Here is a 112,234-nt window from a genome sequence, read left to right on the forward strand (position 1 = left end):
ACCCGCCCGCCGCCTGCTGACCGCACGCCGCACGCCCGTCCGCCGTCTTCCCCGGAGTGAACCCATGCTGACCCTGCTCGCCTTCGCCATGGTGGCGACCTTCATGTTCCTGATCATGACCAAGCGCCTGTCCGCGCTGATCGCGCTGATCCTGGTCCCGATCGCCTTCGCCCTGATCGGCGGTTTCGCCGCCGGCCTCGGCCCGATGATGCTCGACGGCATCCGCACCCTGGCGCCGACCGGCGTGATGCTGATGTTCGCGATCCTCTACTTCGCCATCATGATCGACTCCGGGCTGTTCGACCCGGCGGTGCGCAAGATCCTCCGGCTGGTCAAGGGCGACCCGCTGAAGGTCTCGCTGGGCACCGCGGCGCTGGCGATGATCGTCTCCCTCGACGGCGACGGCTCGACCACCTACATGATCTGCGTGGCCGCCGTACTGCCGTTGTACAGCCGCCTGGGCATGAGCCCGCTGGTGATGGCCTGCCTGATCATGCTCTCCAGCGGCGTGCTCAACATGACCCCCTGGGGTGGCCCCACCGCCCGCGCGGCGAGTGCCCTGCACGTCGACCCGGCGGATATCTTCGTGCCGATGATCCCGGCGATGATCGCCGGGCTGCTGGCGATCTTCGCCATCGCCTGGATCTACGGCAAGCGCGAGCGCGCCCGTCTCGGCGAGCTGCACCTGCCCACCGACCATGAGGACCTGGCGGAGATCAGCGTGTCGCAGTATCCGGAGGCGCGCCGGCCCAAGCTGCTGTGGTTCAACGCTATTCTCACCGTGGTCCTGATGGCGACCCTGATCGCCGGCCTGCTGCCGATGCCGGTGCTGTTCATGATCGCCTTCGGCATCGCCATGATCGTCAACTACCCGTGCATCCAGGAGCAGAAGAAGCGCATCGGCGCACACGCCGAGAACATTCTCGCAGTGGTCTCGCTGATCTTCGCCGCCGGGGTGTTCACCGGCATCCTCTCCGGCACCGGGATGGTCGACGCCATGTCCAAGAGCCTGCTGGCGGTGATCCCGCCGGCGCTGGGCCCATACCTGGCGACCATCACCGCGCTGGTGAGCATGCCGTTCACCTTCTTCATGTCCAACGACGCCTTCTACTACGGCGTCCTGCCGATCCTCACCCAGGCCGCCGCCGAATACGGCATCACCCCGGTGGAAATGGCCCGCGCCTCGATCGTCGGCCAGCCGGTGCACCTGCTCAGCCCGCTGGTGCCCTCCACCTACCTGCTGGTGGGGCTGGCCAAGATCGACTTCGGCGACCACCAGCGCTTCACCCTGAAATGGGCCGTGCTGGTGTGCCTGGCAATCCTCGCCATGGCCCTGCTGCTGGGCCTGTTCCCCCTGTTCAGTAACTGACCGAGACGAGTGACCGCTTCATGGAATGGCTGACCAGCCCGGAAATCTGGATTGCGTTCTTCACCCTGACCGCCCTGGAGATCGTCCTCGGCATCGACAACATCATCATGATCTCGATCCTGGTCGGGCGCATGCCGAAGCACCTGCAGCCACGCACCCGCTTCTTCGGCCTGGCCCTGGCGATGGTGACGCGGATCCTGCTGTTGCTGTCGATCACCTGGGTCATGCGCCTGACCGCCGACCTCTTCCACCTGTTCGGCCAGGGCATCTCCGGACGCGACCTGATCCTGTTCTTCGGCGGCCTGTTCCTGCTCTGGAAAAGCAGCTCGGAGATCTACCAGGGCCTGGAAGGCGAGGAAGAAAGCGGCGATGAACCGAAGGGGTCGGCGGGCGGCTTCATCGGCACCATCATCCAGATCGCGATCATCGACATCGTCTTTTCCCTGGACTCGGTGATCACCGCCGTCGGCATGGTCTCCCACGTGCCGGTGATGGTCGCGGCGATCATCGTCGCGGTACTGGTGATGATGCTCTGCGCCGGCGCCATCAGCGACTTCATCGACAAGCACCCGTCGCTGAAGATGCTCGCCCTGTCGTTCCTCATCGTGGTCGGCACGGTGCTGATCGCCGAAGCCTTCGAAGTCCATGTGCCGAAGGGCTACGTCTACTTCGCCATGGCCTTCTCCCTGGCCGTGGAGGCGCTGAACATCCGCATGCGCGGCGCTGCCGCGCGCAAGCGGGGCGAAGAGCCAGTGAAGCTGCGCAAGGAAGTGCTCGGCGACTGAGCCGCTCAGGCCGGCTCGAAACGCTCGCCGCGGAATACCCGGCGAGCCGCGCCGCGACTGATCCGACCGTGGGCCCGGCGGCGCTCCGCGCGCAGCGCGTCGGCCGCGCTGCTCGCCTGGTCCGCGAGGCGCCGGGCGATCAGCAGGATCGCCAGGCGTTTGTTGGCGTGCTGGCTACGCTGGCTCTGCACCCTGACGCTGATGCCGCTGGCCAGGTGGGTGGCGCGCACCGCCGAGTCGGTGGTGTTGACATGCTGGCCGCCGGGGCCGGAAGAGCGCAGGGTCTCGAAACGGATCTCGCCCTCCAGACTGGCCGGCGGCGCGGCGAAGCGCTCCGCGCCGATGAACCAGTTCTTGCGCGCATGCCTTGCCCGGTAGGGGCTGGGGCAGATCCACTGGATACCGCCGCACCAGCGCTCGGCGAGCGCTTCGGCGGCAGTGCCGCGCAGCCCCAGGAGCAGCGAACGCCAGGTGCGCGGACGCTCGCCGGCCACCTCCTCGATTACCTCGACCTCGACGCCGGCTTGCGCCGCCTCGAGGCACAGCCGCTCGAACGCCTTCGCCACCGCCAGGCAGCATTCCGCCGGCCCCTGGGCCGCGGAGAGTTGCAGCAGGATCATCGGCAGCACTCCCCACGGGTCTTGTAGGTCAGCACCGGCTTCAGGCGGGCGACCAGGCGCAGCAGGCCGGCTTCGAGCAGCGCGCCGACCACCGAGTCGATACCCTTGTAGGCTTCCGGCGCTTCCTCGTAGATCAGTTGGCGGTCGCCACAGATCACCCTGCTGCCAAGGCGCGTACGGCCCAACTGGTCGACGCTGAAGCGCGCCGCCAGACGCTCCCGACACTCGCCGCGCTGCCATTTGCGACCGGCGCCGTGGGCCAGGGAGAACAGGCTCTGCGCGCTCGGCACAGGCTCCACCAGGTAGCTGTAGTCGCCGCGCGAGCCGGGGATCACCAGCACGCCCTGGTCGGCCGGGGTGGCGCCCTTGCGGTGCAGCCAGCCGTCGACGCCATCGACCTGTGCCGGCGCCACCAGGTTGTGGTTGATGTCGAGCAGTTCCAGGCCGTCGCAGCGCAAGCGTTCGAGAATGCGCCGGGCGATGAGCTGGCGGTTACCCTCGGCGAAGCGCAGCGCATCGGCGTGGCGCGCCAGGTAGGCGGAAGCTTCCAGGCTGCCGTCGAGCAGGCCGGCGTGGCCATGCAGGCTGACCTGCTCTTGCAGGATCGCCTGGCCGAGACCGCGCGAGCCACTGTGCACCAGCAGTTGCAGGCGGCCGGCATCGAGGCCGAGGGCGTGCAGGGCGGCCTGGTCGAACACGGTCTCGACCTGCTGTAGCTCGGCGAAGTGGTTGCCGCCACCGATCGTGCCGAGCGCGCGCCAGTGCTCGCGGGCCGGTAGATCCAGGGCTTCGATGCAGTCGCTCCAGGTCTCGTCCAGCGGCAGGTCGAGATTGCCCAGGCGCTTTTCCAGTTTGTCCGCCGACAGCTTGCCGGGGGCCAGGCCGGTTTCCCACAGGGCCATGCCACAGCCGATGTCGTTGCCGACCAGCGCCGGATAGAAGCGACCGACGGAGAAGAACGCCGCGCCGACCGGATAGCCGCGGCCGGGATGCAGGTCCGGGAGACCGACGACGCGGCACATGCCGTCCAGCTCGGCGGTGGTTTGCAGTTGCTGGATCGCCTTGCCTTCGATCCAGGTGCTGTCCGAGGCGATCAGTGCGACGCCCGCGGACAAAGGCTTGATGTAGTTGCCCATAATCCAATCCATGTGATTGAAACGGTAGATCCGGGGGGCAGACCGAAGCCGAGCGGGCACTCGCGGAAGGGCGAAGGGCGTCTAACGGAGAAGTGAAAACCTGGGGAGCGGTGACCGCGGCAGCCGATGACCTCTCGCCGGAAGCTTGCGCGGACGCAAGGGCGGGAATCGTTCAGCGGTGCAGGGGGTCGAGCGGTAGGTTTCGGTGGCCGTTAGGCCAGGCGCAGCCTGCAAAGGGTAGAGAACTGAATCATCGATGTAACCTCCTTTGCGGTGCGTAAGTGGGGGAAATGAAGGGCGAATCCTAGGCGTTTCATTCCCACCGCGCAAGCCCCGGAAAGGCTTCGCGATGGAAATGAGCGGCGCATCACTGCGCCGAAAGAGCCTGCACGGCGCCGGGCACCTCGCTGTTCCAGCGCTGGTAGAGCGCCCGCAGCTCGCCGGACGCCGCCATCTGCCGTACCCGCGCGTCATAGACCTCGCGCAGGAGCCGGCCGCTGGCGCTGTCGGCGAAGGTCATGAAGGACTCCTTGCCGGGCGGCAGTTGCGCGATCGGGTAGGCGTCGGCCGGCAGATGCGCTTCGCTGCGCTGCTTTTCCAGTTCGTCCGGCTCGTCGAGGAAGAAATCCAGCTCGCCGTTCTGGACCTGCTCGGTGCAACGCTCGGGGCGGACGCACTCGACCAGGGTGAAGTCGCGCTGCTCCGCGGGGATCAGGTTGTAGCTGTGGCGCCAGCCGACGCGCTTGCCGGTGAGGCTGGCGCGGCCGGAAAAGGGCGTCTTCGCCGCATGCATCACGCCGTGGTACTCGATGTCGATCGGCAACTGGGCGTACAGCTTGCCCTCAACGCCGGGGATCTCGCCCGGCACGCCATCGACCATGGAGCCCGCGGTCATCAGCTTGTTGGCGCGGTTCCAGGGCATGTTGATGAATTTCACGTCAAGCCCGTAGGGCGCATAGACCTGCTTCAGCAGGTCCCAGTACAGACCGCTGCCGTCGGCGTTGGTATAGCCTTCCCAGGCCGGCGCGGCGAAGGTCGCCTTGCGGATGTGCGCCTGCTCCAGGCTATCGCCCAGCGCATCGGCCTGAACCACCGGCGCTCCCCCTACCCCGAGCGCCAACACCGCTGCCGAGAGGCAGCCACTGATCCCCGAAAATCGCATCCGCACCACTCCTCTGTATCCCTCTAGACCGGGGCTTTTTAAAAGGTGCAAAGGATACCCTTCCTGTCGGCTAATTCCATGGCCTGTGGCGCAAACGCATGCATCGAACGGAAGGCGAAAAAATCCTCGCCGTTTCGCGGCGCGCACGCTTGAATGAAGGGTAGGCGCCCTGCCGCTCGGGCTGCCGAGACGAACTCCCGCGGGGGGCGCCTGTCCAAATATGACGTTCGTGTTACAACTCGCCTGAACGCTGCCTTTCCATCGTGGCCGTTGGCGCCGTTGTCCGGGCTCCGCGGCGCAACGCACGCGGAACCTGGCGCGAGGTTGGCCATTCGTCGTAGTGCCAGGGGGGGCCACGCCATGCTGAAACTGCTCGACCTGCTCTCTGCCGTCGCCCTGCTGGTGTGGGGCACGCATATCGTCCGCACCGGAATCCTCCGGGTCTACGGCGCCGACCTGCGGCGCATCCTCAGTCGCAGCGTGGAAAAACGCCCGCTGGCGTTCGCCGCCGGCATCGGCGTCACCGCCCTGGTGCAAAGCAGCAACGCCACCGCCCTGCTGGCCACCTCCTTCGTCGCCCAGGGCCTGATGGCACTGGCGCCGGCCCTGGCGATCATGCTCGGCGCCGATGTCGGCACCGCGCTGATGGCGCGGGTGCTGACCCTCGACCTGTCGTGGCTTTCGCCATTGCTGATCTTCTTCGGCGTGATTTTCTTCCTCAGCCGCAAACAGACCCGCCTCGGCCAGCTCGGCCGGGTATTCATCGGCCTCGGCCTGATCATCCTGGCGCTCCAGCTGATCGTCGCCGCCGCCGAGCCGATGACCCAAGCCAAGGGCGTCAAGGTACTGTTCTCCAGCCTGACCGGCGACATCATGCTCGACGCGCTGACCGGCGCGTTGTTCGCCATGATTTCCTATTCCAGCCTGGCCGCCGTGCTGCTTACCGCGACCCTCGCCGCATCCAAGGTGATCTCGCTGAAAGTCGCGCTGTGCCTGGTGGTCGGCGCCAACCTCGGCAGCGGCATCCTGGCCATGCTCAGCGCCACCGCGCAAAACGCCGCCGGTCGCCGGGTGGCCCTCGGCAGCCTGTTGTTCAAGGTCGCCGGCTGCCTGCTGGTGCTGCCCCTGGTGGGGCCGCTGGCGGACTGGATGGATCACTGGCAGTTCAGCACAGCCGAACTGGTGATCGCCTTCCACGTGCTCTACAACGCCGCGCGCTGCCTCGCCTGCCTGCCGCTGACCAACGCCATGGCCAGCTTCTGCACCCGTGTGATGCCCGACCGTGCCCTTCCCGACGACGTCGCCCGGCCGCGCCATCTCGACCCCGCCGCCCTCGACACGCCGAGCCTGGCGCTGGCCAACGCGGTGCGCGAGACCCTGCGCATGGGCGACACCGTCGAGCAGATGCTGAACAATCTGATGCAGATCATCCGCGGCGGCGATCCGCTGCTCGGCAAGGACATCCGCAAGCTCGACGACGACGTCGACGCCCTCTACACCGCGATCAAGCTGTATCTGGCAAGGATGCCGCGCGAGGACCTGTCCGAACGCGACAGCCGGCGCTGGGCGGAGATCATCGAGCTGGCGATCAACCTGGAGCAGGCCGGCGACATCATCGAGCACATGCTCGCCGCCGTGCAGGACAAGAAGACCTCGCGCAGCCGCTCGTTCTCCGACACCGGCCTGGAAGAGATCGGCACCCTGTACCAGCAGTTGGTCTCCAACCTGCGCCTGGGTCTCTCAGTGTTCCTCAACGGCGACCTCGACAGCGCCAAGCGCCTGCGCCGGGCCAAGCAGCGCTTCCGCCTGCAGGAACGGCGCTACGCCCATGCCCATGTCGACCGCCTGCACCAGCAGGTGGTACAGAGCATCGAGACCAGCTCGCTGCACCTGGACCTGATCAGCGACATGAAGCGTCTCAACTCGCTGTTCTGCGCCATCGCCTACGCCGTGCTGGACAACCCTGACGCGCCGAGCAGCGCGGCCGACGAGGGCGTTCGCCAGGACGAGGACGACTGGGCCGACGAGGTCGACGACATGACCTCGGCGCCGCTGGCCGAGCCAGCGCTCGTCGAGGAGCGTGCGGAAACACGCCGTTCGCGACATTAGCCGTTCTGCGGGTAGGTTCGTCATGAAGCATCCGCTATTCTCGGTATTTTCAGTTCCAGGCTCGGCCCATGCGTTCGTTGTCCACCCTGCTGCTGTTCTGCCTGCTCTGCCCCTGGTCGTACGCCGACCAGCGCAGCGAGGTCGAAGCCTTCCAGCTGGAAAACGGCATGGGCGTGCTGCTCAAGCCCACCGAGCAGCGCCGGCACGTCTCGATCCGGCTGGTGGTGGGGGTCGGTTTCGCCGACTTCTCGTGCCGTGAAAAGCAGCTGCCGCACCTGCTCGAGCACCTGTTCTTCAGCGGCCTGGACGGCGGCGACGAGGCCGACCTGGAAGCCCGCATGCAGGCCCTCGGCGGACAATGGAACGCCTACACCAGCGAAGGCGACACCACCTTCGTCATCGAGGCACCTGCCGCCACCCAGCGGCAGGTCCTAGACCTGCTGCTGGACACCATCACCCGCACCGAACTGGACGAGCCGCGCATCGCCGCCGCCAAGCGAGTGATCGAGCGCGAAGGCGGCGGCCATTACTCGCACCTGCAGCGCTGGCTCGACCGCGAGAACCTGGGCCGTGGCGCCATGGACCAACTGGCGGTGGAACTGGGCCTGGCCTGCTCCCAGCGCGCGCCGCTGGCGCCGCTTGGCGCGGAGCAGCTGGAGCGGCTGCGCAGCGACTGGTACGTACCGGGCAACATGACCCTGATCCTGGTCGGTGACCTCGATCCGCGCCTGCCGGCCTATCTGACCCGGACCTTCGGCACCTTGGAAGACCACGAGCTCCCCGAGCGCCGCGAGCTGCCGGCGGCCAACGGGCATGCCGAGGCCAGGCGCACCCTGATCACCCGGCCATTCGGCGAGGGTGCGATGCTGCACTGGATCTATCCGGAGCCGGACGACGCCGACCCGGACGCCATGGTCCTGCTCCAGGCCTATATGAACGACGCGCTGTACGCCGACCTGCGTGTGCGTCGCGGACTCACCTACGGGCCATCGACCGATCGCCAGGTGTTCGCCAACCAGGGCTTCTTCAGCCTCGACGCGGATGTCGAGCGCAGCGACCTACCCGCCACCGAGGCCGCCCTGCGCGAGTTGCTCGACGGCATCCGCCAGCATGGCCTGGACCCGGGGCGTTTCAAGCGGGTGCAATTCGCCGAGCGCGCCAGGCTGGCCTGGAGCACCCAGGGCAACGCGGCGCTGGCGGACTATTACTGGGGCTCGCTGGCCGACTACGAGGACGGCCATTTCCCCAATGAGGAGCGCCGCCTGGCGAAGGTCAGCCTGCAACAGGCGAACGCGCTGGCGAAGCGGCTGTTCGACGGCGAAGGCTACCTGCGCATCGAAAAGCCGCTATTCGACGACGACATGCTCTACCCATTGCTGCTCGCCGCCGGTCTCCTGGCCAGCGGCCTGCTCTGGTTCGGCCTGCGCCGCCGGCGCGCCTGACCGGGCTACAGGGCCAGGCGGTGGATGACCTGGGTCGAGTCGTCCGGGTCGCGCTGGCCGACGAAGCCCAGTGCGCAACAAAGGTCGCGCATCGCCCGGTTGGCCGCCGAGTCCACCGAATACATCTGGCGGAAGCCGTTGCGCCGCGCCACGTCGATCAGATGGCGCATCAGCACGGCGTCGAGGCCCAGACCCTGGTAGTCGTCGGCGATGGTTACCGCGCATTCGCACTGCCCTTCCTCGCAGCAGGCGGCGTAGCGGCTGATACCGACCTCGCGCAGCTCACCGTCCTCGTGCACCAGGGCAACGAAGGCCATGCTCTGCTGGTAGTCGATGTCCATCAGTTGATCGAGCAGCGCCGGGCTGGCTTCCTTGATCTCGCCGAGGAAGCGGAAGTGGCGGGTCGCCGGGGACAGCCGGTTGATGAACTGGCGTTCGCGCTCCCGGTCCTCCTCGCGCAGGGGACGGATCAGCACGTGGCGGCCATCGTCGAGGGACTCGACCCAATGGTCGCCCTCTACCGCCGCGAACGCGGAAGACCGGCTGGCATTTTGTACATTGGACATGATGCGATCTCCAGGAAGGGAAGGAAGTCGGTACAACCACTTCCTTCCTGTCTACGCGGTTTGGCGCAGCTCCGGTTGATCGACATCAACGCCGCCGCCGCAGCCCCGGCGGGAGCCGACGCACGGCATGCGGCGAAACGCCTCAGGCGTTGGCCAGCTCGGCCTCGGCGATCTCCTTGCCGCGCCGGCGGAACAGCACCAGGGTGGCGAGCAGCCCCAGCAGCGCCGCGCCACTGAGCCAGATGCCCGGGGCCGCGCGGTTGTCCAGGGTGTGGATCAGCCAGGTGCAGACCGCCGGGGTGAAACCACCGAAGGTCGCCGTAGCCAGGCTGTAGGCGAGGGAGAAACCGGTAGTGCGCACGTCCGCCGGCATCACCTCGGTCAACGCCACCACCATCGCGCCGTTGTAGCTGCTGTAGAGGAACGACAGCCACAACTCGACGCCGAGCAGGCCGGCGAAACTCGGCTCGCGGACCAGCCAGGACAGCGCCGGGTAGGCGGTCAGCAGTGCCAGCGCGGAGGCACCCAGCAACAATGGCTTGCGCCCGATGCGGTCGGAGAACGCGCCCATCACCGGCAGCCAGATGAAGTTGGACAGGCCGATGCACATGGTCACCAGCAGGCTGTCGAGGTCCGACAGTTGCAGTTCGTTCTTGCCGAAGGTCGGCGTGTAGGCGGTGATCAGGTAGAACGATACGGTGGTCATCACCACCATCGCGGTACCGGCCAGCACTACGCCGAAGTTCTGCCCGATGGAGCGCAGCACCTGCGACAGCGACGGTCGGTGGGTGCGCGCCTCGAACTCCGGCGTTTCCTCCAGCGAGCGACGGATGACGAACAGCGCCGGAACGATCAGGCAGCCGATGAAGAACGGCACGCGCCAGCCCCATTCGCCCATGTCCTGCGGGCTCAGCCACTGGTTGAGGAGCACGCCGAGCAGGCCGGCGAAGACCACCGCGACCTGCTGGCTGGCCGACTGCCAACTGACGAAGAAGCCTTTGCGTCCTGGCGTGGCGATCTCCGACAGGTAGACCGAAACCCCTCCCAGCTCGACGCCGGCGGAAAAACCCTGCAGGAGCCGGCCGAACAGCACCAGCAACGGCGCCGCCACGCCCAGCGTGGCATAGCCGGGAACGAAGGCGATCAGCAGGGTGCCCATGGCCATCAGGCCGAGGGTGATGATCAGGCCCTGGCGGCGGCCGTGGCGATCGATGTAAGCGCCCAGGAACACCGCACCCAGCGGCCGCATCAGGAAGCCGGCGCCAAAGGTGGCGAGGGACAGCATCAGGGAGGCGAACGGGTTGTCGCCGGGGAAGAAGGTCTTGGCGATGGCGGTGGCGTAGAAGCCATACACCATGAAGTCGTACATCTCGAGGAAGTTGCCACTGACCACACGGAAAATGGCGACACCTTTGGATTTATTAGAGGCCATGGGACACACACTCAGGCAGACACGGGGAAGCGGTCCATGGCGGCGTCGATGGCCACGCAGGCGGGTACGTCATCCATCGACCGAGTTGTAACCATATGTGTAAAAACTCCTGTCGAACAATCTAAAATTGCCCGAAAGGTGCGAATTGAAGGGGTTTGAAAGGCTGTCGAAAGCTTCGCGACCATCGGTCGGGAAAGCGACGCCTTTTTCCCTGGTCGACCTCCAGAAAGGAGAGCGGAGCCTCTGTCGGGCGAAGGAAACATTCGCCACGCGGCAGCTGTCCTTCATTCATACCCAGGAAACCCGGCCGGGGTTATGCTGCGCGCCCCGGCCGGCTGGCCGAGCAGCTCCGATCGAGAACCCGCTGGTCCCCATGCCCAACCAACAACGCCCCGTCCTCAAGGCCCGCCTGGAGCAACTGATCGCCCTGGTCGGCGGCCTGATGGCCCGCTATCCGCGCACCATCGCCCTGTTCGGCTTCTGTTCGGGCGTGTTCAGTTTCATCATGGTCGACCGGCAGAAGGGCTTCGCCCAGGTGCTGGCGATCATCATGCTGGTCAGCTGGGTCTGGTTGATCCTCGAGAACCTCCTGCGGGAGACCTTCGCCCACCGCTTCGGCTGGGAGATCCCGGCGCCGCTGCTGCGCTACGCGACCCAACTGATCCACCAGGAAAGCCTGTTCTTCGTCCTCCCGTTCTTTCTCATCACCACCACCTGGAACAGCGGGCAGGCGCTGTTCACAGGGACGCTGGCCGCCGCGGCGCTGATCTCCATCACCGATCCGCTCTACTATCGCTGGCTGTCCAGGCGTCGTTGGGTGTTCCTCGCCTACCACACCCTGACCCTGTTCGCGGTGTTGCTGACCTCGCTGCCGATCCTGCTGCACCTGACCACCCCGGAAAGCTACCGGTTGTCGCTGGGCATCGCTGTCGTGCTGTCCTTCCCCAGCCTGCTCGTGACCTTCCCGCTACAGCACTGGTGGCGCGGCTTCCTGCTTCTCGGCCTGACCCTGGCGGTGGGCCTGGCCGGATGGTTCGGCCGCACCTGGGTACCGCCGGCCACCCTGTGGCTGACCGAAGTGGCGGTGAGCAGCCAGTTCGACGACCAGAGCCGCACGCCCGGCGACAGCCTGGAGCAGGTCGGCGCCGCCCAGTTGCGCAGCCAGGGCCTGTTCGCCTATACCGCGATCAACGCGCCGCGCGGCCTCGACGAGCGCATCTATCACGTGTGGATGTTCAACGGGAAGGAGTTCGACCGCATCGCCCTGGATATCCACGGCGGCCGCAAGGAGGGCTACCGGGCCTGGACCCACAAGCAGAACTTCCCCGGCGACCCGGTCGGCCACTGGCAGGTGAAGGTACTCACCGAGGCCGGACAGATGATCGGCACCCTGCGCTTCGACGTCACCCAGTGACGTCGAAGCCTGGCGACCTCAGGCGAAGAACCAGTAGCACACGCCGATGGAGGCGATGACCCCGGCCAGGTCCGCGGTCAGCGCGCAGCCCACCGCGTGGCGCGCGCGCTGCAGGCCGACCGAGCCGAAATAGACGGCGAGCACGTAGAAGGTGGTCTCGGTACTGCCCTGCACGGTGGCGGCGACCAGCGCCGGGAAACTGTCGACGCCGTGGGTCTGCATGGTCTCCAGCAGCATCGCCCGCGCCGCGCTGCCGGAGAACGGCTTGACCAGCGCGGTGGGCAGCGCCTCGACGAAGCGGCTGTCCCAACCCAGCCCCTCGACCGCCCAGCGTATCCCGCCGAGTACCACTTCCAGCGCCCCGGAAGCGCGCAACACGCCAACCGCGCAAAGCATTGCGACCAGGTACGGCAACAGGTTCCTGGCGACGTCGAAACCTTCCTTCGCCCCCTCCACGAAGCTCTCGTAGACCGGCACCTTCTTCAGCGCGCCGACGATCAGGAACAGCACGATCAGGCTGAACAGCGTCAGGTTGCCCAGCAGCGAGGACAGCTGCGCCAGCGCGGTGGCCGAGAGCGTGCCGAGCACCGCCATGAAGCCGGCCAGCAGCAACGCGCCGGGGATCAGGTAGGCCAGCACCACCGGGTCCCACAAGCGCAGGCGCTGCATCAGCGCCACCGACAGCAGGCCGGCCAGGGTCGAGGCGCTGGTGGCCAGGAGGATCGGCAGGAATACCAGGGTCGGATCGGCCGCGCCCTGCTGCGCGCGGTACATGAAGATAGTCACCGGCAGCAGGGTCAGGGACGAGGCGTTGAGCACCAGGAAGAGGATCTGCGCATTGCTCGCGGTGGTGCTGCTGGGATTGAGCTCCTGCAACGCCTTCATCGCCTTCAGGCCGATCGGCGTGGCGGCGTTGTCCAGACCCAGGCCATTGGCGGCGAAGTTCAGGGTGATCAGGCCGATCGCCGGATGCCCCGGCGGCACTTCCGGCATCAGCCGGCGGAACAGCGGACCGAGCAGCACCGCCAGGCGCTCCACCAGCCCGGCCTTCTCGGCGATGCGCAGGAAACCGAGCCAGAGCGTCAGGGTGCCGAACAGCAGGACCATCACCTCGACCGCCAGCTTGGCCATGGCGAACAGGCTCTCCACCATCGCCGCGAACACCGTCGCATCGCCGCCGATCAACCAGCGCGCCAGCGCACTCGCCGCCGCCACCAGGAAAAAACCCAACCACAAGCCGTTCAGCATTCAGAATCCCCCGCGTTGCGCGGATGATAGCGGCGCAGGCGGTGCCGGCGCCAGAAACGCCGAGGCCCCGGACGATGCCGGGGCCTCCTGGGCGGGAAGCCGCCTTATTCGAGGGTGGCCTGCTTGCCCTTGGCTTCGCCGACCGCCTGCCGCAGGTGCGGCAGCGAATCCCAGTAGCGCTGGCCCTTGGCCGCGTCGTACATGCCTTCCCACTTGGAGATGACCAGCACCGCGAGGGCATTGCCGATCACGTTGAGGGCGGTGCGCGCCATGTCCATGATGCGGTCCACGCCGGCGATGAAGGCCAGGCCCTCGAGCGGGATGCCGACGCTGCCCAGGGTGGCGAGCAGCACCACGAAGGATACGCCCGGCACGCCGGCGATACCCTTGGAGGTCACCATCAGGGTCAGCACCAGCATGATCTGCTGGCCGATGGACAGGTCGATGCCGTAAAGCTGCGCGATGAAGATCGCCGCGATGCTCTGGTACAGGGTCGAGCCATCGAGGTTGAAGGAGTAGCCGGTGGGCACCACGAAGCTGCTGATCGCCTTCGGCGCGCCGTAGGCTTCCATTTTCTCGATGATGCGCGGCAGCACGGTTTCCGAGCTGGCGGTGGAATAGGCGAGGACCAGGTCGTCCTTGAAGATGCGGATCAGGCGCATGATCGAGAAGCCGAACATCCGCGCGATCAGGCCCAGCACCACCAGGGCGAAGAAGACGATGGCCACGTAGACCAGGATCACCAGCTTGGCCAGCGGCAGCAGCGAGGCGAAGCCGAAGTTGGCGACGGTCACCGCGATCAGGGCGAAGACACCGATAGGGGCGTACTTCATGATCATGTGGGTGACCTTGAACATGGTCTCGGAAACGCCCTGGAACACCTTCACCAGCGGCTCGCGCAGGTCGTTGGGCAGGCTCGACAGGCCGAGGCCGAACATCACCGAGAAGAAGATGATCGGCAGCATCTCGCCACGGGCGATGGCGGCGAAGACGTTGGAGGGAATCAGGTTGAGGATGGTCGCGATGAACGCATGGTCATGCTGCACTTCCTGGGTGGTCTTCTGGTACTGGGAAATGTCCACGGTACCCAGGGTGCTCATGTCGATGCCGGTGCCGGGCTGGAACAGGTTGGCCAGCAGCAGGCCGACGACGATGGCGACGGTGGTGACGATCTCGAAGTAGATGATGGTCTTCAGGCCGATGCGGCCAAGCTTCTTCGCGTCGCCGACGCCGGCGATGCCGACCACCAGCGAGGAAATCACGATCGGCACCACGATCATCTTGATCAGACGGATGAAGATGTCGCCGGCCGGTTGCAGCACGTTGGCGATCCACCAGGCCTTTTCGGCGCTGAAATGGTTGAGCACTGCGCCGACGGCGATACCGAGTGCCAGACCGATCACGATCTGCCAGGCGAGGCTTAGCTTGGCTTTACCCATGTTTCGTCACCCTTAATTCTTGTGGAAGTCGGGAGTCGCTCCAACGGGAGAGTCGCTCCCGACAGGCGAAAGGGCGCAATGATTCATGCGCTCCCCTACCCCGTCTAATGCCGTAAGTGACTGCCCCATGCCGAATCGGCATGAGAAATCACTAATGAAACGTCCGTCCCACAGGAAATTGCCCTTGATTTTCGTACAAGAACAGGGAGCGGAAGGCACTCCGTGCAAGGCCCGGGAGCCACGTGCCCATCCTGGGAAGTTGAAAGTCGCTCATCATCGCTGCGATGGATGGTCGCAGGACACGCAACGCCGTCCGGCACGCCATCGCCGGCTGTGGATAAGCGGCATTCTGTGGATAACCGCGCGGTAAAGCCCTTCTGGGAGGGCGCCTCGGAACGCGCGGGCGGTCGATTGTAAAACGACTCCGCCATCCACAGGCATTGATCGATATCAGGGAAGTTCGCGGAGTATCGGTGCGGAAGCCGACGCTCCGCCGGACGGCGGAGCGTCGTACCCCTTCTATATATAGAAGCGCGCCGGAAGGCAGCGAGACAACGGTGGCTCCCCTCCGGCGCGTTTTCGCCTGGCCCGACCCCGAAGGAGGTACTCCCTGTACCCCTGGAACCCGCCGGATCGACCTCACCCAGCGCATCCCGGTCCCCTGGCCATGCCCCGCTGCGGGCGGGGCGGTGTCACGCAAGCCCGTTCCGCCTCAGTACCAGTTCGGATCGGCCTTGAGTTGTTCGTCGAGGATCTTCTGTACCGCCGGTTCCGGCTTGCCCAGCCAGCGGAAGCTGGCGTGCTTGCTCGGCGACTTGTCCTGCGGCAGCCCTTCGGGCACCTGCACGTAGAGCCCGTAGGCATGACTCTTGTCCCAATCGAAGGCGACCAGCAGGCGATGGCCCTTGCAATCGGACTTCTCGCAGAGACCGCCAACCAGATACTTGTCGCCCTGGTCGTCGACGGCATGCATCGGCGTAGCGGTTCCCGAGAGATTCATCACCCAGTCGGGCAAGCGGCTCTCGTCTTCCACCAGGTTCTGCCAGGCCTTGCGGTATCCGGCATCGGTGCTCTGCAGTTCGTTCAAGCGGTATTCGCCGTCCCTGTCGGCCGCCACCGCCAGCGAACTGGCGGCGGCACCGAGCAGCAGTGCGTTCATCAGGTTACGCATGAGTCGCATCGCTTTCTCCTTGGCATCCGGTTAGCCGCGACGGCGTCCGAAGAAGAACGAGACCACGAAGAGCACCAGGAACAGCACGAAGAGGATCTTCGCGATTCCGGTGGCGGCACCTGCGATGCCACCAAACCCGAGGACGGCAGCGATGATGGCGATGATCAGAAAGGTGATAGCCCAACTAAGCATGATGTTTTCTCCTGTGTGCCTTCGGAACTGTCGGTACCGCCTCGGGGCCAGGCCCATCGGGGTAGCGAACCGGCCTGTGTCCATTTTTTCTTCAGGGAGACCGTGACTACCTCATTGCACGCCGCATGCCAGCCTTTCTGAAAAATAAAAACACTTTTAATTCAATAAGTTATAAAACAACCCAGGTAGTCTGCGCAGTTCATCCTGCACGACGCGACAAATTATTCCGGGCGTTTTGCACGATCGGCGCGGTACGCTGTCACATGCAACAGGGAAGCGACCCGGCACCTGCTACCCGGAGCCATCCGTGGAGCCGCCACGGCTTCCCGAAAACCCAAGAACAGACATCGGCAGGTTGTACGCCGCCCTGGCCGCCCGGATGGGCGGCGGGGCGCTCTGCAACTTGCATGGGCTTTCCGGGGACTAACCCAGAAGCCGAATGGCAGTGAATTCCCTAGAGGATAAAAAGCAACGATGGAAACCACTTCCGAAAAACAGGGGCGCATCCTGCTGGTCGATGACGAGTCGGCGATCCTGCGCACTTTCCGTTATTGCCTCGAAGACGAAGGCTACAGCGTGGCCACCGCCAGCAGCGCGCCGCAGGCGGAGGCCCTGTTGCAGCGCCAGGTATTCGACCTGTGCTTCCTCGACCTGCGCCTGGGCGAAGACAACGGGCTCGACGTTCTCGCCCAGATGCGCGTCCAGGCGCCATGGATGCGCGTGGTGATCGTCACCGCGCATTCGGCGGTGGATACCGCGGTCGACGCCATGCAGGCCGGCGCGGTGGATTACCTGGTCAAGCCCTGCAGCCCGGACCAACTGCGCCTGGCCGCCGCCAAGCAACTGGAGGTGCGCCAACTGACCGCGCGCCTGGAGGCCCTGGAGGACGAAGTGCGCCGCCAGGGCGACGGCCTGGAATCGCACAGCCCGGCCATGGCCGCGGTACTGGAGACCGCGCGCCAGGTAGCGGCGACCGACGCCAACATCCTCATCCTCGGCGAATCCGGCTCCGGCAAGGGCGAACTGGCACGCGCCATCCACACCTGGAGCAAACGCGCGAAGAAGCCCCAGGTCACCATCAACTGCCCGTCGCTGACCGCCGAACTGATGGAAAGCGAACTGTTCGGGCACAGTCGCGGCGCCTTCACCGGTGCCACCGAAAGCACCCTGGGCAGGGTCAGCCAGGCTGACGGCGGCACCCTGTTCCTCGACGAGATCGGCGACTTCCCGCTGACCTTGCAACCCAAGCTGCTGCGCTTCATCCAGGACAAGGAATACGAACGCGTCGGCGATCCGGTGACCCGCCGCGCCGACGTACGCATCCTTGCCGCGACCAACCGCGACCTGGGCGCGATGGTCGCCCAGGGCCAGTTCCGCGAGGACCTGCTCTACCGCCTCAACGTGATCGTGCTCAACCTGCCTCCCCTGCGCGAACGCGCCGAGGATATCCTCGGCCTGGCCGAACGTTTCCTCGCCCGCTTCGTCAAGGACTACGGCCGCCCCGCCCGCGGCTTCAGCGAAGCCGCCCGCGAGGCCATGCGGCAATACCCCTGGCCGGGCAACGTACGCGAGCTACGCAACGTGATCGAACGCGCCAGCATCATCTGCAACCAGGAACTGGTGGATGTCGACCACCTCGGTTTCAGCGCTGCGCAATCTGCCAGCAGCGCGCCGCGGATCGGCGAATCGCTGAGCCTGGAAGACCTGGAGAAAGCCCATATCACGGCGGTGATGGCCTCCAGCGCGACCCTCGACCAGGCCGCCAAGACCCTCGGTATCGATGCCTCGACCCTGTACCGGAAGCGCAAGCAGTACGGCCTATGAGCATGCCGCTGCCGATGAAGCTCCGGACCCGGTTGTTCCTCAGCATTTCCGCGCTGATCACCGTCTCGCTGTTCGGCCTGCTGCTCGGGCTGTTCAGCGTGATGCAGCTCGGCCGCGCCCAGGAACAACGGATGTCGCACCACTACGCGACCATCGAGGTGAGCCAGCAACTGCGCCAGTTGCTCGGCGACCAGTTGGTCATACTGCTCCGCGAAACCCCCGACGGGCAGGCCCTGGAGCGCTCGCAAAACGACTTCCGACGAGTCCTGGAACAGGGCCGGGCGAATACCGTCGACAGCGCCGAGCAGGCCGCCCTGGATGGCGTCCGCGACGCCTACCTGCAACTGCAGGCGCACACCCCGGCCCTGCTCGAGGCGCCCATGGCCGACAACGACGGCTTCAGCGAAGCCTTCAATGGCCTGCGCCTGCGTTTGCAGGACCTGCAGCAACTGGCGCTGGCCGGCATCAGCGAAGCCGAGACCAGCGCCCGCCATCGTGCCTACCTGGTCGCCGGCCTGCTTGGCCTGGTGGGCGTCGCCATCCTGCTGATCGGTTTCGTCACCGCCCACAGCATCGCCCGGCGCTTCGGCGCGCCGATCGAAACCCTGGCGCGGGCGGCGGACAGGATCGGCGAAGGCGATTTCGACGTGACCCTGCCGATGACCAACGTCGCCGAGGTCGGCCAGTTGACCCGGCGTTTCGGCCTGATGGCCGAGGCCCTGCGGCAGTATCGCAAGACCAGCGTCGAAGAGGTGCTTTCCGGCGAGCGGCGCCTGCAGGCGGTACTCGACAGCATCGACGACGGCCTGGTGATCTTCGACAACCAGGGACGCATTGAACACGCCAACCCGGTCGCGATCCGCCAGTTGTTCGTCTCCAACGACCCCCATGGCAAGCGGATCGACGAAATACTCAGCGATGTCGATGTCCAGGAGGCGGTGGAAAAGGCCCTGCTCGGCGAAGTCCAGGACGAGGCGATGCCCGACCTGGTGGTGGACGTCGCCGGCGAGTCGCGCCTGCTGGCCTGGTCGCTGTATCCGGTCACCCATCCCGGCGGGCATAGCGTCGGCGCGGTGCTGGTGGTCCGCGACGTGACCGAGCAGCGCGCCTTCGAACGGGTCCGCAGCGAATTCGTCCTGCGCGCCTCCCACGAACTGCGCACGCCGGTGACCGGCATGCAGATGGCCTTCAGCCTGCTCCGCGAACGCCTGGACTTCCCCGCTGAGTCGCGGGAAGCGGACCTGATCCAGACGGTGGACGAAGAGATGTCGCGGCTGGTCCTGCTGATCAACGACCTGTTGAACTTCTCGCGCTACCAGACCGGCATGCAGAAGCTCGAACTGGCTTCCTGCGACCTCGTCGACCTGCTCACCCAGGCGCAGCAGCGTTTCATTCCCAAGGGCGAGGCCCGCCGGGTCTCGCTGCAACTGGAGCTGGGCGATGAGCTGCCGCGCCTGCAGCTCGATCGCCTGCAGATCGAGCGGGTGATCGACAACCTGCTGGAAAACGCCCTGCGCCATAGCAGCGAAGGCGGGCAGATCCACCTGCAGGCCCGGCGCCAGGGCGACCGGGTGCTGATCGCGGTGGAAGACAATGGCGAAGGCATTCCCTTCAGCCAGCAAGGACGGATCTTCGAGCCTTTCGTCCAGGTCGGACGCAAGAAGGGCGGCGCCGGCCTCGGCCTGGCGCTGTGCAAGGAAATCATCCAGCTGCATGGCGGGCGCATTGCGGTGCGCTCGCAACCGGGCCAGGGCGCGCGCTTCTACATGCTGCTGCCGGTGTGACCGGGGCCGCTCCCGGCAGGCTCCACAGGCCTCAGGAAGTCGGCACCGCCAGCAGCAGGGCGGCGGTTTCCAGGTCCGGCTCGCCATCGAAGCGGGCCGGACGGTATTTCATCTGGAAAGCGCCGATGACGTCGCGGGTGTCCTTCTCCAGCTCGCCGGTCTGCGGCACCAGGTAACCGTGCCGCGCCAACTGCTGCTGGAACCAGCGCACATCCGGCAGCTGGCCGTTCAGTTCGGCGAGCCGGCGCGCCAATTCGCCGGGCTTCGGCCAGGGCACCAGGCCGGCGTCGGCGAGGCGCTTCCAGGGGAACAGCGGACCCGGATCGACCTTGCGGCCCGGCGCGATATCGCTGTGTCCGATGATCCGGTCCGGGGTGATGCCGTGGCGCTTGGCGATGTCCTTCAACAGGGGGATCAGCGCCTGGATCTGCGCTTCGCTGAACGGATACCAGACCCGCCCCTGGGGTGTATCGCGATAGCCCTGGTTGACGATCTCGATGCCGATCGAGGTGGCGTTCAGCCAGGTCCGGCCCTGCCATTCACTGACCCCGGCGTGCCAGGCGCGGCGGTTCTCATCCACCAGGCGGTAGACGGTGGCCGGCTCGTCGTCGCCGATCAGGTAGTGCGCGCTGACGCCGCCGTGGGTGAGGATGCCCAGCGAATGCGGCAGATCGGTGGAGGTGTAGTGGAGGACGATGAACTGGACGCGGCTGTCCTGGTTCGCCGAGGTGTAGTCGGTGTTCAGGCGCGGGCCGCTGGAGCAGCCGGCCAGCAGCGACAGGGTGAAAGCCAGTAGAACGAACGAACGCATGATGACTCCGAAAAAAATGGGCAGCGCGGTCAGGCGGCGATGTGCAACACGCTGCGCAGGTTGTCCAACAGCATATCGACGCTGAGCATGATCAGCAGCATGCCGGCCAGCCGCTCGATGGCGGTCAGCCCGCGCGGGCCGAGGAAACGCTGGAGGAACGCCGCCTGCAGCAGGATCAGCGCAGTAGCGGCCCAGGCCAGCACCACCGCCAGGTAAAGCTCCCACAGCGGACCGTCGAAGGTGGTGCGCAGGGTGATCAGCATCGCCAGCGCCGAGGGCCCGGCCACCGCCGGGGTGGCCAGGGGTACCAGCAGCGGCTCGCCGTCGGGCACTTCGCCGAGCAGCCCTTGGGGCGACGGGAAGATCAGGCGCATGGCGATCACGAACAGGATGATGCCACCCGCGATCCCGGTCGCCTCGCGGGACAGGCCGAGGCCGCTGAGGATGTGCTCGCCGAGGGTGAGGAAGAGCAGCAGCAGGCCCAGGGCGAAGGCCAGCTCGCGAAACGCCACGCGCAGGCGGCGCCCGGGGGCGACGCCTTTCAGCGCGGCGAGGAACACAGCGATGTTGCCGAAGGGGTCGGTGACCAGAAAGATCAGGACGGCGACGCCGAACATATCCATGGGAGTTTCCAGAGCGGGACAGCCGGTCATTCTACCGGGCGGGACCATTCTAGCGAGCCGCGGCAACACCTGCAGGCGAGCCCGTCCCGAGTCGTCGGAATGTGCGCTGGTCGCCCTTCAGGCCACTTCCAGGCGGTCCCGGCCGGCGCGCTTGGCTCGATACAGCGCCTGGTCGGCACGCTCGAAAACCGCTTCGCCGGCCTCGTTGCCTTCGAACGCGGTGATGCCGGCGGAACAGGTGATGCTCAGGGGCTCGCCCTTGAAATGGAACGGACAGGCGGCGATCGCCGCGCGCAGCCGTTCGAGCAGTTGCCGGCCGGCTTCCAGGGACGTGGCCGGGAGCAGGACGACGAACTCCTCGCCGCCGAAACGGGCGATGAAATCGGCCTGGCGCAACCGTTTGCGCAATTCGCCGGCAATGATCTTCAGCACCTTGTCCCCGGCCAGGTGGCCGAAGTCGTCGTTGATCCGCTTGAAGTGGTCGATGTCCAGCACCGCCAGCAGCAGATCGCCGCCGTCCCGGTGCCGGCGCGCCACCTCCTGTTCCAGGCGCTCGCTGAGCGCCGCGCGGTTGGGCAGCCCGGTCAGCGGATCGGTCAGGGCTTTCTGTCGCTGGTCCTCCAGGTGGCTGTGGAACGCCTTGGCATCCTGTTCCATGCTGTTGACCCGTTCCATCAGCGCCTGCAGGCGGCCGGACACCTCCTGTTCGTGCTCGGCCTGTTCGCGCTGGTGTTCGTCCATGGAGGCAAGCAGGCCGTTCAGCCGGCTGTCCACCGCCAGCTTGAGGCTGTTCAGGTCGGTCGCCTGCTGCACGCTGGCCTGCAGGCCACTGACCTGCTCACGCAGCGATTGGTCGAAGCCGCGCGCGTTGTCCAGCACGTCGGTATAGCCGGCGTGGGCGTCGCCCAGGTGGCCGAGGAAGCTTTCCAGGCGCTCGTTGAGTTGCCGCAGGTATTCCTCGAAGTCGCGCTGGCCACTGTCCGCCAGGGACAGCACCAGCACCGCCAGGTCGTCGAGTACCGGCACCAGCTCATACCAGTTCAGGCTGCCATCGATCCGCTCCCGCAGCGCCTCGGCCTGGGGCTGGTGGCTGCTCGGCAGGGACAGGCCGTCGAGCAGCCGCAGCAGGCTGGCCTCGATGTGCGGCGCCACCGCGCTGTAGCCGGGCTCCGGTATCGGCGGCGGCAGTTCGTAGGCCTCGTCTACCGCCTGCCCGTCGAGGTTATCCACAGGAGTGGCCGGAGCTTCGGGCGCGCTTTCAACGTCCGCCGGCATTGCGGGCGACGGCTCCGCACCCGCTTCTTCCAGCGTCTCGCTAAAGCTCAGGCCGGCCGGTAGCGGCAGGCTGTCGAGCCAGATTTCCCGGGGCTCATCCAGCAGGATCTGGTTCGGCTCGCCACGCTCGGCGACCCCGACCCAACCCGCTGGCGCGCTTTCGATGGCGGCGACCGTGCGGGCGGGCAACGGCTGCGGCGGACCGCCTGGCGCCTCGTCGTGCTCGGCGACCGGCAGGGACGGCGCGGCCGCCGCCGGTTGGATCGGTGTATTGCTTGCCGCCACAACGGACGGCACCGATGCGCTCGGCTCCGCGGTGGTTTCCGACTCCTTGCCGCCGAACAGGCGTTGCAACAGGCTCGGGCGACCGTCTTCGGCATCGCCGCCCTTGCGCTCGGCCAGCGCCTGGCGTTGCAGCCTGCTCAGCTCGCTGAGCAGGATCGGAATCTCGCGCGACTGCCGGGCGCGCTCCTCGATATCGCGGGCGAACTGCTTCAGCGGCTTGCGCAGTTCCCGCGGCAGGTCCAGGGCCAGCAACTGCTGGGCCAGTTCGCCGAGAGCATCGATGTTCTGCTGGGTGCGTTGCTGGCGGCGCTGTTCGGAGTCGAGCACGGCCTTTTCCAGGCGCGGAATCAGGCCCGACAGGCCGGCGTCCATGTCGTCGCGACGGAGGATCTCGCGCAGCTCCTTCATGCACTGGTCGACCGCCTTGTCGCTGCCTTCGGCCGCCAGACTGCTACGCACCAGGCCGCGACGCAGCAGGTCGATCCGGGCATCCCAGCGCCGTTGCAGGCGCTCCTGCTGCTCGATGTTCTCCAGGTACTTGTCTTTCCAGCGCTGGACGTCGTCGCGACTCATGGCGGACTCCCGGCATCCCCGCGCACGACCAAGGCCTTGTCGCGCAGGTTGTCCGGCAGGCGAATCTCCACCGATACCGGCAGATGGTCGGAGATCGGCTGGTCGAGTACGTCGACCCGCTCGAGAGCGAGATCGGAACTGAGCAGGATATGATCGAGATTGCGCTGCGGCCGCCAGCTGGGAAACGTCGCCTCGACCTGCGGCGCCATCAGGCCGAGGTCGCGCAGGGGCGAGTTTTCCAGAAGATCGACGGCGTGGGTGTTCATGTCGCCCATCAGCACCTGGTGGCGGTAGTCGCCGATCAGCTCGCGGATATAGGCGAGCTGGCGGGTGCGGGTGCGAGCGCCGAGAGCGAGATGCATCATCACTACCACCAGCGCGTCGGCGCCTTCGCCAAAGCGCACGAAGATCGCGCCGCGTCCCGGCGGACCGGGCAACGGATGATCTTCCAGCAGGGTCGGCCGCCAGCGGCTGAGCAGGCCGTTGCTGTGCTGGGCGATACGCCCGAGGTTGCGGTTGAGCTGCTGGTACCAGTAGGGGAACGCCCCCAACTGGGCCAAGTGCTCGACCTGATTGACGTAGCCGGAACGCAGGCTGCCGCCGTCGGCTTCCTGGAGGGCGACGAGGTCGTAGTCGGCGAGCAGTTCGCCGATCCGCTTCAGGTTGGTCGCCCGCCCCGCGTGGGGCAGCAGGTGCTGCCAACCGCGGGTCAGGTAGTGGCGGTAGCGCTCGGTGCTGATACCGACCTGGATGTTGAAGCTGAGAAGGCGCAGGCGGCCGTCGTCGGGCAGCTCCCGCGAATCGTCACAGGAGGGGTTCACTCGCGGGTCGCAGCTACCTGCGACCCGAGGTTCACGCTGCCAGCGGCGCAACATGCCGAATCACCTTGCCTACTTCTTGGCCGCTGCGCGCTCTTTCTCGATCAGGTAGTCGGCCAGCTTGAGGGTTTCCTCCGGACCACCGGCGGAGCCGATGTCGAAGCGGTATTTGCCATTGACCACCATGGTCGGTACGCCGGTGACCTGGTAGGCCATCGCCAGCTTCTTGGCCTTTTCCATCTGGCCCTTGATGGCAAAGGAATTATAGGTGCTCAGGAATTTTTCCTTGTCCACGCCCTTGCCGGCGAGGAAATCGGCCATTTCTTCCGGAGTGGCGAGCTTCTTGTGCTCCTTGTGGATCGCCTCGAACACGGCGTTGTGTACGTCATGCTCGACACCCATGCTTTCCAGGGTCAGGAACATCTGCCCATGGACGTTCCAGATACCGCCGAACAGGGCAGGCAGGCGCACGAAATGGACATCTGCCGGCAGCTTCTCGCTCCACGGCACGATGGTCGGCTCGAACGCGTAGCAATGCGGGCAGCCATACCAGAACAGTTCCACCACTTCGATCTTGCCCGGCTGGGACACCGGCACCGGGCTGCTCAGCTCGACGTATTCCTTGCCGGCGGTATAGTCGTCGGCCTGGGCGGCCATGCCGAACAGGCTGGCCATGGCCAGCATGGCGGTGAGAATCAGGTTACGCATCGTTCACTCCTAGGCGAGGTCAGTGCCGCTCTCCGGCCGGGTTCGGCCCGGTCAGTTCGACCGGGGGGAGCGGTCACGGGTTCCAGCATTGTAGCGATGGCGGACGCAAAAAAGGGCAGCCGAGGCCACCCTTTTTCATACATCTTTTTTGCCGTGCTACGCAGCGATCAGTGCAGACCCTGGATGTAGCTGGAAATCGCGGCGATGTCCTTGTTCGACAGCTTGGCGGCGATGGACTGCATGATCTTGGTGTCGCCGTCGTTGGTGCGGGTACCTTCGCGGAAGTCGGTCAGCTGCTTGGCCACGTAGGTCGCGTGCTGGCCGCCCAGGTGCGGGAAACCGGCGGTTGCGATGCCGACGCCGCTCGGGGAATGGCAACCGGTGCAGGCCGGCATGCCTTCGGCGATCTTGCCGCCGCGGAACAGCGCTTCGCCCTGGGCCACCAGGTTCGGATCGGCCATGCCGACGCTCATCTTCTGGCTGGCGAAGTAGGCGGCGATGTCGGCCAGGTCCTGGTCGCTGAGGTTGGTCAGCAGCCCGGTCATTTCCAGCACGGTACGCTTGCCGTCCTTGATGTCATGCATCTGCTTGAGCAGGTAACGCTCGCCCTGGCCGGCCAGTTTCGGGAAGTTCGGCGCCGGGCTGTTGCCATCCGCACCGTGACAGGCGCCGCACACCGCGGCTTTCGCCTGGCCCGCGGCGGCATCGCCAGCGGCATGGGCAAGGCCGGTCAGACCCAGGGTCAACAGCAGACTCACGAGAAGTTTGTTCATCAGCTAATCCAATTACGGCTAAGGGTGAAAGATAGTGGGCTTCGGCTACTTCTTCACCATCCACTGGATGGTTGCCTGGTAGTCTTCGGCACTGCAGTCGGTGCACAGGCCGCGGGGCGGCATGGCGTTGAATCCGTTGGTCACATGCTGGACCAGGGTCGGCATGCCCTTGGCCAGCCGCGGCTCCCAGGCGGCATGGTCGCCCTTTTTCGGCGCCATCGGCAGCTGGCCGTCGTGACACGCGCCACAGGTCCGGTTGAACACTGCTTCCGGGTCCTGCGCCGCCTGCGCCGTAACGGCCACCGCAACGACTGTCGCTGCGAGCAGCAGTTTCTTCATGATCGTCCTCATCAGGGGGAACGCCCGCGTTCTACCGCGCGGAAAATGCTCTGTCCGTTCCCGCGCGCGCTCGACCCTGGGGGATAAAGCGCACACAAAATCCGCGGCATTATATACTTCCGATACCGAAACGGAAACGAAACAGCCCCCCGCGACACCGAGTCGCACCCCTGTGGATAACCCATGTCAGAGAAGAACCCCATCGTCGGCCTGTGCCAGAAGGCCAGCTTTCTCATCAGTGCCGCCCAGGTCGACCAGTGCCCCCCCGACGAGGGCCTGGAAGTCGCTTTCGCCGGGCGCTCCAATGCCGGCAAGTCGAGCGCGCTGAACACCCTCACCCACGCCAACCTGGCGCGCACCTCGAAAACCCCGGGACGTACCCAACTGCTCAATTTCTTCGCCCTGGACGACTCGCGGCGCCTGGTGGACCTGCCCGGCTACGGCTACGCGAAGGTGCCGATCCCCCTGAAGCAGCACTGGCAGCGCCACCTGGAAGCCTACCTGAGCAGCCGCGCAAGCCTGGCCGGGGTGTTCCTGATGATGGACATCCGCCACCCGCTCACCGACTTCGACCGACTGATGCTGGATTGGGCCCAGGCCAGCCAGCTACCGATCCATGTACTGATGACCAAGGCCGACAAGCTGGCCTTCGGCGCGGCCAAGAACGCCCTGCTCAAGGTACGCCGGGAAGTCCAGCAAGGCTGGGGCGACGTCGCCACCCTGCAACTGTTCTCCGCGCCCAAGCGCCAGGGCGTCGACGAGGCGCAAATGGTCCTGGCGCAATGGCTGGGCCTGCTGGACGAGGAACAAGAGGCGTTCGAGGAAGCCTGAATTCCAGGCAAAAAAAACCCCGAGCTTCGTATGGGGAGGGGGAAGTTCGGGGTTCAAGTCCGGACCGCTAGGGCGGGGTCCAGGAATCTGCCAACACTAAACACTGCAAAGGAGCATCGAAGGGCTCAAGAAGCCATTCGTGTGTTCTGACTGTCGGCAAAACGGGAAAGTTCAGCGCACCGCGAAAAACTTTTCCACGGCACCCTCACCGGGCACTCCGGACCTGCTCGCAAGGCCCGCCACACGGGCCTCGCAACCGTTCATCAGTGGGCTTCGTCCCAGTTCGAACCGACACCCGCCTCGACCACCAGCGGTACGTCCAGGGTCGCCGCTCCGCTCATCAGCGGGCGGATTCCCTCGCACACCTGCTCGACCAAGTCCTCGCGCACTTCCAGCACCAGTTCGTCGTGCACCTGGAGGATCACCCGGGCATCGATGCCGCTTTCCTGCAGCCAGTTATCCACAGCGACCATGGCGCGCTTCATGATGTCCGCCGCGGTGCCCTGCATCGGCGCGTTGATCGCGGTGCGCTCGGCGGCCTTGCGCATGGCGCCGTTCTTCGAATGGATCTCCGGCAGGTACAGACGACGGCCGAACAGGGTTTCGACGAAGCCCTGCTCCGCGGCCTGGGCGCGGGTCCGTTCCATGTACGCCAGGACGCCGGGGTAGCGGGCGAAGTAACGGTCGATGTAGGCCTGGGCCTCCTTGCGCTCGACGCCGATCTGCTTGGCCAGGCCGAAGGCGCTCATGCCGTAGATCAATCCGAAGTTGATCGCCTTGGCGCTGCGTCGCTGGTCGCCGCTGACGTCTTCCAGCGGCACGCCGAAGACTTCCGCCGCGGTGGCGCGGTGTACGTCCAGGTCGTGGCGGAAGGCATCCAGCAGGCCATCGTCCTTGGCCAGGTGGGCCATGATCCGCAGCTCGATCTGCGAGTAGTCCGCGGCCAATAGCTTGTAGCCCTGCGGCGCGACGAACGCCTGGCGGATGCGCCGGCCCTCCGCGGTGCGGATCGGGATGTTCTGCAGGTTCGGGTCGCTCGACGACAGCCGCCCGGTAGCCGCCACCGCCTGGTGGTATGAGGTATGGATGCGCCCGGTGCGCGGGTTGATCTGCTCGGGCAGGCGGTCGGTGTAGGTGCTCTTGAGCTTGCTCATGGAGCGGTACTGCATGATCACCTTGGGCAGCTCGAAGTCCTGCTCGGCCAGTTCGGCGAGCACCGCCTCGGCGGTGGACGGCTGGCCGGTCGCGGTCTTGCTCAGCACCGGCAGGCCGAGCTTGTCGTAGAGGACCGCGCCGAGCTGCTTGGGCGAGCCGAGGTTGAATTCCTGCCCCGCCAGGTCGTATGCCTGGCGCTCCAGGGCGACCATCTTCTCGCCCAGTTCGCGGCTCTGGATGCCCAGCAGGTTGGCGTCGACCAGCGCGCCGTTGCGCTCGATCCGCGCCAGCACCGGTACCAGCGGCATCTCGATATCGGTCAGGACCCTGGCCAGGGACGGGATCGCCTCCAGCTTCTGCCACAGGGCCTGGTGCAGGCGCAGGGTCACGTCGGCGTCCTCCGCCGCATAGGGCCCGGCCTGTTCGATGGCGATCTGGTCGAAGGTCAGTTGCTTGGCGCCCTTGCCGGCGATGTCCTCGAAACGGATGGTGCTGTGGCCGAGGTACTTCAGGGCCAGGCTGTCCATGTCGTGGCGAGTGGCGGTGGAGTCCAGCACATAGGACTCGAGCATGGTGTCGTAGGCTACGCCCCGCAGCGCGATGGGGGTGCTGGCATTGGCCAGGACATTGATGTCGTACTTGGCATGCTGGCCGACCTTGAGCCTCTTCGGATCCTCCAGCAGCGGTTTCAACGCACGCAGCACCGCGTCACGGTCCAGTTGCTCGGGAACGCCCATGTAGCTGTGGGCCAGCGGCACGTAGGCGGCCTCGCCCTCCTTCACGGCGAAGGACACCCCCACCAACTGCGCCTGCTGGGCGTCGATGCTGGTGGTCTCGGTATCGAAGGCGATCAGCTCGGCCTCCTCCAGCTTCTTCAGCCAGGCGTCGAACCCGGCCTGGTCGAGCACCACGTCGTAGTCGACCTCGGCCTGGATAGGCGTTTCCGCCTCGCCGTTCTCGCCGGCCTCCTTGGCCTCGCGCAGGAGGTCGTCCAGCCAGTTCTTGAACTCCAGCTCGCGGTACAGGGCGATCAGCGCTTCGCGCTGCGGCTCGCCGGGATACAGCTTGTCGATCTCCACGTCCAGTTCGACGTCGGTCTTGATGGTCGCCAACTGATAGGACAGGAACGCCTGCTCGCGATTTTCCTCGAGCTTCGCCGGCAAACCCTTGGCGCCGCGGATCGGTAGCTCGGGCACCTTGTCCAGGCTGGCGTAGAGCACCTTCAGGCCGCCACCGACGCCGGTCAGCAGGCCCAGCGCGGTTTTCTCGCCGACGCCGGGAACGCCGGGGATGTTGTCGACCTTGTCGCCCATCAGGGCGAGGAAATCGATGATCAGCTCAGGACCGACGCCGAATTTCTCTTTCACGCCATCCACGTCGAGGCGGCTACCGGTCATGGTGTTGACCAGCGTAATGTGCCCGTCGACCAGTTGCGCCATGTCCTTGTCGCCGGTGGAAATCACCACCGGGCGGCCGGCCGCGGCGCTGCTGCGCGCCAGGGTGCCGATCACGTCGTCGGCCTCGACCCCCTCCACGCACAGCAGCGGCAGGCCGAGGGCGCGGACGCTGGCATGCAGCGGCTCGACCTGGACCCGCAGGTCGTCGGGCATCGACGGCCGGTTGGCCTTGTACTCGGCGAACAGCTCGTCGCGGAAGGTCGGGCCCTTGGCGTCGAAGACCACCGCGAACGGGCTGTCCGGGTACTGCTTGCGCAGGCTCAGGAGCATGTTCAGCACGCCCTTCACCGCACCGGTGGGCTTGCCGGTCGAAGTGGTCAGCGGCGGCAGGGCATGGAAGGCGCGGTACAGGTACGAGGAACCGTCCACCAGGACGAGGGGCGCTTGGCTCATGAGGGGAATCAACCTTTTCCGGAGACCAGGGCGTGTAGAATGAACCCTGGACGATTCGATAAAGGAGCAAGGTTACCATGCGTACGCTGAACCGCTTGATGCTCGCCGGACTGCTGGCGTTCGCCCCGCTCGTCGCGATGGCGGCGGACGACGACGCGCCTTCCGGCGAGCCCGACGTAACCATCCGCCAGGAGGGCGACAAGACCATCCAGGAATACCGCGTGAATGGCTTCCTCTACGCCATCAAGGTGGTTCCCAAGCATGGCAAACCCTATTTCCTGGTCCGCGCCGACGGCAGCGATGGCAACTTCATTCGCTCCGACCAGCCGGACAAGCTGATTCCACAATGGGAGATCTTCAGCTGGTGATGTGCATTTCCAACCTGGCGAGGCCGCGCTGACATGTCGGTGTTCACCCCACTCGAACGCTCGACCCTGGAAGCCTTCCTCGCCCCCTACGACCTGGGCCGCCTGCGGGATTTCCGTGGCATCGCCGAAGGCTCCGAGAACAGCAACTTCTTCGTCAGCCTGGAACACGGCGAGTTCGTCCTGACCCTGGTCGAGCGCGGCCCGGTGCAGGACTTGCCGTTCTTCATCGAACTGCTCGACGTGCTCCACGAGGACGGCCTGCCGGTGCCCTACGCCCTGCGCACCCGCGACGGCGAGGCCCTGCGCCGTCTCGAAGGCAAGCCGGCGCTGCTGCAACCGCGCCTGGCCGGCCGCCACGAGCGGCAGCCGAACGCCCACCACTGCCAGGAAGTGGGCGATCTGCTCGGCCACCTTCACGCCGCCACCCGCGGGCGCATCCTCGAACGCCCGAGCGACCGTGGCCTGCCCTGGATGCTGGAACAAGGTGCCAACCTCGCCCCGCGACTACCGGAACAGGCCCGCGCCCTGCTCGCCCCGGCCCTGGCGGAGATCGCCGCGCTGGATGCCGAGCGTCCAGCGCTGCCGCGCGCCAACCTGCATGCCGACCTGTTCCGCGACAACGTGCTGTTCGACGGCCCGCACCTGGCCGGCCTGATCGACTTCTACAACGCCTGCTCCGGCTGGATGCTCTACGACCTGGCGATCACCCTGAACGACTGGTGCTCCAATACCGACGGCAGCCTGGACCCGGCCCGCGCCCGCGCCCTGCTCGCCGCCTACGCCAACCGCCGGCCGTTCACCGCGCTGGAAGCCGAGCACTGGCCGAGCATGCTGCGGGTCGCCTGCGTGCGCTTCTGGCTGTCGCGACTGATCGCCGCCGAGGCGTTCGCCGGACAGGACGTGCTGATCCATGATCCGGCGGAGTTCGAGATGCGCCTGGCGCAACGGCAGAACGTGGAGATTCATTTGCCGTTTGCGTTGTAGGCAGGAACCACAGGAGCACGGCCGTCCTGCGGCCGTTCGCCCTTCAAAAACCATGCGGTTCGGCGTCTCGGAGTGAGGCCGAGCCGACATCCTGTCGAGGCCTCGTCGTTCAGCCAACCCCCGGCCCGGCCATCCTGGCCGGTCGTTCGCCCTTCAAAACGCATGCGGTTCGGCGTCTTGGGTAAGGCCGAGCTGACATCCTGTCGAGGCTTCGTCGTTCAGCCCACCCCCGGCCCGGCCATCCTGGCCGGTCGTTCGCATTGAAAAACGCATGCGTTTTTCAAGTGCTCACCCACATTTCGAGTGTCCGCAGTTGAGGCAGGTGGCGCAGCCGTCCATCTGTACCACCGCCATGCTGTTGCACTTGCCGCACAGTTGCGCGCCGGCGGGGAAGCCTTCGCCCGGCTCGACCTTGCTGGTGCCCTGGGCGGCCTCGTAGGCGGCGCGTTTTTCCGCGAGGAAAAGACGCTGTTCCTCGTCCAGTTCAGGGCCACGCAACAGGCCGATGGCCGTCAGGTGGCGCTCCAGCACGCCACCGATCTCGGCGACGATGGAAGGCATGTAGATGCCGCCTTTCTTCAGGTAGCCCCCGCGCGGGTCGAATACCGCCTTGAGTTCCTCGACAAGGAAGGTACAGTCGCCGCCCTTGCGGAAAACCGCGGACATGATGCGGGTAAGTGCGACGATCCACTGGAAATGATCCATGTTCTTCGAGTTGATGAAGATCTCGAAGGGACGCCGCTGCTCGTGCGCCGTGCCCGCATTGAGGACCATGTCGTTGATGGTCACGTAGAGCGCGTGCTCGAACAGCGGCGACTTGATCTTGTAGGTGGCGCCGATCAGGGTATCCGGGCGCTCCAGGGTCTCGTCCATCTGCACCACCGACGCGGCTTCCGCGGCGGCGGCAAGGGCCTGCTCCTCGGCTTCGTTGACGACCTTGAAGCCCTTGATCTTCTGCGTGATCTTGACTGCTGACATATCGATTCCCCCGGCCTCAGTACTTGCCGTAATAGCCTTCTTTCAAGGCGTCGAAGAGGTTGGCGGCGGTATGGATCTCACCGTCGTACTCGACCTGCTCGTTGCCCTTGAACTCCACCACGCTGCCGTCCTCCAGTTCGAAGCGGTAGCGGGTCTTCTCCAGGTCGGACTCCTTGACCAGCACGCCCTGGAACGCCTCGGGATTGAAGCGGAAGGTGGTGCAGCCCTTGAGTCCCTGGTGCCAGGCGTAGCGGTAGATGTCCTTGAAGTCCTCGAACGGGTAGTCGGTGGGCACGTTGGCGGTCTTGGAGATCGACGAATCGACCCACTTCTGCGCCGCCGCCTGGATGTCCACGTGCTGCGCCGGGGTGACGCTGTCGGCGGTGATGAAGTAGTCCGGCAGGCGTCGCGCCGGGTCGTCGCTGTCCGGCAGGGCCTGGGCGTTGACCAGGGTCCGGTATGCCAGCAGCTCGTAGCTGTAGACCTCGACCTTTTCCTTGGTCTTGCGGCCTTCGCGGATCAGGTTGCGCGAATAATGGTGGGCGAAGCTCGGCTCGATACCGTTGGAGGCATTGTTGGCCAGGCTCAGGCTGATGGTCCCGGTCGGCGCGATGGAGCTGTGGTGGGTGAAGCGCGCGCCGGTTTCAGCCAACGCCTCGATCAGTTCCGGAGCATGTTCGGCGACCCGCTGCATGTAGCGGGAATACTTGGCGTGAAGCACGCTGCCGCGGATGCGGTCGCCGGCCTTATAGCCATCGGCGGCCATTTCCGGACGCTTGCGAAGCATTTCCGCAGTGACTTCGTAGTCCTGCGCCAGGATCGGCGCCGGGCCCTTCTCCCTGGCCAGCTCCAGGGCCACTTCCCAGCCCACCAGGGCCATTTCCCGCGCCACTTCCTCGGTGAATACGCAGGCCTCGGGACTGCCGTAGCGCAGCTTGAGCAGGGTCAGGGTCGAGCCCAGGCCGAGGAAGCCCATGCCATGCCGGCGCTTGCCAAGGATTTCCTGGCGTTGCTGTTCCAGCGGCAGGCCGTTGATTTCCACCACGTTGTCGAGCATCCGGGTAAACACCCGCACCACTTCGCGGAAACGGTCCCAGTCGAAGCGCGCCTCGTCGCCAAATGGCTGCTCGACGAAGCAGGTGAGGTTGACCGAGCCGAGCAGGCACGAGCCGTACGGCGGCAGAGGCTGCTCGCCGCAGGGGTTGGTGGCGCGGATCGCCTCGCACCACCAGTTGTTGTTCAGTTCGTTGACCCGGTCGATGAGGATGAAGCCCGGCTCCGCATAGTCGTAGGTGGAGACCATGATCATGTCCCACAGGTGGCGGGCGCGGACCTGGCCGTAGACCTTGCAGGCGACCAGCCCGTCGGCGCGCTGGACGTAGTCGTCCTGGATCGGCCATTCGCGCCAGACCACCGCGTTGGGGTCGTCGAGGTCGATCTCGTCGCGCTCCTTCACGTGCACCGGGAATACCAGCGGCCAGTCGGCGTCCTGTTCCACCGCCTGCATGAACTGGTCGGTGATCAGCAGGCTCAGGTTGAACTGGCGCAAGCGCCCGTCCTCGCGCTTGGCGCGGATGAATTCGCGGACGTCCGGGTGGCTGACATCGAAGGTGCCCATCTGCGCGCCGCGGCGGCCGCCGGCGGAGCTGACGGTGAAGCACATCTTGTCGTAGATGTCCATGAACGACAGCGGCCCGCTGGTGTAGGCACCGGCACCGGAAACGTAGGCGCCGCGCGGGCGCAGGGTGCTGAACTCATAGCCGATGCCGCAGCCGGCCTTGAGCGTCAGGCCGGCCTCGTGGACTTTCTCGAGGATGTTGTCCATGGAGTCCTGGATGGTTCCGGACACGGTGCAGTTGATAGTCGAGGTGGCCGGCTTGTGCCCCAGGGCGCCGGCGTTGGAGATGATCCGGCCGGCCGGGATGGCGCCGTTGCGCAGGGCCCAGAGGAAGCGCCCGTACCAGTGTTCGCGGGAGGCCTTGTCCTCGACATCGGCAAGGGCGCGGGCGACGCGTTGCCAGGTACCGTCGACGCTGGCATCCACCGGCGTACCGTCCTTGCTCTTGAGCCGGTACTTCTTGTCCCAGATATCCTGCGACGCGTCCTGCAGGGCGATGGTCCCGCGTTCGGTGCGGGGACTGCGTGCGTCTGTCTTGGCCATCCGCTGATTAACCTCCCGATGGTTGTTGGGGCGTCCGAAGCCGGCCACCGTACGCAACATCTAGTTATCCGTACCTGACGGGAATCAATATCTTGTGTCAGGCAGCAACAGACAACCTTAGTCATCGGGACGCCGCGCGCAAGAGGGCGCGGCCATCAGTCACGGGTTTTCAGAGCTTTTCCAGACAGCCGGCAAATTCGCCTGCCAGGTTGTTCAGAAGATTCTCATAGCCGTTGGCGTCCACGCTCACGTTCACGCCCAGGTCGTCCAGTTCGGCCAGGCGCACCGGCAGGCCTTCGCTGAGGGTGTCGGCCAGCCGCGGTCGAAGCGGCGGCTCGCTGAAGATGCAGGCCGGACCGGCGGCCTTCAGTTGGGCGCGCATGGCGGCGACATGGCGTGCTCCCGGCTGGACCTCCGCGGATACCGCGAACACGCCGGTATGGCGCAACCCGTAGGCTTCCTCGAAATAGTCGAAGGCTTCATGGAAGACGAAGAAAGGCTTGCCGGCAAGCTTGCCCAGGCGTTCGCGGAGTTTGCCGTCGAGCCCGCCGAGGCGCTCCTCGAAGGCCTTCAGGTTGGCCCGGTAGCGCCCGGCGTTGGCCGGGTCGACCTGGGCCAGGTCCTCGGCCATCCGCGCGGCGATGGTGCGGGCGTTGGCCGGCAACAGCCAGAGGTGGGCGTCGAGCATGCCGGGACGATGGTCATGGTCGTGCTCGTCGTGCCCGGCATGCTCCTCTTCCTCGAAATTGACGAACTTGCGCAGGTGCATGCCCGGCAGGTCCTGCACCGCGACGCTGGCGCCCTGGCGGCCGGCGAGCACCTTGGGCAGGAAGTTTTCCAGGTCCGGGCCGATCCAGTAGAACAATTGCACCTCGCGCAGCCGCCGTACGTCGGAAGGACGCAGGGCGTACTGGTGCGGCGAGGCGCCCGGCGGCAGCAGTACGTCCGGCTGGCCGACGCCGTCCTGGATGGCCGCGGCGACCAGTTGCAGCGGTTTGATGCTGGTCAGCACGCTGACCTCGGCGCGCGCCGGCGAAGCCAGCAGGAACAGGGCGAAGCAGGCGGACAGCAGGGCAAAGGGACGCAGGGTCACGGCGGCACTCACATGAAAGGTGGTTAGCGGGTAATATAATAACGTCTCTACCCTCGAGCGTCGCAGCCCATGTACAAGATTGCGCCCAAGACCCCGCTGGCCTGCCAGCCCCATGACCACAGCCAGTGCGTCAGCACCGCGCTGGCCGAGGCCGATGCGCTGTGCGCGCGCCAGGGCGTACGCCTGACCGAATTGCGGCGGCGCGTGCTGGAGCTGGTCTGGCAGAGCCACAAGCCGCTGGGGGCCTACGATATCCTCGCGGTGCTCAGCGAAACCGACGGCCGCCGCGCCGCGCCGCCGACCGTCTACCGCGCGCTGGACTTCCTCCAGGAGAACGGCCTGGTGCACCGCATCGCCTCGCTCAACGCGTTCGTCGGCTGCAACAACCCGGAGCACAGCCACCAGGGCCAGTTCCTCATCTGCCGCACCTGCCACACCGCGATCGAGCTGGAACAGCCGGATATCAGCCGGGCCATCGTCGCCGGAGCGAACAGCGTCGGCTTCGCCGTTGAAAGCCAGACCGTCGAGGTGGTCGGCCTCTGCGGCACCTGCCGGGACCAGAAGGACGCCTGATGGACAACGCGCTGGTGCGGCTGACCCAGGTCGGCGTGTCCTTCAACGGCCAGGCGGTGCTGAGCGATGTCGACCTGGCCATCGAGCCCGGCCAGATCGTCACCCTGATCGGCCCCAACGGCGCCGGCAAGACCACCCTGGTACGCAGCGTGCTCGGCCTGCTCAAGCCGCACGTCGGCGAGGTCTGGCGACGGCCGCGGCTGACCATCGGCTACATGCCGCAGAAACTCCACGTCGACGCCACCCTGCCGCTCAGCGTACTGCGCTTCCTCCGCCTGGTACCCGGGGTCAGGCGCGAGCAGGCGCTGGCGGCGTTGCGCGAGGTCGGCGCGGCGCACGTGCTGGAGCGCCCGCTGCAAAGCATTTCCGGTGGCGAACTGCAACGCGTGCTGCTGGCCCGCGCTCTGCTGCGCAAGCCCGAGCTACTGGTGCTCGACGAGCCGGTGCAGGGCGTCGACGTCGCCGGCCAGGCCGAACTCTACCGCCTCATCGGCAAACTGCGCGACCGCTACGGCTGCGGTGTGCTGATGGTCTCCCACGACCTGCACCTGGTGATGAGCGCCACCGACCAGGTGGTCTGCCTGAACCGCCATGTCTGCTGCTCAGGGCACCCCGAGCAGGTCAGCGGCGACCCGGCCTTCGTCGAGCTGTTCGGCCAGGACGCTCGCAGCCTGGCGATCTACCACCACCATCACGACCACGCCCACGACCTCCACGGCGAGGTGGTCAAGGCCGGTCCCGGCGCCTTGCCTCCAGGCACCCGCTTCACTCCTGTCCACAAGCACGGCCCCGACTGCAACCATGGCTGACTTCCTGCTCAACGCCCTCCTCGCCGGCCTCGCCCTGGCCCTGGTGGCTGGCCCCCTGGGCTCCTTCGTGGTCTGGCGGCGGATGGCCTATTTCGGCGATACCCTGTCCCACGCCGCACTGCTCGGGGTAGCCCTGGGTTTCCTCCTCGATGTCAGCCCGACCCTGGCTGTGACCGTCGGCTGCGTGCTGCTCGCAGTGCTGCTGGTGACCCTGCAGCAGCGCCAGCCGCTGGCCGCCGACACCCTGCTGGGCATCCTCGCCCACAGCACCCTGTCGCTGGGCCTGGTCACCCTGAGCTTCATGAAGGAAGTGCGGGTCGACCTGATGGCTTACCTGTTCGGCGATCTGCTGGCGGTAAGCGCCAGCGACCTGCTGTGGATAATCGCCGGCAGCGCGCTGGTCCTGGCACTGATCTGCTTCCTCTGGCGGCCGCTGCTGGCGATCACCGTGCACGAGGAACTGGCGAAGGTGGAAGGCCTGCCGGTCGGAGCGATCCGCCTGGCGCTGATGTTGCTGATCGCCATCGTCATCGCCGTGGCGATGAAGATCGTCGGCGTACTGCTGATCACCTCGCTGCTGATCATTCCCGCCGCCGCCGCCCAGCGCCATGCCCGCAGTCCCGAGCAGATGGCGGTCGGCGCCAGCCTGCTGGGACTGGTCGCGGTGTGCGCCGGCCTGGCCCTGTCCTGGTTCAAGGATACCCCCGCCGGCCCCTCGATCGTGGTCAGCGCCGCCGGCCTGTTCCTGCTGAGTTTTGTCCTGCCCCGCCGCACGGTGTAGAATCTGGCGATTTTTTGACCAAACGAGAACCCGCAGGAATGATGTCGTCCTTCTTTCGCCTGCTGTCCGTCCTGGCGGCGGCGCTGCTGGTCAGCGCCTGCCAGGGCAATGCGTCGTCGCAACCGACGCCGGTGGTCGCGCCCCAGGCGCAGCCCGCCGATCCCTACGCCGAACTGCAGCAAACCCTGGCCGCCGGCAAGCTCGAACAGGCCGAGCAACAATGGCTGGCCCTGCGCAGCGCAGCCGCCGGCGACGAGCGCGTCGAAGCGTTCCGCCGCCAGTTGGCCGAGGCCTACATGCAGCGCGGGGAAACCGCGCTGCGTCAAGGAGACCTCAACACCGCCACCAGCGCCCTCGGCCATGCCCGCGGACTGATGCCCAAAGCGCCGGCGCTGACCGCCGGGCTGGACGGTGCGATCAACCGCGCCAAGGTCGATCCCGCCCGCGCCGAGCAGGCCCGACGCATGCAGCAGGCGGCCCAGCAGCAGATGCAGCAGATCATCCAGACGCCGCCCGGCGGCGAGCTGAAGCCGCTGCCCGGCGCTCCCCACCTGATCGATCCGCAAGCGGCCAGCAGCGCCGTGCCCCTGCCGATGCTCGACGGCACCGGCCAGGGCGGCCTCGGTGCGGTGCTCGACGCGGTGGCCGCGGATGTCGTCGCCTACCGTTGCAGGGTGCATATCGAAGTGCGCCGGGACAGCGACTATCCGCTGGTTTCCGACCAGCTCCTGGCGCGGGTGAAGAAGCTCTCACCCGATTTCGACCTGCATCTCAGCCATGTCGTACAGGCCGACAAGCCAACCCGATTGATACTTACCCCCCGGAATTGAGACCGGTCCTGCCCCGGCCGCAGCAGAAAGCGCTTGTCGGGAGCGCACCAGACGCTTATTCCATTTCAATGATTTTTCATCACCAATAAATATTAATAATGCATAAGAAAGCAAGGTAAAATGCTCGGTTTAGCTGACCGCCCATGCTTCCCGCCAAGCCCGTGCTCCAGCCGTAACAGCATCGCCGCACCCACAAGGTTCGCCCAGTGATCGAATTCCACGACGTCCACAAGACCTATCGAGTTGCCGGTCGGGAAATCCCCGCCTTGCAACCGACCCGCCTGAACATCCAGGCCGGGCAGATTTTCGGCCTGATCGGCCATTCCGGTGCCGGCAAGAGCACCCTGCTGCGCCTGATCAACCGCCTCGAGGAGCCCAGCGGCGGCCGCATCCTGGTCGAGGGCGAAGACGTCACCGCCCTCGACGCCGAAGGCCTGCGCCGTTTCCGCCAGCGCGTCGGGATGATCTTCCAGCACTTCAACCTGCTGTCCTCGAAGACCGTCGCCGACAACATCGCCATGCCCCTGCGCCTGGCCGGCGGCTTCAGCCGTGCCGAAGTCGATGCGCGGGTCTCCGAGCTGCTCGCGCGGGTCGGCCTGTCCGACCACGCGCGCAAGTATCCGGCCCAGCTCTCCGGCGGACAGAAACAGCGCGTCGGCATCGCTCGCGCCCTGGCCTGCCGGCCGAGCATCCTGCTCTGCGACGAGGCCACCAGCGCCCTCGATCCGCAGACCACCGCCTCGGTCCTGCAACTGCTGGCGGAAATCAATCGCGAGCTGAAGCTGACCATCGTCCTCATCACCCACGAGATGGACGTGATCCGCCGTGTCTGCGACCAGGTCGCGGTCATGGACGGCGGCGCCATCGTCGAGCAGGGCGATGTCGCCGATGTCTTCCTCCATCCGCAGCACCCGACCACCCGCCGCTTCGTGTTCGAGGCCGAACGAGTCGACGAGGACGAGCGCCACGACGATTTCGCCCACGTGCCGGGTCTCATCCTGCGCCTGACCTTCCGCGGCGAAGCCACCTATGCGCCGCTGCTGGGCACCGTGGCGCGGCAGACCGGGGTCGACTACAGCATCCTTTCCGGACGCATCGACCGCATCAAGGACACGCCCTACGGCCAGTTGACCCTGGCCCTGGTCGGCGGTGACCTGGAAGCCGCCATGAGCCAGTTGAACGCCGCTGACGTACATGTGGAGGTACTGCGCTGATGGACTTCTTCGAAACCATGAGCTTCGCCAACATCGACTGGTACGAAATCTGGCTGGCCAGCGTCGACACCTTCTGGATGCTCGGCGGTTCGCTGCTGTTCACAGTGGTCCTCGGCCTGCCCCTCGGCGTCCTGCTGTTCCTTACCGGGCCACGGCAGATGTTCGAGCAGAAGGCGGTCTACACCCTGCTCTCGCTAGTGGTGAACATCCTCCGTTCGTTGCCGTTCATCATCCTGCTGATCGTGATGATCCCGCTGACCGTACTGATCACCGGTACCTCGCTGGGCGTCGCCGGGGCCATCCCGCCGCTGGTGGTGGGCGCCACGCCGTTCTTCGCGCGCCTGGTGGAAACCGCGCTGCGCGAGGTCGACAAGGGCATCATCGAGGCAACCCAGGCGATGGGCGCCAGCACCCGGCAGATCATCTGGAACGCCCTGCTGCCGGAAGCCCGGCCGGGCATCATCGCCGCCATCACCGTCACCGCCATCACCCTGGTCTCGTACACCGCGATGGCCGGAGTGGTCGGCGCCGGCGGGCTGGGCGACCTGGCGATCCGCTTCGGCTATCAGCGCTTCCAGACCGACGTGATGGTGGTCACGGTGGTGATGCTGCTGATCCTCGTCCAGATTCTGCAAACCGTGGGCGACAAGCTGGTGGTGCACTTCTCGCGCAAGTAAGCTTGCCGGCCAAGCCCAAAACCCTGAGCGCCGCGGTTATCCACAGCCGCCAGGAACACCTCGAAAGGAGTTGAAGATGAAAAAACTGCTTGCTGCTTTCTCCGCTGTCGCGGCGCTCGGCCTCACCGCCGCCCAGGCCGCCGAGTCCCTCACCGTCGCGGCCACCCCGGTGCCGCACGCGGAGATCCTCAACGTGGTCAAGCCGCTGCTGGCCAAGGAAGGCGTGGACCTGAAGATCAAGGAGTTCACCGACTACGTGCAGCCGAACGTGCAGGTCTCGGAAAAGCGCCTGGACGCCAACTTCTTCCAGCACCAGCCGTACCTCGATGAGTTCAACAAGGCCAAGGGCACCGACCTGGTCGCCGTGACCGGCGTACACATCGAGCCGCTGGGCGCCTACTCGAGCAAGTACAAGAAGCTCGACGAACTGCCTTCCGGCGCTACCGTGGTGATCCCCAACGACGCCACCAACGGCGGCCGCGCCCTGCTCCTGCTGGACAAGGCCGGGGTGATCAAGCTCAAGGACAACAAGAGCATCACCGCCACGCCGAAGGACATCGTCGACAATCCGAAGAACATCAAGATCCGCGAACTGGAAGCCGCGACCCTGCCGCGCGTGCTGACCCAGGTCGACATGGCGCTGATCAATACCAACTACGCCCTGGAAGCCAAGCTGAACCCGACCAAGGATGCGCTGGCCATCGAAGGCAGCGACTCGCCCTACGTGAACATCCTCGTCGCGCGGCCGGACAACAAGGACAGCGACGCCATGCAGAAGCTGGCCAAGGCCCTGCACAGCGCCGAGATCAAGCAGTTCATCCAGGAGAAGTACAAAGGCGCGGTGGTACCGGCGTTCTGAGCCAAGCCGCGTAACCGCCCCTGGAAAAAGCCCGGTCTTCGACCGGGCTTTTTCGTTTCCGTCCCGGCCGTACGTCTGCCTGCCGTGCCACGACAGAGGTCATTCGGCCGTTTGCGGGAAATGTAGTGAAAAAAACATTCCGTCACATATTGAACAATCTGAAAAATTCACTACACAATCGACCCACCTTCGAGGATGCCCCATGCAAGAACTAAAACAACGCCTGGCCTCCCCGCCCGCCGAACTGACGCCCGCGGAGCGCAAGGTGGTGCGTGCCCTGCTCGATGACTACCCGCGCCTCGGCCTCGGTCCGATGACGCGCCTGGCCCGGCACGCCGGAGTCAGCGACCCGACGATCATGCGCCTGGTGAAAAAGCTCGGCTTCGCCGGCTACGGCGACTTCCAGGAAGCGCTGCTGGCCGACGTCGACGACCGCCTGCGCTCGCCGCGCACCCTGCTCGCCGAACGCCGCGAGCGGATGGGCCGCGACGACACCTGGGCGCGCTACCTCGACCAGGCTGGCCAGAGCCTGCAACAGACCCTCGGCCTGACCCGCCCCGATGACATCCAGCGCCTCGCCGACTGGCTGCTCGACAGCCGCCTGCGCGTGCACTGCCACGGCGGACGCTTCAGCCGTTTCCTCGCCGGCTACCTGGTCACCCATCTGCGCCTGCTGCGCCCGCAGTGCCGATTGCTCGACGACGGCGCCCTGCTCCCCGACCAGCTCTACGACCTCGGCCGCCAGGACCTGCTGGTCCTGTTCGACTATCGCCGCTACCAGAGCCAGGCCCAGCACGTGGCCCAGGCCGCCAAGGCACGCGGCACACGGCTGGTGCTGTTCACCGACATCTACGCCTCGCCGCTGCGCGAACACGCCGACCTGATCGTCAGTTCGCCAGTGGAATCCGCCTCGCCCTTCGACTCGCTGGTGCCGGCCATGGCCCAGGTCGAGGCACTGGTAGCGACCCTGGTGGCGCGCATGGGCGCGCCGCTCGACGAACGCCTGGAGGGCATCGACCAGCTCCGCAACGCGTTCAGCAGTCATATTCTGGAGGAATGACCCGATGTTCAGCCTGCCCCACCACTCGCCGCGCGACCTGCCATTCGGCCGCCGGCAGACCGCCATCCTGTTCGTCGACATGCAGCGTGCCTGGGTCGAGCCGGGGCGCGACCCGCACGTCGATCCGCAGGCAGCCGGTTACTTCTACGAGCGCGTGCAGAACCAGGTGATCCCCAACCAGCAGCGCCTGCTCAGGGCCATGCGCGCAGTGGACGAGAACGTCCTGCACACCGTCATCGAGAGCCTCACCGCCGATGGTCGCGACCGCTCGCTGGATCACAAGCTGTCGGAGATGCACCTGCCCAAGGGCAGCCCGGACGCCAGGGTGATCGACGCCCTGGAGCCGACCGCCAACGAGATCGTGCTGCCGAAGACTTCTTCCGGCGTTTTCAACTCCACCGCCATCGACTACGTACTGCGCAACCTCGGCACCCGCCACCTGATCGTCTGCGGGGTGGTCACCGACCAGTGCGTGGACATGGCCGTGCGCGATGCCGCCGACCGCGGTTACCTGGTCACCCTGGTCGAGGATGCCTGCGCCACCCATACCCCGGAACGCCACCAGGCCTGCCTGGAAGCGATCAAGGGCTACTGCTGGATCAGCGACACCGAGACCGTCCTGCAACGCATCGCCGCCCTCGGCCGGAGCAACCTGTGAACCGCCTGCAGCCGGTACGCCTGGTCAGCTTCGTCACCACCGACCTGGCCGGCATCACCCGCGGGCGTTCGCTGCCCCTGGCGACCCTGGAGGAGCAATTGGCCAGCGGTTGCGGCTGGGTACCGGCGAACAGCTCGCTGACCCCGCAGGACCTGATCGACGAGAGCAGCCCCTGGGGCAGCCACGGCGACCTGCGCCTGCTGCCCGACCCGAACAGCCGGGTGCGCGTCGAGCAGGGTCCCGACGCCGCTGCGCCGGCGCTCGACTACCTGCACGGCAACCTGGTGGAAACCGACGGCACGCCGTGGCCGGCCTGCCCGCGCAGCCTGCTGCGGGCCGAGGTGGAACGCTATCGCGACAGCGGCCTGCAGGTCATCGCGGCGTTCGAACACGAATTCAGCCTGCTCGGCCTGCCCGGCGAGCGTCCGGCCGCGGCGTTTTCGCTGCAGGCCCAGCGTGCCGCCGGGCAGTTCCCCGGCTGGCTGGTCAGCGCCCTGGCCCAGGCTGGCACCGAGCCGGAGATGTTCCTCCCCGAATACGGCCAGCGCCAGTACGAGGTCACCTGCCGCCCGGCGCAGGGCGTGGCCGCCGCCGACCGCGCGGTGAACGTCCGCGAGGTCACTCGCGAAGTGGCGCGGCAGATGGGCCTGCGTACCTGCTTCGCACCGCTGCCGGCACCCGGCGCGGTGACCAACGGGGTGCACCTGCACCTGAGCCTGCAACATGCCGACGGCAGCCCGCTGCTGTACGAGCCCGGTCGACCCAACGATCTCTCCGAACTCGGCGAGCACTGGGCCGCCGGCGTGCTCGCGCACCTGCCAGCGCTGTGCGCGCTGACCGCGCCTACCGCCGCCTCCTACCTGCGCCTGAAACCCCACCACTGGAGCGCCGCCTACGCCTGCCTGGGACTGCGCAACCGCGAAGCGGCGCTGCGCATCTGCCCGGTGGTGAGCGTCGGCGGCAAGCCGCTGGGCAAGCAGTACAACCTGGAATTCCGGCCGATGGACGCCACCGCCTGTCCGCACCTGGCGATGGCCGCGGTGCTGATCGCCGGCCGCCTGGGCATCGAACGACGCCTGCCGCTGCGCGCCCTGGCCGATGTCGATCCGCACGGCCTCAGCGACGAAGAGCGCCAGGCCCGCGGCATCCAGGCCCTGCCGGCGACCCTCGGCGATGCGCTCGACTGCCTGCAACGCGACGAGGCGCTCTGTGCCGAGCTGCCAAAGCCGCTGCTGGACACCTACCTCGCCATGAAGCGCCACGAACTGGCGCTGACGGCGGGCCTTTCCGACGACGACCTGTGCCGCCACTATGCCGAGCTCTACTGACAACCCCGAACTCGGCATCTACCAGCTGCCGCCCTACCACCTGCTCAATCCCCAAGGGCGCAGCCCGGTGGTCCTGGTCTGCGAGCATGCCAGCCGGCACATTCCGCTGGAGTTGCAGCGCCTCGGCCTGGACCAGGCCGCGGCGGAAGAACACATCGCCTGGGATATCGGCGCCCTGGCGCTGGCCGAAGAGCTTTCCCGGCGACTCGACGCGCCATTGCTGGCGGCCGGCTACTCGCGTCTGCTGATCGACCTGAACCGACCGCTGGAGGCCCCCGACAGCATTCCGCCACACAGCGAGGTCTACCCCGTTCCCGGCAACCGCGAGCTGTCCGAGACGGTGCGCCGCTATCGCCAGGATTGCCTGTTCCATCCGTTCCACCAGCGCCTGACGCAACTGCTCGACGAGCGCCAGGCCGCCGGCGTGCCGACCCGTGTGGTCGGCGTGCACAGTTTTACCCCGGTGTACCACGGCAGACCCCGCCCGCTGGTTGCCGGGGTGCTTTATCGCAACGCCGGCGCCTACGCCAGGCGCATCCTCGACGGTTTGCGCCGGCACGGCCTGGAAGTCGCCGGCAACCAGCCCTATGCGATCGACCCGGCGGAAGACACTACCGTTCCGGTGCATGGCGACGCACGCGGTCTGGAAGCGGTGCTGCTGGAGATCCGCAACGATGGATTGCGCACGCCGGATGCGGTGTACGCCTGGGCCGAGCGTCTGTATCCCTGGCTCTGATGCGATGACCGGCACCGCCGGTCGCCAATAACGAGAAAGAGGCCCGCTTCGCGTGCGGCGCCGATAACGACAATACGCTGCCTTTTCCCGAGGAGCCCGTCATGGCCATCGAACAGTTCGGATACCGGCAACAGCTGCGCCGCAGCCTGTCCCTGAGCGACCTGATCATCTACGGGATGATCTTCATGATCCCCATCGCCCCGTTCGGGGTCTACGGCTGGGTCCATGCCGATGCCCACGGCATGGTGCCGATGGCCTACCTGGTGGGCATGCTGGCGATGCTCTTCACCGCCCTCAGCTACGGAGCCATGGCCAAGGCCTTTCCGATTGCCGGCTCGGTGTATTCCTACGCCCAGCGCGGCATCCACCCCCATGTCGGCTTCATCGCCGGCTGGGTGCTGCTGCTCGACTACCTGCTGATCCCGCCGCTGCTCTACGTGTTCAGCGCGCTGGCGCTGAACCACTTGTTCCCGGCGATCCCCAAGCTGGCCTGGATGCTGCTGTTCCTGGTCTCGGCGACCCTGGTCAACCTGCGCGGCATCACCTTCGCCGCCCGCGCCAACCTGTTGTTCCTGATCGGAGAGCTGGTGGTGCTGGCGATCTTCCTGGTGGTCGGCTACCAGGCGCTGGAAGGCGGCCTGGGCAACGGCCGGCTGACCCTCGAACCGCTGTATCGCCCGGAAGCCTTCGATCTCGGCCTGGTAATGAAGGCCGCCTCGATCGCCGTACTGTCGTTCCTCGGCTTCGACGCCATCTCCACCCTCGCCGAGGAGGTCAAGGGCGATCCCGCCCGGCAGATCGGCCGCGCCGCGCTGATCGCGCTGTTCATCATGGGCGGCATCTTCATCGCGCAGACCTGGCTGGCCACCGACCTCGCCGCCGGGATGAACTTCAAGTCGGCGGACACCGCCTTCTACGAGATCGCCGAAGCGGCCGGTGGCCAGTGGCTGTCGATGCTGACCGCGGTAGCCACCGCGCTGGCCTGGGGTGTCACGGTGTCGATCACCTCGCAGGCAGCGGTCTCGCGCCTGCTCTACTCGATGGCCCGCGACGGCAGGCTGCCGCGCGCGCTGGCCAGGGTCCATCCGCGCTACCAGACGCCGCACGTCAGCCTGTACCTGGTGGCGGTGCTGTCGCTGGGAATCGGCTGGGCCTTCCTCGACGCACCGGACGTGCTCACCTCACTGGTGAACTTCGGTGCCCTCACCGGCTTCTGCCTGCTGCACCTGAGCGTGATCAACCACTACTACCGCCGCCAGCGCTCCGGCCAATGGTTGCGGCATCTACTGTTCCCGCTGGTGGGCCTGGCGATCATCGCCTACGTGCTGTACAGCATGAGCCTCGACGCACAGTTGCTCGGACTGGCCTGGATCGCGGTGGGGCTGGTCTACCTGGCGTTGCTGCAACGCGGCGGGCGCCAGGCGCCAACGGAGTTGGCCAAGGATCTCTGACGCCTCGCGAGGGCTGCTTCAGGCCGGCTCTTCACCGACGAAATCGCTGCGGCTGAGGCCATGCCGCAGCATCTTTTCGTTGAGTGTCCGACGCGGCAGTTGCAGCAACTCCATCACCGCCTTGATGTCCCCGCGGCACTGGCCGAGCGCCTGGCGCAGGCACTCCGCCTCGAAGGCTTCCATGCGTTCCGCCAGCCCCGAGGTGAGGCCGCCGCCTTCCTCCGCGTCCCCGCGCTCCAGGCCGAGGACATGACGCTCGGCGGCGTTGGCCAGCTCGCGTACATTGCCCGGCCAGTCGTGGGCCATCAGCCGCGCCAGTTCCGCCGGCGCGGCGGGCTGCGGCTCGCGGCCGAGGCGCTGGCTGGCAACGCTGGCGAAATGTTCGAAGAGCAGCGGGATGTCCTCGCGACGCTCGCGGATCGGCGGCAGGCGCAGCTCGGCGACATTCAGGCGATACACCAGGTCCTCGCGGAAGCGTCCGGCACGTGCTTCGGCCAGCAGGTCGGGCTTGGTCGCGGCAATCACCCGCAGGTCGACGTGGATACTCTGGTTCGAGCCGAGCCGCTCCAGTTGCTGCTCCTGTAGGACGCGCAGCAGCTTGACCTGCTGCGCCAACGGCATGCTTTCGATCTCGTCGAGGAACAGGGTGCCGCCATGGGCATGCTCGAGCTTGCCGATGCGCTTGCCCTGCGCGCCGGTGAAGGCGCCGCTCTCATGACCGAACAGCTCGCTCTCGAACAGTTGCTCGGGAATCGCCGCGCAGTTCAGCGCCACGAACGGCTTGTCGGCGCGCGGCCCGAAGTCGTGCAGGCAGCGGGCAACCAGTTCCTTGCCGCTGCCGGTCTCGCCACGGATCAGGACGTTCACCGGGGTCGGCGCCAGGGCCAGAACCTGCCGGCGCAACGCTTCCATCGGCTTGGACACGCCGAGCAGACGCGCATCGACCTGGTCCTTGAGACTGGCCTGCTCCTTCAGGCGCCGATTCTCCAGCACCAGGCGGCGCTTTTCCAGCGCGCGCCGCAAACTGCCGAGCAGGCGCTCGGGCGTGAAGGGTTTCTCGATGAAGTCGTAGGCACCCTGGCGCATGGCCTCCACCGCCATCGGCACGTCGCCGTGCCCGGTGACCATGATCACCGGCAGGTCGCGATCGACCGCCTGCAGGTTGGCGAGCAGTTGCAGGCCGTCCATGCCGGGCATGCGCACATCGCTGATGACCACCCCGGCGAAGGACTTGTCCAACGCTCCCAGGCATTCCTCGGCGCGCAGGCACAGGCGCACCTCGAAGCCCGACAGCTCCAGCCATTGCTGCACCGCTTCGCGGATCGTCGCTTCGTCGTCGACGAAGATCACCTGGTCGCTCATGTCGTTACGCTCGTGTCATCGGGGGCCGCCGGCAGGATCAGGCTGAACACCGCTCCCGCCTCGGCATTGGCGACCTGCAGGCGGCCGCCGAGTTCGTGGACGATCCCATAGGATACCGCCAGGCCGAGGCCGAGTCCCTCTCCCACCGGCTTGGTGGTGAAGAACGGATCGAAGACGCTGCCCAGGTGCTCGGCGGGAATCCCGCCGCCGTTGTCGGCGACGCTCAGCACCCAGTCGCCGCCAAGCCGTTGCAGGGCCAGGCGGATCCATGGCCGCTCCTGGCCGGCAACGGCATCCAGGGCGTTGCGCAGCAGGTTGACCAGCACCTGTTCCAGGCGGATCGCGTCACCCATCACCCAGGCCGGCCAGAGCAGCGCCTGCTCGATCTCCACCCGTTCGGCGCGGATTCGCGGCAGCAACAACTGCTGCGCCTGTTCGACCACGTGACCCAACTCGATACGCTCGCGCAGGCCGCCGGCGCTCTTGCGCGCGAAGGTCTTCAGGTGGCCGGTGAGCGCGGCCATGCGTTCGAGCATCTGGTCGATGCGCGGCAACGCCTGGCGCGCCTCGTCGTGGCGTCCGGCGTCGAGCAGCAGGCGCAGGCTGGCCAGTTGCATGCGCTGGGCGGTGAGCGGCTGGTTGATCTCATGGGCCAGGGCTGCCGACATCTGCCCCAGGGCGGCCAGCTTGGCCGCCTGCACCAGGCCGTCCTGCGCGGTACGCAGGTCGGCGGTGCGCTGCTCGACCAGGCGCTCCAGCTCCTCCCGGCTACGTTGCCGCAGGCGGGCGATACGCCAGCGCTGGTGCAGGAACAAGCCGAGGAAGACCAGCGCCAGCCAGGTGCCGGCGGCGGCCAGGCGCGCGGTGGCGACGTCGTCCTGGATGCTCGCGGTGTCGCGCAGCAAGTGGAGGGTCCAGCCGTCGTTGGGCAGGTCCAGCGATTGCCAGAGGTAGTCCTTCTCGCCGTCGGCGCTTTCCACCCGCGCCAGACGGCTGTCTTCGCCGTAGCTGCGCAAGGTCTGGTGGCGCAGGGGTGTCAGGGGCTGGCGATCGTATTGCCGGGTCTCCGCCAGTTCGAAGCGGTCCACGGTATCCAGCGGTTCCAGTTCGCGGTAGCGCCAACCGGCGTGGTTGGCGAGGAACACGATGCCCTTGGCGTCGCTGGCCAGGACCAGGTCGGGGGTCTGGTTCCACTGCCGTTCCAGATCGGGAAACTCCAGCTTGACCACGATTGCGCCCAGGAAGCTGCCGTCCTCGGCGCGCACCGCGTGGGACAGGAAATAACCGGGAATCCCGCTGATCACCCCGACCGCATAGAAACGTCCGGAGCCTTGGGCGATGGTCTGGCGGAAATAGGGACGGAAACCGTAGTTGTGGCCCACGTAGCTGGTCGGCAGGTTCCAGTTGCTCGCCGCCACGGCCAGCCCGGTACGGTCGAGCAGCTCCAGGGTGGAGGAGCGGGCGGCCAGGTTGATGCTTTCCAGCTTGAGGTTGAGGCGCTGCTGCAACTCGCCGTCGATCGGCCCGGCCAGCGCCGCGCGCAGGTCCGGATCCAGCGCCAGTACCGCCGGCAGGCTGCGGAAGCGTTCGATCAGGGTCTGCAGCGAGCCGGCGTAGAGGTCCAGCTGCTTGCGCACCTGTTCGCCCTCGGCGCGTAGCGCCTGCTGCCGCGCCTGGCGACCCGCCCAGTCCATGGACAGCAGCAGGCCGCCGAGCAGCGGCAGCAACAGCAGGAACAGGCGCAGCGGACGGGACAAGGACATCGGCGGATCGAAACGGCGGCGGGAAGCGGCGACGATAGCACGGCGCCCGGTTACACTGCGCGCCGTACGAGGAGTCCGCCCATGTCGCTATCCCCCTGGTCCCATTCCTGCTCGGCCGGTTTCACCCTGCGCGGCTGGCGCAGCGAACCGAGCGGCAAGCCGTTGCTGCATTTCCTCCATGGCAACGGCTTCTGCGGCCGCACCTACGAACCGATGCTGCGTCTGTTGGCGGAGGATTTCGACCTCTGGCTGTGCGACATCCAGGGCCACGGCGAAAGCGACCACGGCGGCCGCTTCCACGGCTGGAACCGCAACGCCGAGATGGCGGTGGAGGCCTTCGAGGCCGGGCGCGGTCCCTATGGAGATGTCCAGCGACTGGCCTGCGGGCACAGCTTCGGCGGCGTCCTCAGCAGCCTCGTCCTGGCCCGCCATCCCACCCTGTTCGCCCGCGCCGTGCTGCTCGACCCGGTACTGTTCACCCCGGCGATGATCGGCGTGATGGCACTTTCCGAGACCCTCGGCCTGCAATTGCGCGGCAGCCTGGCGAAGAAGGCGCGCCTGCGCCGCAGCCAGTGGCCCGATCGCGCAGCCGCCTACGCCGGCTTGCGCGGCCGCGGTATCTTCAAGGGCTGGACCGACGAGGCGCTGTGGGCCTACGTGGAATATGCGCTGAAGGAGAGCGACGGCGGAGTCGAGCTGAAGTGCCGGCCAAGCCGCGAAGCGGAGATCTTCAGCTCCTTCCCCAGGCGGCTGTGGCCGTCGCTGGGCAAGATCACCACGCCGACCCGCGTGCTCTACGGTGACCGCACCTACCCTTTCGTCGCCAAGTCAGTGGCGCGCTGGTGCTCGCTCAACCCCCAGGTCAGCGCCCACGTGGTGGTCGGCGGCCACTGCTTCATGCAGGAAGACCCGGCCGATGCCGCCGAACGCGTACGCGACTTTCTCCTGCCCAATCCATGAACGCTCCTTCCGTGGGGAATCCGGCGCTCATCCATCGGTCCCAGGGAGGATGACCCCACAGGACCGAGCCATGCGCCCTCTCCTCTTCAGTGCCCTTCTCCTGCTTTCCGGGCATACCCAGGCCAGCGAATGGAACGACAGCCAGGCCGTGGACAAGCTATTCGGCGCGGCCGGGGTGAAAGGCACCTTCGTCCTCTACGATGTGCAGCGGCAGCGCTATGTCGGCCATGACCGGGAGCGCGCGGAAACCCGCTTCGTTCCCGCTTCCACCTACAAGGTGGCGAACAGCCTGATCGGCTTATCCACAGGGGCGGTTAGATCCGCCGACGAGGTTCTTCCCTATGGCGGCAAGCCCCAGCGCTTCAAGGCCTGGGAGCACGACATGAGCCTGCGCGACGCGATCAAGGCATCGAACGTACCGGTCTACCAGGAACTGGCGCGGCGCATCGGCCTGGAGCGGATGCGCGCCAATGTCTCGCGCCTGGGTTACGGCAACGCGGAAATCGGCCAGGTTGTGGATAACTTCTGGTTGGTGGGACCGCTGAAGATCAGCGCGATGGAACAGACCCGCTTTCTGCTCCGACTGGCGCAGGGAGAATTGCCATTCCCCGCCCCGGTGCAGTCCACCGTGCGCGCCATGACCCTGCTGGAAAGCGGCCCGGGCTGGGAGCTGCACGGCAAGACCGGCTGGTGCTTCGACTGCACGCCGGAACTCGGCTGGTGGGTGGGCTGGGTGAAGCGCAACGAGCGGCTCTACGGCTTCGCCCTGAACATCGACATGCCCGGCGGCGAGGCCGACATCGGCAAGCGCGTCGAACTGGGCAAGGCCAGTCTCAAGGCTCTCGGGATACTGCCCTGACGCTCTGCCGCCTCAGTCGCCGACCTTTTTCTGCCGGGACTGCCGCCACTCGTCGAGGCGAATCACCTCGGCGCTATGCACCGGCGGGTTGTCGACCTCGGCGGCCGCCTCGAAGCGATGCGGGGCCAATTCGATGGCGCCGAGGTGATAGCCATACATGACGATGCGCCCGGCGTAGCGTTCCTCGCCGCTGACGGTGAATTCGAAACCGAACTCGCGGCTCAGCCGCCACTGACCACGGTGGTCACGGGCCAGGCGCAGGCGCCGGCGCGCGACATTCTCGTCGAGCAGTTCCACGCCCTGCTTGGCGCAATGCTGCTTGGCCAGCAGCAACGCCCGCTCGCGTACGCCATGGGCGCGCCACCACCAGGCTGCGGCGGCGCCCAACAGGAGCATGACGAAAAGGTTACCCAGGGTCACGAGCGGAATCCGGTGTAGGGGGACGGCCAGCTTACCCGTTCTCCCGGCAGGCAGCGAGTGGGGGGTGTTTTCGTCATGTGAATTAGCCCCCATACTGCGCCGACTCAGCTGTAGGAAGTCGTCTCATGCCACGTACACCCCACCTGCTCGCCATCCAGTCCCATGTGGTCTTCGGCCACGCCGGCAATGCCGCGGCGGTGTTCCCGATGCAGCGCATCGGAATCAACGTCTGGCCGTTGAACACGGTGCAATTCTCCAACCACACCCAGTACGGTCAATGGACCGGGCAGGTGCTGCCGCCGGAGCAGATTCCGGCGCTGGTGGACGGTATTGCCGGCATCGGCGAACTGGGCAACTGCGACGCGGTGCTGTCCGGCTATCTCGGCAGCGCCGCCCAGGGCCGCGCCATTCTCGATGTGGTGGCACGGATCAAACAGGCCAACCCTCGGGCGTTGTACCTCTGCGACCCGGTCATGGGCCACCCGGAAAAAGGCTGCATCGTGGCCCCGGAAGTCAGCGACTTCCTGCTGGAAGAAGCCGCCGCGGTCGCCGACTACCTGTGCCCCAACCAGTTGGAGCTGGACAGCTTCTGCGACCGCCAGCCGAACTCCCTCGCCGACTGCGTGGAAATGGCACGGAGCCTGCTGGCACGCGGTCCCAGGGCAATCCTGGTAAAGCACCTGAACTATCCGGGCAAGGCCGGCGACACCTTCGAGATGCTGCTGGTGGCCGCCGATCAGGCCTGGCACCTGCAACGCCCGCTGCTGGCCTTCCCGCGGCAACCGGTCGGGGTCGGCGACCTGGCCTCGGGGCTGTTCCTCTCTCGCCTGCTGCTCGGCGACGACCTGCGTAACGCCTTCGAATTCACCGGCGCCGCGGTCCATGAAGTGCTGCTGGAAACCCAGGCCTGCGGCAGCTACGAGCTGGAGCTGGTGCGGGCGCAGGATCGGATCGCACATCCACGTCTCAAATTCGAAGCTCGCTCACTCGCAATGTAGGAATCTGACATATCATTCTCGGTCTTCCGACAGAGATAGACCGACGAATGAGCCCCACCAGCGCCCTACCTGCCCTAGCCTGCCTGGCTGTTGCGCTCGCCACCTGTGAGTTCATTCGTCGCCTTGGCAGCGCGCGCCTGCCCGCTTCCCGGTTCGTCACCATCGACGGCCTGCGCGGTTACCTGGCGTTCTTCGTTTTTCTCCATCACTCGTCCATCTGGTACTACTATCTGAAGGATGGTCTCTGGCAACTACCGCCGTCCCGGCTCTACGCCCATTTCGGCCAGACCAGCGTCGCGCTGTTCTTCATGGTCACCGGCTTCCTCTTCGCTCACAAGCTCCTGCACAGCCGCGGCACGCCGATCAGATGGCTGGATGTCTATGCATCGAGGATTGCCCGGCTGCTCCCAGCCTATCTCCTGGCAATGGCACTGCTATTCCTTTTGGTATTCACGGCCACCGGCTTTTCCCTACGCGAGGCGCCCTCGGCCCTGCTTGGCAAGATGCTCGACTGGTTGCTCTTCTCGATACCGAGCAAGCCTGACATGAACGGTTTCATCGGGACATTCCGCATCGTGGCAGGGGTGACCTGGACGCTGCCCTATGAGTGGTTGTTCTACTTCTGCCTGCCATTCCTCGGCGTCCTGCTCGGGAACCGTCCTTCCCCAGTAGCCATGGCCATCATGGCAGGCATGATCTGGCTGGTACTGAAAGCCTGGCAGCCGAACTGGACGCTCGCCTATATGTTCGTCGCTGGTGGGTTGTCAGCGCTCGCGGTACGCTCGACGCACCTGCAGCGATTCGCCGCGAGTATCCCCGGCAATCTCCTATGCCTGGCGCTCCTGCTCCTACCCGGAGTGCTCTTTCCCAGCGCCTATCAGGAAACGGCGATCCTCATTCTCGGCCTGGCTTTCCTGCTGATTGCGGCGGGTTCGAGCCTATTCGGCCTGCTGACTCAAGCACTGTCCCGCTTCCTCGGCGAAATGACCTACAGCATGTATCTGCTGCACGGGTGCATCCTATTCATCAGCTTCGAACTGCTGATCGGCAGGGACAACGCCAAGGCGTTTTCCGCTCTGGAACACTGGCTGGTCATAGGTGCGATCACTCCCCTGGTAGTGCTCGCGTCGTATCTATCCTTCCGTTTCATAGAAAGTCCGGCCATGCAACGCTCCAGACAACTCAGCGCTCTGCTGGGCAAACCGATGCTGGCGCTCAAGCGCCTGGGCCGTCACCCGACTGCTGGCTAAAGAACGTATTTCCCCAACATCAACCCACCGACCACCATCACCGCCATCAGCACGAAAGCCATGCCCAGGCGCCGCTCGATCAGGGTCTTCAGGCGTGGGCCAGCCCAGAACAGCAAAGCGCAGGTAGCGGCGAAGCGCAGGCTGCGGGCGACAAGGCTGAGGCCGACGAACAGCCAGAGGTCGAGCTGGGTCACTCCGCTGGTAATGGTGATCACCTTGTACGGCAGCGGCGTGAAGCCGCCGCCCAGCAGCACCATCAGCCAGCCCAGTTCGTTGTAGCGTTCGGCGACCTGTTCGAAGTTCTCCAGCAAGCCGTAGAACGCCAGGATCGGCATGGCCACGCTATCGAACAGCAGCAAGCCGATGAAATAGCCGGCGATGCCGCCCAGCACCGAGCTGATCGCGCAGATCGTCGCGTAGCGCCAGGCCTTGGCCCGGTTGGCCAGGACCATCGGCACCAGCAAGGCGTCCGGCGGAATCGGGAAGAACGAGCTTTCGGCAAAGGTCACCCCGCCCAGGGCCAGCTCCGCGCGAGGATGGCCGGCCAGGCGCAGGGTCCAGTCGTAGAGACGGCGCAACATGTCAGGCCGACTGCGGCAGCGGTGCGTCGGCGCCGCGCTCGTCACGGTCGAGTCCCAGGCGATGGACCATGCCGCAGGCGATCTCGCGCTCACCCATGATCACCAGGTTGGCGCCGTTCTGCTCCAGGTAGTCCACCTCGGCGTCGAAATGCGCCCGGGCGACGATGTCCAGCGGCGGGTTCACCGCGCGGGCGTGGCTGGCGATCTGCCCGGCCTCGAAGCCGTTGGGAATGGCGATCAGCAACCAGCGCGCCTCGGCGATGTTGGCCAGTTCCAGCACGCCGGGACTGGCGGCGTTGCCGAGGACCACGCTGTAGCCCTGTTCGCGCAGTTCGTCGGCCTTGTCGCGCTTGTCCACCACTACCACGAAGGGCGTCCCGGCGGCGCGCAGGCGAGCGCTGACCAACCCGCCAACCCGGCCATGACCGATCAGCACCGCATGCTCGCGCTCCAGGATCGGCGGCGGCAGGTCCTGCGCCGGCATCTCGCGGACCCCGCCAGCGGCCTCCGCCAGGCGCTGCTCCTTGCGTTGCTGCAGGCGATCGATGGCGATGAACAGCAGCGGATTGACCAGGATCGACAGGATCGCCCCGGCCAGCACCAGGTCGCGGCTCTGCTCCGGCACCAGTTCGAGGCCAATGCCCAGGCCGATGAGAATGAAGGAAAACTCGCCGATCTGCGCCAGGCTGGCGGCGATCACCAGTGCGGTGCTGTTCGGATGGCCGAAAGCGCGGACGATCAGGTAGGCGGCCACCGACTTGCCGAAGACGATGACCAGGAAAGTGGCCAGGACCGTCAGTGGCTCCTGCAACAGGATCATCGGATTGAACAGCATCCCCACCGAGACGAAGAACAGCACCGCGAAAGCGTCGCGCAGCGGCAACGAGTTCTCCGCCGCCTCGTGGCTGAGCTCGGACTCGTTGAGAATCATCCCGGCGAAGAAGGCACCTAGCGCGAAGGACACCCCGAACAGCACCGCCGAGCCATAGGCGATGCCCAGGGCAATGGCCAGCACGGCCAGGGTGAAGAGCTCCCGCGAACCGCTGGCGGCGATCCTCTCCAGCACCCAGGGCACCACCCGGCGACCGCCGAAGATCATCAGGGCGACGAAGGCGGCGACCTTGCCCAGGGTAATCAGCAGCGGCCAGAGCAGACCGGCGTCGCCGCCGTCGGTCTTGCCGCCGAGGGTGCCGGCGAGCGCCGGCAGGAGCACCAGGGTCAGGACCATCGCCAGGTCCTCGACGATCAGCCAGCCGATGGCGATCCTGCCACGCTTGGTGTCCAGCAACTGGCGCTGCTCCAGGGCGCGCAACAGCACCACGGTACTGGCCACCGACAGGCTCAGGCCGAATACCAGGCCGCCGCCGAAGCTCCAGCCGAGCAGCTTGGCCAGGCCGATGCCAAGCAGCGTGGCGACGCCGATCTGCACCAGCGCCCCGGGAATGGCAATGGCCTTCACCGAGAGCAGGTCCTTGAGCGAGAAGTGCAGGCCGACGCCGAACATCAGCAGGATCACGCCGAGTTCGGCGATTTCCTGCGACAGCGCCTGGTCGGCGACATAGCCGGGAGTGAACGGCCCGGCCAGGACGCCCGCGAGCAAGTAGCCGACCAGCGGCGAAATGCGCAGGCGATTGGCCAGGGCCCCGAAGAGGAAGGCGAGGACGAACCCCGCGGCGAGTGTAGTGAGTAACGGCGTATGGTGCATCAGGACTCCCGGCAACACGGGGAACGCGTCCTCCGCGGCCTGGCCGGCGGACGACGACGTTCGAAATGGATCACGGACCCGCGCCCGTGACGGCAAGGCGGAAAGGCGGAAAGGCTTTCCGCCAACGGAGCCGGGCAGAGCGACCGGCCCATGGCATTCGAGCGACCCGACGGCGGCTATGGTTCCTGGCGAAACCCGGCGCGATACCGACAGGTTAACCCGTTGACGTTGCTGGAGTTTTACCAGGCACGCCGGTTTCTTATCAAGAAATGTCAGGAATGGACGCCAGCAGAGGCAAACCTCTGCGTTTTCTTATGAAAAGCTGCGAAAATTCGCGAAACGGCAGCAGGTCCGAAGCGGGCTCGACCGGACACCGGCAGCCTTCCTCATCCGTCTTCGCGAATCGCCTGGTAGCGGGCCTCCAGCTCCGCGCGCAGCTGGCGGCGTTGTTGGGCCTGGGCGAAGCGGCGCTTCTGCTCGGCGGTTTCCAGCTCCAGCGGGCGGACGGCCACCGGCTTGCGCTCGTCATCCAGGGCGACCATGGTGAAGAAACAGCTGTTGGTATGACGCACGGACTGCTCGCGGAAGTTCTCGGTGATGACCTTGACGCCGATTTCCATGGAAGTCCGCCCGGTGTAGTTGACCGAAGCGAGGAAGGTCACCAGTTCGCCGACATGCACCGGCTCGCGGAAGATCACCTGATCCACCGACAGGGTCACCACGTAGCGACCGGCATAGCGACTGGCGCATGCATAGGCGACTTCGTCGAGATACTTCAGGAGGGTGCCGCCATGGACATTGCCGGAGAAATTGGCCATGTCCGGGGTCATCAGCACGGTCATCGACAGTTGGTTGTTTCCGGGTTGCATAGCGCTTTTTCTCTCATCAGGACGGGCGGGGGACACCATAGACGCAAACGAAGACGGCAGCGGCCACAAATTTTCAATCGTCATGATCGAAATCGCGCCGGGTCGTGCAGACATCCGCGGGCTTTTCTAGACTGGCCCTTTTCCACCGGGAATCGCGCCAATGCCTGTCGCCATTCGCATCCTTCTCCTGGCCCTGGCCGTGCTTGCCGGCATCGGTGCCGCTGCCATCCAGGCCGAGGATACGCCCTGCGCCACCGCCGCGGAATGCAACACGCGCGGCACCCAGGCTTATCGACAGGGGAGTTATCCACAGGCGCTGGACGCCTTCGCCTGGCAATTGCGCCTGGCCGAGCGCCAGGAACAGGGCGGAGCCGACTCGGAACAGGCGCTGAACAATCTCGCGCTGACCAGCCTCAAGGCCGGGCAACCGGGACGCGCCCGCGCCTGGATGAACCTGGCGCTGGATCGCGGCTACAGCGGCAAGGCCACGCGCTACAACCTGGAACAGGTTGCCCTGAAAGTCGACTATCCGTCTCTCCAGGGCCTCGCCGGGCACTACCTGCGCTACGCCGGGCAGGCCGAATGGGAAAGCCTGCAGATCGAACCGGTGAAGGGCGGCTACCAGGCGAGCTTCGCCCTGATGCGCATCGGCAATCCGGAGAAACTGATGGAATATGGGCCCGCGGCGGTCGGCGAGCTGTCCGGTCGGCTGGAGGGGCAAGGCGCGCTCTACCGGCTGCGCAGCGAAGGCCTGGGCGCCGGCTGCAGCCTGCTGGTATGGCAGGAAGGCATCGACCTGCGAGTGGTGGAGAGCCTTGGCGGGAACTGCCAGGGTTACGGCGGCATGGGCATCGCCGCCGCCGGTAACTGGGTGAAGATATCCAGTCAGGCCAGGGACGACTGAAACTTTTCCACAGGCCGCTCCAGCGGAGCGACCCGTGGAAAATCCACTCAGCGGCCAGCGGACAGGCCGAAGTCCACCGCCAGGTCGGCACCCGTGATCGCTTCGGCCTGAGGGCCGCAGAGATACCAGACCAGCTCGGCGACTTCTTCCGGGCGGATGAAGCGTGCCGCCTTGCCCTGTGGATAATCCTTCAGCAGCGCGCGCTTGTAGCCATCCGGATTGCCCATCCCATAGCGTTCGGCCTGGTAGTCGAGCATCGGCGTGGCGATATCCGCCGGCGACACGGCGTTGACCCGCACGCCCTGCTCGGCCAGTTCCAGCGCCAGGGTCTTGCTCAGCATGGTAAGCGCCGCCTTGCTCGCGCAATACGCCGCCGAACCCCGGTAGGCCTGGCGTCCGGAGTCGCTGGAGATGTTGACGATGCTGCCCTGGTTTTCCTTCAGGTAGGGAATCGCGGCCTGGCACATGTAGAAGGAGGCCTTGAGGTTGACTCCCAGGACCAGGTCGAAATCCTCCTCGGTGAAGTTTTCCACAGGCCCCTCGCGCCAGACGCCCGCGGCATTCACCAGGGCGTCGAGACGTCCGGTACGGGCGAGAATCTTCGACATCAGGGTATGGCAGTTATCCGCGCTGCGCAGGTCGGCGACCCCGCTGGCGTCCAACGGCACCTGCGCGTTCAGCGCGTGCAGGCCCTCCTTATCCACATCCGTGGCGGCGATGCGCCAATGACTCTGGGCGAAACGCTTGGCGATTGCCCGGCCCAAGCCGCCGGCTGCACCAGTGATAAGAACGACGGGCGTGCTCATCTGCTTTTCCTTACTCCTGTGCCGCGTGGAAAACACCGACGGCCAATCGGCCGCCCGCTTCAATGACTGACCGGCAACGCCGGCAGCCGTTCATTCAGGCCTGGTTGAGATACCAGCGCCAGTCCTGCTCGCCGACCTCGCCCATGAAGGCACGGTATTCGGCCTGCTTGATCGCCAGGTAGATCTTCAGGAAATCCTCGCCGAGCGCCTCGCGCGCCCAGGCCGAGCCCTCCAGCGCGCGCAGCGCGGTCAGCCAGTCGCTCGGCAACGCCTGGGTGGCTTGAGCGTAGCCGTTGCCAGTGATCGGCGCACCGGGGTCGAGTCGCTCGCGAATACCCAGGCGCACCGCCGCGAGCAACGCCGCCGCCGCCAGGTAGGGATTGGCGTCGGCGCCGCAGATGCGGTGCTCGATGTGCCGGCTGGACGCCGGGCCGCCGGGAACCCGCAGCGACACGGTGCGGTTGTTGATTCCCCAGGTCGGCGCCAGCGGCGCGTAGCTGTTCGCCTGGAAGCGGCGGAACGAGTTGGCGTTCGGACAGAACAGCGCCAAAGACTCCAGCAGGCACGCCTTCATTCCACCGATGGCCTGGCGCAGCAGCGGGGTCCCGGCCGGGTCCTCGCTGGCGAACAGATTGTTGCCAGCGGCGTCGGCCAGGCTGACGTGCAGGTGCAGGCCGCTGCCGGAAAGATCGGCGAACGGCTTGGCCATGAAGCAGGCCTGCAACCCATGGCGATTCGCCACGCCCTTGACCAGGCGCTTGTAGCGCACGCCTTCGTCGATCGCCTGGAGCGTGTCGAAGCGATGCTGCAGGGTAATTTCCACCTGCCCCGGCGCGTACTCCGAAATCGCCGTGCGCGCCGGCAGGCCCTGGGCCTCGCAGGCGGCATACAAGTCATCGAGGAATGGCTGCAACTGCTCCAGCTCGTAGACGCCATAGACCTGGGTCGCCCGCGGCCGCTGGCCATTCATCTGTAACGCCGGCAACGGCCGGCCGTCGCTGTCGCGTTCGCGGTCGAGCAGGTAGAACTCCAGTTCCACCGCCATCACCGGGTGGAAACCCTCCGCCTGCAGGCTGTGGATAACCCGCTGCAACACATGCCGGGGATCGCCCGCCGCGGCCGGTAGCCCGAGCTCGGGATGCATGCTGACCTGCACCTGGCCGGTCGGTGACTGCCGCCAGGGTTGCAGGGTCAGGCTGCCGGGCAGCGGGAAGGTCCAGCAATCGGCATCGCCGACGTCCCAGACCAGGCCGGTCTCCTCGACGTCATCGCCATTGATGGTCAGGCCGAGGATGGTGCTCGGCAGCGGCCGCCCGCTTTCGTAGACCGCCAGCAGCTCGTCGCGATGCAGCAGCTTGCCGCGCGGCACGCCGTTGGCGTCGATCAGGAACAGCTCGATGCTGCGCACCTCGGGGTGTGCGGCGAGGAACTCGCGGGCTTCCCGCGGATCGGCGAAATGCATCTCAGGCCTCCCGCGCGCCGGGTATGGCGAGCAGCTCGCCGAGCGCCTCGTCGAGGCTGGAGAGCAGGCGGTCGACATCTTCTTCGCGAGTGTCCGGGCAACACAGGGTCATGTTGTGGAACGGCGTGATGAGGATGCCGCGGTTGATCAGATACAGGTGCAAGGCCATCTGCAGGCTGTCGTGGAACGCCGCCTCGGCGGCCGCGCCGTCGCGTGGGGGTTGCGGGCAGAACTGGAACTCGCTGCGCGCGCCGAGCTCGGTCACCGACCAGGCCAGGCCGTGCTTGTGGATAATCCTGCGGAAGCCCTCGGCCAGACGCGCCGCCAGGGGCAGCATGTGGGCGTAGGCGGTATCGGTCATCACCTCTTCCAGGTTGGCACGCATACAGCGCATCGCCAGGGCGTTGGCCGACAGCGTGGTACCCATGCCGCTGTGGCCGTGGCCTTCGCTCTGCTCGCTGGCACGTGCCCTGGCCAGTTGCATGGCGCTGGCCATCGCCGCGCTGCAACCATACACCGAGCACGGTACGCCGCCGGCGATCGGCTTGCCGAGGGTGATGAAGTCCGGCTCGAGCTTCCAGGCGCGGGTACAGCCGCCAGGACCTGTGGAGATGGTGTGGGTCTCGTCGATGATCAGCAGCGTGCCGTGACGACGGGTCAGCTCGCGCAGCTTCTGGTGGAAGCCGGGTTGCGGCAGGACCATGCCGATGTTGGTCATCGCCGGCTCGCAGAGCACGGCGGCCACGTCTTCGCTGGCCAGCGCCCGCTCCAGGGCCTGGAGGTCGTTGAACGGCACCGCGCGGCTGAACTGGGTGAGGTCGTGGGCCTGGCCGAGCAGGCCGGAGCGATGCACGGTGCGGCCGTCGCGGCAGCGAACCAGGGTGTCGTCGACCGTGCCGTGGTAGCAACCGTCGAATACCAGCACCACCTTGCGACCGGTGATCGCACGCGCCCAGCGCAGGACGAAGCGGTTGGCGTCGGTGGCGGTGGTCGCTACCTGCCAGAACGGCAGGCCGAAGCGCTGCGCCAGCAGCTCGCCTGCGACGATGGCATCCTCCCCCGGAAGCATGGTGGTCAGGCCGTTCGCGCCCTGCTCGGCGAGCGCCCGGGCGATCGACGCCGGAGAATGGCCGAACATGCTGCCGGTATCGCCCAGGCAGAAGTCCACGTAGGCGTGGCCGTCCACATCATGGAAACGCGCGCCGTGGGCACGCGCCACGAACAGCGGACAGGGTGTTGACCAATCGCTCATCCAGTGCATCGGTACGCCGTCGAACAAGGCGCGCCGGGCTCGCTCGGCGAGCGCGACGGACTGTGGATTCTGCGCAAGGAAACGTTGCTGCTCGCGGGCCATGAAGGTTTCCACGGCGGCTTCGGCGATGCCACTGGCGGTCATTTCGAACACCTCGTTTTTTATTTCGCACAACTTTCATTTGTGATCACAAAAAAGTCAATACAGTATTTGAAAGCACTGATAATCTGTTTTCCATATCAATTTTGTGATCACAAAAATGAATGACTTTTCGAAGTGGACAGGCCAGGTCGCGCTCATCAGCGGCGCCGGCAGCGAACTCGGCATCGGTTTCGCCATTGCCCGGCGGCTGGCCCGCGAAGGCGTGCGCCTGCTGATCACCGCCAGCAGCGAGCGGATTAGGCAACGAGCGGAGGAACTGAGCGCATGTGGTCACGACGTGCGCGCCGCGAGCGCCGACCTGACCGACGAAGCCCAGGTGCAGGGCCTGCTGGACTGGGCCGAAGCCCAGTGGGGACGGGTCGACATCCTGGTGAACAATGCCGGCATGGCCCAGTTGGACAGCGCGGAGCCCTTCAGCGCAGTGGAAGCGACCTCGCTGCGGGATTGGCAACTGTCCCTGTCGCGCAACCTGACCAGCGCTTTCCTGCTCACCCGCGGCCTGCTGCCGGGCATGCGCGAGCGCGGCTACGGGCGCATCGTCAACGTCGCCTCCACCACCGGAACCCGCGGCAGCAACCCGGGCGAAGCCGCGTATAGCGCGGCCAAGGCCGGTCTGGTCGGCTGGAGCATGGGCCTGGCGCTGGAGGTGGCGAAGAGCGGCATCACGGTGAACAGCGTCGCCCCGGGCTGGATCGCCACCGCCTCGAGCACCGCCGAAGAACGCCAGGCCGCCCTGGCCAGCCCCAGCGGACGTGCCGGCCGGCCCGAAGAGGTGGCCGCCGCGGTGGCCTTCCTCGCCTCGCCCGAAGCCAGCTTCGTCAACGGCGAACTGCTGGTGGTGGATGGCGGCAACTGCCTGATCGAAAACAAACGGAGCTGAACATGCGCAACTGCAGCCTGACGCTTTCCCAGCTTCCGGCGCCACCGGCGACCCGGAGCTGACCATGGCCGAGAATCTCCAGGAACGACTCTACCAACGACTGCGGGAAGACTTGCTGGCCGGACGTTTCCAGCCCGGCGAGCGACTGAAGATCCGCGACCTGGCGAACCAGTGGGGCACCAGCCCGATGCCGGTTCGCGCCGCCCTGCAACGGCTGGTGGCGGAAGGGGCGCTGGAGGGCGAGGCACAACGCTCGCTCAGGGTGCCGCTAATGACCCGCGAGCGTTTCCTGCAGATCCTCCAGGTGCGCCTGTCCCTCGAAGGGCTGGCGGCCGAAAGCGCCAGCGGCCGGCTGGACGAGCAGGCACTGGAAGGACTCGAAGGTTGTCTGCGGCGAATGGAGGACGCCTTGCGCCGACGCGAGGTACAGGCCTACCTGGAAGCCAATAGCGAATTCCACCTGACGCTCTACCGCGCCTGCGGCAACCCGGTGCTGCTGCGTCTCATCGAGACGCTCTGGCTACAGGTCGGGCCGTTCTTCAACCGGCTGTTCACCGAGGCCGACCTGTCCCTACGTCTGAACGATTTCCACGAGGACGCCCTGGACGCGCTACGCCGCGGCGACGGCCCGGCCGCGCGCGCGGCGATCGAACAGGACCTGGCCTACTTCGGTCAGTACCTGCTGAACCTCCTGGAGCTGGAGGCCCGGCCACGAAAGCGACACCGTTCCGGCGAGCACGCCTGACGGGAGATAAGCGCCGCTACTGCGGGCGAATGGTGCGCACATTGTCCTTCTTGATCAGGATGGTGTCGCCATTCAGCTGTTCGAACTCGTAGTAGTCATTGTATTTGTCGTAATCCGACTGATCCTTGACCAGGACCTCGCTGCCATCTTGCAAAGTGACCACCGCCTGGTTGGCGCAACCCGCCAGGCTGGTCAGCAGCAATGCAGCGAACAGAGCTTTGAACTTCATAGAATCTCCACACGGGGCAGCGCACTTGCCTACATCCGGAGCGACAAGTGCGGAATTGCCCTTGTGACCGTCGCAATCGAGGGAAATTCCTTAGCGCAGCGGCGCTTTGTCGGAGACGAAGCGCCGACGGCGACGCGCAGGGCCTCCAGGCAGCCTCGCGCGACGTCGGGAAGTCAGCCGCAAAGGCTCGTTGCAGAGCCTTTGCGGCGGTTCAGGCTCAGCTCTCCAGCCAGACGTCGCGAGCCCAAACCCACACCGAATCCCAGCTTTCATCGGTGAGGTCGCCATCGGCCCAGAGCACCACCTCGCCGTCCTCCGCCACGCAGTAGTAGCTGCCGTCGTCCTCGCAAAGCGGGATCAGCTCGCGCGGAACGCCCAGGTCCCAGGCAGTGGCCGCCACTTCGGGCAGATAGGTGTGCGAGTGCGGATCGGTCACGGTCACCGGCTCCAGGCGGCCGTAGACCACATCGCTGACCAGCAGGAGGAATTCGCGGAACTCGGCGGGAATGCCGATCAGCAGCTCTTCCTCGATTTCCACCAGCAGTTCTTCTTCCGGCAGTTCCAGGGGCACCGGAACCGGTTCGTTGAGTTCACGCAGTTTTTCGATGACGTCTTCCACGACAGGCTCTCTCGCAACGGGTGGCGCGCTTTTTATACAGTAGCCGCACCGAGCGCAAGACAAGTGTCGCGGCTGGCCTTCGGCCATGGCGCCGGACGAATGGTCGGTCAACCCGCCAACGGAGATGAAAAAACCCCCGTTCCCTGGCGGAAGCGGGGGGTTCGGCGGCCCCCGAAGGGACCGCAACCACTCGGGATCAGTTCTGCCGGATACCGGCCACCAGCCATGGCTGGTTCTCGCCCTGGGCGCGCTCCATCCGCCAGCTTTCGCTGAAGGCTTCGCCCTGGTCGAAGCGCGAGGTCTTCGACACACCGCTGAAGGTCAGGGTGGCGATGGTCTTGTCGGCCTGGTCGTCGACGCCGTCCAGTTGCACGACCAGGTTGTCGATGTAGGTGGACTGGTAGGCGTCGCCGATCTCGGCGCGCTCCTGCTTCAGCCATTGCAACATCTGCGGGGTGACGAACTCGGCGATCTTGTCCATCTCGTTGGCATCCCAATGCTGCTGCAGGGACATGAAGTGTTCGCGAGCGGCACCGACGAAGCGCTCCTCGTTGAACCAGCTCGGCGCGTTGATCACCGGGCTCGGCGCAGCGGCAGCAGCGGCGGCGCCACCGAAGATCGGCGCCTGGGCCGGCATTTCGCGCTGCATCGGCGCGTGCCCGGCCATCGCAGGCTGGCCCTGGTTCTGCTGGCGCCGGCGAGCGGCGATGAAGCGGAAGGCGATGAAGGCCACCAGGGCGATCAACAGGATGTCGAGCATCTGGATGCCCTCGAAGCCGTCGCCCATGAACATGGAAGCGAGCAGGCCGCCCGCGGCGATACCGGCCAGCGGGCCGAGCCAGCGCGAAGCACCGCTGGCGGCAGCGGCGGGACGAGCGGCGTTGGGGGCGGCAGCAGTGGCGTTCGGCGCAGTGGCCGGCTGCGCCTGGCGGGTCTGGTGGCTGGGTGCCGAGCCGAGGCTCTTGCCGCCGCCGAAGCGCTTGGCATTGGCATCCAGGCTGACGGTCAGCGCCAGGCAGAAGGCGAGGGCGATGCTGAGAACACGCTGCATTGTAGTCTTTCTCTCTTGGGGGAATCGACGCGCGCCATGTTGCGGCGGTACGGGCGACAGGACCAGCCGGATTTTGTTTCGGGCTATTGCTCCCCGGCCGCCGTTTTTTCGCCCGCCGCGTCTGGCTCGCGGGTCGGCGCCAGGGTACACCTTCGTTGCCGGGGACGACAGGCATGCACGCGGATCGGCGCGCGAAGATCCGCCCGGCGACCCGGGAAGCACAACGCAGAGCCTCGCCGAAACGTCTGTTACAGTTTTTTTCAGCCCACCGATCAAGCACTTGCGGATGCTAGTCTGCGGGTCTGCGAGGCCGCCCGGTCGCCGCGTCTGCCGACCCATTCCCCGAGCGAGGACCGCCGCCATGCATGCCGTCGATTTCATCCAGGACCTCGCCGTGATCATGCTGGTGGCGGGTGTGGTCACTATCCTCTTCCACCGCCTGCGCCAACCGGTGGTCCTCGGCTACATCGTCGCCGGCTTCATCATCGGCCCGCACACCCCGCCCTTCGGACTGATCCACGACGAAGACACGATCAAGACCCTGGCCGAACTCGGGGTGATCTTCCTGATGTTCTGCCTCGGCCTGGAGTTCAGCCTGCGCAAGCTCTTCCAGGTCGGCGCCACGGCGTTCATCGCGGCGTTCCTGGAAATCGTCCTGATGATCTGGATCGGCTTCGAGATCGGTCGCTTCTTCGAGTGGAGCACCATGGACTCGCTGTTCCTCGGCGCGATCCTGGCGATCTCCTCCACCACCATCATCGTCAAGGCGCTCGGCGACCTGAAGATGAAGAACGAGCGCTTCGCCCAACTGATCTTCGGCGTGCTGATCGTCGAGGACATCCTCGGCATCGGCATCATCGCCCTGCTGTCGGGAATCGCCGTGAGCGGTTCGGTGGAAACCGGCGAGGTGTTCTCCACGGTCGGCAAGCTCAGCCTGTTCATGATCGTCGCGCTGGTCGTTGGCATCCTCCTGGTGCCACGCCTGCTGGCCTACGTGGCGAAGTTCGAGAGCAACGAGATGCTGCTGGTCACCGTGCTCGGCCTGTGCTTCGGCTTCTGCCTGCTGGTGGTGAAGCTGGAATACAGCATGGTGCTCGGCGCCTTCCTGATCGGCGCGATCATGGCCGAGTCGCGCCAGTTGGTGCAGATCGAACGATTGATCGAGCCGGTCCGTGACATGTTCAGTGCGATCTTCTTCGTCGCCATCGGCCTGCTGATAGACCCGAAGATCCTCGTCGAGTACGCCTGGCCGATCGCCCTGATCACCGTCGCGGTAGTGCTCGGCAAGATGTTCTCCTGCGGCATGGGTGCGTTCATCGCCGGCAACGACGGACGCACTTCGCTGCGGGTCGGCATGGGCCTGTCGCAGATCGGCGAGTTCTCCTTCATCATCGCCGCCCTGGGCATGACTCTGAAAGTCACCAGCGACTTCCTCTACCCGGTGGCGGTAGCGGTCTCGGCCATCACCACCCTGCTCACCCCGTACCTGATCCGCGCCGCCGACCCGCTCTCGCAGCACCTGGCCAACGCCATGCCGCAGCGCATGGCGAGGATCTTCGGCCACTACGGCGACTGGCTGCGCAGCATCCAGCCGCAGGGCGACCGTGCGGTGCTGGCGGCGATGATCCGGCGCATCTTGCTGCAGGTCGGGGTGAACCTGGCGCTGGTGATCGCGATCTTCCTCGCCGGCGGTTATTTCGCCGATACGCTTTCCGCCTGGATGAGCCAGTGGGTCGCCTACGACGGGCTACACAAGGCATTGATCTGGGGCGGCGCGCTGCTGGTCTCGCTGGCCTTCCTGATCGCCGCGTACCGCAAGCTCAAGGCCCTGTCGATGCTGCTGGCCGAACTCGGGGTCAAGCCGGAGAAAGCCGGACGCCATACGGCGCGGGTACGTCGGGTGATCTCCGAGATAATCCCGCTGCTGTCGCTGGCCGGCATGATGGTGCTGCTGGCGGCGCTCAGCTCGAGCATCCTGCCGCCGGGCGAGTTGCTGGTCGTAGTGGTGCTGGTCGCCGGCCTGGTGATCGCAGTGCTCTGGCGCTGGCTGATCCGCGTGCATTCGCGGATGCAGATCGCGCTGATGGAAACCCTCGACCAGGAAAAGGGCAGCCACTGAGAGCCAAGCGATCCCGGCCTGCCGTCGAATCGGCGGATAACCACGCTGCGGTTATTCGCCCTCGCCTGCACCTGGTGTCGCTATCGGACCCTTTGCCCTGAAGGATCGGCGGATTTCCGCTTATCCATACTCCCGGTCGGCGGACTCCCGCTCGGCCAAGACCACCCCGCTCCTCTTCCAACCCAGTCCCCACGCGGCTTTCCCGCGTTGGCACGGCACCTGCTATCGAGCCATCCAATACGTCGCCCTCGCGATGTGCCGGTGTGCTGCGCCCTGATCAGCACATCCAAGACAACAACGAAAAGAGGAAACACGATGGAAAGCGCCAACGCCATTTCCGCGTCTGCCCAGCCCCGCACCACTTCGCAACGCATCAAGTCGATCTTCAGCGGTTCCGTCGGCAACCTGGTCGAGTGGTACGACTGGTACGTCTACGCCGCCTTCTCGCTGTACTTCGCAAAGGCATTCTTCCCCCAGGGCGACATGACCGCCCAACTGCTGAACACCGCAGCTATCTTCGCCGTGGGCTTCCTGATGCGCCCGATCGGTGGCTGGCTGATGGGTATCTATGCCGACCGCAAGGGCCGCAAGGCGGCGTTGCTGGCCTCGGTGCTGCTGATGTGCTTTGGCTCGCTGATCATCGCCCTGACCCCCAGCTATGAAACCATCGGCGTCGCCGCGCCGATCCTGCTGGTGGTCGCGCGCCTGCTCCAGGGCCTGTCGGTCGGCGGCGAATACGGTACCTCCGCCACCTACCTGAGCGAGATGGCGAACAAGGAACAGCGCGGGTTCTTCTCCAGCTTCCAGTACGTGACCCTGATTTCCGGCCAGCTCATCGCCCTGGCGGTGCTGATCGTCCTGCAACAGACCCTGACCGTAGAACAACTGGAAAGCTGGGGCTGGCGCGTACCCTTCTTCATCGGCGCGCTGTGCGCAGTGGTGGCGATGTTCCTGCGTCGCGGCATGGAAGAGACCGAGTCCTTCTCGAAGAAGAAGGAAGAGCCGAAGGAAAGCCTGCTGCGCACCCTGCTGCGCCACCCGAAGGAAGTGCTGACCGTGGTCGGCCTGACCATGGGCGGCACCCTGGCCTTCTACACCTACACCACCTACATGCAGAAGTACCTGGTGAACACGGTAGGCATGAGCAAGACCGATTCGACCATGATCTCGGCTGCCACCCTGTTCCTCTTCATGCTGCTGCAGCCCATCGTCGGCGCCCTCTCCGACAAGATCGGTCGGCGGCCGATCCTGATCGCCTTCGGCGTACTCGGCACCGTCTTCACCTACCCGATCCTCAGCACACTGCACAGCGTCGACAGCTGGTGGGGAGCGTTCTTCCTGATCATGGCGGCGCTGGTGATCGTCAGCGGCTACACCTCGATCAACGCGGTGGTGAAGGCCGAACTGTTCCCCACCGAGATCCGCGCCCTGGGCGTCGGCCTGCCGTATGCCCTGACCGTGTCGATCTTCGGCGGCACCGCCGAATACGTTGCCTTGTGGTTCAAGAGCGTCGGCCTGGAGAGCGGCTTCTACTGGTACGTCACCGCCTGTATCGCCTGCTCGCTGCTGGTCTATGTGTTCATGAAGGACACCCAGAAGCACTCGAAGATCACGACCGATTGATTGAGCCTCGTGCTCATGGCCCCGACACACTCCGGGCCTTTTTATCCACAGGACGGCGACCTTCGGGTCGCCGTCCTGCTTTTTGGCGCGGCAACCGACTCCCCCACACCCGCCGACTGTTGGTCTACGGCACGGCATCCCGACCGGAGCCCTAGGGCGCGCAACGCCGGCGGCGTAATCATCCGGTGTCCCTGCGTTCCACGGCGGATAACCGCAAGCGGTTATTCGCCCTGCGGCTCGTCATTCCGGCGGGGCTGGAACCTTGGCGCGCAAACGCCGATCTCCTCGCGTTCCCACGGTGGAACAGCGCAAGGGGCCTGCCGTCCCCAGGCAGCGAAGCCCCGTCTGCGAGACCTACCGGGAATAAAAAAACCGCGCTCGAAGGCGCGGCTCTTTTCGTTGTCAGAAAACCGCCTCAGCGGCGCTTCTCGATCTTGAAGAAGAACATCTTGGTCGCCTGGCGGGCGACGATCTTGCCACCACTGACACGCGGCTCGAAACGCCACTTGGCCATGGCCTGGCGCACTTCACGGTCGAACATGCGCGACGGCACCGACTCCAGCACCTGGATGTCGTCAATGCGGCCATCGCTGGTGATGGTGAACAGCACCTTCACCCGGCCTTCGATACCCCGGGCCTGGGCCATTCGGGGATAGACCGGAGGATCCATGCGCAACGGCTTGATGTCACTGTCGTTGAGGCTGCCGCTGGGCAGGCCGGCCGGACCTTGCGAGCCGCTGGGCGCGGTCTGCGCGCCGGGCGTGCTCTGCCCGACGGTAGGTGCGGGCGGCGGCGGGGCGGCGCTGGACGGGCTGGGCTGACTGGATGCCTCCGTGCTCGGCTCGGGTTCCGGCTTGGGTTTGGGTTCCGGCTTCGGCTTGGCCTTCGGAATGGCGTTTTCCACCGGTTTGGGCTTGGGTTTCGGCTTGGGCTTGGGTTTTTCCACCGGCTTCGGCTTCGGCGGCTCCGGCTTGGGTTCCTCGATCTTCGGCGGCGTCGGCTCCGGCGCGGCAGCCGGCGGCTGCGGGGTCGGCTCGGCCTTCTTCTCGAGCTGGACGAAATTCACCTGCATGGTCTTCGGCAGTTCGCCGTGGCCAAGGTTGAGTTCGGCCGGGGTCGGCATCACCCACACCAGCGCACCGATGATCGCCACATGCATCGCCACCGCCGCGCCGGAGGACAACCACCAGCGCGACTTGGGCGGCTCGCCGGGGACGTCTTCGGGATCGCTGCCATGGGCGTAGGGGATCAGCACTTCCTCGACCGCCACTTCCTCGTCGCGGCGCGCACCGGAGCAGTCCACCACGCGCAGGTTGGGTTCTCCGCGCTGGGCATTCACGCATGGCAGGGACTCGCTTTCGTCTCCCTGGGCGGGAGCGGTGGGGTGGTCTTCGGCGAGCGCGGCCAGCGAAAAACGGTCAGGCGACCGTGAAGGCTGTGGCGACATGAGGGCGACCTGCGGAGAAGTGAAAGGTAAGGAAGTAGAGTCTTCTGATAATTATTATCATTCAGTCGCGTCCTCAGGGCAACCTTGGCGGATCATTCCGCGACCATCCGACACGCCAGGAACGTCTCTTCGAGCGCCTCTTCATCCGCGCCTGCGGCGAGGATCAGTTCCAGCCGATTATCCCGCCGCCACGAGGACTTGCCCCAGTTATCCACAAACGGCGCGGCATTCGCTGCATACCAACCGTCCGCGCAATGCAGCACCGCCTTGGCCCGCCGCAGTCCGGACAAACGGCTCAGCCAGGCGTCCACTGCGACCCGATCGAAACGCACCGACGGCGCCAGCCGCCAGCCGATGGCCAGTTGGCCGTCCTGCTCGCGCACGGCGCGCAGCGGTCGCTCGGCGGGCAGCACCGTTCCCAACTGAGCAGGCGCGTCCGGCAGGGCCGCCCAGGTCGTCGCGCTACCTTCCCCGGCAACGCTGGTCGGCAGATCGCGCAATGCCAGGTGACCGCGCACGCTCCAGCGCAACGGCAGGACCGGCAGGCGCGCACGCACGGCGCAGCGCTGCGTCGCGTCGAGCGTTTCGGATTTGTTCAGCAGCAACATGCCGGCCGCTTCCAGCGCCTGTTCCTGTGCCTCCGGCAGCGGTTGGCCGGAGGCCAGCGCCGCGGCATCCAGCACCACTACCAGGGGTTGCAGGGCCAGGACGCCGGACCAGGGAGGAGCCTGCAGCTGTTTCCACAGCGCCTGCGGATGTCCCAACCCGGAGGGTTCGATGAACAGCCGGTCCGGCCGTGCCCGACGCAACAAGCGACCGAGCCCCACCTGGAACGGCACGCCATTGACGCAGCAGAGGCACCCGCCCGCCACCTCGCCGATGGCCACGCCGTCGACGTCCGTGGCCAGCAGCGCGGCATCCAGGCCGATCTCGCCGAACTCGTTGACCAGCACCGCCCAGCGCTCGCCCGCCGGCTTCTGCGCCAGCAGCGAGCGGATCAGGCTGGTCTTGCCGGCCCCCAGGGGGCCGCCGATCAGGTGTGTGGGTATCTCTCGAAGCATCTGCGCAACCGGAATGTGAAAGCCTGTGGATCAATGCGGTCCTTGCCTGCGGGGAGCCAGGCCCCGTGCTAGAGTCGCGCCCATCTGCAATGGAGTCCTCGCATGCGTCCGTTCCTGTTCTTCCTGTCCTGCCTGCCGGGCCTGGCCCTGGCCGAAGCCTGCATCGTCCATAGCCAGGCGAAGAATCTCGACGTGAAGGTCTGCCAGCAGAACCGCAGCATCCCGGCCAAGCTGTTCCACGAAGGCTTCTGCCAGCCACAACTGCAGGGCCAGAAGGTCGAGGTGACGTTCGCCGAGGAGTGTCCGACGGGCGCCTTCGGTGTCTGCCGCGACGCCAGGGTACCCAACGCGCCCTATCGGCAGGACATCTTCTACTACGGCATCGCGACCGACGCACGCTACCTGGAGCCGTTCTGCGCCAGCCAGAGCCAAGGTCGCTGGGAAGAGCCTAGCGCCGCGAAAAAGCCCTGAGCGCGTCATCAGCCTGTCACAGCGTCAGGGCTAAATGGGAGTCGGGTACCTCAGCACCCTTCGTCCCCATCCCCAAGGTAGGACGACTTTTTGGTGATAGGCCATCTGCGGATGGCCTTTTTTTATTCCTCGAAAGACACTTGTCCACAGGCTCAGGCAAGCCAGTCCAGGGTCAACAGCAGGCGCGCCAGCCCAGGCTCCGCTCGCGGCGAGCGATGCACCAGCCCGGCACCTTCGTTACCCTCCCAGCGTTCGCCCTTGAGCAGCGCCACGTCGCCCGTGGACAAGCTGTGGATAAGCTGTTCGTCGACAACTTCGGCCTGCGCTCCGCCAAGCAGCCGACGGTCCAGGCCGGACTCGTCCAGCCATTCGCTGGCGGCGCCCTGGTAGGTGGTGACCAGCCGCAGCGGCACGTGGTCGACGTGGAAACGCGGGCACATCGGTTTATCCAGAACGCGCAGGCGCAGGCCGATACGCCGCGCCCCGGTCAGGCAGGAGAAGGCCTCGACCAGCCAGCCCAGGTCGTCGAGGAAATCGGTTTGTCCCGGCAGTTGCTGCGCGTCGAGCAGGCCGTCCAAGACGGGTAGCCGTTCCTCTTCCATCTCCAGCGTCTGGCTCAGCGCCAGTCCCGGCCGGTTGCGCACCAGGGCGGCGGCGAAGTCGCGCAGCGCCGGGCTCAACCGGCGTGTCCAGACCGCCAGGTTGACGCCCTCGCGAAGCACCTCGGCCAGCACCTGGGGGTCGTCATCGAACGCCTGGCACGGCAACGGTTTTTCCTGCGGCAGTGCGCTCATGCGGCGTGCCCCCAGTCCTCGAAGGGGTCGTCCAGGCCCTGCCAGCCGGGGATGCCCAGGTTCATCTCGGCGTCATCCAGCAGGCAGGCGTCCAGGGCTGCGCGCAGGGCCGCGAAGTCCAGGTTCTGACCGATGAAAACCAGCTCCTGGCGACAGTCGCCGACGCCTTCCTCCCAGTGCCGCATGATCGCCCGCAGGCCCTCTTCGTCCTGTGGCCACTGTCCGGTCGGCACGAAGCGCCACCAGCGGCCCGCCAGGCCGTAGCGCATCAGGCCGCCGGCCTGCGACCAGCTGCCGGCCTCGCGGGGCCGGCTGGCGAGCCAGAAGAAGCCCTTGGAGCGCAGCAGCCGCCCCTGCTTCAGCGGATTGTGCAGGAAGGCGTGGAAGCGCGCGGGGTGGAACGGCCGGCGCGCCCGGTAGGCCATGGAGGCGATGCCATATTCCTCGGTTTCCGGCAGGTGCTCGCCGCGCAGTTCCTTCAGCCAGCCCGGCGCGGACGCCGCGCGATCGAAATCGAAGCGACCGGTATCGAGGATCTTCGCCAGCGGCACCTGACCCATCACCATCGGCAGGATCTCCGCCTCGGCATTGAGCTGGCGCAGGATCGCCAGCAGTTCCTCGCGCTGCTCGCTGGAGATCAGGTCGATCTTGCTGACCAGGATCACGTCGGCGAATTCGACCTGGTCGATCAGCAGGTCGGTGATCGAGCGCTGATCCTCCTCACCGAGGGTTTCGCCACGACTGGCCAGGCTGGCGGCCTCCTGGTAGTCGCGGAGAAAATTCATCCCGTCGACCACCGTGACCATGGTATCCAGTCGCGCCACGTCGGACAGGCTGCGGTCCAGCTCGTCGCGGAAGGTGAAGGTCTCGGCCACCGGCATCGGTTCGGAAATCCCGGTGGACTCGATCAGCAGGTAGTCGAAGCGGCCTTCCCGGGCGAGACGGCCGACCTCTTCCAGCAGGTCTTCGCGCAGGGTGCAGCAGATACAGCCGTTGCTCATCTCCACCAGGCGTTCTTCAGCGCGGTTCAGGCTGACATCGCGCTGGACCTCGCTGCCATCGATATTGATTTCGCTCATATCGTTGACGATCACCGCAACCCGTCGGTTCTCGCGGTTCTTCAGCAGATGGTTGAGCAGCGTGCTCTTGCCGGCGCCGAGAAAGCCGGACAGCACGGTGACAGGTAGGCGTTGGTTCACGGTTGGTAACCTCTTCAGTTGTGCCGCACGTGGCGTTCGCGCTTCTCCTGGCGCTCTTTCGCCTCGATGCAGAGGGTGGCGGTGGGACGCAACAGCAGGCGGCGCAGGCCGATCGGCTCGCCGGTTTCCTGGCACCAGCCGTAGTCGCCGCGGGCCAGGCGCTCCAGCGCTTCGTCGATCTTGTCGAGCAGCTTCTTCTCCCGCTCCAGCAGGCGAAGTTGCCATTGCCGCTGTTCCTCGCGGGAAGCCAGGTCGGCCTCGTCGCTGGGGCGTTCGAGATCGCGCAGCTCGCCGAATTCGCCTTCGATGCGCGCCTGAAGTTCCTGGCGCTGACGCAGCAGCAGGTCGCGGAAGAAGTCCTGCTGGGCTTCGTCCATGTAGGCAGCGTCGGGCTGGGCAAGCAGTTCCTGTTCGGTCATGGGCTGAACCTGGGAAATTTAAAACGTTATACTATAACAATTAACACCACAATCGATGGCCCGCCAATCGCCTTCCGGCTACCCTGGGCCCACGTCATCCCGGGATCCACCGATGCGCCGCGTCCTCCGCCTTTACTGCCTGGCCCTCCTGCTGCTCGCTCCGGCGGCACAGGCGCAGGGCTTTCTTCCCGGCACCCGCCCGGCGGAATGCGCCTACCTGCGTACCGTTCTGGCCTGCATGGATCGGCTGGGCAACCACTACAGCGTCGCCACCGGCGGCAACGACACCTGGCTGCGCGGCTACGACGCGGCGAGCGGACGACGCTGGGCCCAGACCAATACGCGCTACGGGCGCCTGACCTTCTTCAGCGGCATCGCCAGCGATGGGGAAATCTGGGTCGGCCTCAGCCGCAACATCGGCTGGACCAGCGTCAGCCGCCTGAGCAGTTCATCGGGCCAGCGCCAACGCCTGACCTGCGGGCGGGTCAGCGGCTGCAGCGAAGGCCCTAGCCGGGAGGCTGCGCGCTGAGCGCCGCCAGGTAGCTGCCGGCGGGAGGGCGTTGCCGGAAGTAGCCCTGCACGCCAGCGAAGATCGCCTCGGCCAGGCGCTGGCGATGGTGTTCGTCCATCAACCGGCGACAATCGCCGCGATTCGAGATGAAGCCGGTCTCCACCAGGATCGAAGGGATGTCCGGCGACTTGAGCACGGCGAAGCCGGCCTGCTCGACACGCTTCTGGTGCAGCGCGGTGACGTCCGACAACTGGCCGAGCACGCTGTGGCCGAGGTCCAGGCTGCTGGCGATGGTCGAACTCAGGGCCATGTCGAGGATCACCCCGGCGAGTACCTTGTCGCGCCCCTGTAGTGGCAGGTTACCGCTGTTGCCGATCAGGTCGGCGCCGTTCTCGCGCTCGGCCATCCAGCGCGCCATGGTCGAGCTGGCGCCATGCTCGGAGAGGGCATATACCGACGCGCCGGAGGCGGTCAGTCGCGGCGCCGCGTCGGCGTGCACCGAGACGAACATGTCGGCGTTGTAGCGCCGGGCCACTTCCGGCCGCTTGCGCAGCGGGACGAACACGTCGCCGTTGCGCACCAGGCGCGCCTTGAAGCCTTTCTCACGGTCGATCCGCCGCGCCAGCAGGCGGGCGATGGCCAGCGCCACGTCCTTTTCGCGCTCGCCCTTGCTACCGACCGCGCCGGGGTCCTTGCCGCCATGGCCGGCATCGACCACCACGAGGATGTCGCGGCCCGTCGAGGGTAGCGGGCGGGCCAGCGCCAGCATCGGCTCGGGGGGTGCCGCCAGCGCCTGTGGATAAAGGTCCAGGACCAGGCGATGGCCCTTTCCCGCCTGCGGTTCCAGGGCGAAGCTGCGCGGCCTGACCGCCTGGCGCAGATCGAGGACGATGCGCGTCCCGCCGCCACCCAGTTGGCCACTGCGTATGGCGCGCACGGGGCCGTCCAGCGGCAGCTCGGAGAGCGTTGCGAGCAATTGCGCGTCGGGCAGGTCGAGGATCAACCGCTCGGGGGCCTGCAGGGAAAAGGTTCGATAACGCGGCGGGCCGTCCAGTTCCAGCACCAGGCGCCAGCTTTCCGAGGAATTCCAGGCCCGGGCCTGGCGGATTCGTACATTGGCGCTGGCGGCCAGGAACGGCTGGAGGGCCAGGCCGGCGAGCAGGCTTTGCAGGAGACGACGGCGCTTCATCGACGAAATACCCGATTGCAAGGGTCGGTATTAGCTAATACGTTATATTATAACATTCAAGCCATTTCCAGGCCTTGCCTGCCCTTCTTCGAGTTCTCCATGAATGCCTTGACGCTTCCCGATATCGCCCGCCAGACCACCACCGCCGATCTTCCCCTGGACTGGGTCGGCATGCAGGGCATCGCCCTCCCCGTGCAGATCGGCGGGCAGAGGGTCGCCGCCGAAGCCGATGCCGGTGTCAGCCTGGACGACCCGCAGGCCCGCGGCATCCATATGTCGCGCCTCTACCTGGCGCTGGCCGAACTGGAACAGGGCGAGCTGGACCTTTCCCGCCTGCGCGCCGTCCTGCAACGCTTCCTCGACAGCCACGCCGGCCTGTCGCGTCGCGCCTACCTGCGCCTGCGCCTCGCGCCACTGCTGCGGCGTCCGGCGCTGGTCAGCCCGCTGAGCGGCTGGAAACGTTATCCACTGGTGCTGGACACGCGCCTGGAAGGCGATGACTTCCAGGCCGAAGTCCATCTCGAGCTGACCTACTCCTCGACCTGCCCCTGTTCGGCGGCACTGGCCCGGCAATTGATCCAGGAGCGCTTCGACCAGGACTTCGCCGGACAGCCACTCGATCATGCCAGCGTGCTTGCGTGGCTCGGCAGCAGCGCCGGCATCGTCGCCACCCCGCACAGCCAGCGCAGCAGCGCCCACCTGCGCATCGGCCTGGCGGAAGACTGCATCGGACTGCCCCTGGAAGAGCTGGCGGATCTCGGCGAAAGCGCCCTCGGCACCGCGGTGCAGACTGCGGTGAAACGCGCCGACGAGCAGGCCTTCGCCCTCGCCAACGGACAGAACCTGATGTTCTGCGAAGACGCGGTGCGTCGGCTGCACCGCGCCCTGCAGGGTTATCCACAGGCGAGCCGGTTCTCCGTACGGGTCGTCCATGCGGAAAGCCTGCATGCCCACGACGCCGTCGCCGAAAGCCACTGGCAGCGAGGTGCCGCATGATCCGCAAGAATCCCTCCGGCGACCTGCCGGTGATCGACGAATCGGCCTATGTGGACAAGACCGCGATCATCTGCGGCAAGGTGATCATCCAGGCCAACGTCTTCGTCGGTCCCTACGCGGTGATCCGTGCCGACGAAGTCGACGCCGACGGCGGCATGCAACCGATCGTGATCGGCGCCAACTCGAACATCCAGGACGGCGTGGTGATCCATTCCAAGTCAGGTGCCGCGGTGACCATCGGCGAGCACAGCTCCATCGCCCACCGCTCCATCGTCCACGGTCCTTGCGAAGTCGGCGACCGGGTCTTCATCGGCTTCAACAGCGTGCTGTTCAACTGCCGGGTCGGCGATGGCTGCGTGGTCCGCCACAACGCGGTGGTCGACGGCTGCGACCTGCCAGCGGGTTTCTACGTACCGTCCACCGAGCGCATCGGTCCGCGCACCGACCTGGCGAGCATGCCGCGGGTCAGCGTTTCCGCCAGCGAGTTCTCGGAAGACGTGGCGCGCACCAACGTCGACCTGGTACGCGGCTACAAGTCGCTGCAGAACGAGTTCTGAACATGCAAAGCCTGCTGATCCGCAATGCCCGGATGGTCAACGAGGGGCAGGTATGCGAAGGCGATCTGCTGGTCCGCCACGGTCGCATCGAACGCATCGCCGGCTGCCTGGAAAACTGCGGCGCCAGCCGGGAGATCGATGCCGCCGGACGCTACCTGCTGCCGGGAATGATCGACGACCAGGTGCACTTCCGCGAGCCGGGTTATCCACAGAAGGGCTCGATCGCCAGCGAATCCCGCGCCGCCGTGGCGGGCGGCATCACCAGTTTCATGGACATGCCCAATACCCGCCCGGCGACGCTGAGCCTCGAAGCGCTGGCGGAAAAGAAGCGCCTCGCCGCCGCCCATAGCGTGGCCAACTACGGTTTCCACTTCGGCGTCAGCCGCGACAACCTCGACACCGTGGCCGCCCTCGATCCACGCGAGGTCGCCGCGGTGAAGGTGTTCATGGGCGCCTCCACCGGCGACATGCTGGTGGACGACCTGCCGACCCTGGAGCGCCTGTTCGCCAGCGTTCCGACCCTGCTGCTGAGCCATTGCGAAGACACGCCGCGGATCGAAGCCAACCTGGCGCGCTGGCGACAACGCTTCGGTGAACGTATTCCGGCAGCCGCCCACCCGCGCATTCGCGACGCCGAGGCTTGCTACCGTTCCACCGCCCTGGCGGTGGAACTGGCGCAACGACATGGCACGCTGCTGCATGTCCTGCACTTATCCACAGCGCGTGAACTGGCCCTGTTCGAGGACAAGCCGCTGTGCCAGAAACGCATCACCGCGGAAGTCTGCGTCCACCATCTGCTGTTCGACGACAGCGACTACGCCCGCCTCGGCCATCTGCTCAAGTGCAACCCGGCGATCAAGAGCCGCGAGGACCGCGACGCCCTGCGCAGGGCGCTGGCCGGCAACCGCCTGGACGTGATCGGCACCGACCACGCGCCGCACGCCTGGGCCGAGAAGCAGCAGGCTTATCCACAGGCGCCGGCCGGCCTGCCACTGGTCCAGCATGCGTTGCCGGCACTCCTGGAGCTGGTCCGCGAAGGCTGGCTGTCGCTGGCCACCCTGGTGGCGAAGACCAGCCACCGGGTCGCCGAACTGTTCGCCATCGCCGATCGCGGTTTCCTCCGCGAAGGTTACTGGGCCGACCTGGTGCTGGTCAGCGAACTGGAGCACCCGGCGCTGGCCAGCGCCATGCCGCTGCTGTCGCGCTGCAACTGGACGCCGTTCCGCCACCGGGCATTCCACCATCGGATCGATACCACCATCGTCTCCGGGCAACTCGCCTGGCACGCGGGACGCCTGTTCGACGATTGCCAGGGACTGCCCCTGCGGTTTTCCCGCTGAAGTCTTGTCCACCAGCCTGCTGTGGATATCCGTTAGCCCACGGCCCTAGCGCAGGGCTTTCACCGCCGCGCCAAGGAAGGCATAGGTCTCCTCCTCGCGATCGTCCATCTCCGGCTTCGGCCAGGCGCTCCAGACCACCGCCACGATCTTCTCCTTGCGGTTGATGTAGAGGTACTGGCCGAAGATGCCCTGGGCTTCGAAGGCCCCGCCGTCATGCTCGGGCAGGGCCTTGGCGCCCACCGGGAAGGTCCACCACTGGTAGCCGTAGCCGAGCGCGTATTCGCCATCGTAGAGCTTGCCCGGGGCCAGGTGGGAAGAAGCCTCGACGCGACTGGCACGATCGACCCAACCTTCGGGGAGGATACGTTCGCCATCGATCACCCCGTCCTCGAGGACGAACTGGCCGAAGCGGCCATAGTCGCGCAGGGTCGCGCTCAAGCCGCTGCTGCCGATCTCTTGCCCGGCCGGCGATTCCAGTTGCCAGAAGCCGTCGCTCTCCATGCCCATCCGCGCCCAGATCCGCTCGGACAGGTAGTCGCTCACCGGAATGCGGGTCGCCGCGTGCAACAGCTCGCTCTGCAGGTGCGACTCGCCGGTGCTGTAGGTGAAGTGGGTACCGGCCGGGTACTGCCGCGGCAGGCTCGCCAGCAGCCGCAGGATGCCACCGGGACGTTCGGCGAGCTGGGCGTCGAACATCTGCCTGCGGTCGGACTTCGGATCGCGATAGGTCTCGTTCCAGCGGACCCCGGAACTCATCTGCAGGACCTGCTCCACCGTCACCCCCTGGTAGGCGGAGCCGGCCAGGCTCGGCAGGTACTTGTCCACAGGCTGGTCGAGAGCCAGCAGGCCCTGCTGCACGGCGGCGCCCACCAGGGTCGAGGAGATCGACTTGACCACCGAGAACGAGGTCCAGCGCGTGCGTGCGTCGTTGCCCAGGCCGTAGCGCTCCAGGGCGACCTTGCCATCCTTGAGGACCAACACCCCGCCAACGCGGTTGCGCCGCATGAAATCGTCGACGCCGTATTCCTCGCCGCCGATCCGGTAGCGCGGCGCGATGGCCACACCCGCCGGCAGCGGACGGACCTTGGTCCCCTTGTGGATAACCCGGGTCGGATAGACCTTGTCCATGTTCCGGTAGGTGTCCGGCTGGTATTCCGGGATCAGTTCATAGAGATCGGCGGCACGGCCGATCCGCGGGTTTTCCACAGCCGCGTCGGCGCCGGCCGAGCCGCTTGCCGAGACGAACAGTGCCAGCAGGGCCGGCCGGAAGACTGATATACAGCTACGCATGGACGTTTTCCTTATGACCGGAAGCAGCTCCGGCTTCGTCGTTTTTATGGATGTGGACTGGCGTCTCAGGGTTATCCACAGGACGTTCAGTCGCTCGGGTCCCGTATCGGACACGCCCAGAGTTCGACCGCCGGGCGCTCAGGGTCCGGCGGCCCGATCCAGCGCGCCAGCGCATCGCAGCGCCCCTGACGGCAGATCCGGTAGTCGCCGGCCTCCGGTGTGCGCCCCAGCCGCAACGGTTGCAGCGGCGGCACCCCACGGTGGTAATGCCAGGCGCCGTCACGCAGCACGGCGCCCTCGGGAATCTCCATCCCCGCCCCGCTGCCCCGCACCCGGGCCTCTTCCAGCAGCAGGCCGCGCTCACTCAGGCGATAGTCTTCTTCCCAGAGCACCTTCTCGACCGTGTGTTGCCAGGCCAGGGTGAACGACTGCAGCGGCAGCGTCGCCCAGACGCTGCCGGCCATGCCCAGACACAGCGCGATCACGCCACCGCCTCGCGCGCACGCTGGCGCCAGAGGTGCCAGCCGATCACCAGCGCGCCGAGGACGAAGCCCAGCTCGTCGCTGATCGGCAAGGCCAGGACCAGGCTGGCCCCGGCGGCGAACGCCACCAGGCGCTCCCACCAGGCCAGCGGCCCCTGCAGGTAGCCGATGGAAGCCATGCCCCACAGGCCGATGGCCAGCACCGCCTTGCAGGTGACATAGAGCGTCGCCCCCCAACCGCCTTCCTGCAGCATCAGCGCCGGGGAATACACCGCCATGAACGGCACCACGAAACCCGCCAGGGCGATGCGCACCGCCCAGAAGCTGATCTTCAATCCCCTTTCCTTGGCGATCGGCGCGGCCGCGAAACAGGCCAGCGCCACCGGAGGGGTGAGGTCGGCGAGGATGCCGAAGTAGAAGACGAACATGTGCGAGACGATCAGCGGCACCCCCAGTTCCAGCAGCGCCGGCGCGGCGATGGAGCTGGTGATGATGTAGTTGGGGATGGTCGGGATGCCCATTCCCAGGACCAGGCAGGTGACCATGGTCAGGACCAGCGACAGTAGCAGGTTCTCCCGTCCCAGGTCGAGCACGTAGCTGGCGAAGGTGGTGGCGATGCCGGTCAGCGAAATCACCCCGATGATGACTCCCACCAGGGTGCAGGCGATGCCCACCGGGATCGCATGTCGCGCACCTTCGGCGAGGGCGCGGACGCAGATGCGCAGGGTTTCCCGGCCGCCACGGACGAACCAGCAGGCCAGGGCCAGGGCCGCGATCACGACGAAGATCACCCCGATGCCGAGGCGGAAGAACCCCGCGCAGAGCAGCCCCAGCGCCACCCAGAAGGCGATGCGCAGGCCGAGCGAGGACACCCGCAGGATGATCGCCGAACCGAGGATGACGATGGCGGTCAGCGCCAGGCCGATGGTTCCGGAGAACAGCGGCGTGCGCCCGGAGAACAGCAGCGCGATCAGCACCAGCAACGGAATCAGCAGGAACCAGCGCTCGCGGACGGCACCCCAGGCGCTCGGACACTGATCGCGCGGCAGGCCCTTTAGATCGGCCCGGCGGGCCTCGAGGTGGACCATCCAGTACACCGAGCCGAAATACAGCAGGGCCGGGATCAGCGCCGCCTTGGCGATCTCCACGTAGGGGACGTTGATGGTCTCGGCCATGATGAACGCCACCGCCCCCATCACCGGCGGCATCAGTTGGCTGCCCATGCTCGCGGTCGCCTCGACGCCGCCGGCGAACGCCGGCTTGTAGCCGAAACGCTTCATCAGCGGGATGGTGAACTGTCCGGTGGTGACCACGTTGGCCACGCCGGAGCCGGTGATGGTGCCCATCAGCGCCGAGGAGAATACCGAGACCTTGGCCGGCCCGCCGACCCGGTGACCGAACAGGCCCATGGCGAAATCGGTGAACAGGCGGATCATGCCGGCCTGCTCGAGGAAGGCGCCGAACAGGATGAACAGATAGATGTAGGTGGCCGATACGTAGGTCGGCGTGCCGTAGAGACCTTCGGTACCGAACGACAGCTGGTTGACGATCTGGTCGAAGCCGTAGCCGCGGTGGGCCAGGTCGCCCGGCAGGTGTTCGCCGAACAGGCCATAGGCAAGAAACAGCGCGCAGATGATCGGCAAGGCGATGCCCATCACCCGTCGCGCCGCCTCGAAGACCAGAACGATCAGCACCACGCCGACGACCATGTCGGCCTGGGTCAGCTCTCCGGAGCGCTGGATCAGGTCGCCCTCGAAAACCCACTGGTAGACCGCCGTGCCCAGGCCGGCCATGCCCAGCAACCAGGCCAGCGGCTGCCAGGGGCGACCTATGCCGAAGGCGGGATAGCTGATGTACACCACCAGCAACAGCAGTCCGACGTGCATTGCCCGCAGGACCTGGGTGGAAATCAGGGGAAAGGCCGCGGTGACGACCTGGAACACGGAAAAGGCCAGGGCCACGGCGAACAACGCGCGCGGCCAGTTTTCCGCCTCAAGATGCAGCCCGTTCTGATGATCGCTCATGCATCGACTCCCTACAGCCGGAAACGCGGGGAACCCGGTCCGCCGCACGGACCGGGGCTACGGAGAAACGGGCCTCACTCGGGCAGTACGCCCTTCTCCTTGTAGAAGCGCTCGGCGCCGGGATGCAGCGGAATCGGCAGGTTCTTCGCCGCCTTGTCCAGGGCGATGTCCTTGGCGGCAGCATGGGCGGTGACCAGGCGCGGCAGGTTGTCGAACATCAGCTTGGTCATCTGGTAGGCCAGCTCGTCGCTGACCCCGGAGTGGCTGACCAGGATATTGTCGATCGCCACCGTCGGCACGTCCTGCTCCTGGCCGTCGTAGGTGCCGGCGGGAATGCTCGCGGCGTGATAGGCCGGGCTGTCGATCTTCGCCACCACGTCCGCCGGGATCGCGACGAAGGTGATCGGCATGGTCGAGGCCAGGTCGCGGATGGCCGCCATGCCCAGGCCGGAGGATTGCAGCGTAGCGTCGAGCTGGCGGTTCTTGATCAGCTCCACCGACTCGGCGTAGGGCAGGTACTCCACCTTGCCCATGTCCTCGTAGCTCAGGCCGGCGGCCTTGAAGATCGCCCGGGCGTTCAGCTCGGTACCGCTCTTGGGCGCGCCCACCGAAATGCGCTTGCCTTTCAGGTCGGCCAGGGTCTTGATGCCCGAGGCTTGGCTGGCCACTACCTGGATATAGTTCGGATAGGTATTGCCGATAGCCCGCAGCTTCTTCAACGGCGCCTTGAAGCCGGCGTCGGCGACCCCGTTCCAGGCGTCGGCGACCGAGTCGCCCAGCGCCAGCGCCAGTTCTCCACGCCCGGCCTGCAACAGGTTGAGGTTCTCGACCGAAGCCTTGGTGGCCTGCACCGAGGTTTTCGCGCCCTGGATATCGTGCCCGTAGATCTGCGAGAGGCCGACCCCTATGGGGTAATAGACCCCGCTGGTGCCGCCGGTGAGGATATTGATGAAGGTCGGCGCGGCAAAGACCGCGGTACTGAAGGTCACCGTTGCGGCAAGCGTGAAAAGACCGAAGCGTCTGCTCAGCGACATGGGAAGTCTCCTGTTCTTATCGTTGTTGTCGCGCTGTCGCGGAAGCGTCCCGGCTTCCTTCGACCGCGCAGGACTTCGTGCAGACTAGACCGCCCCGCCACGCAGGACAATCAGCAAGGACCGATTGCGCGACCGGCTCCGCAAGGGAGCCGGTCGCCGGCGTTCAGGCGTACAGGTCGCGCCGCGACCAGGGCAGCTCGTGGGAGCCATCCTCGTGGGGGCGAATGGCGAGGATCTGGTGCAGGTTGATCCAGCCGCGCTTGAAGCCGTAGGCGCATCCGGCCAGGTACAGCCGCCAGATCCGCAGGGTTTCCTCGGGCACCAGGCGAGCCGCCTCCTTCAGCCTGGCTTCCAGGTTGGCGCTCCAGAAATCCAGGGTCCGGGCGTAGTGCAGACGCAGGCTTTCCACGTCGACTACTTCCAGCCCGGCTTCGCTCATCCGCGCCACCGCCAGCGACAGGTGCGGCAGCTCGCCGTGGGGAAACACGTAGCGATCGATGAAGTCGCCGGCCCCCTTGCCAACCGGGCGGCCGTCGGTGTAGCGCGAGGTGATGCCGTGGTTCATCACCAGGCCGCCGGGACGCACCGCATCGTACAGTTGCTGGAAGTACAGCCCCAGGTTGGCGTGCCCGACGTGCTCGAACATGCCGACGCTGACCACCTTGTCGAAGCGGCCATCGCGCGGCAGGTCGCGGTAATCCAGCAGCTTGAGGGTGACTCGGTCCTCCAGGCCTTCGGCCTTGACTCGCTCCCGGCCGAGCGCCAGCTGCTCCTTGCTCAATGTGATGCCGGTGACCTCGACGCCGAACTCGCGAGCGGCCAGGCGCGCCAGCCCCCCCCAACCGCAACCGACATCGAGCAGCTTCTCGCCCGGCTGCAAACGCAGCTTGCGGCACAGGTGACGGAGCTTGGCCAGTTGCGCGGTGGCGAGGTCTTCCTTGCCGGTCTCGAAATAAGCGCAGGAATAGACCATTTCCGGATCCAGCCAGAGCTGGTAGAAGTCGTTGGACAGGTCGTAGTGGTAATGGATGGCTTCGGCGTCGGTGTCCTTGTCATGGCTTTCGCGAACCGGCGGCGCGCCGCCATCGGGTTCGCCGAGCGCTTCGCTGAGGGCATCGCCGATACCGATGACCTGGCTGATCGGTCCTTCGATGTCGAGACGCTTCTCGACGTAGGCCTTGCCCAGCGCATCGAGGCTGGGATGGGTGATCTCGGTTAGCAGCGAGGGGTCGCGAATGACCATGGTTACCTGTGGATCCGGCCCCAGATCGAACGCCTGAGCATCGCCGATGCGGATCCGCAACGGCAGTTGCAGGGACAGCAACTCAGAGGGGAGCTGTGCAATCATGCCAAACCTCCTGGTCACAAGACGGGAACACTATAGTCCAGTACCTGATAGAGTTTTGCTATCGACTACTTAGCCTCCTATCTATCGATGCAAAACCCCTGAGCACTCCGATTCAGGTTAGCAGCCAGTCTGCCCATGGATAGTTGACAGTTCTGATATACAAACTTTCCCTTGCTGCAATAACGGAATGACGCATACACCCTGTCAAAGGAAGCGGAAGCGACATAAGGAATGCCGATGAACGAGACCGTATCCCTCGAAACACGCGAAGTACGCTTTCTCTCCGTGTTCGACTTCGACGGTACCCTGACATACCGAGACAGCTTCGTGCCCTTCCTGCGTTTCGCCTTCGGCAACCGGGTGTTCGTCCGCCGCATGCTGCGCATGGCAGGACCCAGCCTGGCCTATCTCTGCCGGCGTATCGACCGCGACGACCTGAAGGCGCGCCTGATCGCCACCTTCCTCACCGATGTGCCCGTACATGTGCTGGAAGAGCGGGCGCTGGCCTACCAGAACCGCTTCTGGGAAACACTGATGCGTCCCCACGCATTGACCGCGGTGGCCGACCAGGTCAGCAGCGGCAGCACCGTGACCATCTGTTCCGCCTCCCCTTCGCTGCTACTCAGGCCGTTCGCCGAGAAGCTCGGCGTGCACCTGATCGCCACCGAGCTGGAAGTGGTAGACGGCGTACTGACCGGCAGGATCGTCGGCCGCAACTGCCGGCGCGACGAGAAAGTCTGCCGCCTGGAGCGGCACTACGGTCCGCTGACCCAATACTCCCTGCGCGCCTGGGGCGACTCGCGCGGCGATACGGAACTGCTGGCGGCGGCGCTGGAGCGCTTCTGGAAACCGTTCCGCTGACCGGTTCGCCTCAAGGCACCGTAACCCACTTGAAACGGGACTGCTGGTAGCGCTCCCCCTTCGGAGCCGAAGAAAGCTGGCTGGCCTGAAACCATCGCCTGCGAAAAAGCCGATGCCCGCAGAAAAATAGCCTTTCGCCATCAACCGATGGCCAAAACCAGATCGACGTTTGGTCGGAACCGGCAAGAGGAATCTGGTCTGCCGGAAACCTCTTCGGTCATCTCGAAGCGGCAGTCAGCGAAAAAGAAAATTCTCGGTCTGGCTTGGACTTAGGGCTATTGGTGGCTATTTGCCCTATAGGGCTTCCGGCAATATCCGGAAATCTGGATTTCTTCTCCGCCCATTAAAATTAATAGTTGTTCGATATTCTACAGCGCTTACCCTCACAACGCCCAGAAGTTGCGAAAACCAATTTACGCAAATAATTCGAACAATTCATTATTTCTGGAATTAGCCAATGAACCTGATAGCGGAAGATTTCAGCACACGAAGCCTTCTAGCGGGTGAGCGGTATAAAGCGAAGATCGCTTTCGTTTCACCACACACCAGGCGTAACAGTTTTGAGGACGAGCCAAAGTGCTTTCTGGGCGTCAGCCTGGAAAATAGAAATTTCACTCCCAACCGCTTCCATTCCATGGTCGAGTGGGCGGCTCGGCGCTTTGAGAAATGCAGTATTTTGATAGGCGACCATATTCACCGGATTACCTTGCAGTCCACGCGGGACATGCCCGAGGAAGATGCCCGCCGCGAGGCCGTCAGACTGGGCGACGCGTTCATGGAGGAAAGCCGGCTCATCGTCGATGCCTACCGACACGCCACGGACTTCGAGTACATAACCTGTTCGGAGATCCAGGCCAGTACAGAATGCAAGGATTTCTATACAAGTTTGCGTAACTATTTCCTGGAGCACTCTGGATTCCGAGATTCGGTGGAAAAGTTTGGAAGAAACTACCACCGGCATAATTGGGAGAAGTTGAGTGAAGAACAGCAGAGGCATCGCCTCGACTTTTCCTCGCGATATTTTCTCGAAGAGTTTTCCGTATTCGCCTGCCTAGTAAGAAAAGGCTTCAAAGTCATGGCCTATCCCGGTGCTTTCAGTACGTTGGCAGAAATAGCAGCGGGTGACTTTCCAGGAATGCTCGATGAATTGCAGAAACTTACCGTGGTTTCCCTGCAATTGAAAAGGAGATAGGAATGAGTTCCTCTCCCAAGCCGGTGGCCTGGCAATTGAACCGAGGTTCGATCTACCAGGATGTCTACGAGAAGAGAATCGATAAACGTCCTGTAGATACCCTGGCAAAACTGCAAGAGGCCTATCTGGAGGACGAGCATCTGGTCTTCCCCTCCGAACAAACCCGCGTGGCGGCGTTGAGAGATGGCGTTTTCCTGTTGCGAATACCGGACGATTTCCAGGTCCGCGACTGCGACCTGTTCGCCAGCAATTTCTTCAAGGGCCCGGCCATCGCCCCCTACGGTGCATTTCGCGAACTCACAGCGGAAACCTTCGACGATCCCCTGCTGGGTTTTCATGAACGAATCAACCAGATCGAGCAATTCCTGCTGGAACGACGCTTCTGGAAAACCCACTACCCAGAGGAAATCCTCCAGGCCGGCGAACAGCTGACCGCTTACAGTCGGCAGTTGCTGCGTGCCATCCTGTCGCTCACCGACATCGATCCGGAATTCTGGAGCCTGGCTACCGGCGGTGCCTCGGACGCCCAGGGTTCCTACCATTTAACCTTCAATCACTATCGCCCGCGCTTCGCGGGTGTCGGGCTGGCTTCCCACAAGGACGATGGGTTCCTGACGCTGTTACGCACCACCGAACCGGGGCTGGAAGTCAACCGCAATGATCGCTGGGAGGCGCTGGAGCCCTCACCCGATCATTTCGTGGTCAACTTTGGTCTCTCCATGGAAGTGCTTACTCGCGGCTCCTCCACACCCGTCAGGGCCATCATGCACAGGGTCAGGCATCAGACCCACGACCGCTGCAGCTTCGCTCATTTCACCTCCAGTCACTGCACTCCCGGCACCGAGGCAGGCATCTACAGCTATGCAACGGGAGAGGGACTCAGGAGAGTCTGCAGTTCGCGCGACATCATCGACGCGAACGACGAGGAGATCTACCAGGGTACGGTCATCAGGGAGACGGACAATCCATGAGCGGGCTTCCCCAGTTCCATCCCTGCAAGGCCTATCTGGATGATTCCAGGCACCTGGTCTTCAGCCAGGCGGATGGCTTTGCGCGGGCGCTACGCGACGGCTTCTTCGCCCTGCGTATTCCAGAAGAACTGGATCTCGCACCAGGTATCCGCTTCGCCCAAGAGTTCTACCAACCTGCCGTGGAAGAGCCCCATGCAGACGCCCGTTACCGGGGTTTCAGGAACCTTCCCGACATCTATTTCGACCGGGAGAACTTCCAGACCGAACATATCCTTGCCGACGCCAGACAACGCCAGGCGTCGTTTCCAGACGAAGTGAACCGACTGTGCGAACGGATGCACGAGATCGCCCGGCTCATCCTGCGTGAGATCCTCGGCAGCCTCGGCGTAGCGCCACGGTTGTGGCCCGACGTCACCGGCGGGACCAGCGAAGGGAAGGGCGTCACCTGGTTCGCCGTCAGCCACTACCGACCCGAGCGCAACATGCAGGGCGCTCCAGCGCACAAGGACACCGGCTTCGTCACCGTCTTGTACTGCGACCAGCCAGGCCTGCAGGCGCGACTCGAGGAAGGATGGGTCGAGGTCCCCCCCATGGAAGGGCATTTCCTGATCAATTTCGGGGGCAGCCTGGAACTTCTCACCGCCAGGTTGCCAATCCCGGCCGCCGCGGTTCTCCACCAGGTCCGACAGAGTTCATCGACGGTGGAGCGGGGCGATCGCTACTCCTTCGCGGCATTCCTCAATCCACCTGCGACCGGCGCGCTCTACAGCCTCACCGCCGACGGCCAGCGCGCCGAGCCGGTCATTCCGGTAGAGACCTTCCTTCGCGAATTCAACGAGCAGACCTGGAAGGACAGCTATACCGATTTCGGCATCGCCGAAGGGCCTGGGGCCGCCGCCCCAGCCGACGACCACGCAAACCGGTACCTGCGCCCATGAACAGCAAAGAGAATAGCGCGCCCTTCCCCGGCCTCATCGCCCATCATTCCGGCTCTTGTCCGGCTACCGGACACGCCGAGGCTTTCCACCATGCCACGGTGTGCCAGGGCCTGGACGCCTCCACCTACTTCGCCCGTTCCGGCATCGCGGAACTGGCGGAGAACAACGAAGGACTCTGTACCTTCTGGCTCGGAGACGACCTGGCGCTCTACCAGACGACCAACGCGCCCCTCGTCGACGACGAGGATCTGGCGCCCTCGATCAATGCGAACGCCGAGCTCTTCGGTTCCTTCCTCGGTTCCCTGCCCGCGCAGGACGAGCGACGCAAGGCCAAGCGCGCCGTGGTCGAACGCGTGCTCGGCAGCAACCGGTTCGTTACCAGTCTGGACCCGCATGTACGCGAAATGGCCCAACACTACCTGCGAGAGGTGGCAGGTCGCTCGCTGCCCTTGCAGGACTTCTGCCTGCACATGGTAGCGCGCATCGACAGCGGGTTGCCCGGCGTCCTGGATTTTCATCAGAAGCCCCTGACCCACTACCTGCAAAGCACCGAATACGGAGTGATCGCCAGGGACTTCTTCGAGATCGCCTCGGAGGTCATCAGCAAGATGAATCCGGAATCGATCGAGAACGCCGACATGATCGTCGAGATGACGCGCGACATGCTGGATTCGAACTACGAATCGATTGTCCGGGCTCCTCCAACGAACATGATCCTCGCCCAGTTCGACTGCTTCTCCCGGCCCTTCACACGCGAAACCATACGAGCGCTGGATGCCGCATCACTCAAGGAACTGGGTACGATCATCGTCGCGACCTATGACACCACGGCCCTCAGTCTGCTCTGGACGCTCACCTACCTGGAGGACAATCCAGCCGAGAAAGAACGTCTGCTGGGTGTAGTAGACAACCCGGAACAAGCGCTGGACGAGGCCTACCTACTGGTGCTTGAAGCGATCCGCCTGGGTGGCAGCAACCCCACTGCATTGTGGCGCCGGACCAACCGGCCGATACGCATCCGCCATCGCGGCACCGAGGTTACGATTCCCGCCAATACGATGCTCTGGCTCGATCGACGGCGGGCCAATCGCGACGCGTCGCTGTTCCCCCACGCCGAGCGGTTCGATACGGACAACATCCGGCAGCTCATCCGCAACCAGACCAGCCACGGCCAGGCCGTGTCGCTGCTGGCCAGGAACCGCTACGAAATCAACTCCTTCAACATGGTCAACACCCATAGAAGCCCGCGCAAATGCCCAGGCCGCCTGTTCTCCGTCAGGGAACAGGCGCTGATCCTGACGGAGCTGTACCGCCTCTACAAGGTCTGCGTGACAGAAGCCGACTCCACGCTGGCACCTCACAGTTCCATGCCGCGGCCCCGACGTTCGGGAAACATCATCCTCACTGCCAGGGCCGCCGCCCTGTGAACCTGTACGTCATGGAGAACGCTTGATGAGCAATATCCTTCCATCCGCCCGGATGCTCGACGGCATGCTGCACTTCAAGGAAGAAGACGGTTTCAGTCGCGCGCGCAAGCTAGGTGCCTTCCACCTCGAGCACCCACGGGGCTGGGACTTTTCGGCCGGCATCGCCCTGGCCCAGAGCTATTATCTGGAACCCGAGGTAGACGCCGACAACGCCTTCCGGGGGTTCCATCGCAAGGATCTCGGCAAGTCCCTGCTGGGCTATTCCCGCACAGGTGCCGACCAGGACGAACTGCTGCAGATCGAATGCGGCCTGTGGCGGGAATATCTTCCCGCCCCCGCCGCCGACCTGCTTTGGGCAATGAACGACCTGAACCGCAGTGTTCTCTCGCAACTGTTCGCGCTGGTCGGCATCGAGGAAAGACATTTCGACCTGATAGCCGGCGGCATGTCTTCCAACCAGGCGCTGCAGTACTGCATCTTCAATCATTTCCGCGCTGACAGCGCCCACCCGGTGGGTCTCACCGCCCACAAGGACAGCGGTTTTACCACCCTGCTCTACACCACGGAGCCTGGGCTGGAGTCGCTGGAAAATGGCTCCTGGATTCCTTTCGATCCCATGCCCGGCCATTTCACCCTGGTACTTGGACACTCCTTCGAACTCCTAACCGAGAAGTCCGCCACCCCTGTCCAGGCCAGCTATCACCGCGTCCGCAGAATGGAACCGCAAGAGCGAAAAGCGGACAGGTTCACCTTCGGTTCCTACATCGGTCCGCGCTGGGACCAGGACCTGTACCAGATCAGCGGCGAGACCGTTAAGCCGGTGCAATCCTTCCTCGAGTTTCAGAAACGCAAAGCCGCGGAAATGGGTTACGAATTCCATCCCAAGGTGGAGACGGCTCATCGCTGAGCCCATACATCCTTCGCAGGAGGCGCCAGTGAACACGAAACCGAAAACCGCCAGCTCTCCGACGCTACGCGCTCCGGTCAACCTTCCGGCAATGCCACTGGAGAGCCAGGTCCACCAATACCCACCCATCGAGATGGCGCGATCGCGCCTGCTGGAAAGCAGACTCGTCTTCGATCATCCAGACGGCTTCGAACAGGCGCGCAGGCACGGCTTCTTCCTGCTGGAAGTTCCAGCTCGGATGGACTTCTGCCCTGGCGACCTATTCGTCCGCAATTGCTTCCTTCCCCGAGCAGAGGGCGCCTTGTCCACCTATACGGGGTTCAAGGAATGCCAGATACCAGGGGCCTACCAAGGCTATTTCGACAGGGAGCACGATCAGTGGGAGAACGTCTACATCGAACGAGGCAACTGGTCTCTTATACCTGAGGCCGTGGCTGCACTGGGCGTACAAATGGCGGAGCTGGGTATTGGCGTCCTGCGCGCGGTGCTCGCGGAGCTAGACATCCCCCGCGCGGAATGGGCACGCCTGACCAGCGGCCTGTCCGAAGGACAGGGCCACCAGATGTTCGGCTTCAATCATTTCCGCGCCAGCAAGCCGATCCGTGGTTCCAAGTTCCATCGAGACTCGGGCTGGGTCACCGTCCTGCGCTCCACCGAACCCGGACTGATCGCCTATATCGACGGCCAGCTCCGCTCGATCAACCCACTGCCTGGCCATCTCATCATCAACTTCGGCAGTTCCATGGAAGTGCTTTCCGAACACCTGTCGAGAAAGGTCCACGCTAATGTCCACGGGGTAGCCCGCACCGAGCGCGCGAGCCCGGACGAACGCTACTCCTATGTCGTTTTCCTGGATAGCGATCTGGGCGGCGACATCTACCGATACGGTCCGGCCGGAGCCCAGAAGGTACAGACGGTCCTCGAATTCGCCGAACAGGAGGTCAGCCGGACCTACAACGACGACATCCTCCTCTGACCCCATGCCAGAGGAGTTCACCCAACCGGTCCCGGGGATGACAAACGATGAACCCAAACGCCACCTATGCTCTGGCTTCGGCCGAACTGATCGACGGAAAGCTACGCTTCGACAGCAGCGATGGCTTCGCCCGCGCCATCGCCGACGGGTTCTTCTTCGTCAAGTCACCGAGCCTGGACCTGGCAGCCGGCGATACCTTCGCCCGCAACTTCTACCTGCCTCGCCAGGAGGGCCTCGGCGCGCCCTACCAGGGTTTCTCGCAGTGGACCGAAGATCGGCTGGCGCGCCGGGAAGGATATTTCTCCCGCGACGTCGACCAGGTCGAGCAGTTCTTCCTCGAGAGCCGATTCTGGCAGACAGTGTTCCCAGGCCCTTTGCTGCGGCAGGCCGAACGGATGCGGAGTTTCAGTCTCGAGGTGCTGCGGGCCGTACTCGCGGAACTGGACCTGCCGGTAGAGCTGTGGGACGAGGCCACGGGACGCTGCCTCTCCATGCAAGGCACCTATCACCTGACCTTTAACCATTTCCGCAGCCACGTCCGGGCCCGCGGGCTGAATGTGCACAAGGACTCGGGTTGGGTGACCATCCTGCGCTCGCTGGAGCCTGGACTTGAGGTTCTTCGCGAGGGAGACTGGCTGCCGGTCTCGCCCCGTCCCGGCGAATTCATCGTCAACTTCGGCTGCGCGATGGAGATACTGACCCGTCACTCGGCCACTCCTGTCGCCGCCGTCGCTCACCGAGTGCAGGAACAATTGCCAGGCCAAGCCGATCGCTTCTCCTATGCCCTGTTCGTGGATAGCAGCCTGGACCCACGGACATGCCCTGGCCTGTTTCGCTATCTTCCAGGCCACGGCCTGGTGCTGGAAGCAGATTTCGAAATGTTCCTCAACGAAATTCTGCACAATACTTACCAAGAGAATACCCAGGGTCTATATTGACCCTCCTCCCCGCAGTACCTGCATTCCCCGGAGAGCCGCCGCAAAGTCGGCTTTCCTTCCCCAGTCCTCGGCAGATCAACTCATCCCTGACCCTGGCGCCGGCTCCACGAGCCGGCGCCCCCTTGGCGTTCGTCCGCTCATTCAGCCAAAGAGAACATCATGAACCAGAAAATTTCCCCGCCTTCACAGAAGCTCGACGGCCTGTTCCTGCTGGCCCTGTCGATGGCCGTATTCTTCGTCGGCGTGACCGAGTTCATGCTGTCCTCCATGCTCGGGCCGCTGGCGCAGGCGTTCCACACCACTACCAGCGGCGCCGCCTGGCTGATCTCCAGCTACGCGTTCTCCTATGCGATCGCCGCGCCGTTGCTGGGCTACTTCTCCGACCGCATGCAACGCAGGAAGCTGCTGCTGCTCGCCCTGGTCCTCTTCGCGGTCGATACTCTGGCCATCGTCATCGCCCCGACCCTGGAAATTGCCGTCGTCCTGCGGGTGATCGGGGGCATCGCCTCGGCAATCATCATCCCGACCACCTTCGCCCTGGTCGCGGAGGTGGTCGCCCCGCAAAGACAGGCCGGTGCCATGGGCCAGGTGATGCTCGGCATGACCCTCGGCATTGCCGCCGGCCCGGCACTGGCCGGCCTCCTCTCGGACTTCTTCGGCTGGGCGGCGCCCTTCCTGATGGTCTCGTGCGGTTGCGTGCTGGTCTTCCTGATGGCACGCCAGCGCCTTCCCGTGCAAGCCGTGGCACCGCGCGCCGAGGGCCATGCGCTGGGCTGGTGCAGGCAATGGAGCATCCTCAGGCCACTGATCGCCAAGGGTGCCTGGAACGGCACCGGGGTCGCCGGCCTGCTTCTCTCGGGAGAGGTGCTGCGCCAGCGCTACGGCTTCAGCACCGCGCAGATAGGCGTCAGCATCGCCGCCTTCGGCGTGGGCCTGGCCGTGGGCAACCTCGCCGCGGGTTACCTGCGACGTTATCTGAAGCGCGACGAAGACATGCTCCTGCTGGTGCTGGCGCTCCTGGTGCTATCGATGTCGACCTTCATGCTCCTGCCGCTACCGTTGCCCGTGGCGCTCTGCTGCCTGGGCGCCTGGGGCGCCGCGCTGGGCCTGGGCGCGCCGGCGGGCACGGTGGTACTCGCCTCGCGCTCCGGGCCGGACAAGGGCATGGTGCTGTCGTTCGCCGAGACGTTCAACAACATCGCCATTCTCGCCAGCGTGCCCCTGGCTGTGCGACTGCTGGAGCTGAAGGGGCCGCCCGCCACCCTGTGGGTATTGGGCATCGGCCTGGGGATCGGCGCCTGGCTCACCGTGCTGGACTGGTTCGCCAGCCGCAGGAGCGACGAGACGCTGCCGTTGCGCGATTGACGGCGAGCGCCGGGGCCGCATGCCTGCCCCGGCTTCTCGGGCACGCGGCCGGCGTTACTCGACGGTGACCGACTTGGCCAGGTTGCGCGGCTGGTCGACGTCGGTGCCCTTGAGCACGGCGACATGGTACGAGAGCAATTGCAACGGGATGGTGTAGAGGATCGGCGAGAGCACGTCGCCGATGTGCGGCATGCCCACCACATGGGTGCCCTCGCCAGCCTCGATGCCCGCGCCTTCGTCGGCGAACACCACCAGTTCGCCGCCGCGGGCGCGGACTTCCTGCAGGTTCGACTTGAGCTTCTCCACCAGCTCGTTGTTCGGCGCCACGGTAACCACCGGCATGTCGCTGTCCACCAGCGCCAGCGGGCCATGCTTGAGTTCGCCGGCCGGGTAGGCTTCGGCATGGATATAGGAAATTTCCTTGAGCTTCAGCGCGCCTTCCAGGGCCACCGGGAACTGCGCGCCACGGCCGAGGAACAGGGTGTGGTGCTTCTCAGCGAACAGCTCGGAAACCTTCTCCACCGTCCGGTTCATCGCCAGCGCCTCGCCCAGCCGGGTCGGCAGGCGACGCAGTTCGTCCACCAGCTCGGCTTCGACGCCATCGGCCAGGCGCTTCTGCACCTGGCCGATGCCCAGGGTCAGCAGCAGCAGGGCGACCAACTGGGTGGTGAAGGCCTTGGTCGAGGCCACGCCGATTTCCGGGCCGGCCTGGGTCAGCAGGGTCAGGTCGGATTCGCGCACCAGCGAACTGGTGGCAACGTTGCAGATCGCCACGCTGGAGAGGAAGCCCAGCTCCTTGGCGTTGCGCAGGGCAGCCAGGGTGTCGGCGGTCTCACCGGACTGGGAGATGGTGACGAACAGGCAATCCGGCTGCACCGCGACCTTGCGGTAGCGGAACTCGCTGGCGACCTCCACCTGGCAGGGAATCCCGGTCAGGCTTTCCAGCCAGTAACGGGAGACCATGCCGGCGTGGTAACTGGTGCCGCAGGCGACGATCTGCACGTTGCGGACCTTGGCGAACAGCTCCGCCGCCTGCGGGCCGAAGCTTTCCACCATTACCTGGTTCTGCCCGAGGCGGCCTTCCAGGGTGCGCTGCACGACGCTGGGCTGCTCGTGGATTTCCTTGAGCATGAAGTGCCGGTACTCGCCCTTGTCGGCGGCTTCGGCGCCTTCGTGGTACTGCACGGTCTCGCGCTGCACGTCGTTGCCCTGGACATCCCACAGGCGCACGCTGTCGCGACGGATCTCGGCGATATCGCCTTCTTCCAGGTAGATGAAGCGGTCGGTCACCTGGCGCAGCGCCAGTTGGTCGGAAGCGAGGAAGTTCTCGCCAAGCCCGAGGCCGATTACCAGCGGGCTGCCGCTGCGAGCGGCGACGATGCGGTCCGGCTGCGCCGCGCTGATCACTGCCAGCCCATAGGCCCCGTGCAATTCCTTGACCGCGTCCTTCAGCGCCAGGGTCAGGTCGCCGATGGACTGCAGCTTGTGGTGCAGCAGGTGGACGATGACCTCGGTGTCGGTCTGCGAGGTGAACACGTAGCCCAGGCCCTTGAGCCGCTCACGGAGAGGTTCGTGGTTCTCGATGATGCCGTTGTGCACCACCGCCAGTTCGTCGCTGGAGAAATGCGGGTGGGCGTTGCCTTCGGTTGGCGCGCCGTGGGTCGCCCAGCGGGTATGGGCGATGCCCAGGCGGCCGAGCAGCGGCGTACTGGCCAGGCCTTCCTCCAGGCTGGCGACCTTGCCGACCCGGCGGCAGCGCTGCAGCCTGCCTTCGTTATCGAAGACCGCCACGCCGGCGCTGTCGTAGCCGCGATACTCGAGGCGCTTGAGGCCTTCGATGAGGATGGGGGTGATGTTGCGCTCGGCGATCGCGCCTACGATTCCACACATGGGGTCTTTCTCCTTTCAGGCCTCGACCGGGGCGCAGATCAGCGTGACGCCCCGGGCGGTTATCTGTTCGCGCGCGGAAGGATCCAGGCGCTCGTCGGTAATCAGGGTATGGATGCTGCTCCAGGGCAACTCCTGGTTGGGAATGCGCCGACCGACCTTGTCGGCCTCGGCCATGACGATCACCTCGCGGGCGACCTCGGCCATCACCCGGCTCAGGCCCAGCAATTCGTTGAACGTGGTCGTCCCGCGTTCGAGATCGATGCCGTCGGCACCGATGAATAGTTGGTCGAAGTCATAGGAACGCAGCACCTGCTCGGCAACCTGTCCCTGGAACGACTCGGAATGCGGATCCCAGGTCCCCCCGGTCATCAGCAGCACCGGCTCGTGCTCCAGTTCGCGCAGGGCGTTGACCACGTTCAGCGAGTTGGTCATCACCACCAGGCCCGGCTTGTGCCCGAGTTCGGGGATCATCGCCGCGGTGGTGCTGCCACTGTCGATGATGATCCGCGCATGCTCGCGGATGCGCGCCGCGGCGGCGCGACCGATAGCCTGCTTGTAGGGCGAGACGGGCTGCGCAGCTTCACCGATCAGTTCCTGCGGCATCGGCACCGCACCGCCGTAGCGACGCAACAGCAGGCCGTGGCTTTCCATGGCGGCGAGGTCCTTGCGGATGGTCACTTCCGAGGTGGAAAAGCGCTTGGCGAGTGCGTCCACGCTGACCTCGCCCTGCTCGGAAAGCAGCGCGAGGATGGCATGGCGACGTTGCGGCGTATTACGTTTCGAGATCACTTAAGTTTCGTTTCGAAAGAAAAGTGTGCGAATCAAAACTTATCCGGCGCTTCCCGTCAATGACTTTTCATCGGCTCGGCAGCACCGTATCGGGATCGAGATAGAACATTTTCTTCCAACCCTGGGTGTTGTCGTCGGCCAGCCAGGGATAGGGCAGCAAGGTGATGATCGCGTAGTGCAGGTGGGCCGGCTTGCCGCGCGCGTTGCCGGTGGTGCCGACCGTACCCAGGCGGGAACCGGCAAGGACCGGCTGGCCCGGATAGGCGTCGAGGCTATCGAGATGGGCGTAGTAATGCAGGCGCCACTTGGGCGCCAGCACCAGGACGACCTTGCCGCCGAGAGCGATCTCCCCGCGATAGAGCACCAGGCCGTAGCTGGCGGAGCGTACGGGGGTGCCGCTGCGGGCGAAGATGTCGATGCCCTTGTGCACTCCGGAGCGCCCCCAGGGCTCGAACCAGAAGGTTCGCGGATTCCAGTCGCGGGCACTGGCGCCTTCGACGGGTATCCGCGGCCATTCGGGCAGCACCGCCCAGGCTATGAGCAGCCCCAGCACGATCCGTTTCGCAGGCTTCGGCATCCGTGCCGCTCCGTTACTTCTTGATTTTTTCCGGGCGCTTCCAGTTTTCCAGGTTCTTCTGCCGGGCGCGGCCGAAGGCCAGGTTCTTCGCCGGAACCTCATGGGTGATGGTGGAGCCGGCCGCGGTCGTCGCGCCATCGCCGATCTTCAGCGGCGCCACCAGCGAGTTGTTCGAGCCGATGAACACATCGTCGCCCAGCTCGGTGCGGAACTTGTTCGCGCCATCGTAGTTGCAGGTGATGGTGCCGGCGCCGATGTTGCAGTTGGCGCCCAACTCGGCATCGCCCAGGTAGCTCAGGTGGCCGGCCTTGCTGCCCTCGCCCAGGCGGGCATTCTTCAGTTCGACGAAGTTGCCGACATGGGCCCGAGCGCCGAGCACGCTGCCCGGACGCAGGCGGGCGAACGGACCGGCATCGCTACCCTCGCCCAGCTCCGCGCCTTCCAGGTGGCTGTTGGCCTTGATCACCGCGCCACGCCGCAGGACGCTGTCGCGAATCACGCAGTTCGGTCCGATGCGCACGTCGTCCTCGATCACCACGCGGCCTTCCAGCACCACATTGACGTCGATCAGCACGTCGCGGCCGACCGAGATTTCGCCACGGACATCCAGGCGCTGCGGATCGAGCAGGGTCACGCCCTGGCGCATCAGCTCCTCTGCGCGCAGGCGCTGGTAGTGACGCTCCAGCTGGGCCTGTTGCATGCGGTCATTGACGCCCTGCACTTCCATCGCGTCCAGCGGTTGGGCGCTGGCCACCACCAGGCCGTCGCCGACCGCCATGGCGATCACGTCGGTCAGGTAGTACTCGCCCTGGGCGTTGTCGTTGGACAGGCGGCCGAGCCAGTCGGCAAGGCGCTTGCCCGGCACCGCGAGGATGCCGGTGTTGATCTCGCCGATCTGGCGCTGCGCCGGGGTCGCGTCCTTGTGCTCGACGATGGCCTGCACCGCGCCCTGGTCGTCACGGACGATGCGGCCGTAGCCGGTGGGGTCGAGCATGTCGACGGTGAGCAACGACAACTGGTCCGGGGTGACTTGCGCCAGCAGGCGCTGCAAGGTGTCCAGCTGGATCAGCGGCACGTCGCCGTAGAGGATCAGCACCTGGTCTGCACTGAGGAACGGCAGGGCCTGGGCCACCGCATGGCCCGTACCGAGCTGTTCGGCCTGGAGCACGAAATTCAGGTCGTCGGCGGCCATCCGCTCACGCACCAGATCCGCGCCGTGGCCGATCACCACGTGGATCCGTTCCGGCTGCAACTGGCGCGCGCAGTCGATGACGTGGCCGAGCATCGGCTTGCCGGCAATGGGATGGAGGACCTTGGGCAGGGCCGAACGCATGCGGGTGCCCTGGCCGGCGGCGAGAATCACGATTTCAAGGGACATGGACTGGACTACCGTTCCTGGTGGTCACAGGCAAAACCTGTGAGTGAAGATGCAAAACGAAAAAAGGGTAGCCCACAGGCTACCCTTTTCCCTGACACCGCTAGAAGTACCGGCTGGAAATCAGCCGCCGAACTTCTTGCGCAGTTGCTGGACGGTGCGCAGCTGGGCTGCGGCTTCGGCCAGACGCGCGGCAGCGGCGCTGTAGTCGAACTCGGCGCCCTTGCCCTGCAGCGCCTTTTCGGCAGCCTTCAGGGCTTCCTGGGCGGCCGCTTCGTCGAGGTCGCCGGCACGAACCACGGTGTCGGCGAGGACCTTGACCATGTTCGGCTGGACTTCGAGGAAACCGCCGGAGATGTAGTACACCTCCTGCTCGCCGCCCTGCTTGACCAGGCGGATGGGGCCCGGTTTCAGGTCGGTGATCAGCGGCGCGTGGCCCGGGGCGATACCCAGGTCACCCAGAGCGCCGTGCGCGATAACCATCTCGACCAGGCCGGAGAAGATCTCCGCCTCGGCGCTGACGATGTCGCAATGGACTGTTATGGCCATACGCTTGCCTCACATGAGCGCCCGTCGCCGGGCGCACAGGATTACAGTTTTTTGGCTTTCTCGACCGCTTCTTCGATACCGCCGACCATGTAGAACGCCTGCTCCGGCAGGTGATCGTAGTCGCCGTTGAGAATGCCCTTGAAGCCAGCGATGGTGTCCTTCAGGGAAACGTACTTGCCCGGCGAGCCGGTGAAGACTTCCGCTACGAAGAACGGCTGGGACAGGAAGCGCTGGATCTTACGAGCGCGCGCCACCAGCAGCTTGTCGGCTTCGGACAGTTCGTCCATGCCCAGGATCGCGATGATGTCCTTCAGCTCCTTGTAGCGCTGCAGAACATACTGGACGCCGCGAGCGGTGTCGTAGTGATCCTGGCCGATCACCAGCGGATCGAGCTGGCGAGAGGTGGAGTCCAACGGGTCGACCGCAGGGTAGATACCCAGCGAGGCGATGTCACGGGACAGTACGACGGTCGCGTCCAGGTGGGCGAAGGTGGTCGCCGGGGACGGGTCGGTGAGGTCGTCCGCGGGAACGTATACGGCCTGGATCGAGGTGATCGAGCCTTTCTTGGTGGAGGTGATGCGCTCCTGCAGAACGCCCATCTCTTCGGCCAGGGTCGGCTGATAACCCACCGCGGACGGCATACGGCCCAGCAGTGCGGACACTTCGGTACCGGCGAGGGTGTAACGGTAGATGTTGTCGATGAACAACAGAACGTCACGGCCTTCGTCACGGAACTTCTCGGCCATGGTCAGGCCGGTCAGTGCGACGCGCAGACGGTTGCCCGGCGGCTCGTTCATCTGGCCGTATACCAGGGCTACCTTGTCCAGTACGTTGGAGTCCTTCATCTCGTGGTAGAAGTCGTTACCCTCACGAGTACGCTCGCCCACACCCGCGAACACGGAATAACCGCTGTGCTCGATGGCGATGTTACGGATCAGTTCCATCATGTTGACGGTCTTGCCCACGCCGGCGCCGCCGAACAGGCCTACCTTGCCGCCCTTGGCGAACGGGCAGACCAGGTCGATCACCTTGATGCCGGTTTCCAGCAGCTCGTTGCCGCCAGCCTGGTCGGCATAGGACGGAGCTTCGCGGTGGATGCCCCAGCGCTCTTCTTCGCCGATGGGACCGGCTTCGTCGATCGGGTTGCCCAGTACGTCCATGATCCGGCCCAGGGTCGCTTTACCGACCGGCACGGAGATGGCAGCACCAGTGCTGTCCACGTTCAGGCCACGCTTGAGGCCTTCGGTGGAACCCATCGCAATGGAACGAACCACGCCGTCGCCCAGCTGCTGCTGGACTTCCAGGGTGGTTTCAACGCCCTGAACCTTCAGGGCTTCATAGATGCTCGGCACGGCATCGCGCGGGAATTCCACGTCGATCACGGCGCCGATGATTTGAACGATACGTCCGCTACTCATGTCTGGTTCCTCTGAATTTTGAACCTGTTCTTACACCGCGGCAGCGCCGCCGACGATTTCCGAGATTTCCTGGGTGATCGCCGCCTGACGCGCCTTGTTGTAGATCAGCTGCAAATCGCTGATCAGCTCGCCGGCGTTGTCGGTAGCGTTCTTCATTGCAATCATCCGGGCCGCCTGCTCACAGGCGTTGTTCTCAACCACGGCCTGGTACACCTGGGATTCCACGTAACGCACCAGCAGCCCGTCGAGGAGCGACTTGGCGTCGGGTTCGTAGAGATAGTCCCAGTGGTGCTTCAGCTCCTGATCGTCATCGGCCACCAGCGGAATCAGCTGTTCCACGGTCGGCTTCTGGGTCATGGTGTTGACGAACTTGTTGGAGACCACGAACAGGCGATCGATACGGCCTTCGAGGTATGCGTCGAGCATCACCTTGACACTGCCGATCAGGTCGTTGATCGAAGGCTCTTCGCCGAGGTGGCTGATAGCTGCCACGACGTTGCCGCCGAAACTGCGGAAGAACGAAGCGCCCTTGCTACCGATCACGCAAAGGTCGATTTCCGCCCCTTGCTCGCGGTAGCCGCTCATGTCCTTGACGAGGGACTTGAACAGGTTGATGTTCAGACCGCCGCACAGACCACGGTCACTGCTCACCACGATGTAGCCGACGCGCTTGACTTCACGCTCGACCATGAACGGGTGACGGTATTCCGGGTTGGCGTTGGCCAGATGGCCGATCACCTGGCGAATACGCTCCGCGTAGGGACGGCCGGCCGCCATGCGCATTTGTGCCTTGCGCATCTTGCTCACCGCCACTTTTTCCATGGCATTGGTGATCTTTTGCGTGCTTTTGATGCTCGCAATCTTGCTGCGAATCTCTTTTGCGCCTGCCATTTGACACCTATCGGGTTAGCAGGCGGGAGCCTCGCGGCTCCCGCTGCGGCTTACCAGGTTTGGGTGGCCTTGAACTTCTCGATGCCGGCCTTGATGCCCGCGTCGATTTCGTCGTTGAAGTCACCTTTCTCGTTGATCTTCGCCAGCAGAGCGGCATGCTCGCGCTGGAAGTAGGAGATCAACGCCTGCTCGAAGCTACCGACCTTGGCGATTTCGACGTCCTGCAGGAAGCCACGCTCGGCGGCATACAGGGACAGCGACATCTCGGCGATCGACATCGGCGCGTACTGCTTCTGCTTCATCAGCTCGGTAACGCGCTGACCATGCTCCAGCTGCTTGCGGGTCGCTTCGTCCAGGTCCGAGGCGAACTGGGCGAAGGCGGCCAGTTCACGGTACTGGGCCAGAGCGGTACGGATGCCGCCGGACAGCTTCTTGATGATCTTGGTCTGGGCCGCGCCACCTACGCGGGATACCGAGATACCGGCGTTGACGGCCGGACGGATACCCGAGTTGAACATGGCGGATTCCAGGAAGATCTGGCCGTCGGTGATCGAGATCACGTTGGTCGGAACGAACGCGGAAACGTCGCCGGCCTGGGTCTCGATGATCGGCAGCGCGGTCAGCGAGCCAGTCTTGCCGGTCACGGCGCCGTTGGTGAACTTCTCGACATACTCTTCGGAAACGCGGGAAGCGCGCTCCAGCAGACGGCTGTGGAGATAGAACACGTCGCCCGGGTAGGCTTCGCGGCCCGGCGGACGGCGCAGCAGCAGGGAGATCTGGCGATAAGCCACGGCCTGCTTGGACAGGTCGTCGTAGACGATCAGGGCGTCTTCACCGCGATCACGGAAGTATTCGCCCATGGTGCAACCGGAGTACGGCGCCAGGTATTGCAGGGCGGCGGACTCGGAAGCGCTGGCGGCGACCACGATGGTGTTGGCCAGGGCACCGTTCTCTTCCAGCTTGCGTACGACGTTGGCGATAGTGGACTGCTTCTGGCCGATGGCCACGTAGACGCACTTAATGCCGCTGTCTTTCTGGTTGATGATGGCGTCGACCGCGAGGGCGGTCTTGCCGATCTGGCGGTCGCCGATGATCAGCTCGCGCTGGCCACGGCCTACCGGGATCATGGCGTCGACCGACTTGTAGCCGGTCTGTACCGGCTGGTCTACCGACTTACGCCAGATCACGCCCGGAGCGACCTTCTCGACCGCGTCGGTGGCCTTGGCGTCGATCGGACCCTTGCCGTCGATCGGATTGCCCAGTGCGTCGACTACGCGACCCAGCAGTTCCGGACCGACCGGAACCTCCAGGATGCGCCCGGTGCACTTGGCGTTCATGCCTTCGGCGAGGCCCTGGTATTCACCCAGGACCACGGCACCCACGGAATCCTGCTCCAGGTTCAGCGCCATACCGTAGACGCCGCCCGGGAACTCGATCATCTCGCCGTACATGACGTCGGCCAGACCGTAGATGCGCACGATACCGTCGGACACGCTGACGATGGTGCCTTCGTTTCGTGCTTGGGAGGCGACGTCGAGTTTCTCGATGCGCCCCTTGATGATTTCACTAATTTCGGAAGGATTGAGTTGCTGCATGCCGCTGCCCCTTCAAACTCAAGATTTCAACGCTTCGGCCAGTTTCGCGAGCTTGCCGCGCACCGAGCCATCGATTACCAAGTCACCGGCGCGAATGATCACGCCGCCGATCAGGCTCGCGTCTTCCGACGCATGTAGCCGCACTTCGCGACTGAGCCGGGCGCTGAGAGCCTTGGCGAGTTTGTCCTGCTGTTCTTTGCTCAAGGTGAAGGCACTGGTGACTTCTACCTCGACCGACTTTTCCTGCTCGGCCTTCAACTGCTCGTACATCTCAGCGATGGTCGGCAGCAGTTCGAGCCGCTTGTTCTCAGCCACAGTCCGGACGAAGTTCTGGGCTGGTGCATTCAGCTTGTCGCCGCACACATCGATCAGGCTCTGGGCCTTGGCCGAAGAGGTCAGCTGAGGCTCTTTGAGCAGCTGGCGCACGGTGTCGTCCTGCGACACTGCGGCCAGCACACCCAGCGCAGCCGACCAATCGGCCAGTTGCTGATGAGCCTGGGCGTACTCGAAAGCCGCCTTTGCGTAGGGACGAGCCAACGTGGTCAGTTCTGCCATAGCGCCCTCGCTTAGATCTCGGCTGCCAGTTTGGAAACCAGCTGCTCGTGCGCGTTTGCGTCGATCGAAGCACCCAGGATCTTCTCTGCGCCGGTGACGGCCAGGGCACCCACTTGGGCACGCAGGGCGTCCTTGACGCTGTTCAGTTCCTGTTCGATTTCCGCTTGGGCCTGGGCCTTCAGGCGTTCGCCTTCGGTACGGGCCTGGTCGCGGGCTTCATCGACGATCTGGTTAGCGCGTTTCTTCGCCTGTTCGACGATTTCGGCTGCCTGAGCCTTGGCTTCGCGCAGTTGCTGGCCCGCTTTCTCATGAGCCAGCTCCAGATCACGAGCCGCGCGGTTGGCAGCGTCCAGGCCGTCAGCGATCTTCTTCTGACGCTCTTGCAGAGCCGCGATGACCGGAGGCCACACGAACTTCATGCAGAACAGCACAAAGATGAAGAACGCAACGGACTGGCCAATCAGGGTTGCATTAATGTTCACGCCAACACCTCGCTCGTTCGTTGTCCGTCAAACACTCAAATCGAATGATTCGAGTGATTAGCCGGCGATTTGACCAACGAAGGGATTCGCGAAGGTGAAGAACAGGGCGATACCCACACCGATCATGGTCACGGCGTCCAGCAGGCCGGCGACGATGAACATTTTCACCTGCAGCATCGGAACCATTTCAGGCTGACGAGCTGCGCCTTCCAGGAACTTGCCACCCAGCAGACCGAAACCGATGGCGGTACCCAGGGCACCCAGGCCAATCAGCAGAGCAACGGCGATAGCAGTCAGTCCAACTACAGTTTCCATTTTTCCTCCCGACTTTTTGTCGTGTTGGTTAAAGGTTGAAGCGAATCGATTAATGGTTGTCTTCGTGCGCCATCGACAGGTAGACGATGGTCAGCATCATGAAGATGAAGGCCTGCAGGGTGATGATCAGGATGTGGAACACAGCCCACGCCCAGTTCAGGGCTACGCCCAGGGCACTCAGCAGGAACATTCCGCTACCGAACATGACGGCGATCAGAATGAAGATCAGTTCGCCGGCATACATGTTGCCGAACAGACGCAGCGCCAGCGAAACCGGCTTGGCGATCAGGGTCACGAACTCGAGCAGGAAGTTCACCGGAATCAGCAGGATCTGAACGACGATGTTCTTGCTGCTGAAGGGGTGCAGGGTCAGTTCACCGAGGAAGCCGCCGATGCCCTTGACCTTGATGCTGTAAAAGACGATCAGGGCGAACACCGAGATCGACAGGCCGAGGGTGGCGTTCGGGTCGGTGGTGGCCACCGCGCGGAAGAACAGGTGCTCGTCGCCGGTGATCTTCGCGGCCAGCATCGGCAGGTAGTCCACCGGTACCAGGTCGATCAGGTTGAGCAGGAAGATCCAGACGAACACGGTCAGGGCCAGGGGCGCGATCAACGGGTTACGCCCGTGGAAGGTGTCCTTGACGCTGGTGTCGACGAACTCGACCATCACCTCGACGAAGTTCTGCAGTCCACCCGGCTGGCCGCTGGTGGCCTTCTTGGCCGCCAGGCGGAAGATGAACAGGAACACCACGCCGAGCAGTACCGACCAGCCCAGGGTGTCTACGTGGAATGCCCAGAAGCCCATTTCCTTGGCTTGCTCGGCGGTGTGGGCGAACCCCCAATCACCATTAGGCAGACGCCCGAAGGTCAGGTTCTGCAAGTGGTGCTGGATGTAACCCGAAGCGGTTTCTGCTGCCATGTTTGCCTCAATCGCTCTAAGGTCTTGTAAATGTTTTTCCCATCAGCAGGGGTGCGCACCAGCTGACCATCAGGGTCAGCAGATAGACACCGAACAGAGCCGGCGCCATCAGTGGCTTCACGCCTGCGAACGTCAGTGCGAAGAGCACCGCCGTCAGAATCAGTTTCCCGGCTTCGCCCGCATAGAAAGAGCGAACGATTTCCCGGGCAGCCCGCGCTCCGCTGAAACGGAACGCCTTGTAGGCGAAATAACAATTCGGCAACCAGGCGATCATCCCTCCCAGCAGTCCGGAATATCCGGCTACCGGTCCCCAAGAAATCCACAGGGAGATCGCAGCAACAAGCACTACTACCAGTTGGACGAGCAGCAATCTGAATGCCGGCAGGCGACTTGGCATGCGGGACTCCATCGCGCTCTCAGTCTTCTGGTGTCGGCACTGCCAAATCAACGACTTGGCATAAAAAGTGCCCACAAAATAGCGCGCAGAGTATAGGGGGGGAGTCCCCCCTGTTCAACTGGCTGGTAGTGATTTCCGACTACCCGCTACAACCCAAAGTGTGTCAACGGATGTGGGCGAGAACGCCCTGCAGTTCATCCAGGGAGCTGTAGCGGATGACCAACTGTCCCTTGCCCTTCTGACCATGCCGGATCTGCACCGAAGCGCCCAGGCGCTCGGCCAGGCGCTGTTCCAGGCGGGCAATGTCCGGGTCGCTCTTGACCGGTCCCGCAGGCTTGTCCGGGGCATGCGTCCACTGCCGAACCAGGGCTTCGGTCTGACGTACGGTCAGCCCGTGTGCGACAACATGTCGCGCCCCTTCCACCTGCCGTTCCGCCGGCAGACCGAGGAGCGCACGGGCATGGCCCATTTCCAGGTCGCCATGGGAAAGCAGGGTCTTGATCTCTTCCGGCAGGCCGATCAGGCGCAGCAGGTTGGTGATGGTCGCGCGCGACTTGCCGACCGCTTCCGCGACCTGCTGCTGGGTCAGCTGGAACTCCTGCTGCAGGCGTTGCAGGGCAGCGGCTTCCTCGATCGGGTTGAGGTCCTCGCGCTGGATGTTCTCGATCAGCGCCATGGCGATGGCCGCTTCGTCCGGCACGTCGCGCACCAGCGCCGGGATCTTTTCCAGTCCCGCCTGCTGGCTGGCCCGCCAGCGCCGCTCGCCGGCGATGATCTCGTAGCGGCCATTGGCGATCGGCCGCACCACGATGGGCTGCATCACCCCCTGGGCCTTGATCGACTGCGCCAGTTCCTCCAGGGCTTGAGGGTCCATGTCGCGACGTGGCTGGTACTTGCCGCGCTGCATCAGGTCGAGGGGGATCTGCTGCAACTCGCGGCGGTCGGCCTGTACGGCTTCTTCCTGCAGTTTGGCGGGACTCGAGCCGCCCAGCAGGGCATCGAGCCCGCGTCCCAGTCCACGTTTCTTGGCTGCCATGCGGGTTCCTTATGCGGTTGCGGCGCGGCCTTTGGCGCGCTGGCGGCGGACCAGCTCGCCGGCCAGCGCCAGGTAGGCGATGGCGCCGCGGGATTGCTTGTCGTAAACCAGCGCCGGCATGCCGAAGCTCGGGGCCTCGGCCAGGCGCACGTTACGCGGGATGACGGTGCTGTAGAGGGTGTCGCCGAAATGCTCCTGCAACTGCGCGGAGACATCGTTGGTCAGGCTGATGCGCGGGTCGTACATGGTCCGCAGCAGGCCCTCGATCTTCAGCGTCGGATTGAGCAACTGGCCGATGCGCTGGATGCTGTTCATCAGGTCGGTCAGTCCCTCCAGCGCGTAGTACTCGCACTGCATGGGAATGATCACGCCGTCCGCGGCGGTCAGCGCATTGACGGTGAGCATCGACAGCGACGGCGGGCAGTCGATGAGGATGTAGTCGTAGTTCTCGCGGATCGGCGCCAGCGCGTTGCGCAGGCGGTTTTCCTTCATGTCCATTTCCAGCAGCACCACTTCCGCGGCGGTGAGGTCGCGGTTGGCCGGCAGCAACTGGTAGCCGCCGTGTTCGGAGAACTGCATGGCCTCGGCGAGGTTGCATTCGCCGGTGAGCACGTCGTAGATGGAGTGCTCCAGGTTGTGCTTGTCGATGCCGCTGCCGGTGGTGGCGTTGCCCTGGGGATCCAGGTCCAGCAGGAGGACGCGGCGCTTGGTCGCCACGAGGGAGGCCGCGAGGTTGATACAGGTCGTGGTCTTGCCGACACCGCCTTTCTGGTTGGCGATCGCGAATACCTTAGCCATGGTTATCCCTGTTCCCCCCTCATGCTGTGCGCCGCAGTATCAGCAGATGCCGCTGACCTTGGCAACCGGGTACCGCCAGCGCGTGCTCGGCTTCGACCCGGAAATCCTCCGGGAGTGCCGCCAGCTCTTCGTTCGGATGCACACCCTTCATCGCCAGCCAGCGGGTTTCCTGGCCACCTAGGTGGCGGGTCCAGCTGGCGAAGTCCTCCAGGCTGCTGAAAGCGCGGGAAACGATGCCATCGAAGGGGCTCTCGGGACGGAAGGCTTCCACCCGGCTGTGCACGACTTCGAGGTTGGCCAGCTTCAGTTCGAGCTTCACCTGGGTCAGGAAGCGAGTCTTCTTGCCGTTGCTGTCGAGCAGGGTCAGGCGCTTTTCCGGGAACAGGATGGCCAGCGGGACGCCGGGCATGCCACCGCCACTGCCGACATCCAGCCAGTTATCCCCAGCCTCGGCATAAGGCACGATGCTCAGGCTGTCGAGCAGGTGGCGCGAAACCATCTCGTCCGGGTCGCGTACGGCGGTCAGGTTGTAGGCCTTGTTCCATTTGATCAGCAGGGCCAGGTAGGCCAGCAGCTGGCGTTGCTTGTCGGCGTCAAGGGCGACGCCGAGCTCGTCAGCACCACGCGCGAGTTCGTCGGCATGGTGTTGGGTTACCGCAGACATCAAGCGCTCTGCTCCAGTTGGCGGCCAGAGGCACGCTTCTTCAGGTGGATCAACAACAGCGAAATCGCAGCCGGCGTGACGCCGGGGATCCGCGAAGCCTGTCCGAGGGTTTCCGGACGGGCCTGGTTCAGCTTGTTCTGGATTTCCTTCGACAGGCCGGAAATCCCCAGGTAATCGATATCCACAGGCAGGCGGGTATCTTCGCTGGCGCGCAGCCGGGCGATTTCCTCCTGCTGGCGGTCGATGTAGCCGGCGTACTTGGTGCGAATCTCCACCTGCTCGGCCACCTGGGGGTTATCCACAGCGTCGCCGGTGATCTCCACCAGGCCGGCGTAATCGATCTCGGGGCGGCTCAGCAGGTTGAGCAGGTTGTATTCATGGGTCAGCGGCGTACCGAAGCGCTCGGCGATGGCGTCGCCCTGCGGGGTATTCGGCCGCACCCAGGTGCTCTTCAGCCGCTGTTCCTCGCGTTCGATACCTTCGCGCTTGGCTTCGAAGGCAGCCCAGCGCCGATCGTCGACAAGGCCCAGCTCGCGTCCCTTCTCGGTGAGACGCAGGTCGGCGTTGTCCTCGCGGAGGATCAGGCGGTATTCCGCCCGCGAGGTGAACATGCGGTACGGCTCCTGGGTGCCGAGCGTGATCAGGTCGTCCACCAGCACGCCGATGTAGGCCTCGTCGCGGCGCGGGCACCAGCTGTCCTTGCCTTGCGAGCGCAACGCAGCATTGGCGCCGGCCAGCAGGCCCTGGGCGCCAGCTTCCTCGTAGCCGGTGGTGCCGTTGATCTGGCCGGCGAAGAACAGGCCGCCGATGACCTTGGTCTCCAGGCTGTACCTGAGATCGCGGGGATCGAAGAAGTCGTACTCGATCGCATAGCCCGGCCGCACGATGTGGGCGTTTTCCATGCCACGGATGGAACGCACGATCTGCAGTTGCACGTCGAATGGCAGGGACGTGGAAATGCCGTTGGGATACAGCTCGTGGGTCGTCAGGCCTTCCGGCTCGAGGAAGACCTGGTGGCTTTCCTTGTCGGCGAAGCGATGGATCTTGTCTTCGATCGAAGGGCAGTAGCGCGGGCCGATGCCTTCGATCACACCGGAATACATCGGCGAACGATCGAGATTGGCGGCGATGATCTCGTGGGTCCGGGCGTTGGTATGGGTGATCCAGCAACTGACCTGCTCGGGATGCTGTTCCTTCGAACCGAGGAAGGACATCACCGGGATCGGCGTGTCGCCCGGCTGCTCGGTCATCACCGAGAAGTCCACGCTGCGCCCGTCGATCCGCGGCGGCGTACCGGTCTTCAGCCGGCCGACCCGCAGCGGCAATTCACGCAGACGACGCGCCAGTGCGATGGACGGCGGGTCGCCGGCGCGTCCGCCTGAGTAGTTCTCCAGGCCGATGTGGATAAGTCCGCCGAGGAAGGTGCCGGTAGTCAGGACCACGTTGTCGGCATGGAAGCGCAGTCCCATCTGAGTCACTACGCCGCGGACCTGATCCTGCTCGACGATCAGGTCGTCGCAGGCCTGCTGGAATATCCACAGGTTCGGCTGGTTTTCCAGTGTATGGCGGATAGCGGCCTTATAGAGCACGCGATCGGCTTGTGCACGAGTGGCGCGCACTGCCGGCCCCTTGCGGCTGTTAAGGATGCGGAACTGGATACCGCCCTTGTCGGTGGCTTCGGCCATGGCGCCGCCAAGGGCGTCGATTTCCTTGACCAGATGGCTCTTGCCGATGCCGCCGATGGCGGGGTTGCAGCTCATCTGCCCCAGGGTTTCCACATTGTGGGTCAACAGCAGGGTTTTCACACCCATGCGCGCAGCCGCGAGTGCGGCTTCGGTGCCTGCATGGCCACCGCCGATCACGATTACGTCAAAACGGGTAGGGAAATCCACCACGCACCTCGGCCTGTTCAGAAGCAGGAATTCAGGAAAGCCGGACAGTATAAGGATTTAGCGAACCTGAATGAAGACTCCTGGACAAAAAATAGCCAATCCATATCGAGGGAGCAAAACGGCTCGGCGGGCTTACAAAAAATAAAAGGAAAGGAATGTTTATATCTTTTTAGAACTTGTGTTTATTACTTAGCAGCGGCTTTTCTGTTGATAAGTACGTCGAGCCCAGTAAAGACATAGCCTGTAGCGAATGATAAGGCTGTCCCAAACCCTATCTGGGCCCTGTTGATAAGCGTTTTTTAGCTGTGGATGGAATGGCTCGTTATCAACATGTGGAGTTATGCACAGAGCTTCGGCGGGTTTATCTACCCTCCTGTCCCTGGGGTTTTCCACAGGTTTCAGGCGAGTGTATCCGGGCCGCGGCAGGACCGCAGCCAGGTAGGAAGAAGGAGATGGAAAGGCGTGGGAAAGGCTCAGTCGTTGCCGCTTTCCAGCGTATCGATAGATGACGACAGGCGCTCGAAGCGGCGCTTGGCGGAGACCTGGAAATCCCGCTCGGAGCCCTCGTTAGCGGGTTTGCGCAGCGGTAGCCGAGCACTGAGCCCGCTAGTGCGGTCGTAACTGATCATCTGTCCGGCCTGGCATTCGCCGCCGAGCCACACCGCCAGGTTGGCTACGATCTCCATGCTGTAGTGTCCGAGTGCTCGCCGTGGGACGCCTTGGGAGCCGAAGGCGAGGGCCCCGCCTGGCCGGTATCGACGGAGTCCAGGGTCTGCAACAGCTCTTTTCGCAGAATCTCTTCCAGGCTTGTGGATAAACCGCTTACCGGGTTGACTTGCGTGCACGGAACGTCCCGGCGCGTGGCGATAGCGCCAGGCGAGACAACGGGATAGATACGCCGTTCGAGAGGGGCGAGCAGATAGAGATTGACCACAGCGCAGCGCCTTCGCGGACGCCGGATCGGAGCGCGGTGCCTGTGCATAAACCTCTCCCAGGTGGATATCCATCCCATGCAGACCGACATCGGCGCAGATGGTTTTCTCGGGGACGAAGCGGCGCGCCGGCAATCCATGCCTGCGTGGTTGAGTGCCGGCGAAGGGGCACAGTGAAAGGAAAGTACGCAGAACCGGAGCGAACCTTGCCCTGGTTATCCACAACTCGGCGTGGGCCGAGCCCCATTACTTGCCGATGCAGAAACTCGAGAAGATGCGACCCAGCAGGTCGTCGGGGGTGAATGCGCCGGTGATTTCGCCCAGGTGCTGCTGGGCCTGGCGCAGATCCTCGGCCAGCAGTTCGCCGGCGCCATTGTGGATAAGTTGGCTGTGGCCATGCTCCAGCGCCTGCCCTGCCAGGCGTAGCGCTTCCAAGTGGCGCCGGCGGGCGCTGAAACCGCTTTCCGCGGTCTGTTCGAAGCCCATGCAGGCCTTCAGGTGTTCGCGCAG

At 65.2% G+C, this 112,234-nt stretch carries 107 protein-coding genes (1 of these 107 running past the window's edge); 45 read left to right on the plus strand and 62 right to left on the minus strand.

Features of this window, described 5'->3' with window-relative positions; all coding sequences use genetic code 11:
- Window positions 1-64: 64 nt before the first annotated feature.
- Window positions 65-1,369, plus strand: a complete 1,305-nt coding sequence (locus tag ACYAF3_RS10760) for a CitMHS family transporter (protein WP_003096918.1) — start codon at window positions 65-67, stop codon at window positions 1,367-1,369.
- 20 nt (window positions 1,370-1,389) lie between these two features.
- A complete protein-coding gene (locus ACYAF3_RS10765; RefSeq protein WP_003096920.1) occupies window positions 1,390-2,154 on the plus strand; it encodes a TerC family protein in 765 nt (254 codons plus the stop codon).
- Window positions 2,155-2,159: 5 nt separating this feature from the next.
- Here ACYAF3_RS10765 and prfH read toward each other — a convergent pair whose 3' ends face one another.
- The 3 genes from prfH to ACYAF3_RS10780 form a co-directional block, all read right to left on the minus strand.
- Window positions 2,160-2,774: a peptide chain release factor H gene (gene prfH / locus ACYAF3_RS10770; protein ID WP_003114116.1), complete on the minus strand. Its 615-nt coding sequence runs from the start codon at window positions 2,772-2,774 to the stop codon at window positions 2,160-2,162.
- Entirely contained in the window at window positions 2,771-3,910 is a 1,140-nt protein-coding gene (locus ACYAF3_RS10775) for an RNA ligase RtcB family protein (protein ID WP_003121369.1), read from the minus strand. Before ACYAF3_RS10775 ends, prfH begins: the two co-directional genes overlap by 4 nt.
- Before the next feature lie 367 nt (window positions 3,911-4,277).
- Window positions 4,278-5,078, minus strand: coding sequence for a substrate-binding periplasmic protein (locus ACYAF3_RS10780; RefSeq protein WP_003121370.1), 801 nt, complete (start codon window positions 5,076-5,078; stop codon window positions 4,278-4,280).
- 354 nt (window positions 5,079-5,432) lie between these two features.
- Here ACYAF3_RS10780 and ACYAF3_RS10785 point away from each other — a divergent pair, with 354 nt between their 5' ends.
- Both ACYAF3_RS10785 and ACYAF3_RS10790 read left to right on the plus strand, forming a co-directional pair.
- Window positions 5,433-7,181, plus strand: coding sequence for a Na/Pi cotransporter family protein (locus tag ACYAF3_RS10785; protein WP_003136417.1), 1,749 nt, complete (start codon window positions 5,433-5,435; stop codon window positions 7,179-7,181).
- A 68-nt stretch (window positions 7,182-7,249) separates the two neighbouring features.
- Complete coding sequence (locus ACYAF3_RS10790; RefSeq protein ID WP_003161976.1) at window positions 7,250-8,623, plus strand: M16 family metallopeptidase; 1,374 nt, start codon at window positions 7,250-7,252, stop codon at window positions 8,621-8,623.
- A gap of 5 nt (window positions 8,624-8,628) precedes the next feature.
- Here the strand turns inward: ACYAF3_RS10790 and ACYAF3_RS10795 are convergent, their stop codons facing one another.
- Together ACYAF3_RS10795 and tcuC are read right to left on the minus strand one after the other, a co-directional pair.
- Window positions 8,629-9,189: a GNAT family N-acetyltransferase gene (locus ACYAF3_RS10795; protein WP_003096934.1), complete on the minus strand. Its 561-nt coding sequence runs from the start codon at window positions 9,187-9,189 to the stop codon at window positions 8,629-8,631.
- 142 nt (window positions 9,190-9,331) lie between these two features.
- Window positions 9,332-10,621, minus strand: a complete 1,290-nt coding sequence (gene tcuC / locus ACYAF3_RS10800; RefSeq protein ID WP_003096941.1) for an MFS transporter — start codon at window positions 10,619-10,621, stop codon at window positions 9,332-9,334.
- Window positions 10,622-10,994: 373 nt separating this feature from the next.
- On the opposite strand from tcuC, the gene ACYAF3_RS10805 reads away from it, so the two are divergent.
- Window positions 10,995-12,035, plus strand: a complete 1,041-nt coding sequence (locus ACYAF3_RS10805; protein WP_017148694.1) for a DUF5924 family protein — start codon at window positions 10,995-10,997, stop codon at window positions 12,033-12,035.
- A gap of 18 nt (window positions 12,036-12,053) precedes the next feature.
- Here the strand turns inward: ACYAF3_RS10805 and ACYAF3_RS10810 are convergent, their stop codons facing one another.
- From ACYAF3_RS10810 to ACYAF3_RS10825, 4 genes are all read right to left on the minus strand, one after another.
- A complete protein-coding gene (locus tag ACYAF3_RS10810; protein ID WP_003096953.1) occupies window positions 12,054-13,283 on the minus strand; it encodes a nucleoside recognition domain-containing protein in 1,230 nt (409 codons plus the stop codon).
- A gap of 104 nt (window positions 13,284-13,387) precedes the next feature.
- Window positions 13,388-14,722: a glutamate/aspartate:proton symporter GltP gene (gene gltP, locus ACYAF3_RS10815; RefSeq protein ID WP_003096956.1), complete on the minus strand. Its 1,335-nt coding sequence runs from the start codon at window positions 14,720-14,722 to the stop codon at window positions 13,388-13,390.
- A gap of 712 nt (window positions 14,723-15,434) precedes the next feature.
- Window positions 15,435-15,902: an inhibitor of vertebrate lysozyme family protein gene (locus ACYAF3_RS10820; protein WP_003102842.1), complete on the minus strand. Its 468-nt coding sequence runs from the start codon at window positions 15,900-15,902 to the stop codon at window positions 15,435-15,437.
- A 21-nt stretch (window positions 15,903-15,923) separates the two neighbouring features.
- On the minus strand, window positions 15,924-16,085 hold the full coding sequence (locus tag ACYAF3_RS10825; RefSeq protein WP_003096961.1) for a DUF1328 domain-containing protein: 162 nt from the start codon (window positions 16,083-16,085) through the stop codon (window positions 15,924-15,926).
- Window positions 16,086-16,559: 474 nt separating this feature from the next.
- Between ACYAF3_RS10825 and algB the strand changes: the two genes are divergently transcribed.
- Together algB and ACYAF3_RS10835 are read left to right on the plus strand one after the other, a co-directional pair.
- A complete protein-coding gene (algB, locus tag ACYAF3_RS10830; protein WP_003102840.1) occupies window positions 16,560-17,909 on the plus strand; it encodes a sigma-54-dependent response regulator transcription factor AlgB in 1,350 nt (449 codons plus the stop codon).
- The gene (locus ACYAF3_RS10835; RefSeq protein WP_003114120.1) at window positions 17,906-19,693 is read left to right on the plus strand and encodes a KinB sensor domain-containing domain; all 1,788 of its coding nucleotides are present in this window, start codon (window positions 17,906-17,908) and stop codon (window positions 19,691-19,693) included. Before algB ends, ACYAF3_RS10835 begins: the two co-directional genes overlap by 4 nt.
- 31 nt (window positions 19,694-19,724) lie before the next feature.
- On the opposite strand, the gene ampDh2 is transcribed toward ACYAF3_RS10835, so the two are convergent.
- The 7 genes from ampDh2 to ACYAF3_RS10870 all read right to left on the minus strand — a co-directional run bounded on the left by ampDh2 (window position 19,725) and on the right by ACYAF3_RS10870 (window position 25,898).
- Window positions 19,725-20,504 carry an N-acetylmuramoyl-L-alanine amidase AmpDh2 gene (ampDh2, locus tag ACYAF3_RS10840; protein WP_003096970.1) on the minus strand — a complete coding sequence of 260 codons (780 nt, stop codon included), beginning with the start codon at window positions 20,502-20,504 and terminating at the stop codon, window positions 19,725-19,727.
- 29 nt (window positions 20,505-20,533) lie between these two features.
- A complete protein-coding gene (locus ACYAF3_RS10845; protein ID WP_003102836.1) occupies window positions 20,534-21,127 on the minus strand; it encodes a MarC family protein in 594 nt (197 codons plus the stop codon).
- Between the two features lie 117 nt (window positions 21,128-21,244).
- A complete protein-coding gene (gene dgcP, locus ACYAF3_RS10850) occupies window positions 21,245-23,260 on the minus strand; it encodes a diguanylate cyclase DgcP (protein ID WP_003114121.1) in 2,016 nt (671 codons plus the stop codon).
- Window positions 23,257-24,135, minus strand: coding sequence for an endonuclease/exonuclease/phosphatase family protein (locus tag ACYAF3_RS10855; protein WP_003096975.1), 879 nt, complete (start codon window positions 24,133-24,135; stop codon window positions 23,257-23,259). The genes dgcP and ACYAF3_RS10855 overlap by 4 nt, the downstream gene beginning before the upstream one ends.
- A 15-nt stretch (window positions 24,136-24,150) precedes the next feature.
- Window positions 24,151-24,786 carry a thiol:disulfide interchange protein DsbA gene (gene dsbA, locus ACYAF3_RS10860; RefSeq protein WP_003096976.1) on the minus strand — a complete coding sequence of 212 codons (636 nt, stop codon included), beginning with the start codon at window positions 24,784-24,786 and terminating at the stop codon, window positions 24,151-24,153.
- 167 nt (window positions 24,787-24,953) lie between these two features.
- On the minus strand, window positions 24,954-25,559 hold the full coding sequence (locus ACYAF3_RS10865) for a c-type cytochrome (RefSeq protein WP_003102831.1): 606 nt from the start codon (window positions 25,557-25,559) through the stop codon (window positions 24,954-24,956).
- Window positions 25,560-25,604: 45 nt separating this feature from the next.
- Window positions 25,605-25,898 (minus strand): c-type cytochrome, encoded by a 294-nt coding sequence (locus tag ACYAF3_RS10870; protein ID WP_003096979.1) that lies wholly within the window; start codon window positions 25,896-25,898, stop codon window positions 25,605-25,607.
- Window positions 25,899-26,081: 183 nt separating this feature from the next.
- Between ACYAF3_RS10870 and yihA the strand changes: the two genes are divergently transcribed.
- Window positions 26,082-26,729, plus strand: a complete 648-nt coding sequence (yihA, locus tag ACYAF3_RS10875; protein ID WP_003096980.1) for a ribosome biogenesis GTP-binding protein YihA/YsxC — start codon at window positions 26,082-26,084, stop codon at window positions 26,727-26,729.
- 263 nt (window positions 26,730-26,992) lie between these two features.
- Here the strand turns inward: yihA and polA are convergent, their stop codons facing one another.
- Window positions 26,993-29,734 (minus strand): DNA polymerase I, encoded by a 2,742-nt coding sequence (polA, locus tag ACYAF3_RS10880; protein WP_003102829.1) that lies wholly within the window; start codon window positions 29,732-29,734, stop codon window positions 26,993-26,995.
- A gap of 77 nt (window positions 29,735-29,811) precedes the next feature.
- On the opposite strand from polA, the gene ACYAF3_RS10885 reads away from it, so the two are divergent.
- Complete coding sequence (locus ACYAF3_RS10885; RefSeq protein ID WP_003096984.1) at window positions 29,812-30,102, plus strand: DUF2782 domain-containing protein; 291 nt, start codon at window positions 29,812-29,814, stop codon at window positions 30,100-30,102.
- Window positions 30,103-30,135: 33 nt separating this feature from the next.
- Entirely contained in the window at window positions 30,136-31,086 is a 951-nt protein-coding gene (locus ACYAF3_RS10890) for a homoserine kinase (protein ID WP_003102827.1), read from the plus strand.
- A gap of 288 nt (window positions 31,087-31,374) precedes the next feature.
- On the opposite strand, the gene ACYAF3_RS10895 is transcribed toward ACYAF3_RS10890, so the two are convergent.
- The 3 genes from ACYAF3_RS10895 to ACYAF3_RS10905 form a co-directional block, all read right to left on the minus strand.
- Window positions 31,375-32,064 carry a TSCPD domain-containing protein gene (locus tag ACYAF3_RS10895; protein ID WP_003096987.1) on the minus strand — a complete coding sequence of 230 codons (690 nt, stop codon included), beginning with the start codon at window positions 32,062-32,064 and terminating at the stop codon, window positions 31,375-31,377.
- Window positions 32,065-32,080: 16 nt separating this feature from the next.
- Complete coding sequence (locus ACYAF3_RS10900; protein WP_003122328.1) at window positions 32,081-34,285, minus strand: adenosylcobalamin-dependent ribonucleoside-diphosphate reductase; 2,205 nt, start codon at window positions 34,283-34,285, stop codon at window positions 32,081-32,083.
- A gap of 109 nt (window positions 34,286-34,394) precedes the next feature.
- Window positions 34,395-35,318 (minus strand): zinc ABC transporter substrate-binding protein, encoded by a 924-nt coding sequence (locus ACYAF3_RS10905; RefSeq protein WP_003099734.1) that lies wholly within the window; start codon window positions 35,316-35,318, stop codon window positions 34,395-34,397.
- A gap of 69 nt (window positions 35,319-35,387) precedes the next feature.
- Here ACYAF3_RS10905 and zur point away from each other — a divergent pair, with 69 nt between their 5' ends.
- The 12 genes from zur to ACYAF3_RS10965 all read left to right on the plus strand — a co-directional run bounded on the left by zur (window position 35,388) and on the right by ACYAF3_RS10965 (window position 46,294).
- Complete coding sequence (gene zur, locus ACYAF3_RS10910) at window positions 35,388-35,891, plus strand: zinc uptake transcriptional repressor Zur (protein ID WP_003096992.1); 504 nt, start codon at window positions 35,388-35,390, stop codon at window positions 35,889-35,891.
- Window positions 35,891-36,700: a zinc ABC transporter ATP-binding protein ZnuC gene (gene znuC, locus ACYAF3_RS10915; RefSeq protein WP_003099732.1), complete on the plus strand. Its 810-nt coding sequence runs from the start codon at window positions 35,891-35,893 to the stop codon at window positions 36,698-36,700. The genes zur and znuC overlap by 1 nt, the downstream gene beginning before the upstream one ends.
- Window positions 36,693-37,481: a zinc ABC transporter permease subunit ZnuB gene (gene znuB, locus ACYAF3_RS10920; RefSeq protein ID WP_003096998.1), complete on the plus strand. Its 789-nt coding sequence runs from the start codon at window positions 36,693-36,695 to the stop codon at window positions 37,479-37,481. The genes znuC and znuB overlap by 8 nt, the downstream gene beginning before the upstream one ends.
- A 41-nt stretch (window positions 37,482-37,522) precedes the next feature.
- On the plus strand, window positions 37,523-38,311 hold the full coding sequence (locus tag ACYAF3_RS10925; RefSeq protein ID WP_003122325.1) for a PA5502 family lipoprotein: 789 nt from the start codon (window positions 37,523-37,525) through the stop codon (window positions 38,309-38,311).
- Window positions 38,312-38,517: 206 nt separating this feature from the next.
- Entirely contained in the window at window positions 38,518-39,525 is a 1,008-nt protein-coding gene (locus ACYAF3_RS10930; protein ID WP_003097002.1) for a methionine ABC transporter ATP-binding protein, read from the plus strand.
- Entirely contained in the window at window positions 39,525-40,202 is a 678-nt protein-coding gene (locus tag ACYAF3_RS10935; RefSeq protein ID WP_003097004.1) for a methionine ABC transporter permease, read from the plus strand. Before ACYAF3_RS10930 ends, ACYAF3_RS10935 begins: the two co-directional genes overlap by 1 nt.
- 76 nt (window positions 40,203-40,278) lie before the next feature.
- Window positions 40,279-41,061, plus strand: a complete 783-nt coding sequence (locus ACYAF3_RS10940) for a MetQ/NlpA family ABC transporter substrate-binding protein (RefSeq protein WP_003099728.1) — start codon at window positions 40,279-40,281, stop codon at window positions 41,059-41,061.
- Between the two features lie 202 nt (window positions 41,062-41,263).
- Window positions 41,264-42,121, plus strand: a complete 858-nt coding sequence (gene qapR, locus ACYAF3_RS10945) for a transcriptional repressor QapR (protein ID WP_003099726.1) — start codon at window positions 41,264-41,266, stop codon at window positions 42,119-42,121.
- A gap of 4 nt (window positions 42,122-42,125) precedes the next feature.
- Complete coding sequence (locus ACYAF3_RS10950) at window positions 42,126-42,779, plus strand: cysteine hydrolase family protein (RefSeq protein WP_003099724.1); 654 nt, start codon at window positions 42,126-42,128, stop codon at window positions 42,777-42,779.
- A complete protein-coding gene (locus ACYAF3_RS10955) occupies window positions 42,776-44,107 on the plus strand; it encodes a glutamine synthetase family protein (RefSeq protein ID WP_003099720.1) in 1,332 nt (443 codons plus the stop codon). Before ACYAF3_RS10950 ends, ACYAF3_RS10955 begins: the two co-directional genes overlap by 4 nt.
- A gap of 67 nt (window positions 44,108-44,174) precedes the next feature.
- Window positions 44,175-44,843, plus strand: coding sequence for an N-formylglutamate amidohydrolase (locus ACYAF3_RS10960; protein WP_003122323.1), 669 nt, complete (start codon window positions 44,175-44,177; stop codon window positions 44,841-44,843).
- Window positions 44,844-44,944: 101 nt separating this feature from the next.
- Window positions 44,945-46,294, plus strand: coding sequence for an APC family permease (locus ACYAF3_RS10965; protein WP_003099715.1), 1,350 nt, complete (start codon window positions 44,945-44,947; stop codon window positions 46,292-46,294).
- A gap of 18 nt (window positions 46,295-46,312) precedes the next feature.
- On the opposite strand, the gene ACYAF3_RS10970 is transcribed toward ACYAF3_RS10965, so the two are convergent.
- Together ACYAF3_RS10970 and ACYAF3_RS10975 are read right to left on the minus strand one after the other, a co-directional pair.
- The gene (locus tag ACYAF3_RS10970) at window positions 46,313-47,656 is read right to left on the minus strand and encodes a sigma-54-dependent transcriptional regulator (RefSeq protein ID WP_003099712.1); all 1,344 of its coding nucleotides are present in this window, start codon (window positions 47,654-47,656) and stop codon (window positions 46,313-46,315) included.
- Window positions 47,653-49,419, minus strand: coding sequence for a sensor histidine kinase (locus tag ACYAF3_RS10975; RefSeq protein WP_003097020.1), 1,767 nt, complete (start codon window positions 49,417-49,419; stop codon window positions 47,653-47,655). The genes ACYAF3_RS10970 and ACYAF3_RS10975 overlap by 4 nt, the downstream gene beginning before the upstream one ends.
- A gap of 81 nt (window positions 49,420-49,500) precedes the next feature.
- On the opposite strand from ACYAF3_RS10975, the gene poxA reads away from it, so the two are divergent.
- Complete coding sequence (gene poxA / locus ACYAF3_RS10980) at window positions 49,501-50,379, plus strand: alpha/beta hydrolase PoxA (RefSeq protein ID WP_003099708.1); 879 nt, start codon at window positions 49,501-49,503, stop codon at window positions 50,377-50,379.
- Between the two features lie 70 nt (window positions 50,380-50,449).
- Entirely contained in the window at window positions 50,450-51,238 is a 789-nt protein-coding gene (locus ACYAF3_RS10985; RefSeq protein WP_003099707.1) for an oxacillin-hydrolyzing class D beta-lactamase OXA-50, read from the plus strand.
- Window positions 51,239-51,250: 12 nt separating this feature from the next.
- Here the strand turns inward: ACYAF3_RS10985 and ACYAF3_RS10990 are convergent, their stop codons facing one another.
- The gene (locus ACYAF3_RS10990; protein ID WP_020750372.1) at window positions 51,251-51,751 is read right to left on the minus strand and encodes a DUF3301 domain-containing protein; all 501 of its coding nucleotides are present in this window, start codon (window positions 51,749-51,751) and stop codon (window positions 51,251-51,253) included.
- Between the two features lie 32 nt (window positions 51,752-51,783).
- Between ACYAF3_RS10990 and pdxY the strand changes: the two genes are divergently transcribed.
- On the plus strand, window positions 51,784-52,656 hold the full coding sequence (pdxY, locus tag ACYAF3_RS10995) for a pyridoxal kinase PdxY (protein WP_003099703.1): 873 nt from the start codon (window positions 51,784-51,786) through the stop codon (window positions 52,654-52,656).
- 47 nt (window positions 52,657-52,703) lie between these two features.
- On the plus strand, window positions 52,704-53,906 hold the full coding sequence (locus ACYAF3_RS11000; protein WP_003099701.1) for an acyltransferase family protein: 1,203 nt from the start codon (window positions 52,704-52,706) through the stop codon (window positions 53,904-53,906).
- Here ACYAF3_RS11000 and ACYAF3_RS11005 read toward each other — a convergent pair.
- The 3 genes from ACYAF3_RS11005 to ACYAF3_RS11015 all read right to left on the minus strand — a co-directional run bounded on the left by ACYAF3_RS11005 (window position 53,903) and on the right by ACYAF3_RS11015 (window position 57,061).
- Window positions 53,903-54,487 (minus strand): YqaA family protein, encoded by a 585-nt coding sequence (locus ACYAF3_RS11005; RefSeq protein ID WP_003099698.1) that lies wholly within the window; start codon window positions 54,485-54,487, stop codon window positions 53,903-53,905. The genes ACYAF3_RS11000 and ACYAF3_RS11005 overlap by 4 nt on opposite strands.
- A 1-nt stretch (window position 54,488) precedes the next feature.
- Complete coding sequence (gene ybaL / locus ACYAF3_RS11010; RefSeq protein WP_003099695.1) at window positions 54,489-56,192, minus strand: YbaL family putative K(+) efflux transporter; 1,704 nt, start codon at window positions 56,190-56,192, stop codon at window positions 54,489-54,491.
- Between the two features lie 386 nt (window positions 56,193-56,578).
- Entirely contained in the window at window positions 56,579-57,061 is a 483-nt protein-coding gene (locus tag ACYAF3_RS11015; protein WP_105579232.1) for an acyl-CoA thioesterase, read from the minus strand.
- A gap of 160 nt (window positions 57,062-57,221) precedes the next feature.
- On the opposite strand from ACYAF3_RS11015, the gene ACYAF3_RS11020 reads away from it, so the two are divergent.
- Window positions 57,222-57,965, plus strand: a complete 744-nt coding sequence (locus tag ACYAF3_RS11020) for a hypothetical protein (RefSeq protein WP_003099694.1) — start codon at window positions 57,222-57,224, stop codon at window positions 57,963-57,965.
- Between the two features lie 47 nt (window positions 57,966-58,012).
- Here the strand turns inward: ACYAF3_RS11020 and ACYAF3_RS11025 are convergent, their stop codons facing one another.
- The 3 genes from ACYAF3_RS11025 to ACYAF3_RS11035 form a co-directional block, all read right to left on the minus strand.
- The gene (locus ACYAF3_RS11025; protein WP_003097046.1) at window positions 58,013-58,771 is read right to left on the minus strand and encodes an SDR family NAD(P)-dependent oxidoreductase; all 759 of its coding nucleotides are present in this window, start codon (window positions 58,769-58,771) and stop codon (window positions 58,013-58,015) included.
- 94 nt (window positions 58,772-58,865) lie between these two features.
- Window positions 58,866-60,233 (minus strand): glutamine synthetase family protein, encoded by a 1,368-nt coding sequence (locus tag ACYAF3_RS11030; RefSeq protein ID WP_003114138.1) that lies wholly within the window; start codon window positions 60,231-60,233, stop codon window positions 58,866-58,868.
- Between the two features lies 1 nt (window position 60,234).
- Window positions 60,235-61,629 carry an aspartate aminotransferase family protein gene (locus ACYAF3_RS11035; RefSeq protein ID WP_003099692.1) on the minus strand — a complete coding sequence of 465 codons (1,395 nt, stop codon included), beginning with the start codon at window positions 61,627-61,629 and terminating at the stop codon, window positions 60,235-60,237.
- Between the two features lie 115 nt (window positions 61,630-61,744).
- Between ACYAF3_RS11035 and ACYAF3_RS11040 the strand changes: the two genes are divergently transcribed.
- On the plus strand, window positions 61,745-62,527 hold the full coding sequence (locus ACYAF3_RS11040) for an SDR family NAD(P)-dependent oxidoreductase (RefSeq protein ID WP_003099690.1): 783 nt from the start codon (window positions 61,745-61,747) through the stop codon (window positions 62,525-62,527).
- Window positions 62,528-62,591: 64 nt separating this feature from the next.
- A complete protein-coding gene (locus tag ACYAF3_RS11045) occupies window positions 62,592-63,272 on the plus strand; it encodes a GntR family transcriptional regulator (protein ID WP_003097059.1) in 681 nt (226 codons plus the stop codon).
- Window positions 63,273-63,288: 16 nt separating this feature from the next.
- On the opposite strand, the gene ACYAF3_RS11050 is transcribed toward ACYAF3_RS11045, so the two are convergent.
- From ACYAF3_RS11050 to ACYAF3_RS11060, 3 genes are all read right to left on the minus strand, one after another.
- Window positions 63,289-63,501: a YgdI/YgdR family lipoprotein gene (locus tag ACYAF3_RS11050; protein WP_003097061.1), complete on the minus strand. Its 213-nt coding sequence runs from the start codon at window positions 63,499-63,501 to the stop codon at window positions 63,289-63,291.
- 217 nt (window positions 63,502-63,718) lie between these two features.
- Window positions 63,719-64,120: an SMI1/KNR4 family protein gene (locus ACYAF3_RS11055; RefSeq protein WP_003099687.1), complete on the minus strand. Its 402-nt coding sequence runs from the start codon at window positions 64,118-64,120 to the stop codon at window positions 63,719-63,721.
- Window positions 64,121-64,316: 196 nt separating this feature from the next.
- On the minus strand, window positions 64,317-65,171 hold the full coding sequence (locus ACYAF3_RS11060) for a Tim44 domain-containing protein (RefSeq protein WP_003099685.1): 855 nt from the start codon (window positions 65,169-65,171) through the stop codon (window positions 64,317-64,319).
- 361 nt (window positions 65,172-65,532) lie between these two features.
- Between ACYAF3_RS11060 and ACYAF3_RS11065 the strand changes: the two genes are divergently transcribed.
- Complete coding sequence (locus ACYAF3_RS11065; RefSeq protein WP_003099684.1) at window positions 65,533-67,290, plus strand: cation:proton antiporter; 1,758 nt, start codon at window positions 65,533-65,535, stop codon at window positions 67,288-67,290.
- 315 nt (window positions 67,291-67,605) lie between these two features.
- Window positions 67,606-68,913 carry an MFS transporter gene (locus ACYAF3_RS11070; protein WP_003097074.1) on the plus strand — a complete coding sequence of 436 codons (1,308 nt, stop codon included), beginning with the start codon at window positions 67,606-67,608 and terminating at the stop codon, window positions 68,911-68,913.
- A 415-nt stretch (window positions 68,914-69,328) separates the two neighbouring features.
- On the opposite strand, the gene tonB1 is transcribed toward ACYAF3_RS11070, so the two are convergent.
- Window positions 69,329-70,360, minus strand: coding sequence for an energy transducer TonB1 (tonB1, locus tag ACYAF3_RS11075; protein WP_003121399.1), 1,032 nt, complete (start codon window positions 70,358-70,360; stop codon window positions 69,329-69,331).
- A 92-nt stretch (window positions 70,361-70,452) separates the two neighbouring features.
- Window positions 70,453-71,421 (minus strand): CobW family GTP-binding protein, encoded by a 969-nt coding sequence (locus ACYAF3_RS11080; RefSeq protein ID WP_116349988.1) that lies wholly within the window; start codon window positions 71,419-71,421, stop codon window positions 70,453-70,455.
- 102 nt (window positions 71,422-71,523) lie between these two features.
- On the opposite strand from ACYAF3_RS11080, the gene ACYAF3_RS11085 reads away from it, so the two are divergent.
- Window positions 71,524-71,892, plus strand: a complete 369-nt coding sequence (locus ACYAF3_RS11085) for a hypothetical protein (protein ID WP_003121401.1) — start codon at window positions 71,524-71,526, stop codon at window positions 71,890-71,892.
- Window positions 71,893-72,044: 152 nt separating this feature from the next.
- On the opposite strand, the gene ACYAF3_RS11090 is transcribed toward ACYAF3_RS11085, so the two are convergent.
- From ACYAF3_RS11090 to dksA, 3 genes are read right to left on the minus strand one after another with little or no spacing between them, the layout of a single operon-like run.
- Complete coding sequence (locus ACYAF3_RS11090; protein WP_003099676.1) at window positions 72,045-72,686, minus strand: DUF1826 domain-containing protein; 642 nt, start codon at window positions 72,684-72,686, stop codon at window positions 72,045-72,047.
- Window positions 72,683-73,885, minus strand: a complete 1,203-nt coding sequence (gene zigA, locus ACYAF3_RS11095) for a zinc metallochaperone GTPase ZigA (RefSeq protein WP_003146840.1) — start codon at window positions 73,883-73,885, stop codon at window positions 72,683-72,685. The genes ACYAF3_RS11090 and zigA overlap by 4 nt, the downstream gene beginning before the upstream one ends.
- Window positions 73,886-73,899: 14 nt before the next feature.
- Window positions 73,900-74,304: an RNA polymerase-binding protein DksA gene (dksA, locus tag ACYAF3_RS11100; RefSeq protein WP_003097086.1), complete on the minus strand. Its 405-nt coding sequence runs from the start codon at window positions 74,302-74,304 to the stop codon at window positions 73,900-73,902.
- 112 nt (window positions 74,305-74,416) lie between these two features.
- Between dksA and ACYAF3_RS11105 the strand changes: the two genes are divergently transcribed.
- Window positions 74,417-74,833: a hypothetical protein gene (locus tag ACYAF3_RS11105; RefSeq protein ID WP_003097088.1), complete on the plus strand. Its 417-nt coding sequence runs from the start codon at window positions 74,417-74,419 to the stop codon at window positions 74,831-74,833.
- Here ACYAF3_RS11105 and ACYAF3_RS11110 read toward each other — a convergent pair.
- A complete protein-coding gene (locus ACYAF3_RS11110) occupies window positions 74,811-76,004 on the minus strand; it encodes an N-acetylmuramoyl-L-alanine amidase (protein WP_016264008.1) in 1,194 nt (397 codons plus the stop codon). The two genes, ACYAF3_RS11105 and ACYAF3_RS11110, sit on opposite strands and share 23 nt — an antisense overlap.
- 99 nt (window positions 76,005-76,103) lie before the next feature.
- On the opposite strand from ACYAF3_RS11110, the gene folE2 reads away from it, so the two are divergent.
- Genes folE2 through ACYAF3_RS11125 form a run of 3 tightly spaced genes read left to right on the plus strand, consistent with a single transcriptional unit; the run spans window position 76,104 to window position 78,897 of the window.
- Window positions 76,104-77,000 carry a GTP cyclohydrolase FolE2 gene (gene folE2, locus ACYAF3_RS11115; RefSeq protein ID WP_003146842.1) on the plus strand — a complete coding sequence of 299 codons (897 nt, stop codon included), beginning with the start codon at window positions 76,104-76,106 and terminating at the stop codon, window positions 76,998-77,000.
- Complete coding sequence (locus ACYAF3_RS11120; RefSeq protein ID WP_003099663.1) at window positions 76,997-77,557, plus strand: gamma carbonic anhydrase family protein; 561 nt, start codon at window positions 76,997-76,999, stop codon at window positions 77,555-77,557. The genes folE2 and ACYAF3_RS11120 overlap by 4 nt, the downstream gene beginning before the upstream one ends.
- 2 nt (window positions 77,558-77,559) lie before the next feature.
- Window positions 77,560-78,897 carry a dihydroorotase gene (locus tag ACYAF3_RS11125; protein WP_023131429.1) on the plus strand — a complete coding sequence of 446 codons (1,338 nt, stop codon included), beginning with the start codon at window positions 77,560-77,562 and terminating at the stop codon, window positions 78,895-78,897.
- 45 nt (window positions 78,898-78,942) lie between these two features.
- Here ACYAF3_RS11125 and ACYAF3_RS11130 read toward each other — a convergent pair whose 3' ends face one another.
- From ACYAF3_RS11130 to cfaB, 5 genes are all read right to left on the minus strand, one after another.
- Window positions 78,943-80,187, minus strand: coding sequence for a serine hydrolase domain-containing protein (locus tag ACYAF3_RS11130; protein ID WP_003099657.1), 1,245 nt, complete (start codon window positions 80,185-80,187; stop codon window positions 78,943-78,945).
- Between the two features lie 86 nt (window positions 80,188-80,273).
- On the minus strand, window positions 80,274-80,672 hold the full coding sequence (locus tag ACYAF3_RS11135) for a DUF1850 domain-containing protein (RefSeq protein ID WP_003099655.1): 399 nt from the start codon (window positions 80,670-80,672) through the stop codon (window positions 80,274-80,276).
- Entirely contained in the window at window positions 80,669-82,693 is a 2,025-nt protein-coding gene (locus ACYAF3_RS11140; RefSeq protein WP_003099653.1) for a TRAP transporter permease, read from the minus strand. Before ACYAF3_RS11140 ends, ACYAF3_RS11135 begins: the two co-directional genes overlap by 4 nt.
- A gap of 74 nt (window positions 82,694-82,767) precedes the next feature.
- Window positions 82,768-83,727, minus strand: coding sequence for a TAXI family TRAP transporter solute-binding subunit (locus ACYAF3_RS11145; protein WP_003097103.1), 960 nt, complete (start codon window positions 83,725-83,727; stop codon window positions 82,768-82,770).
- A gap of 163 nt (window positions 83,728-83,890) precedes the next feature.
- The gene (cfaB, locus tag ACYAF3_RS11150) at window positions 83,891-85,075 is read right to left on the minus strand and encodes a C17 cyclopropane fatty acid synthase CfaB (RefSeq protein WP_003099645.1); all 1,185 of its coding nucleotides are present in this window, start codon (window positions 85,073-85,075) and stop codon (window positions 83,891-83,893) included.
- Window positions 85,076-85,312: 237 nt separating this feature from the next.
- On the opposite strand from cfaB, the gene ACYAF3_RS11155 reads away from it, so the two are divergent.
- The 9 genes from ACYAF3_RS11155 to ACYAF3_RS11195 all read left to right on the plus strand — a co-directional run bounded on the left by ACYAF3_RS11155 (window position 85,313) and on the right by ACYAF3_RS11195 (window position 94,650).
- Window positions 85,313-85,936 carry an HAD-IB family phosphatase gene (locus ACYAF3_RS11155; protein ID WP_003099642.1) on the plus strand — a complete coding sequence of 208 codons (624 nt, stop codon included), beginning with the start codon at window positions 85,313-85,315 and terminating at the stop codon, window positions 85,934-85,936.
- A 457-nt stretch (window positions 85,937-86,393) separates the two neighbouring features.
- Entirely contained in the window at window positions 86,394-87,128 is a 735-nt protein-coding gene (locus ACYAF3_RS11160) for a tRNA-dependent cyclodipeptide synthase (RefSeq protein ID WP_017001986.1), read from the plus strand.
- Window positions 87,129-87,130: 2 nt separating this feature from the next.
- Window positions 87,131-88,099 (plus strand): 2OG-Fe(II) oxygenase family protein, encoded by a 969-nt coding sequence (locus tag ACYAF3_RS11165; RefSeq protein WP_003100204.1) that lies wholly within the window; start codon window positions 87,131-87,133, stop codon window positions 88,097-88,099.
- Window positions 88,096-89,037: a 2OG-Fe(II) oxygenase family protein gene (locus tag ACYAF3_RS11170; RefSeq protein WP_023131430.1), complete on the plus strand. Its 942-nt coding sequence runs from the start codon at window positions 88,096-88,098 to the stop codon at window positions 89,035-89,037. Before ACYAF3_RS11165 ends, ACYAF3_RS11170 begins: the two co-directional genes overlap by 4 nt.
- On the plus strand, window positions 89,034-90,464 hold the full coding sequence (locus ACYAF3_RS11175) for a cytochrome P450 (protein WP_023131431.1): 1,431 nt from the start codon (window positions 89,034-89,036) through the stop codon (window positions 90,462-90,464). The genes ACYAF3_RS11170 and ACYAF3_RS11175 overlap by 4 nt, the downstream gene beginning before the upstream one ends.
- Window positions 90,465-90,489: 25 nt before the next feature.
- Window positions 90,490-91,371, plus strand: coding sequence for a 2OG-Fe(II) oxygenase family protein (locus ACYAF3_RS11180; protein WP_003100213.1), 882 nt, complete (start codon window positions 90,490-90,492; stop codon window positions 91,369-91,371).
- A gap of 28 nt (window positions 91,372-91,399) precedes the next feature.
- Window positions 91,400-92,347 carry a 2OG-Fe(II) oxygenase family protein gene (locus tag ACYAF3_RS11185; protein ID WP_014603451.1) on the plus strand — a complete coding sequence of 316 codons (948 nt, stop codon included), beginning with the start codon at window positions 91,400-91,402 and terminating at the stop codon, window positions 92,345-92,347.
- 47 nt (window positions 92,348-92,394) lie between these two features.
- The gene (locus ACYAF3_RS11190) at window positions 92,395-93,285 is read left to right on the plus strand and encodes a 2OG-Fe(II) oxygenase family protein (protein ID WP_003100219.1); all 891 of its coding nucleotides are present in this window, start codon (window positions 92,395-92,397) and stop codon (window positions 93,283-93,285) included.
- A gap of 159 nt (window positions 93,286-93,444) precedes the next feature.
- A complete protein-coding gene (locus ACYAF3_RS11195; RefSeq protein WP_023087940.1) occupies window positions 93,445-94,650 on the plus strand; it encodes an MFS transporter in 1,206 nt (401 codons plus the stop codon).
- 54 nt (window positions 94,651-94,704) lie between these two features.
- Here the strand turns inward: ACYAF3_RS11195 and glmS are convergent, their stop codons facing one another.
- From glmS to mnmE, 19 genes are all read right to left on the minus strand, one after another.
- Window positions 94,705-96,540 (minus strand): glutamine--fructose-6-phosphate transaminase (isomerizing), encoded by a 1,836-nt coding sequence (glmS, locus tag ACYAF3_RS11200; protein ID WP_128669656.1) that lies wholly within the window; start codon window positions 96,538-96,540, stop codon window positions 94,705-94,707.
- Window positions 96,541-96,555: 15 nt separating this feature from the next.
- Window positions 96,556-97,329, minus strand: a complete 774-nt coding sequence (locus ACYAF3_RS11205) for a DeoR/GlpR family DNA-binding transcription regulator (protein ID WP_023087941.1) — start codon at window positions 97,327-97,329, stop codon at window positions 96,556-96,558.
- 67 nt (window positions 97,330-97,396) lie between these two features.
- On the minus strand, window positions 97,397-97,906 hold the full coding sequence (locus tag ACYAF3_RS11210) for a M23 family metallopeptidase (RefSeq protein ID WP_023087942.1): 510 nt from the start codon (window positions 97,904-97,906) through the stop codon (window positions 97,397-97,399).
- Window positions 97,907-97,919: 13 nt separating this feature from the next.
- Window positions 97,920-99,284, minus strand: coding sequence for a bifunctional UDP-N-acetylglucosamine diphosphorylase/glucosamine-1-phosphate N-acetyltransferase GlmU (gene glmU, locus ACYAF3_RS11215; RefSeq protein ID WP_003114651.1), 1,365 nt, complete (start codon window positions 99,282-99,284; stop codon window positions 97,920-97,922).
- 120 nt (window positions 99,285-99,404) lie between these two features.
- Complete coding sequence (locus ACYAF3_RS11220) at window positions 99,405-99,830, minus strand: F0F1 ATP synthase subunit epsilon (RefSeq protein ID WP_003097128.1); 426 nt, start codon at window positions 99,828-99,830, stop codon at window positions 99,405-99,407.
- Between the two features lie 41 nt (window positions 99,831-99,871).
- The gene (atpD, locus tag ACYAF3_RS11225) at window positions 99,872-101,248 is read right to left on the minus strand and encodes a F0F1 ATP synthase subunit beta (RefSeq protein ID WP_003097130.1); all 1,377 of its coding nucleotides are present in this window, start codon (window positions 101,246-101,248) and stop codon (window positions 99,872-99,874) included.
- A 30-nt stretch (window positions 101,249-101,278) separates the two neighbouring features.
- Complete coding sequence (atpG, locus tag ACYAF3_RS11230) at window positions 101,279-102,139, minus strand: F0F1 ATP synthase subunit gamma (protein WP_003097132.1); 861 nt, start codon at window positions 102,137-102,139, stop codon at window positions 101,279-101,281.
- A 50-nt stretch (window positions 102,140-102,189) separates the two neighbouring features.
- Window positions 102,190-103,734: a F0F1 ATP synthase subunit alpha gene (gene atpA, locus ACYAF3_RS11235; RefSeq protein WP_003097134.1), complete on the minus strand. Its 1,545-nt coding sequence runs from the start codon at window positions 103,732-103,734 to the stop codon at window positions 102,190-102,192.
- Window positions 103,735-103,752: 18 nt separating this feature from the next.
- Window positions 103,753-104,289, minus strand: a complete 537-nt coding sequence (locus tag ACYAF3_RS11240) for a F0F1 ATP synthase subunit delta (protein ID WP_003097135.1) — start codon at window positions 104,287-104,289, stop codon at window positions 103,753-103,755.
- Window positions 104,290-104,300: 11 nt separating this feature from the next.
- On the minus strand, window positions 104,301-104,771 hold the full coding sequence (locus ACYAF3_RS11245; protein WP_003100235.1) for a F0F1 ATP synthase subunit B: 471 nt from the start codon (window positions 104,769-104,771) through the stop codon (window positions 104,301-104,303).
- Window positions 104,772-104,828: 57 nt separating this feature from the next.
- Complete coding sequence (atpE, locus tag ACYAF3_RS11250) at window positions 104,829-105,086, minus strand: F0F1 ATP synthase subunit C (RefSeq protein ID WP_003097235.1); 258 nt, start codon at window positions 105,084-105,086, stop codon at window positions 104,829-104,831.
- Between the two features lie 49 nt (window positions 105,087-105,135).
- Entirely contained in the window at window positions 105,136-106,005 is an 870-nt protein-coding gene (atpB, locus tag ACYAF3_RS11255) for a F0F1 ATP synthase subunit A (RefSeq protein ID WP_003100237.1), read from the minus strand.
- Window positions 106,006-106,021: 16 nt separating this feature from the next.
- Window positions 106,022-106,402 (minus strand): F0F1 ATP synthase subunit I, encoded by a 381-nt coding sequence (locus ACYAF3_RS11260; protein ID WP_003118473.1) that lies wholly within the window; start codon window positions 106,400-106,402, stop codon window positions 106,022-106,024.
- A 163-nt stretch (window positions 106,403-106,565) separates the two neighbouring features.
- A complete protein-coding gene (locus tag ACYAF3_RS11265) occupies window positions 106,566-107,438 on the minus strand; it encodes a ParB/RepB/Spo0J family partition protein (protein ID WP_004351900.1) in 873 nt (290 codons plus the stop codon).
- Window positions 107,439-107,447: 9 nt separating this feature from the next.
- Window positions 107,448-108,236 (minus strand): chromosome partitioning protein Soj, encoded by a 789-nt coding sequence (gene soj / locus ACYAF3_RS11270; protein ID WP_003097243.1) that lies wholly within the window; start codon window positions 108,234-108,236, stop codon window positions 107,448-107,450.
- Window positions 108,237-108,255: 19 nt separating this feature from the next.
- Window positions 108,256-108,900 carry a 16S rRNA (guanine(527)-N(7))-methyltransferase RsmG gene (rsmG, locus tag ACYAF3_RS11275; RefSeq protein WP_024916303.1) on the minus strand — a complete coding sequence of 215 codons (645 nt, stop codon included), beginning with the start codon at window positions 108,898-108,900 and terminating at the stop codon, window positions 108,256-108,258.
- Complete coding sequence (gene mnmG, locus ACYAF3_RS11280; protein ID WP_003100244.1) at window positions 108,900-110,792, minus strand: tRNA uridine-5-carboxymethylaminomethyl(34) synthesis enzyme MnmG; 1,893 nt, start codon at window positions 110,790-110,792, stop codon at window positions 108,900-108,902. The genes rsmG and mnmG overlap by 1 nt, the downstream gene beginning before the upstream one ends.
- Before the next feature lie 473 nt (window positions 110,793-111,265).
- A complete protein-coding gene (locus ACYAF3_RS11285; RefSeq protein ID WP_003458395.1) occupies window positions 111,266-111,478 on the minus strand; it encodes a hypothetical protein in 213 nt (70 codons plus the stop codon).
- Between the two features lie 492 nt (window positions 111,479-111,970).
- On the minus strand, window positions 111,971-112,234 hold the final stretch of the coding sequence (mnmE, locus tag ACYAF3_RS11290) for a tRNA uridine-5-carboxymethylaminomethyl(34) synthesis GTPase MnmE (protein WP_003100248.1). Its footprint extends 1,104 nt past the window's final position; only the last 264 of its 1,368 coding nucleotides appear in the window; its start codon lies beyond the right edge, outside the window — the gene reads right to left on this strand; its stop codon occupies window positions 111,971-111,973.

The sequence above is a fragment of the Pseudomonas sp. TZ252 genome (assembly GCF_056110345.1).

Bases quoted from the DNA above. Each gene is read 5' to 3' on its own strand.
- ACYAF3_RS10760 (WP_003096918.1), top strand. From the start codon at position 65: ATGCTGACCCTGCTCGCCTTCGCCATGGTGGCGACCTTCATGTTCCTG.
- ACYAF3_RS10765 (WP_003096920.1), top strand. From the start codon at position 1,390: ATGGAATGGCTGACCAGCCCGGAAATCTGGATTGCGTTCTTCACCCTG.
- prfH (WP_003114116.1), bottom strand. From the start codon at position 2,774: ATGATCCTGCTGCAACTCTCCGCGGCCCAGGGGCCGGCGGAATGCTGC.
- ACYAF3_RS10775 (WP_003121369.1), bottom strand. From the start codon at position 3,910: ATGGGCAACTACATCAAGCCTTTGTCCGCGGGCGTCGCACTGATCGCC.
- ACYAF3_RS10785 (WP_003136417.1), top strand. From the start codon at position 5,433: ATGCTGAAACTGCTCGACCTGCTCTCTGCCGTCGCCCTGCTGGTGTGG.
- ACYAF3_RS10790 (WP_003161976.1), top strand. From the start codon at position 7,250: ATGCGTTCGTTGTCCACCCTGCTGCTGTTCTGCCTGCTCTGCCCCTGG.
- ACYAF3_RS10795 (WP_003096934.1), bottom strand. From the start codon at position 9,189: ATGTCCAATGTACAAAATGCCAGCCGGTCTTCCGCGTTCGCGGCGGTA.
- tcuC (WP_003096941.1), bottom strand. From the start codon at position 10,621: ATGGCCTCTAATAAATCCAAAGGTGTCGCCATTTTCCGTGTGGTCAGT.
- ACYAF3_RS10805 (WP_017148694.1), top strand. From the start codon at position 10,995: ATGCCCAACCAACAACGCCCCGTCCTCAAGGCCCGCCTGGAGCAACTG.
- ACYAF3_RS10810 (WP_003096953.1), bottom strand. From the start codon at position 13,283: ATGCTGAACGGCTTGTGGTTGGGTTTTTTCCTGGTGGCGGCGGCGAGT.
- gltP (WP_003096956.1), bottom strand. From the start codon at position 14,722: ATGGGTAAAGCCAAGCTAAGCCTCGCCTGGCAGATCGTGATCGGTCTG.
- ACYAF3_RS10820 (WP_003102842.1), bottom strand. From the start codon at position 15,902: ATGCGACTCATGCGTAACCTGATGAACGCACTGCTGCTCGGTGCCGCC.
- ACYAF3_RS10825 (WP_003096961.1), bottom strand. From the start codon at position 16,085: ATGCTTAGTTGGGCTATCACCTTTCTGATCATCGCCATCATCGCTGCC.
- algB (WP_003102840.1), top strand. From the start codon at position 16,560: ATGGAAACCACTTCCGAAAAACAGGGGCGCATCCTGCTGGTCGATGAC.
- ACYAF3_RS10835 (WP_003114120.1), top strand. From the start codon at position 17,906: ATGAGCATGCCGCTGCCGATGAAGCTCCGGACCCGGTTGTTCCTCAGC.
- ampDh2 (WP_003096970.1), bottom strand. From the start codon at position 20,504: ATGCGTTCGTTCGTTCTACTGGCTTTCACCCTGTCGCTGCTGGCCGGC.
- ACYAF3_RS10845 (WP_003102836.1), bottom strand. From the start codon at position 21,127: ATGGATATGTTCGGCGTCGCCGTCCTGATCTTTCTGGTCACCGACCCC.
- dgcP (WP_003114121.1), bottom strand. From the start codon at position 23,260: ATGAGTCGCGACGACGTCCAGCGCTGGAAAGACAAGTACCTGGAGAAC.
- ACYAF3_RS10855 (WP_003096975.1), bottom strand. From the start codon at position 24,135: ATGTTGCGCCGCTGGCAGCGTGAACCTCGGGTCGCAGGTAGCTGCGAC.
- dsbA (WP_003096976.1), bottom strand. From the start codon at position 24,786: ATGCGTAACCTGATTCTCACCGCCATGCTGGCCATGGCCAGCCTGTTC.
- ACYAF3_RS10865 (WP_003102831.1), bottom strand. From the start codon at position 25,559: ATGAACAAACTTCTCGTGAGTCTGCTGTTGACCCTGGGTCTGACCGGC.
- ACYAF3_RS10870 (WP_003096979.1), bottom strand. From the start codon at position 25,898: ATGAAGAAACTGCTGCTCGCAGCGACAGTCGTTGCGGTGGCCGTTACG.
- yihA (WP_003096980.1), top strand. From the start codon at position 26,082: ATGTCAGAGAAGAACCCCATCGTCGGCCTGTGCCAGAAGGCCAGCTTT.
- polA (WP_003102829.1), bottom strand. From the start codon at position 29,734: ATGAGCCAAGCGCCCCTCGTCCTGGTGGACGGTTCCTCGTACCTGTAC.
- ACYAF3_RS10885 (WP_003096984.1), top strand. From the start codon at position 29,812: ATGCGTACGCTGAACCGCTTGATGCTCGCCGGACTGCTGGCGTTCGCC.
- ACYAF3_RS10890 (WP_003102827.1), top strand. From the start codon at position 30,136: ATGTCGGTGTTCACCCCACTCGAACGCTCGACCCTGGAAGCCTTCCTC.
- ACYAF3_RS10895 (WP_003096987.1), bottom strand. From the start codon at position 32,064: ATGTCAGCAGTCAAGATCACGCAGAAGATCAAGGGCTTCAAGGTCGTC.
- ACYAF3_RS10900 (WP_003122328.1), bottom strand. From the start codon at position 34,285: ATGTTGCGTACGGTGGCCGGCTTCGGACGCCCCAACAACCATCGGGAG.
- zur (WP_003096992.1), top strand. From the start codon at position 35,388: ATGTACAAGATTGCGCCCAAGACCCCGCTGGCCTGCCAGCCCCATGAC.
- znuC (WP_003099732.1), top strand. From the start codon at position 35,891: ATGGACAACGCGCTGGTGCGGCTGACCCAGGTCGGCGTGTCCTTCAAC.
- znuB (WP_003096998.1), top strand. From the start codon at position 36,693: ATGGCTGACTTCCTGCTCAACGCCCTCCTCGCCGGCCTCGCCCTGGCC.
- ACYAF3_RS10925 (WP_003122325.1), top strand. From the start codon at position 37,523: ATGTCGTCCTTCTTTCGCCTGCTGTCCGTCCTGGCGGCGGCGCTGCTG.
- ACYAF3_RS10935 (WP_003097004.1), top strand. From the start codon at position 39,525: ATGGACTTCTTCGAAACCATGAGCTTCGCCAACATCGACTGGTACGAA.
- ACYAF3_RS10940 (WP_003099728.1), top strand. From the start codon at position 40,279: ATGAAAAAACTGCTTGCTGCTTTCTCCGCTGTCGCGGCGCTCGGCCTC.
- qapR (WP_003099726.1), top strand. From the start codon at position 41,264: ATGCAAGAACTAAAACAACGCCTGGCCTCCCCGCCCGCCGAACTGACG.
- ACYAF3_RS10950 (WP_003099724.1), top strand. From the start codon at position 42,126: ATGTTCAGCCTGCCCCACCACTCGCCGCGCGACCTGCCATTCGGCCGC.
- ACYAF3_RS10965 (WP_003099715.1), top strand. From the start codon at position 44,945: ATGGCCATCGAACAGTTCGGATACCGGCAACAGCTGCGCCGCAGCCTG.
- ACYAF3_RS10970 (WP_003099712.1), bottom strand. From the start codon at position 47,656: ATGAGCGACCAGGTGATCTTCGTCGACGACGAAGCGACGATCCGCGAA.
- ACYAF3_RS10975 (WP_003097020.1), bottom strand. From the start codon at position 49,419: ATGTCCTTGTCCCGTCCGCTGCGCCTGTTCCTGCTGTTGCTGCCGCTG.
- poxA (WP_003099708.1), top strand. From the start codon at position 49,501: ATGTCGCTATCCCCCTGGTCCCATTCCTGCTCGGCCGGTTTCACCCTG.
- ACYAF3_RS10985 (WP_003099707.1), top strand. From the start codon at position 50,450: ATGCGCCCTCTCCTCTTCAGTGCCCTTCTCCTGCTTTCCGGGCATACC.
- ACYAF3_RS10990 (WP_020750372.1), bottom strand. From the start codon at position 51,751: ATGGGGGCTAATTCACATGACGAAAACACCCCCCACTCGCTGCCTGCC.
- pdxY (WP_003099703.1), top strand. From the start codon at position 51,784: ATGCCACGTACACCCCACCTGCTCGCCATCCAGTCCCATGTGGTCTTC.
- ACYAF3_RS11000 (WP_003099701.1), top strand. From the start codon at position 52,704: ATGAGCCCCACCAGCGCCCTACCTGCCCTAGCCTGCCTGGCTGTTGCG.
- ACYAF3_RS11005 (WP_003099698.1), bottom strand. From the start codon at position 54,487: ATGTTGCGCCGTCTCTACGACTGGACCCTGCGCCTGGCCGGCCATCCT.
- ybaL (WP_003099695.1), bottom strand. From the start codon at position 56,192: ATGCACCATACGCCGTTACTCACTACACTCGCCGCGGGGTTCGTCCTC.
- ACYAF3_RS11015 (WP_105579232.1), bottom strand. From the start codon at position 57,061: ATGCAACCCGGAAACAACCAACTGTCGATGACCGTGCTGATGACCCCG.
- ACYAF3_RS11020 (WP_003099694.1), top strand. From the start codon at position 57,222: ATGCCTGTCGCCATTCGCATCCTTCTCCTGGCCCTGGCCGTGCTTGCC.
- ACYAF3_RS11025 (WP_003097046.1), bottom strand. From the start codon at position 58,771: ATGAGCACGCCCGTCGTTCTTATCACTGGTGCAGCCGGCGGCTTGGGC.
- ACYAF3_RS11030 (WP_003114138.1), bottom strand. From the start codon at position 60,233: ATGCATTTCGCCGATCCGCGGGAAGCCCGCGAGTTCCTCGCCGCACAC.
- ACYAF3_RS11035 (WP_003099692.1), bottom strand. From the start codon at position 61,629: ATGACCGCCAGTGGCATCGCCGAAGCCGCCGTGGAAACCTTCATGGCC.
- ACYAF3_RS11040 (WP_003099690.1), top strand. From the start codon at position 61,745: ATGAATGACTTTTCGAAGTGGACAGGCCAGGTCGCGCTCATCAGCGGC.
- ACYAF3_RS11045 (WP_003097059.1), top strand. From the start codon at position 62,592: ATGGCCGAGAATCTCCAGGAACGACTCTACCAACGACTGCGGGAAGAC.
- ACYAF3_RS11050 (WP_003097061.1), bottom strand. From the start codon at position 63,501: ATGAAGTTCAAAGCTCTGTTCGCTGCATTGCTGCTGACCAGCCTGGCG.
- ACYAF3_RS11060 (WP_003099685.1), bottom strand. From the start codon at position 65,171: ATGCAGCGTGTTCTCAGCATCGCCCTCGCCTTCTGCCTGGCGCTGACC.
- ACYAF3_RS11065 (WP_003099684.1), top strand. From the start codon at position 65,533: ATGCATGCCGTCGATTTCATCCAGGACCTCGCCGTGATCATGCTGGTG.
- ACYAF3_RS11070 (WP_003097074.1), top strand. From the start codon at position 67,606: ATGGAAAGCGCCAACGCCATTTCCGCGTCTGCCCAGCCCCGCACCACT.
- tonB1 (WP_003121399.1), bottom strand. From the start codon at position 70,360: ATGTCGCCACAGCCTTCACGGTCGCCTGACCGTTTTTCGCTGGCCGCG.
- ACYAF3_RS11080 (WP_116349988.1), bottom strand. From the start codon at position 71,421: ATGCTTCGAGAGATACCCACACACCTGATCGGCGGCCCCCTGGGGGCC.
- ACYAF3_RS11085 (WP_003121401.1), top strand. From the start codon at position 71,524: ATGCGTCCGTTCCTGTTCTTCCTGTCCTGCCTGCCGGGCCTGGCCCTG.
- ACYAF3_RS11090 (WP_003099676.1), bottom strand. From the start codon at position 72,686: ATGAGCGCACTGCCGCAGGAAAAACCGTTGCCGTGCCAGGCGTTCGAT.
- dksA (WP_003097086.1), bottom strand. From the start codon at position 74,304: ATGACCGAACAGGAACTGCTTGCCCAGCCCGACGCTGCCTACATGGAC.
- ACYAF3_RS11105 (WP_003097088.1), top strand. From the start codon at position 74,417: ATGCGCCGCGTCCTCCGCCTTTACTGCCTGGCCCTCCTGCTGCTCGCT.
- ACYAF3_RS11110 (WP_016264008.1), bottom strand. From the start codon at position 76,004: ATGAAGCGCCGTCGTCTCCTGCAAAGCCTGCTCGCCGGCCTGGCCCTC.
- folE2 (WP_003146842.1), top strand. From the start codon at position 76,104: ATGAATGCCTTGACGCTTCCCGATATCGCCCGCCAGACCACCACCGCC.
- ACYAF3_RS11120 (WP_003099663.1), top strand. From the start codon at position 76,997: ATGATCCGCAAGAATCCCTCCGGCGACCTGCCGGTGATCGACGAATCG.
- ACYAF3_RS11125 (WP_023131429.1), top strand. From the start codon at position 77,560: ATGCAAAGCCTGCTGATCCGCAATGCCCGGATGGTCAACGAGGGGCAG.
- ACYAF3_RS11130 (WP_003099657.1), bottom strand. From the start codon at position 80,187: ATGCGTAGCTGTATATCAGTCTTCCGGCCGGCCCTGCTGGCACTGTTC.
- ACYAF3_RS11140 (WP_003099653.1), bottom strand. From the start codon at position 82,693: ATGAGCGATCATCAGAACGGGCTGCATCTTGAGGCGGAAAACTGGCCG.
- ACYAF3_RS11145 (WP_003097103.1), bottom strand. From the start codon at position 83,727: ATGTCGCTGAGCAGACGCTTCGGTCTTTTCACGCTTGCCGCAACGGTG.
- cfaB (WP_003099645.1), bottom strand. From the start codon at position 85,075: ATGATTGCACAGCTCCCCTCTGAGTTGCTGTCCCTGCAACTGCCGTTG.
- ACYAF3_RS11155 (WP_003099642.1), top strand. From the start codon at position 85,313: ATGAACGAGACCGTATCCCTCGAAACACGCGAAGTACGCTTTCTCTCC.
- ACYAF3_RS11160 (WP_017001986.1), top strand. From the start codon at position 86,394: ATGAACCTGATAGCGGAAGATTTCAGCACACGAAGCCTTCTAGCGGGT.
- ACYAF3_RS11165 (WP_003100204.1), top strand. From the start codon at position 87,131: ATGAGTTCCTCTCCCAAGCCGGTGGCCTGGCAATTGAACCGAGGTTCG.
- ACYAF3_RS11170 (WP_023131430.1), top strand. From the start codon at position 88,096: ATGAGCGGGCTTCCCCAGTTCCATCCCTGCAAGGCCTATCTGGATGAT.
- ACYAF3_RS11175 (WP_023131431.1), top strand. From the start codon at position 89,034: ATGAACAGCAAAGAGAATAGCGCGCCCTTCCCCGGCCTCATCGCCCAT.
- ACYAF3_RS11180 (WP_003100213.1), top strand. From the start codon at position 90,490: ATGAGCAATATCCTTCCATCCGCCCGGATGCTCGACGGCATGCTGCAC.
- ACYAF3_RS11190 (WP_003100219.1), top strand. From the start codon at position 92,395: ATGAACCCAAACGCCACCTATGCTCTGGCTTCGGCCGAACTGATCGAC.
- ACYAF3_RS11195 (WP_023087940.1), top strand. From the start codon at position 93,445: ATGAACCAGAAAATTTCCCCGCCTTCACAGAAGCTCGACGGCCTGTTC.
- glmS (WP_128669656.1), bottom strand. From the start codon at position 96,540: ATGTGTGGAATCGTAGGCGCGATCGCCGAGCGCAACATCACCCCCATC.
- ACYAF3_RS11210 (WP_023087942.1), bottom strand. From the start codon at position 97,906: ATGCCGAAGCCTGCGAAACGGATCGTGCTGGGGCTGCTCATAGCCTGG.
- glmU (WP_003114651.1), bottom strand. From the start codon at position 99,284: ATGTCCCTTGAAATCGTGATTCTCGCCGCCGGCCAGGGCACCCGCATG.
- ACYAF3_RS11220 (WP_003097128.1), bottom strand. From the start codon at position 99,830: ATGGCCATAACAGTCCATTGCGACATCGTCAGCGCCGAGGCGGAGATC.
- atpD (WP_003097130.1), bottom strand. From the start codon at position 101,248: ATGAGTAGCGGACGTATCGTTCAAATCATCGGCGCCGTGATCGACGTG.
- atpG (WP_003097132.1), bottom strand. From the start codon at position 102,139: ATGGCAGGCGCAAAAGAGATTCGCAGCAAGATTGCGAGCATCAAAAGC.
- atpA (WP_003097134.1), bottom strand. From the start codon at position 103,734: ATGCAGCAACTCAATCCTTCCGAAATTAGTGAAATCATCAAGGGGCGC.
- ACYAF3_RS11240 (WP_003097135.1), bottom strand. From the start codon at position 104,289: ATGGCAGAACTGACCACGTTGGCTCGTCCCTACGCAAAGGCGGCTTTC.
- atpE (WP_003097235.1), bottom strand. From the start codon at position 105,086: ATGGAAACTGTAGTTGGACTGACTGCTATCGCCGTTGCTCTGCTGATT.
- atpB (WP_003100237.1), bottom strand. From the start codon at position 106,005: ATGGCAGCAGAAACCGCTTCGGGTTACATCCAGCACCACTTGCAGAAC.
- ACYAF3_RS11260 (WP_003118473.1), bottom strand. From the start codon at position 106,402: ATGCCAAGTCGCCTGCCGGCATTCAGATTGCTGCTCGTCCAACTGGTA.
- ACYAF3_RS11265 (WP_004351900.1), bottom strand. From the start codon at position 107,438: ATGGCAGCCAAGAAACGTGGACTGGGACGCGGGCTCGATGCCCTGCTG.
- soj (WP_003097243.1), bottom strand. From the start codon at position 108,236: ATGGCTAAGGTATTCGCGATCGCCAACCAGAAAGGCGGTGTCGGCAAG.
- rsmG (WP_024916303.1), bottom strand. From the start codon at position 108,900: ATGTCTGCGGTAACCCAACACCATGCCGACGAACTCGCGCGTGGTGCT.
- ACYAF3_RS11285 (WP_003458395.1), bottom strand. From the start codon at position 111,478: ATGGAGATCGTAGCCAACCTGGCGGTGTGGCTCGGCGGCGAATGCCAG.